Source organism: Salmonella sp. NW38 (genome assembly GCF_051807745.1).
In the GTDB taxonomy this organism is placed as follows: Bacteria; Pseudomonadota; Gammaproteobacteria; order Enterobacterales; family Enterobacteriaceae; genus Salmonella; species Salmonella enterica.
In genome coordinates, this window is sequence record NZ_JAMMTO010000005.1 from 56,857 (window position 1) to 172,199 (window position 115,343).

Here is a 115,343-nt window from a genome sequence, read left to right on the forward strand (position 1 = left end):
GGGGACGGAGGACATCTGGCGTCATCTCTTCATTGTTTCGCTTTTCATAATTGCCCATCGCCCGTTCCACGACCTCTTCTACCGGAAGTGGGAGGAAAGGATTAACCCGTTGCACACATAATGTCCAGAATAAGGCATAGGCGGCAGTCAATCCAAGCATAATACCGAATGGTATAAGTACATCCCGACTGTTCATTCCTGGAGGTGCGATATTAATAATGGCGATAATAATACCCACGCTCGAAATAATCTGAGGTAAGGGGAACCAGGGGGCCCGGTAAGCGCGTGGCAAATCGGGGCGCCGAATACGTAAGATAACGACCGATAACGTTACCAGCAGATAAGCTACCCCCCAGGCGCAGACCGCAGCGAGGATCAGCGGAACAATGTGGTCGATATCACCGTTCAGATACCAGGCATGTAAACAGGGAATCGCAACACCGAATGCGATGGCGATGACCGGTGTTTTAAAGCGGGGGTGCAACCAGGTTAGAAACCGCGGCAAAGCGCCGTCCAGCGCCATGCCGTATATAATACGCGGTACTGCCGCCATCAGCGTATTAATTGTCGCACATCCCGCTAACAACAACCCCACGCCCAGCCAGTATTGCCCGACATGTCCCATGACACGATTGGCAAAGGCGGGAATAGCCATCGGCGTATCCAGTAAAAAGATATGGTTTGCCGCATCGACAACCACATTATTTACCTGCCGGTTAATCGCAGCGCCATAGAGGAACATACAACCTGCCACCGCTAAAAGGCCAAGCGCCATCGCTCTGGGAATCGTACGATGCGCTTTTTTAATTTCCGGCGCCATTGGCGTTACCAGTTCACAACCGACGAACATAAACATCGCCATGCCAATATAACCAAACAGACCAGAAAGATTACTGACATCAAGCGGTGCGCCAAACCACCCAGAATGATGAGTGACCGGGGATAACAGGATCCCGCATAAACCGAAGATGGTCAGGGTAGTCCACATACCGAAAGTAAGAAATACTTCCACCTTGCCAAATACTTCAACACCAATGGCATTCAGTAACCCGAAAACCACTACCATGCCGACGCCAACCATCCAGGTATTGTGCTGCATGGCCACGTGTTCGCTAACAGACTCAAAGTTCACCAGCGCCATGACGCCAGCGAGAATCGTTTCTGCCGTGCCGGCAAAAATGTGTACGATCAGGTAAGCGCAAAGCGCACCGGTGATAGCGAAAAAACGCCCCATTCCGCAGGAAATATAGTCGTAGACGGAGCCAGTTGTGGGAATAAGCGTTGCCGCTTCGGCAAAGGTGGTAATCTGCGCTTGCATCATAATAAATGCCAGTAATACCGCAAGGGCAAAGGTATCTCCCCCTGAGCCAAAACCACTGGTCACGGTCAGGATCACCGGGCTTGCCATAATCAGCCCGACGGAGCTGGCAAGCGTCGTGGGGAAACCAATAACGCCACGTTCAAGATGGCTGGCAAGTCTGTTTTTAAACATGGTCAACCTCTTCACTATTATTACAACAATAAATTACCGCTCCGGAATAACGCTTATTTATGGCAGGCAGCGCATCTAACAGGTATCGTCCTGAAGAGGGATAACGGTAAATAACGTTGTGACGCCGTCCCCGCATGCGCTAATAGCAAGTGGGGAGCGCGTTATTCTCCCCAGTGATACCAACGCTACTGACGAACAATTAAAGGATTCAATCCTGTTTATGGCTTTCAACGTTTGCCAGATAATGTTTTACAAAACGGGGCGTTAAAACTTTCCATGCCACTTCGGTTCCCTGTTCAACAAACCAACTATCGCCCGGTGAAAAACGTATCGGTTCCTGACCAGCGACAGTGAGTTCCACTTCCCCTTCCAGCACGGTTGCGTGCTCGGTAAAGGGATAAATCATCGTGAAACCGCCGCGGGTCGATGAAAACAGTCCACAGGTAAATACATCCTCAGGTTTACCGTAAATCATCGCAACGGCGACCTGGGGATCGCCTTCTGTTGGCAACGCCCCTAACAGGCTGACACTCCCGACTGGCTGTAATTCAGGAACAGGTTGATTGAGTTTAAAAGCGTGCATTAATGTTCTCCTGGTTAATTCCGGCCTTTCCAGAAACCGGCTGTTTGATGTATCAGTTTTCCCGCACTGACCAGCAATAGACGTAAACTGTCGCGACCATAAATTGTCGCGTGGGGAATGCTACTCATCAGACGATACCGCTCGGAACCGCCATTTATTCCTTCGGCCAGGATTTTGCATACAATATGGGAAGGCGTGACGCCAAATCCGGAATAACCCTGAACATAAAAAACATTATTGTGTTCACGAAGCGTGCCAATCTGCGGAAACAGATTCGCGCTACAGGCCATCGGTCCGCCCCAGGCAAAATCGATTTTAACGTCTTTCAAATAAGGGAAGACCTCCGTCAACAGAGTGCGGTTCCAGGCAGCAAAATCGTGCGGGGTATATTCAAGAAACCTTGTGGCGCTGCCAAACAGCAGACGGTTTTCTTTTGTGAGACGGTAGTAATTTATAACCGGGCGGATATCGCTAAAAGCCCCGCGCAAGGGACTGATCCGCTCAACAAGCTCGCTGGAGAGAGGTTCTGTAGAGACCTGATAAGAATAAGTAACCAGCGTTTTCTTATAAATTTCTGGTTCCAGATTATTGAGAAAACTATCACAGGCCCACAGCAATTTGGCTGCTTTTACGCTGCCCATCGCAGTACGTACCCGCACAGTTTTACCGTAACTGACCTCAACCACAGGTGAATATTCGAATATCTTCACCCCCAGCGAATTCGCAGCCTGAGCGGAGCCCAGCAATAAATTCAGCGAGTGGACATGCCCTCCCCCCATATGCTTGAGAACACCGCAGTAGACGTCGGAACCGATAACCTGCTGCACGTCTTTACCGGTATAGAGTTCAATATCGTCTTCCGGCGTAGCGGCTTTGAATTCTTTTTCCCATTGTTGCAGCGTTTTTAACTGCCGCTGGTTGTAGGCCAGATAACCATATCCGGGGACAAAATCAGCATCAATATGGTATTTACGAATTCGCTCCCGAATAATACCCGCGCCGAGGTTCGAGATTTTAAACAGCGTCTCCATTCCCGCTGCGCCTACATATTTTTTAACGGCTTCGATGTCGTGACCTATACCGGCCATTACCTGACCGCCGTTTCGTCCGGTGCCGCCATACCCAAGATGACGGGCTTCCAGAACGACAACATTAGTGATCCCCTGCTCCGCCAGTTCCAGCGCGGTATTGATGCCTGAAAAGCCACCGCCAATGATCACCACATCGGCATCAATATCCTCTTGCAAAGCAGGAAAATGCAACGGGTATTTTTTCGTCGCGCCGTAGTAATTCAACGCATCGATTTTTGTATTCATCGCGTTACCTTGTCATCACGCTTGACTAAGAGCGCTATCACAGCACGGTAACGTTTTACAAAATATCGTCCGGAAGAATGACGTTCTTTGGAACGATATTCAGCTCCGAAAAAGTATGTTGGGATGGAAAAACGTACATTCCTGACCTACAGGCACTTCTGATGAGCGATGTGACATTACTTGCCGAAGTAACGACTTTTTTACGCCAACGACACGGACAATTTATTGCAGGTGAACGTCAGGCCGGAAACGGCACGAACTTTTCGGTCACTAACCCAGCCACCGGCAAAATCATCGCCGACGTTGTGTCGGCAACCCCTGCGCAGGCAGAAGAGGCCATGCAGAGCGCCAGACGGGCGTTTGATGTCTGGCGTAAAATGCCAACGTTACAACGCGGCGCATTACTGCTGAAACTGGCTGATACTCTTGCCGCTCATCGTGAAGAGTTAGCTCAACTGGAAAGCGTCTGTTCAGGTAAAACGATTCTGCTGTCGCGCGGTCTTGAACTCGATCAGTCAGTGGCCTTCCTGCGTTACTTTGCCGGTTGGGCAGGAAAAATAACCGGTGAAACGCTGAATGTCTCCCTGCCATCAATGGGAGAAGAGAGATACACAGCGTTTACCCAACGCCAACCCATTGGCGTGGTCGTCGGTATTGTGCCGTGGAATTTCTCAATTATGATTGCTATCTGGAAGCTGGCCGCAGCGCTGGTATGTGGCTGCACCATCGTCATTAAACCAAGTGAATATACCCCGCTGACACTGCTGCGAGTCGCTGAACTGGCTAAAGAGGCAGGTTTCCCTGATGGCGTAATTAACGTGGTAAACGGTGCTGGCGGTGAGATAGCGCAACAGCTGATCGCGCATCCAGATTGCGCCAAAGTGAGTTTCACCGGGTCAGTCGCGACAGGTGAGAAAGTCCGGCGTTCGGCAACATCGTCAGGAAAACGCGTTACCCTCGAACTGGGAGGGAAAAATGCGGCGCTGTTTCTCAATGATCTCTCGGCACAAGCCATGGTCAACGGTATTCTTGAAGCCGGTTATCTGAATCAAGGACAGATTTGTGCTGCCGCAGAGCGTTTTTATCTGCCCCAGGAAAAACTGGATACAGTCATGACGCTCCTCAGGCAACGGTTATCGGAGATCGTGCCCGGGTCGCCTTTAGATGAAAAAACGGTGATGGGCCCGCTGGCGAATCAGGTTCAGCTTGAAAAAGTGCTGCGTCTGATTCAAATCGCACGGGAAGAAGGGGATACCATTGTTTACGGCGGTGAAACTTTACCCGGCGAAGGGTACTTTTTACAGCCGACGGCGGTAAAAGTGCGTAGTAAAAACAGTACGCTGATGCACGAGGAGACCTTTGGCCCTGTCTGTAGCTTTATCGGTTATCAGAATGAAAAAGAGGCGCTTTCGCATATCAACGCTTCGCCATTTGGCCTTGCAGCAAGTGTGTGGTCGGAAAATATGTCTAAGGCATTACGCTACGCTGAAGATATTGATGCTGGCATGGTGTGGGTCAATATGCATACCTTCCTCGATCCTGCGGTACCCTTTGGAGGGATGAAAGGATCGGGCATTGGTCGTGAATTTGGTAGCGCGTTTATTGATGACTATACCGAACTTAAATCTGTCATGGTCCGTTATTAACCATCCTGAAAATGATGCAGGCAGATCAACCATACCGAAAGGTGGACTGCCTGCCTGATTATCAGGTTCGCTCGCTGCGTTTTATTGCTTTTGGGGTAATGTAAAACGCCCGGCCCGGCGTTCTTTTCTGCATTACTAGCGCCATCTACCGTTAGAGTAGGCTATCTCCAGTCTTAACGGTTCAGACTCATCCTGTAACATCGCTTCCAAAGACAACGCCAGCGTCTGATGATGGGCATCTTTTACACTGACTTTCAGCATGTTGATGCTCGGTTCATAACGTAAAATAGCAGCGCGAAGCTCACGGCAAAACCAGTTGAGAACCCGTTTGTCACCCACATTCACCTCGTGCCATTCCGGCATACCCCGAGTGAGCAGCGGCGGTAATGTCTCGCCACCTGCCACAGCGCAAGAGTTGAATAAACACATTAACTTGCGGCGTACCAATTCATGTGGGCTTATCCCCTCAACCAAGAGCCTGTCGAATAGCGCGACCGGAATGGTTGGCGTCATCATCATTTCCCTATCTGGTCCATCGCCAGATCCCATACTGACGTTCTGGACTCCTGTTGAGCGCCGTCTGATTTCTCGGCAGTGATTTGCCATTCGATTTTCGTGAAGTTCAGCGACATCGTTTCCACCGGCTTACCGCCGGCGCCGCCGCTAACACTGAGTTGTGATATCAGCACGTTTGTCAGGGTATAAACGATAAGCGACCGCATTTTGCCGTCGTCATTGCGGCACAACGTCAGCACCGCGGTTCTAATTAGCCTCCCGCTACAGCAGTACTCATTGAGCACAGGCGTGGCGAGGTCGACAAATTTGGTGAGCGACATTTCACCAACATGCGCACGCCCGGAAGTCCGCTCAGTGAGGCTAACATCGTTATTTACCTGCATTGCCACATTGTGGCTATAAGACATGATCTCTATCTGATCTTCAAAGCCTTCAACCTGGCTTTCGCCTTTGATATTGTCGAGCTTTAAAAAAATCGCATCCATGATTTATCTCCTTGTTGATCAGGTGGCAGTTCAGCAGCCAGACGAATACCCGCGGCCAACGCTTGTGACTCTTATTAAAAGCGCAACTACCAAAAAACACAGCGTGAAAAGCGCCAGGTTTGCAGGGATTTTGCCAACGTTTACCCACGTCTGATAAACGTTATTCCGCTGGTTGCAATGCAATAGAGGGTTTTGGCCCGCTGTGGCCAAATACAATTGAGGTTATACTGAACGCTCTCTGCCATATTCAATCCCTTTTATCGCAAAGTATCCCTGGTGCCGGTATCACAGCGTCATTATTCAAAAATTGACATTTCAGAATAATAATCAGCTATATATAAAAAACACATCAAAAAGCAAATATCAACTTAATTTTTACTTATTTAATAAAAAACCCCAAATTGATTTACATCAATTAACACATACAAAAACACTAAAAATCAAAGCGTTAAATAAAAATTAATCACTATGGAAATTTTATTTTTCTTAATACTCACATTATAAATGTTATTTGCTTATTTTCCTGTGAACACTAAAAAATGATTTAAATCAAAAAACAAACTATTTTCGTTGATTAACGTTTTGACCGAAATAAAAAAAGATTTTATATGTCCCAGGATAGTCTCCCTTTCTGATGGACAATATGCATTACCGAGCGGGCAAACAGGTAACTTCTGCCCGGGTAATCCGTTACCCGACTGATATTAACATTGTCATGAGGTGATATCATTTGCCTGGCCAGCCATAATCATCCGGAACCGGCGCTACGCCACGAACATCAGGACGGAGCATTTTTTGTCGATCCTCTTCGTCATCCACCCAGACACTGGCTATCTCTTCACAGGTTGCAAACCATACGCCATCATGCCCTTTAATATGTTCAATCAAGCGTGACAACATCATCATATGATGCCCATGACCGATTATCTGCGGATGAAGGGCCATCGCATATAAACCGTTTTCCTGATGGTTATAAGCATAGGTAAAAATATCCTTCCAGCGTCGCAGAACACCGTCAGTATCGCTCATCCCCTCCTGGTTGCCGGTATACGCCAGTGCGGGAAAATCATCCAGATACCAGCTAACAGGAATTTCCAGAATCGCGCTGGCCGGGCCTGCGATATTTCCCGTCTCCCAATTCACCTGCCAACGTTGAGGATGGTAAGGCACAAGATCTCTCGCCATCAGGCTACTGTCATAGAGAAAACCGGCTTCCTCCAGAAGATCCAGCGTATTCTCGCTATAATCCCAATAGGGAGAACGGTATCCCACAGGACGTATGCCGAAATGTCTTTTATAACAGGCGAACGCCAGATCCATAAGTCGGCGCTCTGTATCACGATTCACCAGCGTCGGATTTTCATGATAGTAGCCATGGTGAGCGATTTCATGCCCGGCATCAAAAATCGCTTTACTGATTTCCGGGAAGGTGTCTACAGTGTGTCCGGGAATAAAAAAGGTGGTTTTGATATTATTTTCTTTGAACAATTTCAGAAGCCTTGGTACGCCAACTTGTGCACCAAACTCTCCTCGTGACATAAAGGATGGCGACGGTCGATTAAATCCGCCCAGCCATAAAGACTGAGCATCTACATCGACACCAAGATTGACCGCAATCCTTTTACCCTCAGGTAATTTTAAATATCCCATAACGACCTCCAGCTAATACATAGAAGGGACACATTCTGTTATTTAATGTGTGATGGCCAGATATTATATATGCCTGCTTTTCTGCGTCTGTCCTTGAACGTTGTTGCTGCCCCCCCAAGTCTATTTTCATATAGAACATCGAGGTTAATTTCTCCTGAAATGACATCCTCTTGATTGACGTGCGCCTCTGCGATAATACCTTGTGGATTTTTCCACACGACATCACAGGGGCTTAAAATTGAACTTCGGGCCCAGCAGCCTGGCAGTGGTCCACCCGGGTTTCCGCCCAGGCAACAGTGAACAAGATAAATTTGATTTTCAATACAACGTGCGTGGCAACAATGCCTGACTCGCCAAAATCCCTGTTCAGTAAACGTAGCGGAAGGCGTTAAAATTAACTCCACACCCTGTTCCACCAGCGTCGCGGCACACTCCGGTATTTCTGCTTCATAACAAATATTAAAACCCACCTTTGCAAATGGCAGTTGAAAAACAGCCATTTTATCGCCTTCCTGAGTATACCAACCCCGTTCAGCCGGAAAGATATGCGTCTTACTGTGAGCATAATGTTCGCCATCGGGTCCCCATATATGCGCAACATTCTCATAGCGATCTGCTCCGGTCTGCTCCAGATGAGAGCCAGCAATAATGAACTGTCCTCTTTCTTTCGCTTCCTGTTGAAAAAGCTGCTTATAGGCATCCGTGAACTGATCAATTAAAGTAAGGTGTGAAATGGGTCTTTCTTGCCATTTTTTCAATAGTGTAAATAGCTCAATGGTAAATAGCTCCGGGAAGATAACGACATCAGCTCCCTGACTTTTATTAAGAAGTATCCTTACCTTTATTATGAAATCTTCAAAAGTGTTTATTTCAGTAACAATATACTGACAGGCTGAAACAGTAAAATTACGTGACATCGTGATATCCCCGGCATGAAATTTAAACTTAAATTAACGTATAGCGCATGGAGAATATTAGGGAGTGGGCATTACGACATCAGGTTATTTTTTGTGAAGCTACGCAAAATATATGGAGAAAAGAGTAGAAGCATTGAAGCTTTATTTACATAAAGGGGACTTTATCGATGATCGCAGCGAGACAGAGAGTCGATAAAAATCCAGGCGAAAAACAATAACCCTTACCACAATATTATTTTCATCATCTAAAAATAATCAGGCAAACTAAATGATAACGCGCTCGTATAAAACGAACGCGTATTTTTACCGACACTAGCTTGCAGAGTTGCATTTTAGTAGCCCCGTTAACATAGTTCTTAACGTCGTCGCAAAACTGACGTGCCGGGCATTCTCAGCAGAGCTGCTATCCGATAAAACACCATACGTGGTAGCTAATAATAGCCTTGCCGCCATTTCTTTATCCACATCGGCGCCAATTTCCCCCTTCGCCTGCGCATCGTTAAAACGTGCAACCAGCGAGGCGATAATAGTGTGGTATTTATTGGTTAGCATTTCCGCGACCTGAGGATTACGCATCCCTTCAGCCATAATCTCTACGACCAACGCCCGCTGCGCGCAGTCTTCACGCGTGACGGCAATAGTTGACTCCACCAGATAATCCACCAGCCCAACGCCCTCCAGCGGCTCACGAAAATGGGTTAGTGCTCTTTCCTGATCTTCTAAAATAATGGCTTCAATCAGGGCCTCTTTAGAGGGGAAGTGATGATAGAGTGTGCCGGGGCTCATGTCGCTGGCCTTACAGATCGTTTTCATTGATGTACTGTGAAAACCGTTTTCAGCAAAACACTGCCTGGCGGCGCGTAAAATTCGCATCCGCGTCGGTAGTGATTCGGTAAGTTTATTCTCCATTACGTTGACCCATTTTTCACTCTGCGTGGTGGCAGTGTACCCGGGCGCACTTCAGGCGCCTACTCTTCATCCTATTTTCTTTGATCCTCATGATATCCCTCCCGCCCCCTCCCCCTCACTTCCTGTATAAAAAACAGTAGAACGAACGTTCGATTGAACATTTTTTGCCATATGTCAACGGATGAAAATGGTTTTATGTGACAAAAGAAACAAAAATCAGGTTGCAATCCTGTTTTTTTTGATCCGCCTTAAGATCCTTCCTTTCTGCATTTTCCCTCTCGATCGCTGCGTGATAACTATTGCCTCAGACAACTGGTTAACTTGTTTTATTGCTGGTTGACCAATGAAAATTCGTCAGGATTAAGGAGTGAACAATGTTACGTCCCGTAGAAACCCAGAGCCGCGAAATCAAAAAACTTGATGGACTGTGGTCGTTTTGCACGGATGCAGACGATTGCGGTATCGCGCAACAATGGTGGCGACAACCGCTCCCCCAAAGCCGCGCTATCGCCGTACCGGGTAGTTATAACGATCAGTTTGCCGATGCAGAGATCCGCAACTATGTCGGCAATGTCTGGTATCAGCTCAACGTCCGCATCCCCAAAGGCTGGGAGCATCAACGCATCGTTCTACGTTTTGATGCCGTCACGCATTATGGAAAGGTATGGGTAAATGACCACGCCGTGATGGAACACCAGGGAGGCTATACACCTTTCGAAGCGGATATCAGCCACCTGGCGGCAGCCGGAGAGAGCATACGTATCACAGTATGCGTCAATAACGAGCTGAGCTGGCAGACTATCCCTCCGGGGGTGGTGACCCGTGATGAAACGGGGAAAAGGCAGCAATCATACTTCCATGATTTCTTTAATTACGCCGGTATCCACCGTAGCGTCATGCTCTACACCACACCAAAAACGTTTGTTCAGGATATTACGGTGACGACGGAGGTCGCGAACGATCTCTCCCGGGCCACACTGAGCTGGCGGGTGGAGGCCAACGGTGAAGTACGCGTAGAACTGCGGGATGCCGGGCAGCATATTGTCGCCTACGGCGAAGGGGCAAAGGGCGAATTACAGATAGCAGCGCCACGATTATGGCAACCGGGCGAAGGATATCTGTACGAGCTGCGGGTTATCGCACAGCATCAGGACGAACGTGATGACTATCCGCTTCGGGTAGGAATCCGTAGCGTAGCGGTAAAAGGCGAACAGTTTCTGATAAATCATAAACCTTTTTATTTTACCGGCTTCGGTCGCCATGAAGATGCCGATCTACGAGGGAAAGGATTTGATAACGTGCTGATGGTACACGATCACGCGCTAATGTCGTGGATTGGCGCCAACTCTTATCGCACGTCGCACTATCCTTACGCCGAAGAGATGCTCGACTGGGCGGACGAGCATGGCATTGTCGTCATTGATGAAACAGCAGCTGTTGGTTTCAATCTCTCTTTAGGTATCGGCTTTGATTCCTGCGAAAAACCGAAGGCGCTATACAGCGAGGAAGGCGTCAATGATGAAACACAGCGGGCGCATCTCAAGGCTATTCAGGAATTGATCGCCCGCGATAAAAACCATCCCAGCGTGGTGATGTGGAGTATCGCGAATGAGCCGGATACCCGTCCAGAAGGCGCCAGAGACTATTTTGCGCCACTGGCGCAGGCCACGCGCGAACTGGACCCGACCCGCCCTATAACCTGCGTGAACGTCATGTTTTGCGATGTGGAAACCGACACCATCACCGACCTCTTCGATGTGGTGTGCCTGAACCGCTATTACGGTTGGTATGTACAAAGCGGCGATCTTGCGAAAGCAGAAAAAGTGCTGGAGAAAGAGTTACTGGCCTGGCAGGAGAAACTCCACCGCCCCATCATCATGACGGAATATGGCGTCGATACGCTGGCAGGGCTGCATTCGATGTACAGCGACATGTGGAGCGAAGAGTACCAGTGCGCCTGGCTGGAGATGTATCACCGAGTATTCGATCGCGTTAGCGCCGTTGTCGGCGAGCAGGTCTGGAACTTTGCCGATTTCGCGACTTCACAGGGCATTATGCGCGTCGGCGGTAATCGAAAAGGGATTTTTACCCGCGACAGAAGACCAAAATCGGCGGCCTTTATACTGCAAAAACGCTGGACCGGTATGACCTTCGGCGAAAAGCCACAGCAGGGAGAGAAATCATGAACCAGCCGCTTTCCTGGCGCGTTATCGTAGGCTACAGCCTGGGTGATGTTGCCAATAATTTCGCCTTCGCCATGGGGGCGCTGTTCCTGCTAAGTTATTACACCGACGTCGCAGGCGTCGGTGCCGCCGCTGCCGGTACGATGCTCTTACTGGTACGAATATTTGACGCCTTCGCCGATGTGGTGGCGGGACGCATAGTAGATAGTGTAAATACCCGCTGGGGGAAATTTCGCCCGTTCCTGCTGTTCGGATCGGCGCCGTTAATGCTGTTTAGCGTACTGGTATTCTGCGTCCCGGCAGAGTGGAGTCATAGCAACAAAGTTATTTACGCATATCTCACCTATATGGGACTTGGGTTCTGCTATAGCATGGTCAATATTCCCTATGGATCGCTGGCGACGGCAATGACTCAGGAACCGCGTTCGCGCGCCCGTCTCGGCGCGGCGCGCAGTATTGCGGCCTCGCTAACGTTTGTCTGTCTGGCCTTCCTGATCGGGCCGCGTATTACTCATTCCGGCCCGACAGAAATGGCGTCGGTCTACCTCTTCTGGACCATTATCCTGGCCATTGCCGGTATGGCGCTGTATTTCATCTGTTTTAAATCTACCCGCGAAAACGTGGTGCGTATCGTCGCGCAGCCGTCGTTAAAAATCAGTCTGCAAACGCTTAAACAGAACCGCCCGCTAATGATGCTTTGTACCGGCGCGCTATGCATTCTGATCTCGACCTTCGCCGTCAGCGCATCGTCACTGTTCTATGTACGCTATGTTTTGAATGATACCGCCCTTTTCTCGGTTATCGTGCTGGTACAAATGCTGGTAGGTTCTGTGGCGTCAGCACCTCTGGTTCCCCGTCTGGTGGCGAAGATAGGTAAGAAGAATACCTTCCTGGCGGGCGCCTTAATGGGCACCCTTGGGTATTTGCTTTTCTTTTATATGTCTGACCATTCAGTGCCCGTGGCCTTAACCGCTCTGGCGATTGCCGCTATTGGCCAGGGGATCACCATGACGGTAATGTGGGCGCTGGAGGCGGATACCGTGGAGTACGGCGAATATCTCACGGGCGTGCGCATAGAAGGTCTGACTTACTCGCTATTTTCTTTTACCCGTAAATGCGGCCAGGCTATCGGCGGTTCTATTCCGGCCTTTATTCTTGGGTTAAGTGGCTATATCGCCAATCAGACGCAGACGCCGGAAGTCATTACCGGTATCCGGATGTCTATATCGCTCATACCGTGCGGCTTTATGTTACTGGCTTTTATTATTATTTGGTTTTACCCATTAACGGATAATAAATTTAAGGAGATTGTTCAGGAGATAGATAAACGAAAACAGTCACAGCAACAACTTATTAAAGATTTTAATAAATAGCTTTTCGATAACAATAATATACAACAGGTTAAACAATGAAAAAATTCGCGAAGATAGCGGCTATTCCAATAGCAGTAGTCGCGGCCTGTCCTTCTGCCCTGGCCCTACAAATTTCTGATGATGAGTCCGCCTTACGTTTTAGACTGAAAAATGAGTTACGAAGAGCTGATAAGCCCAGCGCGGGCGCAGGCAGAGATATTTATGCCTGGGTTCAGGGTGGGTTAATTGATTTTAATAGCAGCTATTATTCACAACGGATCGGCGTCGAGGGTAGCGCGTATTATGTTTATAAACTCGGTGCTCGCGATAATATGAGTACGCGCTGGTACTTAGACGGACACGAGAGTTTCGGCTATGTGCTTGGCGCAATAAAAATAAAGCCAACAGAAAATAGCCGCTTAAAAATAGGTCGTTTTGGCACCGATTATAGTTATGGCAGCCTCCCCTGGCGAATTCCACTCATCGCCAGCAGCTCACAACGCACGCTACCGACCGCTTCCGAAGGCGCGCTGGGCTACCTGGCGCTGACGCCAAATGTAGAGTTCTGGGCAATGTGGCGTACCCGCGTTTTTCAGTGGACAGACTCAACGACCGGTATTCGCAATGAAGGCGTCTACAACAGTAAAACGGGTCAATATGATCATCATCGTCCACGCGCATTTTTCGCCGCCAGCTGGCACGACGAGAGCAGCCGCTATTCCATAGGCGGCTCGCAGCAAAACGATGTCTCCCGTCAGGTACAGGGTATCTTTGAAAAACGGATACCACTAGACGATGGGTATGCCCTGAAAGGCGAGCTGCTCGGTTTTTACGCCCGGCTGGAGGGGCTAAGTCGTTCATCCACCCAGCCTAATGAGACCGGGTTGGTTAGCGCTCAGTTTACCTGGAGCGCCCCCTGGGGCAGCCTGTTTGCCAGCGGCGGCTATCTGCAACACGCCATGAACGGCGCAGTGGTCGATACCGATATTGGTTATCCCTTCTCTTTAAGCCTCGATCGCAACCGGGAAGGCATGCAGTCCTGGCAGGCGGGCGTTAATTACCGTGTTACGCCACAGCTCACCATGACATTCGCGCCTGTCGTCACGCGCGGTTATGAGTCCAGCCAGCGCGCTGTTCAAATTAAGGGGTTGGGTCTGCTGGGAGCCATAAATTATCGTATTGAAGAGGGGCCGCTAGAGGGCATGAACATTTTTCTTGCCGCTGACAAAGGGCGCGAAAAACGCGACGGTAGCGCGCTGGGCGATCGCTTGAATTACTGGGATGTGAAGATGAGCATCCAGTATGATTTTATGCTCAGGTAAGATGAAGACGGCCACCCGAAGGTGGCCGTTAGAACCCGGTAGCGCTTCGCTTATCAGGCCTGTGAAACCGAGACAGCTTTAGCGGTGAGACGCCAGCGGCTGTTCCGTCATTGGCGGGTGGTGCTTTTCCGGATCTTTAATCAGTACCCACAGGATGATGGCGCCGATAATATCGAACAGACTGAGTGCAATGAAGAACGGGCCGTAACCGATAATAGCGACCAACGCCCCCATAAACAGGTTGAAGCTTAACTGTCCCATCCATGCCGCAGATCCTGCCAGACCGGCAACTGTCGCGACCTCATTTTTCTTGAACAGGTCAGCGCTCATGGTAATCACAACGGTAGACAGCGTCTGGTGCGCAAAACCGCCAATACTCATCAATGCAATGGCGACATACGGGTTAGTCGTAATGCTGACAAAACCGATCGAAATCATCAAAACAGCGCCGATGGTAAAGCTACAACGACGCGCATTGATCGTGGTCATGTGCATCTTTTCCATGAAGAACTTCGCCAGGAAACCGCCTGCAACGCAGCCAAAGTCCGCCGCCAGGAACGGCAACCAGGCAAACATGGCGATCTCTTTTAACGGCAGATGCATCACGTTAATCAGATACAGCGGCATCCAGAAACTCAGCGTTCCCCATGCCGGGTCAGCCAGAAAACGGGTAATCGCCAACGCCCAGAAGTTACGCTTTTTAACGATCTCTTTAACGGCCGGTTTTTTGTTATCGTCCTGGAGATAGCTTTCCTGGCCGTCTTCGATATAACGCAGCTCTTTGTGGGTGATCCACGGGTGTTTATTTGGCGAGTTATAAATCAGGAACCAGGTGATGGCGAACAGCACGCCGATCCCACCGGTAATCACAAACGCCATTTCAGTACCGATGCCGCTATCAGCAAAGGTCAGCATCGCCCAGACCACCAGCGGCGGCGCCAGCATCGCGCCAATCGAAGTACCGATATTAAACAGCCCCCCCGCAATACCGCGTTCTTTCGTCGGGAACCATTCGGCGCTGGCTTTAATCCCGGCCGGAATCGCCGACGCTTCGGTTAGCCCCATCAGACCACGCAGAAATGCCAGGCTTATCCAGCCGCCGGCCAGCGCGTGCGCCATGTTGATCAGCGACCACAACAAGGCAAAGATAAAGAAGCCGATTTTCAGTCCGATGACATCCATCAAATAGCCGGTGATCGGCTGCGCAATGGTGTAACAAAGCTGGAAGGCGCTCACCACCCAGGAATATTGTTGCTCATCAAAATGGAGTTCTTTCATCATCGCTGGCGCCGCAACGCTAAGCGAGCTACGGGACAGGTAGTTTACGATGGTCCCTACGCAGACCAGGCCGATAATCCACCATCTTAATTTTGTCATCTTCATGATAAAGCCTCGTTAAAAAACATTAGCTCCGCGCCGTCTGACCTGTAGCGGGAAAACTGAAATCACAAAAATTGGTTGACCAATCAATATTTTCTCATCCGGACCGGTCAAAATCTGGCGGCAACTCCCGCACTTAGTATTCCTGAAATAAATACATCAACTCATTTCAAGTTGAATGGTGAATGCTTTTCACCCAGCAAAAATTGACACAGATCAAATAAATAAAATTGGCAGACCGTGAATGATGATATTTGTGATTTGGTTAGCCAATTTAGACAATAAGGTTGACATGAGAAAATTTTTGGTTGAATTTAGGAGCCAGAACGGGTTTACAAAGCACGTTTCGATGTTGGCTGGCAATGGGTCAACCACGAAGACGTTATCGCAAGAAGAGGAAACGAGATATGAAACAAACCTGGCGCTGGTACGGACCTAACGACCCGGTAACGCTGTCAGATGTACGCCAGGCTGGCGCAACCGGCGTGGTAACGGCGTTACACCATATCCCGAATGGAGAAATTTGGTCGGTAGACGAGATCCAGAAACGTAAAGCAATCGTTGAAGAGGCGGGTCTGGAGTGGTCTGTGGTAGAGAGCGTACCTATCCACGAAGACATCAAAACCCACACCGGTCAGTACGATTTATGGATCAAAAACTACCAGCAAACGCTACGTAACCTGGCGCAATGCGGTATCTATACGGTTTGTTATAACTTTATGCCGGTGCTGGACTGGACACGTACGGATCTGGAATACGTATTACCGGATGGTTCCAAAGCGTTGCGTTTTGACCAGATTGAATTCGCCGCGTTCGAACTGCACATCCTGAAGCGTCCGGGAGCAGAAGCCGACTATACGGCAGAAGAGATTGCTCAGGCAGAGCGGCGTTTCGCCACCATGAGCGAGGAAGACAAAGCACGTCTGACCCGCAACATTATTGCCGGTTTACCTGGCGCGGAAGAAGGCTATACGCTGGAGCAGTTCCGTCAACACCTGGCGACGTATAAAGATATCGATAAAGCAAAACTGCGTGAACATTTTGCCTATTTCCTGAAAGCCATTATTCCGGTTGCCGACGAGGTTGGCGTGCGTATGGCCGTTCACCCTGACGATCCGCCGCGCCCTATTCTCGGCCTGCCGCGCATTGTCTCTACCATTGAAGATATGCAATGGATGGTGGAAACCGTTAATAGCATGGCGAACGGCTTCACCATGTGTACCGGATCTTACGGCGTGCGCGCCGACAACGATCTGGTTGATATGATCAAGCAATTTGGTCCGCGCATCTACTTTACGCATCTGCGTTCTACGCTGCGCGAAGAGAATCCGAAGACCTTCCACGAGGCCGCCCATTTGCACGGCGATGTGGATATGTATGAAGTCGTTAAAGCGATTGTGGAAGAAGAGCACCGTCGTAAAGCCGAAGGTAGCGACGATCTGATCCCGATGCGCCCGGACCACGGTCATCAGATGCTGGACGATCTGAAGAAGAAAACGAATCCGGGTTATTCCGCCATTGGCCGTCTGAAAGGGCTTGCGGAAGTCCGCGGCGTCGAACTGGCTATCCAGCGCGCTTTCTTTAGCAAATAACCTTCTTTCGCATGGCGCGACGCGTCATGCGATTTCCCCTACTCAATGCAATAGCAACATGCCTCGCCCCGGAGATCGCGGGCGAAGACGTCGAATGACAGGAGTTTGCAATGGAACAGAATATCGCCACCGCCCAGGTTTCCGTCGCCCGCCCAAACTGGGACAAATCACGTCTGGTATCCCGTATTGTGCATCTGGGCTGCGGGGCGTTTCACCGCGCGCACCAGGCGCTCTTTACTCATCATCTACTGGAAAAGAGCGACAGCGACTGGGGCATTTGTGAAGTGAACCTGATGCCGGGTAACGACGCGCGGCTGATCGCGAACCTGAAAGCGCAAAATCTGCTGTACACCGTTGCAGAACGCGGCGCAGAAAGCACCGAACTGAAAATTATCGGTTCAATGAAAGAAGCGCTGCACCCTGAATTCGACGGTCATGCAGGGATTCTGGCGGCAATGGCGCGCCCGGAAACCGCCATCGTCTCCTTAACCGTGACCGAAAAAGGCTACTGCACCGACCCCGCCAGCGGCGAGCTTGATGTCAATAACCCGCTTATCCAAAACGATCTTGCCCATCCACAGCAGCCTAAATCCGCCATTGGCTATATTGTCGAAGCGCTAAACATGCGCCGGGAACAAGGACTAAAAGCTTTTACCGTGCTGTCATGCGATAACGTGCGCGAGAATGGTCACGTCGCGAAGGCTGCCGTCCTCGGTCTGGCAAAAGCTCGCGATGCCGCCCTCGCCGCATGGATTGCCGACAATGTGACCTTCCCCTGCACCATGGTTGACCGCATTGTTCCGGCGGCGACCGAAGAGACGCTACAACTGGTTGCCGACCAGTTAGGGGTTTATGATCCCTGCGCTATCGCCTGCGAACCCTTCCGCCAGTGGGTCATCGAAGATAACTTTGTGAATGGTCGCCCGGACTGGGACACCGTCGGCGCGCAATTCGTTGCAGACGTCGTACCGTTTGAGATGATGAAGCTGCGTATGCTTAACGGCAGTCACTCTTTCCTCGCCTATCTGGGTTATCTCGGCGGGTATGACACTATCGCCGATACCATGACCAACCCGGCTTACCGTCGCGCGGCGCTGGCGCTGATGCTTGATGAACAAGCGCCGACGTTGTCAATGCCGGAAGGCACCGATCTGGAAGGGTATGCGAATTTGTTGATCGCGCGTTTCACTAACCCCTCGTTGAAACACCGCACCTGGCAGATCGCGATGGATGGCAGTCAGAAACTGCCGCAGCGTTTGTTGGACCCGGTACGTCTGCACTTGCAACAGGGCGATGACTATCGCCGCCTGACGCTGGGCGTCGCCGGATGGATGCGTTACGTCGGCGGTGTCGATGAACAAGGTAAAACCATTGATGTCGTCGATCCGCTGCTTGCACAGTATCAGGCGATTCATCAGCAATATCAGACGCCGGAAGAACGCGTTCGCGGGCTACTGGCCATCGAGTCTATCTTTGGCAACGACCTGCCGAAGAACCACGAATTTGTGCAAGCCGTTACCGACGCTTACCAACAGCTATTGCAGAACGGCGCGAAAGCCACGGTAGAAGCGCTGGCTAAGTAAGGAGATAAATCATGGCTACGTTTATGACTGAAGATTTTCTACTTAAAAACGACATTGCCCGCACGCTGTACCATAAATACGCCGCGCCCATGCCGATTTATGACTTCCACTGCCATTTAAGTCCGCAGGAAATTGCCGACGATCGCCGTTTCGATAACCTCGGTCAGATCTGGCTGGAAGGCGACCACTATAAATGGCGAGCGCTACGAAGCGCAGGCGTGGATGAATCGCTGATCACCGGCAAAGAGACCAGCGATTATGAAAAATATATGGCCTGGGCCAATACCGTACCAAAAACGCTGGGTAATCCGCTGTATCACTGGACGCACCTTGAACTACGCCGTCCATTTGGCATTACAGGTACGCTGTTCGGACCGGATACCGCAGAAAGTATCTGGACGCAGTGTAATGAGAAACTGGCGACGCCGGCCTTTTCCGCGCGCGGTATTATGCAGCAGATGAATGTGCGGATGGTCGGAACCACCGACGACCCGATAGATTCTCTGGAATATCACCGCCAGATAGCCGCCGACGACAGCATTGATATTGAAGTCGCGCCAAGCTGGCGCCCCGACAAAGTTTTCAAAATCGAACTGGACGGCTTTGTCGATTACCTGAGGAAACTGGAAGCAGCGGCAGATGTCAGCATTACCCGTTTCGACGATTTACGTCAGGCGCTCACTCGCCGTCTCGACCATTTCGCCGCCTGCGGCTGCCGCGCGTCGGATCATGGCATTGAAACGCTGCGATTTGCACCGGTGCCCGACGACGCGCAGCTTGACGCCATTCTGGGCAAACGTCTGGCTGGCGAAACGCTGAGCGAACTTGAGATCGCCCAGTTTACCACAGCGGTGCTGGTCTGGCTGGGCCGTCAGTACGCTGCGCGCGGCTGGGTGATGCAGCTACATATTGGCGCGATCCGTAACAATAATACCCGTATGTTCCGCCTGCTGGGGCCGGATACCGGCTTTGACTCCATTGGCGATAATAACATTAGCTGGGCGCTCTCCCGTTTGCTCGACAGTATGGATGTGACCAATGAACTGCCCAAGACTATCCTCTATTGCCTGAACCCACGTGATAACGAAGTCCTGGCGACCATGATCGGTAACTTCCAGGGGCCGGGAATTGCCGGAAAAGTGCAGTTTGGTTCCGGCTGGTGGTTTAACGATCAGAAAGACGGGATGCTGCGCCAACTGGAGCAACTGTCGCAAATGGGACTGTTAAGTCAGTTTGTCGGGATGCTGACCGACTCCCGCAGTTTCCTTTCTTATACGCGACATGAATATTTCCGTCGTATTCTCTGTAACCTGCTGGGACAGTGGGCGCAGGACGGAGAGATTCCTGATGATGAAGCGATGCTAAGCCGTATGGTTCAGGATATCTGCTTCAATAATGCCCAGCGTTATTTCACGATTAAATAATCGCTATTAATCTGTGAGCACAGGTTTCAGGTATTTCGAGGGGCAGGAAGGCGGTAAGAGAGTGAGAAATTTAGCAGTAACGCACTTTTCCAGCCAAAGTCTGGCCGCCGATAAAAAGCAAAGATGTCGCTGATTAATCCCGAATCACTTACTAAGGTAAGTGATTCGGGTGAACAAACACAGCCATCTTCTGCGTCATGCTTCTTTTCTCTGTCCGGAATAACTCCAGTGCAGAAAGTGTGATACATCAGTCCTGTTGATGATGGCTCCTGTTGGTTATACGGTAATAACTTATGACTTCACAGTGTGGTTTCTTTTAACAAATCGACAGCCAGCATTTCCAGCTGGTTAACCACCTCATTACTGGATCGCTCCATTCTGTCAAGTTCTTGCGACATCGCATTCATATCGCCTGCGGCAAAATAGTTCAGCGCAGAGTGACCAGCGGTATGCACCTCTTTATGCGGCGCTTCCAGACTACGGAAACTGTAGTAATTGCTAAACTGCTGCCCTTCGAAACCATAGTACCATTTCCCCAGCCGACACTGATCGTGCATCGTTATTTTACTGTTTATGTCTTTATTTAAGAGTAATTTGTAGACTTCCATTTTCCAGATAACATGGTCAACTTTGACAATATTCAAAAACTGCACCGTAGAGATGTACTGCATGACCGATTTCATGCTCAGCGATTTATCGATGACGATGCCAATAGACTCCACAATTTGATTTATGTTAGTCGTAATATTATCAATAACCGGCTGTTGGTTATCCAGCACCTCACTCACTCTGGCCGTATTATCTTTGATTACAGAGGTTAACGTACTGACGCTTTTCGAACTGTGTTTAACATCTTCGGACAGGTTTTTCACCTCTTTCGAAATAACGCTAAAACCACGCCCGGCATCCCCTACGCGCGCGGCCTCGATCGCGGAGTTAATCGCTATCAAATTGGTCTGGTTAGCGATCTTCTGTATCTCTTTAATACACGCATTAATTTGCGTTAAGGAGGTATTTAAGTCGCCCATACGACAGCCAATATCCGATGAAGTCGTGCCAATTTCGGTGATAAATTCCACGAGCGATTTTAATGAACTTCTGGCTTTATCATTCTGTTCGTTAAGTTCATTAATGCGTTCTTTTTCAATGTTGAGCTGCTCACAGGACTTAATGATGGCATTACGAATGATATCGATCGTCGAGATCCCCATCAGAATTTTTTGACACAATATCCGCTCATAAGGCTCAGGAGTATCCACCACCACGTCAGACGCATTAGCGCCAGATTCTGCTGGCGGCGGTATTTTTACAACATTATTATTCCAGTGGCGCAAGCCTAATACTTTTTTAAACATATACCATTCTCCTTATTATATGTGGACATCCTGATCTATGCCTGGATAAAGTATTATCAACTCATGCTAACATAATGAAAAATCGGCTGTCATCTGCCATAACCATACGTTCACCAGAATAAGACAAAACGTCCACTAAACTTAAATAATTACAGAGTAAACTATTCAACAATACTATTAATAGTCATAATGGAAGTCGCTTCACTTTATACGGAAATATTATTTACAAGGCTGACAATAATAGTTGAATAATAATTAACTGCATTTACTTAGGTGTATCTATATCTCAGCCCGAAGATTGCAGACAGGGTTTAAACGCAAACTTTTGCAATAGAAAAATAACCTAACGTAAACTTTTTATATGACCAATAATATCATTTGGACTCATCAATATATTATGCTGTCCGTTTACCAACCAAACAGGCATGACCTAAATCCAAAGGGATAGGGGCGGCGTAACCAGCCGCAAAAAGTATCGAGTAGTCGAAAATCAGGAAACGGATGCGCCAACGCGGCGAGCGTCACCGCCTGCGTCAGAAAAGTTAAGAATAATTTGTGATATTATTTCTCATATGTTACCAGTAAATGTCAGGCTGACAGCCGTTCGCTGGTAAACACAACAGGCGGGATATCGGCACCAACGCCGATATCCCGACGAGAATGACCCCGTTACGCTTTGATGACGATTAACGGTTCAATATCGCTCTCTTTTTTAATGACTAATGAATCATCGCCGCGCAGGCACGTACCGCCGTAGTTACCGCCCACGGTAAACGTACAGACCTGAATATACTTCCCGGCGACCTTCGGCAGGCACCACAACTGCTGATAGATATTTTTCTGCGTGGCGAACTTGCCACTGGTTTTATCCAGGAGTTCTTCCTGATGACTCACCAAATCAATATTACTACCGCAACGTCCGGCAATCGGTTTTACCGCATAGCCGGTCTGCACCAGCTCATCGTTAACGGTAAAATCCGTGTCGAGCAAATAGCGATGATGTGGGAAGAGCGACCACAGGATGGGCAGGATCGCTTTGTTACCCGGGATCACCGTCCACAGCGGTTCAAACACCAACACTTCCGGGCGCAGTAATACATCAATCAGCCGGACTTCATTTTCCGGGTGCCCGGTACGAATAGGCACTGCGGCGTACTCCGTCTCGCTGACTTCGCGTATCTGCTCCATCGCCGTTTCCCACGCCCAGGTTTTCCAGACACAATTCACCAGCCGTCCGTCGCCATCGATCAACTGCCCGGCGTCATCCCAGCGCAACTCGCCCAGCCCGCGGAGAATTTTGCTCGCGAAGCCGGCCTGATGCAGCGCCTGCTGCATAAACTGCGCGTGATAGTCCTCCTCGATATCATCATCCTGCATGATATGGACGAAAGGACGCGCTTTACTGTGTTTCCAGGCGCCTGCCAGCTCGTTAATTAAGCCCTCTGCCGGGTTATGCCCTTTACCGGTATAGCCCTGCTCAGCCCATTTTTCGAGAATTAATCCCGCTTCGGTATGGCATGATGCGGAATCGGCATTGTATTCATAGACTTTCAGCCCGCGTTCATCCATGCAGAAATCCATACGACCGGTGATCATATGGTGACGACGGCGCTGCCAGGAGAGACGCAGGCGCGGCCAAAGAATTTTGGGGATATCGAATAGCGCCAGCAGATTATCGTCTTTTAAAACTTTGTCCGTGGCGTGCAGGTACATCAAATGCAACTCATTGGTCGCTTTGATAAGCTCCTGTTCAGCGCTCTCGGTGATGGTAAAATACTGGTACGGGTCCTGATTGATAACGTGTCCGTTCGCCTGTACATAGGCTTTTTGTAACGGATCGCGCTCATCCAACCACTGACCGTCAAACTGACCTTTCTCTGGCAGTCTTGCGCCGCGAATCGCCAGCGACTGATTCGCGATGTCAGGCTGTGACAAACTGTATTGCGTGTCGTCGGTCTGGATCATCCAGCCTAAAATCGTCGTGTCATCAAAGGTGTCGCGCAGGGTGTAACACCCGTTTTCTACGACCATTTCCAGTTCGCGAGTCCACTGCTGCCCTGGCGGCAATGGCGTGTGGATAACGTTTTGCTCAGCAATACGAATTTTGTTATCCAGGAGTTGGGTGATAATCGCGACGTGCCCGGTTTCGTTAAACTCGCCGCCCTTTTGCCAGATGAGCAGCGCCCCGGCCTCCGGCGCGCGCGGCGAACCGTTCGGGAAGGCCTGCAAAGGCAAAATATTGTCATTCACGACCTCGCGCAGAAAACGCAGCGAGAAGATTTCCCAGGCCATGCCGACGTCAGTAAAAACAACGCCATAATTCAGAAAGAGAAAACGGCGGGCAAATTCCACGCACTGCCATTTATGCCCCATGTATTCATCGTCGATGTAGCTACGAAAAGCTGCGTCGTCGTCGTCCCACGGATCGAGGGAATTGTAATCTGAAGAGTAGATCGCTACGCCGCCGGGGGCGTAACCCAATAATGTCCCGAAGGGGGCATCCTGACTGGTGGTTCCTTTGCTCATGCACTTACCTCAAAACAAGACCGCCTGAGCAGCCTGGCGTAATTTCGCTCTGATTGTCTGCTCTGTGACACTAACCGGACAGAGGTCGACATAATCATACACCTCAATAAGGCACACTGAGGCCAGAAGGTTAAAATTTCACTCGCCGGAATGTCCCAATCGGTTAAATGTCCGGTTAGCAAGCTGCTACACTGCTTCAACACCACCACTGTGAAGGCAGGTCAATATGGCAGATAATACTTATCAACCCGCAAAAGTCTGGACGTGGGATAAATCCGGCGGCGGCGCGTTCGCTAACATTAATCGCCCGGTTTCCGGCCCGACGCACGACAAAACGCTGCCCGTCGGCAAACATCCGTTACAGCTTTATTCGCTGGGGACGCCTAACGGCCAGAAAGTGACCATTATGCTGGAAGAGCTCCTGGCGCTGGGCGTGACCGGCGCCGAATATGACGCCTGGTTGATTCGCATCGGCGAGGGCGATCAGTTCTCCAGCGGCTTTGTTGACATCAATCCGAACTCAAAAATCCCGGCGCTGCGCGATAACTCACACAACCCGCCGATTCGAGTTTTTGAGTCGGGCGCAATTCTTGTTTATCTGGCGGATAAGTTTGGCCATTTCCTGCCGCAGGATCTGGCTAAGCGCACAGAAACCCTTAACTGGTTGTTCTGGCTACAGGGCGCGGCGCCGTTCCTCGGTGGCGGTTTCGGTCATTTCTATCATTATGCGCCGGTAAAAATTGAGTACGCCATTAATCGCTTCACCATGGAAGCCAAGCGTCTGCTGGACGTGCTGGATAAGCAGTTAGCTCATCACCCGTATGTCGCGGGAGAAGAGTACACTATTGCCGATATGGCCATCTGGCCGTGGTTCGGCAACGTGGTGCTGGGGAATGTCTATGATGCAGCGGAGTTTCTGGATGCCGGAAGTTATCAAAACGTACAACGCTGGGCGAAACAGGTAGCCGAACGTCCGGCGGTAAAGCGGGGGCGCATTGTCAACCGGACCAACGGCCCATTGAACGAACAGCTTCACGAACGCCATGACGCCAGCGACTTCGAAAACCATACCGAAGATAAACGTCAAAGTTAAACCATAATGCCGGATGGGGTAGTAATGTCGTCATCCGGCATGGTATTTCCTGCTGACGCTTCGCTTATCAGTTCTGCGAGCGTGTCATATGCGGCGCTTCACTAAACCCATGTTGCATGAGAATCGACCTCGCCCGTGCTGATAGTAAAAAGTCGGCAAGCGTTTTTCCCTGCTCGCTCAGGCAGGCAAAGCCATATTCAGCCACGGGATTATAAGGTTCCGGGATATCAACCACTCGCAGCGAATTAACCAGCCGTAGCCTGGGAGCATAGCTGGCATAGCCGATAAAGATATCGGTGTAATCATGATTGATGAGCCATTCCGCCGCCAGCCGGCCCGCCGGTAACGGCAAAGTCTGCCTGCCGCCAACCAGCGCTACCGCGCGTTTTCGGACCGCTTCGCCTTCCTTGCCCATCCGCGAAAAAAGCTGTTGCGTATAATCGCCGGAAGGATCGCAACCTGCTGTTGAGGTGCCGATCCGCAGATCCCGCCGGGTTAACAGCGACAGCCAGTCCTCGCCTTCACGCATCGCCTGCGCCCGCACGCTCAGACACAAACGGTTCGTCGTAAAAGGCGCGACCCACAGCGCCCGCCCGCTTTCCAGCAGCGCCTGCGGATGCGCCAGGTTCGCCGAAGCAAAAAAGTCGCACGCTTCGCCCGCTTCGATGCGTTCACGTAACAACCCCGCCGGACCGAAATCACATACCGCATCCGCCTGAAACGCCGCCATTAGCTGCGGCCAGACGACACGCAAGCTCCCCGCAGCCAGTATTCGCATCACTGTACGCCCTGATAGTCAGTACGGTAAAAACGTTGATACCAGTCGTTAGCGGCCTTTTGCATGTCAATATCGTGGAATTTTTCCGGATAGAGTTTTTTCGCCATCCACAGTTCGCCGATTCCCACCGCCTCCGGCATCGGATATCCCCAGGCTTTGGCATAATCCGGCATCAGGTAAACCCGATGATGCTTCACCGCGTCAATGACCTGCCACTGGGGATTGTGCAGGATCTCATTGACGACCTTCGGATAGCGATTCTGGACAAAGATCACCTGTGGATCCCAGGCGATCACCTGCTCCATTGTCACCTGCTTAAAGCCTTTCACCGAGGATGCCGCTACATTCAGCGCCCCCGCATGGGCCATCATCAGACCGGTATATTTACCGGAACCGTAGGTGGTCAGCTCCGGATTCGCCATATAGGCGCGAACCCGCTCATTTTCAGGAACCGACTGCAAACGGTCGCTGACCATTTTGCGACCTTTATCCATCGCCTCAATCAGCGCTTTCGCCTCCTGCGGTTTATTGACGATATCGCCAATCAGCGTTATTCCTTCACGCAGCCCGCGGTTGTAAGCCTGCTCTTCATCGGCCAGGGTCGGGTTCATTTTAGCCTGCTCGCCAACAACATCATGGCGCAGCGAAATCGCCACCACCGGAATGCCAAGACGGCTGATCTTGTCGATCATCTCCTGCGGAGCGTAATTCGTGACAAACACCACCTGCGGGTGCAGCGCCACCAGTTTTTCAGGATCAACGTGCGTTAGATCGCCCAGCGAGGCTTTTTGCGCCAGTTCCGGCGCCAGACGCGCATAGCCGTCGCCTAATTGCTGTTTCCAGTTCGCCATGACCCCAACGATTTTGTCAGTGGCATTCATCTGTACAAGGAGATTGAGCGTTTGATGCTGGAGCACCACCACTCTGTCGACGGTGTCGGGAACCGTGACCTGGCGGCCAAGTTGATCGGTAAAAGTACGCGCCGCCTGTGACATTAACGGCCAGCAAAAAAGCAACGCCAGCAGAGAGAGCTGGCGCAAAAATTTATTCATAGGTTTCGCCCCATAATCGATATATAAATAATTATACAACGATTATAGAGCGATATAATAGAGGTGATTAAGGGATCACGCGCTGGTGATGTCGTACTCCATGCGGCGCAGCGCATCTAACGTGGCTTTCGCTTCGTCTTCGTCAATGATGCTCATCGCAAAACCAACGTGTACCAATACCCATTGCCCTATCAGATCGGCTGGCTTACCTTCACAAATCAGAGCAATATTGACATCACGTTTGATGCCACACACTTCCACCTGCGCAAGCTGGTGAATATCATCTCCGACGGCCAGCACCTGACCGGGGACGCCAATACACATAATTAACCACCTGGAATAAAATGCGGGTTATTCGACCTCAATACTTTTTACTTTCAACGAATCGCCGGTATCCACCCGCAGGCGATCGCCATGACAATGCGGACATTGCGCGTCATGCCTGAGAATTTCCACCACCTGACTGCAATCCCAGCACCAGGCCTGGGCCGGTCTGTAGTCGATGTGCAATTCGCACCCTTGCGCTAAAGTCCCCTGGCAGGCGATGTCAAAGCTGAAACGAACCGCGCGCTCTTCAACGCACGAAAGCGCGCCTATCTCCAGCCATACGCCGGTGACGCGCGCCACGCCGTGCTGTTCTGCCTGCTGCTGAATAATTTCAACGGCGCTTTGGCAAAGAGACAGCTCATGCATTCTCACAGCTCCGACGGCCAAACAGCAACGCACGCCGGCTTGTCTGCGGCGCATCAGGATTGCTTACCGGCAGGGATAACAGCATCCGCGCGCAGTCATCCGCCAGCCGGACGCCCTCTTCCGGCGACAGGCTACGGGAAAGCGGCGACATCAACGAGCAGGCAAGATATTGCGAAACGCCTTCCAGTTCGCCAACGGTAAAGGTCATCGTGCCATAAGGCAGTTGCAGACCGAGTTTTTCACCGACGGTACGCCCGGGCCAGATCTGGTCCGGGCCAGGGAAGATTAATGCGCTTAACATCCACGGCGTAATTACCGTGCCCGTCCATTGTCCTTCAAACAACGTAAAATCAGAGACATGCACAGGCATAGTCGGATGCAGAAACGAAAGATCGTGCATCGAACGATGGGCTATCTCTTCAAACGCCGCCTGAACCCGGGCGACGGGCGCCGTGTCGAATCCGGAAAACGTTTCAGACATGCGCCGTCTCCTTAGGAATTGCTTCGACGCCGGATTCACGCAGCGCAGCAAGAACCTGCTCAAGCGCAGGTTCAATCATCGCCTCGACGGTTGGCGTTAAGCCGATGTGCGGTTCCAGCGACTGTGGAATAACGCCGACTAGGGTCAACTTCTTCGGAAACTCGCCGGTAAAGCGGAGGGCCGACAATACGTCGGCCAGTCCAAGCTGATGGGGGGAGATTTTGTTGGTGAACAACGCCGGAACTTCATCGTCGCGCAGTACCATAATGGTTCCCGGCGCGTTCTTTTTCGACACGATGGCGTCGGCAATGATCAAATGATCCCGATTCGCCATATCGCCAAGAAGTTCCATTCCCGCCGTACCGCCATCCAGAATCTCAACGAAATCCGGCAGGGTGTATCGTTGCTCTAACGCTTCAACAATACGCACCCCGATGGCTTCATCGGTCAGCAAAATATTGCCGACCCCTAAGACTAATATCCGCATTACAAAACCTTCACCGAGACCACTTCATTGCCATCGGCGTCCACCACGTGTACCGCGCACGCCATGCAAGGGTCGAAGGAGTGGATGGTACGTACCACTTCCAGCGGCTTCGCCGGATCGGCGATCGGCGTACCGACCAGCGACTGTTCGTACGGCCCCACGTCATCGTTGAAGTTACGCGGACCTGAGTTCCAGGTCGATGGCACCACTGCCTGATAGTTACTGATAATACCGTCTTTAATCACCATCCAGTGAGACAGCATACCGCGCGGCGCCTCCAGGAAGCCCACGCCTTTGAACTCGCCCGTCGCCGGAATGTTCGGCTTCACAAACGTGGTGTAATCGCCTTTGCCGATATTTACAATCAGCGCGTTGTATTGATCCTGCAATACGTTTTGCAGTTCACAACAGTGAACGGTACGCCCGATGATACGACCCAGCGTAGAGTGAAGTTGCGCCATTTCCAGCGTTTTGCCGGTCAGCTTCTGATAAAGCGCAATGATTTCATTGAGCTTGGTCTGGGTGGATTCACGACCTGCAGCCAGTTTACACAGCATGTTCGCCAGCGGCCCGACTTCGACGGTTTTGCCGTAGAATGTCGGCGACTTGACCCATGAGTATTTACCGTCATCCGACCAACCGTCGTAAGCCGGAATCGTGGTGCCTTCCCACGGTGCCTGCGGCGCTTCATCTTTATACCAGGCGTGCTTCGCGCTCTCCTGAATACCTTTAATCAGGAACTCGTCGGAGTGAGAGGTGATCGGACGGTATGTCGACAGATCGGCATTGGTAATGTAACCGCCCGGGAACAGGAAACTGCCGTTTTTACCGTCGGTCGGGAATTCTGGCGCGCTCAGGTAGTTCACCGCGCCTTTGCCGCGCTCCAGCCATTCCGGATAGTAGGCCGCGATGACTGCGGTATCCACTTTATACACCTGCTCGACAAAATCGCTCAGCTTATCGATAAACGATTTGATGTACATCAGGCGTTCAAGGTTCAACGTACCGATGCTGTCGAGATTGATCGGGTTCGCCACCCCACCGACCGCCAGGTTCTGGATATGCGGCGATTTACCGCCCAGCAACGCCACCACGCGGTTAGCGTCACGCTGACATTCCAGCGCCTGCAGATAGTGGGCGACCGCAATCAGGTTGACCTCCGGCGGTAACTGCATTGCCGGGTGCCCCCAGTAGCCATTGGCGAAAATACCTAGCTGACCGCTGGCGACAAGATCCTTGATCTTGTTCTGAACTTTCGTGAACTCTTGCGCGCTGTTCAGGTGCCAGCTCGACACGCCATCCAGCATCGCGGAGGCTTTTTCCGGATCGGCTTTCAGCGCAGAGGTAATGTCCACCCAGTCCAGCGCAGAGAGCTGGTAGAAATGGACAATGTGGTCATGGGTGGTATGCGCCGCCAGAATAATATTACGGATATACTGCGCGTTGACGGGAACATCAATATTCAGCGCGCTTTCCGCCGCACGAACGGAGGAGATCGCGTGAGTTGTCGTACAAACGCCGCAAATACGTTGCACAATCATCCACGCATCGCGCGGATCGCGGTTCTTCACGATCTCTTCCATACCGCGCCACATGGTGCCGGACGCCCATGCTTTGGATACGACGCCGTTCTCAATTTCGCAGTCAATGCGTAAATGACCCTCAATACGGGTTACCGGATCAATAGTAATTCTCTGGCTCATGCTTTGCTCGCCTCATGACGATTATGATCGTTTTGTTTTAAAGGAGGAAGTATCGGCAGTAGACGAATGAGTACGATGTATGCACAAATCTCAATGGCCACAAAACCAATAGAAATCAACAATTCTTCCCAGGTTGGGAAGTAGTGGTAGCCGCCACCCGGGTTGAATGCCACCAGCGAATAGGTCAGACGCCACGTCGCGCAGCCCAACAGCGCGCTCAGCGCCGACAGGTACAGCATACGAGAGTCATTACGCAGTTTCGCCACACGCAGCACCACTAACGGGAAGACCATCAGGACGACTTCAATCCAGAACATAGCGGAGTAAAAATCGCCGGCAAACGCATAGGACAGCTTGTCGCGATAAATCAGTTCGCCAAAGCGCAGGACGACGAAAATCGCCAGCAGCACGCTGATGGTATTCGTCAGCTTAACAAACAAATTTTTCTCATCCGGACCGTTTCCTTTCAGGCCTGCCTGAACCAGCGAACCCTCAAATATGACAATGGAGAAGCCCATGATAAACGCGGTCAGAACCGAGAACAGCGGCAGCATTTCATAGCTTTGCCATAGCGGATGTACTTTATAGCCCGCCGAGATCATCAATGACCCCATTGAGGACTGGTGCATCGTCGGCAGCAGCGCGCCCAGCGCGATAATAAAGAACATCACCTTATTCAGACGCTTGAGCGACACTTTCCAGCCCAGACGTTCAAACAGGGCAGGCGCAAACTCCAGCGCCATCACGCCGATGTAGATGGTCATACAGACCGCCGTCTCAAACAGTACCGAGTTCACGTTGAAGTGACCTGGAATGTAGAAGTACGGCAGGTTCCAGTAACGACCGACGTCGATAGTGATCGACAGGCCGCCCAGCGAGTAACCAAACAAGCTTGCCAGCAACGCCGGGCGCACCAACGGATGGTATTGCCCACGGTTAAAGACATACACCGCCCATGCCAACGCCCAACCGCCGCAGGCAAAGCCGGTGCCGATCAACAGGTCAAAGGCAATCCAGACGCCCCACGGGAAACCGCCGTTCAGGTCGGAAACGGAGCCCAACCCGAAGACCAGACGCTTCACGATAAGGAGCATACACAGGACGATTAACGGTCCAAAAATAATGACCGGTTTACTGATGATTTTTCCGCCCAGCGGTTTTGGATCATGACTCATGATCGTCTCCTCCATCGTGATGGTCGTTTTTGCTATTACGACGAACCAGCACGGTTAAGCCCGCCAGCGCAGCCAGGGGTAGTATCATGCCTTTATAAAGCGTGTGTTGAACATGCTCGGAGCGCGCTCCGGTTGAAAGGTCATCCAGCTTCGGCAGATCCAGATCTTCATAAGGAACGCCTGTCAGCACCAGCACCTGAGTACCACCGCCCTCTTTTTCACCGTAGAGGTGTGGGTAGTATTTAGGCACCGTATGTAGATAGGTGTCGTCCGTTTTCAACGTCTGGCGCGGATAGTGATATTCACTGCCTGGTTTGAGGGCCAGACGTTTTTTCGCTTCCGCCATCAGCTCTTCACGAGTACCGAAAATGACGGCCCCTGCCGGACAAACTTCCACACACCCAGGCAAACCGCCTTTATCCAGACGCTCAACGCCTTTCTGGTTACACAGCTCACACTTGTGAAGCGCGCCAAACGGATTGTTGTAGTCGTACTTAGGTACGTTGTACGGGCAGGCAACCATACAGTAACGGCAGCCGGTGCAGACATCTTTGTCATAGTGGACGATGCCGGTTTTCGGATCTTTTTTCAGCGCCGACACCGGACAAACGGAAACGCAGTTAGGATCGACGCAGTGCATACACTGTTTCTTGATGTAGGCATAGCCGTTCTCTTCCTGATCTTTGTTCACGCCCGTGCCGCTACGCCATACCTGGATAATGTTATTGGTATACGGCGACAGCTTGTCGTTGTTCGACCAGGTCTGCTCCCCTTCCGGGTTACGCGCCGGGAAGTTGATATCCTGACACTTTGTGACGCAGGCCTGACAGCCCACGCACAGAGTGGAGTCATACAGCATGCCCAGCGAACCTGGAATTGGCGGACGGTTTTCTGCAGCCGCATGGCTGACAGACGGCGCGGCGCCCAACAGCAATGCTCCACCGGAGGCTGCTTTAATAAAGTCACGTCTGTTCACGGTTATTCTCCCCGTGAGTCAGCGTTATCTTTCTTTTGCTGACGCCCCAGTTCACGTACCGCCATCACGCTGACGCCGGCAACCAGACCGACTACGCCGCCAAGCAGACCGACAGCGCCCGCAGAGATATTGCCGCCTTCTTTCATATTGACGTCAGGTTTCTCTGAACGCGGAGTTTGGTTTTCGACATGAGCAAGCTGGTGAATGCCCTTATGGAAGCCGATACCTTCTTCGTTACAGCCATAGCAAGGATGACCGATCGCCACTGGCCAAACGCCGCCAACGTCGCAGAACTGTAACGTAGAACAGTTGCCCCAGGTTTCCGGCCCTTTACAGCCAAGATGGTAGAGACACCAGCCCTGACGGTGGCCTTCGTCGCCAAATTCTTTGGCAAAACGGCCTGCGTCGAAGTGTGGACGACGTTCGCAATGCTCATGAATCAGACGGCCATAGGCAAAGGTTGGACGATTTTTCGCATCCAGCTTCGGCGGCGTGCCGTAAGTGATGATATGCGCGACGGTCGCCAGGAAGTTATGCGGGTTTGGCGGACAACCTGGAATATTGATAACCGTTTTGCCCGGTAAGACTTCCTGCAGACTGACAGCGCCGGTTGGGTTTACGCCAGCCGCAGCAACGCCGCCCCATGCCGAGCAGGAACCGATAGCGATAATCGCAGCTGCGCCGTCGGCGGCTTTGCGGATGTGATCCACGATCGGCTCGCCGGCAACCATGCAGTAGATACCGTTATCTTTTAGTGGGATAGAACCATCCACCACCAGAACATATTGCCCTTTATACTTCTCCAGAGCGTTATGTTTGTTTTCTTCGACCTGGTGACCGAATGCGGCGGAAAGTACCTCGTGGTATTCCAGAGAGATGGTCTCCAGAACGAGGTTTTCAACGGTTGGGTGTGTAGCACGAAGCAGTGATTCGGTACAACCGGTACACTCCTGAGCGCCAATCCAGATAACGGGCGGACGCTGTGGATTGGATACCGATTCTGCCATTTCTGCGGCGGCTTTGCTACTGAGCCCCATAGTAGCGGCCAGTGCTGCACAAAGCTTCATGAAATCACGACGGTTAATGCCGTGAGAAGTGATGAGAGTATTATCTCCAGTCATTTTATAGTTATTCCGTTACGAAGACCTGGCTTTTATTTTGCACTGTTCGCGAAGAAGTTATTGCGATCGGTACGCCATTTACCACACTTTTTTTATGGTTATGTGCGCCATAATACTTCGACGGAACAGTAAAACGAAGGGAAGAGGCGATAGTGTAATTAATTAAAGCAAGATAATACCCCTGTTGGATCAACCTTCGAGTCGATAACCGGCCATAAAGAAGCGAACCGCCATCCCGGAATGATTCTCTTTAAAGAAATCCATCACCATTTCTTTATCCAGACCATAGCGACGCGTCAGAATTCCGGCCTCCCACGCGCTAAGTTGACGATCGCCGGTCTTTTCGAACATACGGTGTGTAAAACCCAATACAAAGCCACGTTTATACTCAGAACAGAAATTCACCGCATGATGCGCGCTATATGCATATGGCGCGTGCAACCCAGCCATTAACCCTTTCCCAAAATGATTATTCATCTGACCTCCTTAGCCGCTATATAATAAATTATATAGCGGCTGGTTAAATGAAGGCCAGCGCATTACGCGCTTTTTTGCTTCACATCAGAAGGAAACCCATTCATCAGTAGACTGTGCAGGAGCCGACGCCATTCTCTGAACGCCAGGCGCCGCTTTCGCCGTTACGCGTTGTTGCGGCTCACTAGCGGAAAGCCGGAACTGCTGTACGGAGCGTTGCAAATCCTCCGTCTGCCGTTCCAGCGCCGCCGCCGCCGCGGAAACCTGCTCAACCAGCGCGGCGTTTTGTTGCGTAACGCTATCCATTTGCGTGATCGCCACGCCAACCTGAGAGATACCTTTACTCTGATCTTCGGAGGCGGATGCGATCTGTTTCATAATCGTCGTCACTTCCGTGACGCCGCGGAGGATGGCTTCCATCGTCGCGCCGGTCTCCTGGACCAACTGCGCGCCCTGCGCTACGCGACGTACCGATTCGCCAATTAAGGCTTCAATTTCTTTCGCCGCCCCCGCGCTGCGGCTGGCCAGGTTACGTACCTCACCGGCGACCACCGCGAAGCCGCGTCCCTGCTCGCCCGCTCTGGCCGCTTCTACCGCTGCGTTCAAGGCCAGAATATTGGTCTGGAAAGCAATACTATTAATTACGGTAGTAATTTCGGCGATCTGCTGCGAACTAGCGGAAATACCGTCCATGGTTTCTACCACATCGGAAACCAGTTCACCGCCTTTTCCTGCCGTTAGCGAGGCGGCATCCGCAAGTTGACTCGCCTGGCGAGCGTGTTCGGCGTTCATTTTCACCGTTGCGGTAAGCTGTTCCATGCTGGCGGCAGTTTCTTCCAGCGCGGCGGCCTGTTCTTCCGTTCGGGAAGAGAGATCGTTATTACCGGTAGAAATTTCCGTCGCGCCGCGCCAGATATTGTCACTTCCGGCGCGGATCGTACTCACGGCTTCGCGTAAACTGTCCTGCATCGCGCGCAGTAGCGGCACCAACCGGCCTACGCAGTTACGCCCCAACGCTTCAATCGGCTGGCTAAGATCGCCTTGCGCGATGCGCTGAAATTGCTGACGGATGCGCTCCAGCGGTTTCACCATCATTGCAACCAGATAGCGATCGGTAAAAATCAGGATAGCAATGCCCAGAATCACCGCCGTGATAAGCAGGATGCGGATGGTATAGGTTTTACCATCGACCATCACACGTGTGTTATCCAGCATGGCGCCAGCTTCATGACTAAACCGTTCCGCGCTGGCACCGAACGCGCGACTGAGTGCGGGCGTGACCGTACTGGCATGTTCGCTCCAGGCGGTTAGCGATCCTTGCTGCGCCAGTTGCATTTGAGGAACGACGCCTTTCTCCAGCAAGGCCTGCCAGTTGGACAAGACCTCCCTTGAGATATCAGGGTTCATCGGCCCTGGCGATAGCGCTTTCATCTCCTCCAGCTTCTGACGCATATTCTCGAGCGACTGCCGGGCGGGCGCAAAATCGGGCGTGCCGCCGCCGATTTTTACATCCATCGCGCGGCTAAGGCGGGTAACAAAGCGGAAATATTGATCGTTACCCTGGCTTAGCACCGTCATTTGCCGCACAAGATGCCGGTCAATATCATTTCCTTCCGAAACTTCGGATAAAGCATGGACGCTGTATAACCCCACCCCCGACCAGAGTAGACAAAAAAGTCCCAGTATCGTCAGCATGACCATACGAATAGTAAAGTTTTGCAGCAAACGCATATGAATTTCCTTGCTGAATATAAGAGATTAGTCATCAGACGATGACGCACTCTCGTTATCGGCAAGGCGCGGAGAATATATAATGCATTCTCCATTTTTTTACAGTTATCGCCGTTCACGTACCCGCAGATGTTATATATCTGTGAACGCAGAGAAAATCTTTTAGTCTTATTACTGGGTAAATGAATAGATGTAGTAAAAATATTGCGTAAGGCTGCAGGGAGGCGGTTATCCGCCGTTAAAGAAGTGCTGTTTTACAGCCGGGCTCAGTGTCCTTTGCCCGACTGCCCCGCCGTTGACGGCGGCTCAATGGTTATGCCGCGTCAATCTGTCCAGATAGCCCATCACGAACGCCGACAGGACAAAGGTCAGATGGATGATGACATACCACATTAATTTGTTATCCGGGACGTTTTTCGCGTCCATAAACACGCGTAACAGGTGAATGGAAGATATAGCGACTATCGATGCCGCCACCTTATTTTTTAGCGAAGTCGCATCCATTTTCCCCAGCCAGTTCAGCTTCTCCTTGCCCGCAGAGATATCCAGCTGAGAGACAAAGTTTTCATACCCGGAGAACATGACCATTACCAGCAATCCGCCAACCAGAGTCATATCAACCAGCGATAACAGCACCAGGATCAGATCGGCCTCCGCCAGGGCAAAAACGTTCGGCAGAACGTGTAGAATTTCCTGGAAAAATTTTAGCGCTAAAGCGATCAGCGCCAAAGAGAGGCCAAAATACACCGGCGCGAGCAGCCAGCGAGACGCATACATTACATTTTCAAGAAAGCGTTCCATAGGGACCTGTCAGGTAACTAAAATCAGCAACAGTATATCTCAACCATGCAACATCAGATCAACATGCAGTTAAGAGCCTATCCCACCAGGCGTTATTGGCGCAGCCAGTTTGGACACGGACAGCGCGCAAAAACCGGAGCGTACACGTAGTACGTGAGGATTTTGAGCACTGCCCAGGTCCAAAATGGCAAGTAAAATAGCCCTAATGGGATAGGCTCTAAATCTCATCCGGTTTAACCTGTGGACGCTGATATTCCGGCCATACCAGCGCGACCAATGCCGGGTAGGCCTCAAGACTGAACTCCCGAAAACACTGACGTAAATTCAGGACGTCCAAATCCGAATACGGCACCTTTTCTCCGTTCAGACAACGCTTCTTAATATTGTCGTAATACTTATAAACGGCAGAGTTAAGGTCGCTGCAACGACGCTGTGCGTCAAATAATCCAGGCGTTTCATTCAACTCAGTCATTGTCATTCGTTTTATCGTTGCATGAAGGAAATCGATATATTCATGGTTAACGCGCCAGTACCATACCGGCGTTATCGAATTCATTAATACTGAGAAATGATCTTCGCCCTCTTCCTTTGTCATGGGTTCAGTTTGATTTAAATTTACGATTTTTCCACCAGGACGTTTTTTATTAACCTCCCACATCAGGAAGAGTATCGCGCCGGTCAGTAATAGCAATATAATAACAGAATAAAAAATACTGTTCATAGCAGGCTCCATTTTTTTTGATTTTAAAATTACACCATGTTATTGTCAACGAAACCTACACTATTAAAAATAGTATACCACTGATCGTAAAGGATATTTAGTCATGCTTCCTGAGCATCTGGTTTCCTCTCATTTTCGCCTGTCATCGCCGCCCCCTGAAGCCACAGAAAACAGTAAAAATTTGCCTAAGGGAAAGACAAAACTCAGCGATTACGAGCCCGATATTTTAATTAGCGCTAACGCTGCCGGGCAACACAGAAACGTATTATTTGAAGAACGCGACCGTCATATTAAAGAACGTCTGTATTGTGTGGCTAAAATTGAAACGTTTGCCCGCCTGATAAACGCACTACAGGCAGAAGGCGATATTGATGCCCAAATGCTAAGTAAAATACTGGCGGATAAAACCGCAATGATAAATGAAAAAGGCAATGCCATTTGGCTTAATTTAATCACTCGCGAAACCAATATGCCGCTATTTTATTCACTGGAAGATAAAGATGAAAGAAGTTGAAGACAATAACGTTTATTTGGCTTTAGACAACCATAAAAGTGATGAATTTATCTTAAAGCAAAATCTTGCAGCGCTAATCGCCAGCAAAAATGCCACCCTGGAAAAGGTAACGCAGGAGGTGGTATCCATACCGGCGGCGTTAGTACGCCTGAAGTGGCAAAACCGACGGGAGATGTATGCGTTACAGGTCAAAGAGGAGATTTATGGCGCGACCATCAATGCCATTATCGAGCAGCATCCTGAATTACGAGACAAAATTATGTCTCGTCTTGAAAGTGACTGGCAGCATCTGCTGGCTCGCGAGACGGCAACCTTACGTCTGATGCGTAAGCTTTCCGATGGCGACTACCGGACGCGCAACGTCACCACCGTCGCACGGCAAGAAAAATAACCTTCATGGCTAGTTAACTCTGTTGTGAATACGGGTGAAGCATAAGGATCGTTCTGATTCTCCCTCTTACGGTAGTAAAAGTGTCTACGCTTAAAGGGTGTTCAACCTGAAGGGAGAAGCTCAATGTCTCATCTATACGACCCTACCACGCAGTATTACACCGGCGAGTATCCTAAGCAAAAACAGCCGGCGCCCGGCGTCCAGGCGAAAATGACGCCTGTTCCTGACTGTGGCGAAAAAAGTTATGTCGGCAGTGGTCGCCTTAAAGATCGTAAGGCGCTGGTGACAGGGGGCGACTCCGGGATTGGGCGCGCTGCCGCTATCGCTTACGCGCGTGAAGGCGCAGATGTCGCGATCAACTATCTGCCAGCGGAAGAAGAGGACGCCCAGCAGGTTAAAGCGCTGATTGAGGAGTGCGGCCGTAAAGCGGTGTTATTGCCAGGCGATCTTAGCGACGAATCTTTCGCCCGTTCGCTGGTCCATAAGGCGCGTGAAGCGCTGGGCGGGCTGGACATTCTGGCGCTGGTGGCCGGTAAACAGACGGCAATCCCGGAGATAAAAGATCTGACCAGCGAGCAATTTCAGCAAACCTTCGCCGTTAACGTTTTTGCCCTGTTCTGGATAACCCAGGAAGCAATTCCGCTGCTGCCAAAAGGCGCCAGTATTATCACGACGTCGTCTATCCAGGCGTATCAGCCCAGTCCGCACCTGCTGGATTATGCGGCAACCAAGGCGGCAATCCTCAATTACAGCCGTGGCCTGGCGAAACAGGTGGCGGAAAAAGGAATTCGTGTGAATATTGTCGCGCCTGGCCCTATCTGGACAGCGCTGCAAATTTCCGGCGGTCAAACCCAGGATAAAATTCCGCAGTTTGGTCAGCAGACGCCAATGAAGCGGGCCGGCCAACCGGCAGAGCTGGCACCGGTGTATGTCTATCTGGCAAGCCAGGAATCAAGTTACGTTACCGCAGAAGTGCACGGCGTGTGCGGCGGGGAGCATTTAGGCTAACGCATGAAGTCGATTAAGGTGGCGCAATTCTGTTAAGCAAGGCGCCACTTTAGGCAATAAAAAAGCCGGGTGGCGACTTCGCCTTACCCGGCCTACAGCGTCAGCAGAATACTTATTTCGCTTTCGCGGTCTCTTCGCCGACCAGACCAATTTTGAGATAGCCCGCCTGATGCAGCATATCCATCACTTTCATCAGGGTTTCATACTCTACGGTTTTATCCGCGCGGAAGAAAATCGTAGTATCCTTTTTCCCTTCCGTCAGGGCCGTTAGCTCGGCAATCATCGTATCATCCGTCACCGGATCGTTACCGATAAACATGGTGTTATCCGCTTTCACCGACAGATAAACCGGTTTTTCCGGACGCGGCTGTGGCGTACTGGTAGAAGCGGGCAGATTCACCTTGACGTCTACCGTCGCCAGCGGCGCAGCCACCATAAAAATAATCAGCAGAACCAACATGACATCGATAAACGGCGTCACGTTGATTTCATGCATTTCGCCGTTGTCATCCAGGTTCTCGTTAAGACGCATTGCCATGACGCATTACCCTACCCGTAATTTCTGCGCGGCGCGTACCGGCTGCGCACTGGCGCTCGCATTCAGATCGAGATCGCGGCTTTGCAGCAGCAATACCTGCGCCGCCACGTCGCCCAGAGTCGCTTTGTAACTGCCTATCTGACGTGCGAAGATGTTGTAAATGACGACCGCCGGGATCGCGGCTACCAGCCCAATCGCCGTCGCCAGCAGCGCTTCCGCAATACCAGGAGCGACCACCGCCAGGTTGGTGGTCTGCGTTTGCGCAATACCGATGAAGCTATTCATAATGCCCCATACGGTGCCAAACAACCCGACGAAGGGGGAAATGGCGCCGATCGTCGCCAGATAACCGTTGCCTCGCCCCATGTAGCGGCCAACCGCTGCGACGCGACGTTCCAGACGGAAGCCGGTACGTTCTTTAATCCCTTCGTTATCTTCGCTGCCCTGAGAGAGTTCCAGTTCATTCTGCGCTTCATTGATGAGCTGTGCGCTGAGGCTTTTTGCGCTGAAACCTGCCGCAATGTCGGAAGCCTGATCTAAAGAGCGCGCATCGGCTAATTGCAGTTGTTCGCGCTTTAAGCGGCGCTTTTGAGTGAAAAATTCAACACTTTTACTGAAGAAGATAGCCCAGGTGACGACTGACGCCAGAATCAAACCAATCATCACGCACTTCACGACAATATCGGCGTGCTGATACATACCCCAGACGGAGAGATCCGTCTGCATCAAATTATTACCCACTCTGTATCTCCAGGACGCAAATCACAAAATCTGAGCATAATAATATCAAAACGACGTCGAATTGATAGTCGTTCTCATTACTATTTACATACTGCCGCACCTTTACTGCTTTTTCTTTGCGCTTACGCATTAAAAAAGCCACCTGTTTTTATTTTGGCAAAATTTTCATCTGTATCACACGTCGCCAGGGTGCAGATGGTTATATTCATGCTAGTTTAGACATCCAGACGGTTAAAATCAGGAAACGCAACATGACGGATAAACAGTTGGATACCAAACTGGTAAACGCAGGACGCAGCAAAAAATACACGCTTGGCTCAGTGAATAGTGTGATTCAACGCGCTTCTTCACTGGTGTTTGACACCGTCGAGGCCAAAAAACACGCTACCCGCAATCGCGCCAACGGCGAATTATTTTACGGACGCCGGGGAACGCTGACCCACTTTTCGCTCCAGGAAGCCATGTGTGAACTGGAAGGCGGCGCCGGATGCGCGCTCTTCCCGTGCGGCGCGGCGGCGGTCGCCAACACCATTCTGGCATTCGTTGAGCAGGGCGACCACATCCTGATGACCAACACAGCCTATGAACCCAGCCAGGATTTCTGCAGCAAAATTCTCGGCAAACTGGGCGTGACGACAAGCTGGTTCGACCCGCTCATCGGCGCTGATATCACGCAACATATTCAGCCGAACACGAAAGTCGTTTTTCTGGAATCCCCCGGTTCTATTACCATGGAGGTACATGATATTCCGACCATTGTCAGTGCGGTCAGACGCGTCGCGCCAGAAGCCGTCATCATGATTGATAATACCTGGGCGGCTGGCGTTCTGTTCAAAGCTCTGGAATTCGATATTGATATCTCTATCCAGGCGGGCACTAAATATCTGATTGGTCATTCTGATGCGATGGTCGGGACTGCCGTTGCAAATGCGCGCTGCTGGGAACAATTGCGGGAAAACGCCTATCTGATGGGGCAAATGCTCGACGCCGACACGGCTTATATGACCAGCCGCGGTCTGCGCACGCTCGGTGTCCGACTGCGCCAGCATCAAGAAAGCAGCCTCAAAATCGCCGCATGGCTGGCTAACCATCCTCAGGTCGCGCGCGTTAATCATCCGGCCCTGCCGGGTAGCAAAGGTCATGCCTTCTGGAAACGAGACTTTACAGGCAGCAGCGGCCTGTTCTCCTTTGTGCTCAATAAAAAGCTGACCGAGGCAGAATTATCAGCCTATCTGGATAACTTTTCGCTGTTCAGTATGGCCTACTCCTGGGGAGGCTACGAATCGCTGATTATTGCTAATCAGCCGGAACAGATCGCCGCGATTCGTCCCGCAGGCGGCGTAGATTTTACCGGTACGCTGGTTCGGGTGCATATTGGTTTAGAGAGTGTTGATGATTTGATCGCTGATTTAGCCGCCGGCTTCGCCAGAATTGTGTAAAGTTGCCGGGGATGGACATATATGCAGACAATTTCCGTGGAAAAGTCTGCGTTTGTTGCGTCCGGGATCAAGGCATCCCGGACGATTCAGGAGTACAATAGGCAGATAAAAGCGTAAATGCTGTTCCACAGGAAAGTTCATGGCTGTCATTCAAGATATTATCGCTGCGCTCTGGCAACATGATTTTGCCGCGCTGGCGAATCCACACGTTGTTAGCGTCGTCTACTTTGTCATGTTCGCCACGCTATTTTTAGAAAACGGTCTGCTGCCAGCGTCATTCTTACCCGGCGATAGTCTGCTACTACTGGCAGGCGCGTTGATCGCCCAGGATGTGATGCATTTTTTGCCGACGATTGGCATTCTCACCGCCGCGGCCAGTCTCGGCTGCTGGCTAAGTTATATCCAGGGACGCTGGCTCGGTAATACGCGTACCGTCAAAGGCTGGCTGGCGCAGCTTCCGGCAAAATATCATCAGCGCGCCACCTGCATGTTTGACCGTCACGGTTTGTTAGCGTTACTTGCCGGGCGCTTTCTGGCGTTTGTCCGCACTCTGCTGCCAACAATGGCGGGTATTTCCGGCCTGTCCAACCGCCGGTTTCAGTTTTTTAACTGGTTAAGCGGCCTGCTGTGGGTGACTGTCGTGACCAGCTTCGGCTACGCGCTCAGTATGATCCCGTTTGTTAAGCGCCATGAAGACCAGGTAATGACATTTTTAATGATCCTTCCCGTCGCGCTACTGGTCGCCGGGCTGTTAGGTACGCTGGTCGTGGTGATTAAAAAGAAATACTGTAACGCCTGACGTATCCATAATCGGCCAGGATGGCCCGGTTACGCTTCGTTGACCCGTGGCGGGATGCCCCACTTAGCTCCCTTGCATTGTCCGCATTCTTGCCGCATCTTCGCCCGGCGTAACGCCAAAATAACGTTTAAACTCCCGGCTAAACTGCGATGCGCTCTCATAGCCGACCCGCATCGCCGCGGCGCTGGCCTTCATACCATCGTGAATCATCATCATCCGCGCTTTATGCAGTCGGTAGCTTTTTAAATACTGCAACGGCGAGGTGCTGGTGACCGCCTTAAAATTATGGTGAAACGCCGACACGCTCATGTTCGCTTCTGCCGCCAGTTGCTCAACATTCAGGTTCTCGGTGTATTTCATTTCGATCTGTTTAAGTACGCGACTGATCAGGCTAAAGTGCGTCTGGCGACTAACCAGTGCAAGCAGCGCCCCGCCGCGCGGTCCCATCAGCACATGATAAAGAATTTCGCGAATAATCTGTTTTCCCAGAATCCGCGCATCCAGCGGGCGCTCCATCACATCCAGCAATCTTTCCACCGCGCATAAAATCTCGTCCGACAGCGTGGCGGAGTTAATCCCACTGGCCGCCATCGGCAACTGGAAACGCTCATCTTCGCCAATGTCCATGAGCAACTCTTGCAGTTGCAGCACATCAATGTCGAGCCGAATACCGGCCAGCGGTACCTCGGGCGTCGCCCAGGTCTCGCATTCAAAAGGGAGCGGCACGGTCAGTAAGAGATATTCATTAGCGTCATAACGAAACTTGCGCTTGTTAATATAGCCAATTTTATGACCGGAAAAGAGAAATATGATGCCAGGCTGATACATGACCGGCGTGCGCGGTCCCGGTTCAACACCATACAACAGACGAATGCCCGCCAGCCGCTCGCTGATTATTTTATCATTATTTTTTAAATGATTAATTTTATCCGCCAACTGTAAGCAAATTGCTTCACGATTCATAACGCGCCATTTTTTCATCAAATCCACTCCGCTGGATTGTGCGCATTTTTAGCGATTTTCTCCAGCATTCTGGAGAAATAGGCAAAACATTGGCAGAAATGTGCATTGAGAGACATCCCTCACAAGACCACAATGATGACCATCAGGCAGACAGCCGCCTGCCCTCTTTTTACCCACATAAGGGAATGAGCAATGAACAATTTCAAATTACATACCCCTACCCGCATTCTGTTTGGTAAAGGCGCTATCGTCGATCTTCGCGATCAGATCCCGCAGGACGCCCGCGTGCTGATTACCTATGGCGGCGGTAGCGTGAAAAAGACCGGCGTACTGGCGCAAGTTCAGGAAGCGTTAAAAGGACTGGATGTTCGGGAGTTTGGCGGTATTGAACCGAACCCGTCCTATGAAACGCTGATGAAGGCCGTGCAGCTTGTGCGCGACGAAAATATTACCTTCCTGCTGGCCGTTGGCGGCGGTTCCGTACTGGACGGCACCAAATTTATCGCCGCAGCGGCGCAGTATACGGACGGCGTCGATCCGTGGCACATTCTGGAAACCGGCGGTACTGAGATTCGTAGCGCAATCCCGATGGGGTCTGTGCTGACCCTACCGGCAACCGGCTCAGAATCGAACGCCGGCGCAGTCATTTCCCGTAAAACCACTGGCGACAAACAGGCCTTCCACTCCTCGTTCGTGCAACCGGTCTTTGCCGTACTGGACCCGGTCTACACCTATACATTGCCGCCACGCCAGGTTGCGAATGGCGTCGTGGATGCTTTCGTCCATACCGTTGAGCAGTACGTCACTTACCCGGTTAACGGCAAAATTCAGGATCGTTTCGCCGAAGGTATTTTACTCACACTGATCGAAGAAGGTCCCAAAGCGCTGCAAGAGCCTGAAAATTATGACGTCCGCGCCAACGTGATGTGGGCCGCTACTCAGGCGTTGAATGGCCTGATTGGCGCTGGTGTTCCGCAGGACTGGGCGACGCATATGCTGGGCCACGAGCTTACCGCGATGCACGGTCTCGATCATGCCCAGACGCTGGCTATCATTCTGCCTGCGCTATGGAACGAAAAACGAGACGTTAAACGTGCAAAACTCCTGCAATATGCTGAACGTGTATGGAATATCACCGACGGTTCCGACGACGAGCGTATTGATGCTGCCATTGCCGCCACCCGCCGTTTCTTTGAACAGATGGGCGTGCCTACCCACCTGTCCGATTACGGTCTGGATGGCAGCACTATTCCGGCGCTACTGGCTAAACTTGAGGCGCATGGATGCACAAATTTAGGTGAAAATCAGGATATTACGCTGGATGTCAGCCGTCGGATTTATGAAGCGGCGCGCTAAGGTTTTTTCGCCTCTGACTTTCGTTTTTGGCCATTTCGTCCAGACTTAAGTCACTTAGTCTCGCCGGACCCGACTCCGGCGAGCCAATTAAAAGAGGAACACATCATGGCTAATCCAACCATTATCAGGCTACAGGATGGCAACGTAATGCCACAACTTGGGCTGGGAGTCTGGAAAGCAAGCAATGAAGAGGTGATCGCGGCGATTCATAAAGCGCTGGAGGTGGGCTATCGATCGATTGATACCGCCACAGCATATCAGAATGAAGAAGGCGTCGGCAAAGCGCTAAAAGCAGCGAGCGTGGCGCGGGAAGAGCTGTTTATCACCACCAAGTTGTGGAATGACGATCAAAAACGTCCCCGCGAAGCCCTGCAGGAGAGTCTGAAAAAACTGCAGCTTGATTATCTCGATCTCTATCTGATGCACTGGCCTGTACCGGCTATCGATCACTATGTCGACGCCTGGAAGGGCATGATCGCGCTGCAAAAAGAGGGGCTGGTAAAGAGTATCGGGGTCTGTAACTTTCAGATCCATCACCTCCAGCGTCTGATCGATGAAACCGGCGTTACCCCTGTGATCAACCAGATCGAGCTTCACCCCTTGATGCAACAGCGCCAGCTACATGCGTGGAATGCGACGCATAAAATCCAGACCGAGTCCTGGAGCCCGCTGGCGCAGGGTGGCGAAGGCGTATTCGATCAGAAAGTGATTCGCGAACTGGCGGATAAATACGGCAAAACGCCCGCCCAGATTGTTATTCGCTGGCATCTGGACTGCGGGCTGGTCGTCATTCCGAAATCCGTCACCCCTTCCCGTATCGCGGAAAACTTTGCTGTCTGGGATTTCCGTCTCGATAAAGATGAATTAGGCGAGATCGCAAAACTGGATCAAGGAAAACGCCTCGGTCCCGATCCGGATCAGTTCGGCGGTTAAGCCGGATTTATCGCACGCCATGCCCGACGATGTCGTCGGGCTTTTTTGCATTCCGAAACATTAAGAAACAATTACGCGCATTTAACAGTATATTTCCCCCACACACAAGCGCAGAATTATTCTGATTTTGTGAATATTTATTCATATTTATTATGAATTTACTTAATACATATAAAATATTTATGGATGTGTGATTGTGGCGGAAAAAAAATCTCAGGGCGTCAAATGGCTCCCATTTATTCTTATTCTGGTTATCGCCGCCGGACTGTGGCAGCTAACGCCCCCTTCCGGGTTAAGCGCACCGGCCTGGCATTCCGCGATTATTTTTGTCGCGACGATCGCCTCTATCGTGGCGAAAGTGCTGCCTATTGGCGCAGTCGGTATTATCGGCATCACCGTCTTTGCGCTCGCCTATGCTGCCGGCGACAAAACGGCCAGCGGCGCGATTACCACGGCCTTGAGCGAGCTGAACAGTTCGCTGATCTGGCTTATCGTCGTCGCCTTTATGATTGCCCGTGGGTTTATCAAAACCGGGCTGGGTCGGCGTATCGCCCTACAAATGATCCGTCTGTTAGGTAAACGAACGCTGGGCCTGGCTTATGGTCTGGCGTTTGCCGATCTGATCCTCTCCCCCGCGATGCCCAGTAACACCGCGCGCTGCGGCGGCGTGATTTACCCGATCGCCGACTCGCTGGCGCGCAGCTTTGATTCACATCCGGAAGATGAGTCTCGCAGCAAAATCGGCACCTTTCTGATCACCTGTATTGGCAATGTTAACGACGTCACCGCCGCACTGTTTATGACCGGTTATACGGGTAACCTGCTGGCGGTAAAACTGGCGGCGAACGCCGGCGTTACGTTGAGCTGGGGAAGCTGGTTTATCGCCGCGCTCCTGCCTTGCCTGGTCTCTTTTCTTGTCGTCCCGCTGCTGGTCTACTGGCTGACCCGTCCGGAAATTAAACATACGCCGGATGCGCCGGATCTGGCGCGCAAAGAGCTGGCGCAAATGGGCAGTATGACGCGCGGCGAGTGGCTCATGCTGGCGACCGTCGGCGTGTTGCTGGTGCTATGGATTTTTGGCAGCTCGCTCGGCGTGGATGCCACGACGGCCTCTTTTGTCGGTCTCTCGATTTTATTACTGAGCGGCGTGCTCACCTGGGAAGACGTTAAAAGCGAAAAAGGCGCCTGGGATACGTTGATTTGGTTTGCCGCGCTGCTGATGATGGCTAACCAGTTGAAGAAACTAGGATTCACCAGTTGGTTTGGCAACCTGATTGGCGACAGCATCGGCAGTACGATGCATGGAACCAGTTGGATAATCATCCTGCTGCTGCTTAACGCAGCCTATTTTTATACCCACTATTTTTTCGCCAGCGGCAACGCGCAAATCGCCGCGCTGTATGCGGTATTTCTGGGTGTCGGTCTGCATCTGAATATACCGGCAGCGCCGATGGCGCTTATGCTGGCGTTTACCAGCAGCCTGTACTGCTCTCTTACGCAGTATACCCACGCACGCGGCCCCATTCTATTTGGCGCCGGCTATGTGCCAACGGGCGTCTGGTGGCGAACGGGATTTATTATCAGTCTCTTTAATCAGGCGGTCTTTTTGACAGTCGGCCTCGCATGGTGGAAAGTGTTAGGGTTGTATTAAACGCTTAACGCATCGATAAGCCCTCGGTTAACGGAGAAATGGAATGACCTGCATTTTCTGTCAAATAGTTGAAGGTAAAGCACCTTGTCATAAAGTTTGGGAAGATGAGCATCACCTGGCTTTTTTGTCGATTTTTCCGAATACCGATGGGTTTACCGTAGTGATCCCGAAAAAACATTACCCCAGCTACGCGTTCGATCTACCACCGCAGGCGTTAGCGGACCTGATGCTGGCGACCCAAAAAGTGGCTAAGAAACTGGATAAGGCTTTCCCGGATGTCAGTCGTACGGGAATGTTCTTCGAAGGTTTCGGCGTAGACCATGTGCACAGTAAATTAAGCCCCATGCACGGTACTGGCGATTTAACCCACTGGAAACCGATTGAATCGCGGCAGAATAAATTTTTCGAACAGTATGAAGGATATCTGTCGTCACACGATCATGAACGGGCGGATGATGAAAAACTGGCCGCGCTGGCGGCCAGAATTCGTGAGGCATAAATACGGAGCACTTCTGCCGGATGGCGGTGTAAGCACCTTATCCGGCCTACAAAACTGTGCTATTCATAGACCTGATAAGCGCTGCGCCATCAGGCATTATACCTTAGATTATATACTTCTTATCTATTTTAATATATCAACCCTGGTAGGTTAAATATTACGGCGCGTGGCTAAATATTTCGTACAAAAACCATCCAGGAATAGCGGCAATAACACCCATTAAAATTATCCCTGCAAGAGTCATTTGCCTGTCTTCACGTTTTTCCATACTACATGCTTTAATAGCCATTATGAATATAACAACAGCTATTATAGCAATTACGATAAAACAGGGAATAATAATCATACCCATGATATCCCCTCCTCTGGGGCTGTATAAAAGCATCATGCCTTAATCATTAAGGTAATATATAATTAATTTATACAATCAATAACATTGAAATAAAATATAAAGCCCCCCGTAATTTAGCAATTACTAAAGACCGACACAATATATTTAGATATCTGTTACTTCCGGAAATATTAGCTTCCAGAAGCAACAGATTCAAAGGTAATTAACGCCCCGCGCCTTTCCCGCGCTTCTTATTAGCGGCAAGCCCCTGCCGCTGATGTTCCACTGGCGTATGTTTGGTCAACGCCGAGCGCGTGTTGCGGTTCTGGCGACGCGCTTCGCGCATCTCTTCAATGGTCGGCGCAGGCACCAGACACTCACGGCGACCGCCAATCAAATGCTTTTTCCCCATCGCTTCCAGCGCCTGGCGAATCAGCGGCCAGTTCGCCGGATCGTGATAACGCAGCAGTGCCTTATGCAGGCGACGTTGCCTGTCTCCCTTCGGCACCACCACATCTTCACTCTTATAACCAATTTTACCCAGCGGGTTTTTGCCGGTGTAATACATGGTGGTCGAATTCGCCAACGGCGACGGGTAGAAGTTCTGCACCTGATCCAAACGGAAGCGGTGGCGCTTGAGCCACAGCGCAAGATTCACCATATCCTCGTCCCGCGTGCCCGGATGTGCGGAGATAAAATACGGGATCAGATACTGCTCTTTTCCGGCCTGTTTAGAGTAAAGGTCAAATAACTCTTTAAAGCGATCGTAGCTGCCCATACCCGGCTTCATCATTTTCGACAGCGGACCTTCTTCAGTATGCTCCGGGGCAATCTTCAGATAGCCGCCCACATGATGGCTCGCCAGCTCTTTAATGTAGCGAGGATCTTCTACGGCGATGTCGTAGCGCACGCCGGAGGCAATTAAGATTTTCTTAATGCCTTTCAGCTCACGGGCGCGGCGATAAAGATTGATCGTCGGCGTATGGTCAGTATCCATATGCGGACAGATATCCGGATAGACGCACGACAGGCGACGACAGGTCTGCTCCGCACGCGGCGACTTACAGCGCAGCATATACATGTTCGCGGTAGGACCGCCCAGATCGGAGATCACGCCGGTAAACCCCGGCACCGTGTCGCGGATCGCTTCGATCTCGTTGATGATAGAGTCTTCCGAGCGGCTCTGAATGATGCGCCCTTCATGTTCAGTGATCGAGCAGAAAGAGCAGCCGCCAAAGCAGCCACGCATGATATTGATCGAAAAGCGGATCATCTCATAGGCCGGAATACGGGCATTGCCGTAAGCCGGATGCGGCACGCGCTGATACGGCAGCGCAAACACGCTATCCATCTCTTCAGTGGAGAGCGGTATGGCGGGTGGGTTGATCCAGACATAGCGGTCGCCGTGTTTTTGCATCAGCGCCCGCGCGCAGCCAGGGTTAGTTTCGTGATGCAGAATACGCGACGCATGGGCGTACAGCACCTTGTCGCCTTTCACCTTTTCAAAGGATGGCAGCAGGATATAGGTTTTTTCCCACGGCTTCGGACGCGGCGGCTGCACGGTAATCGCTTTAGCTTCCTGCTTTTTCGGCGCGACCGGCTTGTTATCCGCGCACGGCAGATCCTCGCCATAGGGATGGGGAATTGGATCGATTTTACCCGGCGTGTCCAGACGAGTGGAGTCGACGCCGCTCCAGCCAGGCAGAGCTTCTTTAACCATAATCGCAGTGTTACGCACGTCGCGAATCTGATCGATGGTTTCGCCCATTGCCAGACGGTGCGCCACTTCCACCAGCGGACGCTCGCCGTTGCCAAACATCAGCATGTCAGCTTTGGAATCGACTAACACTGAACGACGTACAGTATCAGACCAGTAGTCGTAATGCGCGGTACGGCGCAGACTGGCCTCAATGCCGCCAAGGATCACCGGGACATCTTTCCACGCTTCTTTGCAACGCTGGGTATAGACCAGCGTGGCGCGGTCCGGACGCTTGCCCGCGACGTTATCCGGGGTGTAGGCGTCGTCATGGCGCAGCTTACGGTCGGCGGTGTAGCGGTTGATCATCGAGTCCATGTTGCCGGCGGTGACGCCGAAGAACAGGTTCGGTTTACCCAGACGCATAAAGTCGTCTTTGCTGTTCCAGTCAGGTTGGGCGATGATCCCCACACGGAAGCCCTGCGCTTCCAGCATACGGCCGCAAATCGCCATGCCGAAGCTCGGATGGTCGACGTAAGCGTCGCCGGTTACCAGAATAATGTCGCAGCTATCCCAGCCAAGTTGATCCATCTCTTCACGTGACATCGGCAAAAACGGCGCCGGCCCAAAGCAGGCGGCCCAGTACTGCGGCCAGGAGAAAAGGTCGCGATCCGGTTGGATCAGGGAGATAGCGCTCATATTGCTTCCAAAACGATTGGCAAAAAAATAATCAAAGGTCGGGGATTATAAGCCGGAATGGAAGATAAATCGAATTGATTGGTGAGGCTGCACTCTGTAGCGGGGCCGATTGCCTGCCCCGCCGGTTATCGTACTTATGGACGAACAGGCATATCTGCTACTTTGATAATAGGATTTTGTTCTTCGAGCAAATTCAACAGTACCGGCGTGACATGATACATGGATTCTGCAATCATGACTTTCCCTCGCAGGGTGATTCTCTTCCCTATAAACCGTTGATAATAATTGTATTTTTCAGGAGGAAGAATGAGCTGGACATAGCGATCCCAGTCAGGTTGGTCCATCATGGCCCCTGCCACACACTGAAGGTTTATTGTTTTTAATTCGAGATCTTTATCCGAGTGTTGGCCTTGGTTATCTTCAATGACGTGCTCGCGTTTGACCATCATACCTTCCAGTTCAATCGTGTCACCCTCTTTGTTGCAGGAAGAATCAAAGTTCACATAAGTGAGAACATATTTCCCTTTCTTTTCATCAAACTCAAAAGTGGAATTGTAATAAATACCTAAAGGTTCGCTGTATAAAAAGGAGTAGCGCTTATAGCTCTCGATATCGCGTTGACAGTTTCCGCCGCCATTGATCATTAAGTCTCTGTATTTTTGCCATACTTTTTCTAAATTGATTGGCTGATCTGCGCCAGTCGTAAGGTATTCTGCCGTATTGTCCATGACATATTTGATATTATTCGCTTTCAGCGCCTCACAAAAATCGGTTGTGTTCTGAATATACAGCGCCTTTTTACGCTGTGACTCAGGAGAAAGCAGCTCTTTGAGGAGTTTGATATTACGATGTTCTGTCTTGGTAATGAGGTAATCAACGTTCGCATAGCGTGGGCGATACCACGGCTGCTGTCGGAAGTACCGTTCCATCTCACCGCCCGGTCTGAAAATATAACCGTGGCGAGCATAAATCTCATTAAGCATAATTTTAAGATCGGCTATCGAGGTTGCCCTGGTTTGCACGCTTCTTACAGGAAGCCAGGTCCGCGAGGCTTCAGGAAATCGGCCTTCCAGCGTGATGCGCTTTATCTGCGGTGCGAAAGCAAGATAGCTGCCGTAATCCATCAGCGTTCCCTTTGTCCCCATAGGAATGAGCCCTTTTCTTTTAGGCGTCACGAGAAAATCGATACAGCGCATATGTTCACTTCCAGTAATCACCGAATGATCATTCTCTTGTTCAAAAAACTGGATGTCACACCACGGCGCGCCATACATCGTAGAAAAATCGTCAGGAACCACGCGCTGCCATTTTCGAACGTCGGGCAACTCAGCGTAAAATCCGAGCCACTCATCTGCAGTGGCGGTATAATCATCGTTTTCGCTGCCATAAAAGGGTTCGCGACTGTCACCGAAAAAGGTAAAGTCATTTAGTGTGTAGTCTGTGACCTTGCCCTGAAAATAGATTTTTTTATTTTCGAACTCAGGGCGGAATTTTAGTTCCGCATTAGCTGAGAAGATAAACAGGCACACAAATATAAATAAAAAACATTTTTTCATTATTTACCACTCCCTGTATTTCTATTAACAATCAATGTAATTTCAATTATCAGAGCACGGCATATCAGTCTAAATCGGCGCACTGCTGTGCTAATTTTATACGCGCATTGGTACGCCGCGTATCTTCTGGTGGATACACCTTATCGATCATTGCGTTAAGCTTGTTACAGTCCAACCAAGCCATCCGGTAGGCAGTCATCAGGCTATGTATTTCATCCTGGTAATCAAGGCTGGCTACAATAAGGGCTTCCGGCAACGCCGTATGTTGCTGTTGCATACTTTGCAGTATCCCCGCCAGAATATCCGGCGGCAGCGCGTCCTCTTTCGAGGCTGTATGCAATGTGCGTGAAATCAGGAAATTCCAGCCGTCCGTCAACTTATCCTGAGGGATGTGCTGCCAGTTCAGCATCTGCCCTTTCACCAACGCACGCAGCGTCTCGCCATCCGCATCACTAAACAGCGACGCCAGCAGATTTTTATTCGGATAAACTGATTGTCCCAGCACCTGCGGCGTCAGTTTTATCTGGGCAAGCAGCGCTTTAGTTTGCCCCTGCAACAAGAAATAATATGCGCGATACAGCGGATTTTGCGCTTCACGCCGCTGCCAGAAAAAGGCCAGAGTCTCTTTATCCTGAAGCTGTATCGCCCCCGAATAGGCTTCATCGGTGAGGAGATCGGGCATGACCCGTAGTAGAACGTCGGCCATCTCAAAAAAAGTCTGGCGAAATCCCTCAGGCTTAAAATGGGGCGTGGGGAGATATTCCAACGGATTTTGCTGCCGTACGATGGTGCGATTTGCCTGCGCCTGCTGAGAGTCGCCCGTGAGCTGCTCGCTAAAAATACGCACCGCAGTGATATTGCCACTCTCAAAAGCTGCAAAAAATGGCGCATTGACGAAATAGCCATCTTCCCGCGAAACACTAAAAGGCGATGCCACACGTGCAGTCAGAGCGCGCAAGTTTTTTTCTGATATGCCTGGCGCTTTTACCGCCTGAACCAGTGTCTGTTCCAACATACTGTTATCATGAATGCTCTCTAACTGGTCCAAGTCGCCTGCCTGAACCTGCCTGAGCAACTGCGCAATATTTTGCTGTTGCCATTGATGGCTAATAGCACGCCACAGCTCCGGCATCACCGGGCACAGCACCCCAATGAACACAATATGGCACAGCAGCCATGCGGGCCACGGCTTGCGCAGCCAGGTTCCCAGCAGCAGCGCGGGCAGCAAGCCCGCCCAACTCAGAATCGGCAACAGGAGCATCAACATCCATACCGTGCCTGTTTGGCTCAACAACTGGGTGTACTGCAACGTGAGTAACAGCAATACCACGACTGCCCACTGTGGTAGTAATACCCACAGCAAAATCTGTCGGCTGCGTTTTTTGGAAAACATCAGGATCAGCAGTAATGCCACCGCAGCGGCATACCCCCACGGTAGAATACAAAACATCAGCAGTTCAGAGCCAAGCCATCGATTAATATAATCCATTTACTATTCCTTTAGTCACTTCGCGACTGGACATAGCGCATTCAGCCGTTGCCGCGTATCGTTTCGTGCTTGTTCGCCCCCCGCCACTGAAGCATTCAACACCTCACGCAATTGCTCACAGGAAAGCCCAGCCTGTAAAAAAGCGGCAGGAAACGTCGGTGTCCAGGGAAGATAGTGGGCGATTTGCTCGTTGGATAACGCTTTCTGCGCTTGCATCGCCTTAATGATCTGTATCAGCAATGCGTTCTCTAACGCTCCACCACGCAGTCGCAATATGGCCTGATGCAGAGGCTCATTATTTCCGTCTTCCATTGCTCGTTTCCAGTCCACTACGTTTGCATCAATAAGCGACTGAATCATTACCAGATTGCCATTGCTCAGTATGAAAGTGAGCAGGTTTTCACGATCCCACCTCTCAATCGGCGGTGTGATCAATATTTCTGGATTATGGGTTACCTCGCTTATTAGCGGTTCCGTTTTGGCTAACAACACCATCGCTTCGAGCCTGCGCAGAGGAATAGTGGGCGGATGTTTCTGCCAAAAATAAGCAACCAACTCGGTGTTACGTTGGATAATGGGATAAATATAGACAGCATCATTCAACAGTTCTGGCATAATATTCAGCAATAAATGACTAATTTCTAGTCTGTACTGCTCGCGATACTGTGATATATAGTTAGATTTATAAAGCGTCAGCAGTGGATTTTCTTTACGAGCGACAATGTTGCGATTCTCTCTGGCGGAAGATGTCTCGCCCACCAGTTGCTGGCTAAAAAAGCGTACTATCGGTACGTTATGTTGGCGAAGAGCGGTGACAAATGGCGTATAAAGAAATTCGGCATTCGGGATCGCCGCTTTAGGGCAAGATTCTGCCGCTGTCAAAAATGGCGAAATACCTCGTATTTTAGCCAGATAACGCAATAAATTTTCCGGTGTATCGCGGTGTTCTGCAGCCAGCGTCAAAACACTTGCCAATTGATAACAAGAGGCATCCTGCAAAACCTGAACATTCCCCTTCGCGCGCTCAAACAGTCGGGTAATTTTATAGTTATTCCAGTCTTCACCAATGTGATGCCATAATCGCGGGCCGTCCATCACATAAACGAAAACGAACAAAAAAATAGTATGGGACACGATAGTTCCCAGAATAAAAAATGGAGACTCTCGACTAGAAAAAATAGCAATTATTATCGAGGGCATCAATCCTAATATCAATAAATATACGATATAAATATTTTTTGAATCGATCCAGAATAATCCTCCCCACAATATACAAACAACGCTCACCTGCGGAAGAACAACACGCAAGAAAACCCGCCGATAGCGCAAAGAATCAAATGCGCCGACAATTAACCTCAATAATACGACGCCATAAATCCCCCACGCGCTCATCAATATTACTGAGTCCCACATCATCCACGCAAATGATTCAACCATAAAGCATCCTTACTTTCCATGCTCACTACCGAATTCAAATCTCTCGTTTCTATTTTCTGATAACACAGCAAGCTAAACGCACTAATAACTATAGCCAATACGATGATTGTATATATTGCCCAGCACGGTGGATATTATCATCAACAACAAACTCCATCCGTTTCCAAAATTCATTATTGCCCGTTATTTTTTCTGATGATAAAACACATCGAATTCAAACTGCCATGAGAAAGGTTTCGGTTTGTTGCTATTATCAAAGGCAACGGCTTGCGCATACAGTTCGTCCGTCAATAATTCCGGCACGACGCTAATCAAACTGGTACAAATATCTCGCGCCAAAAGTTATTGTTGCAGAAAAATTTGTTCGTCAGCCATACTATCATTAAAAATACGATTCAGTAGGTCCAATAATGGATTGTTTTGTAAGAGCTGATGCCGATATTGCTTTGCCTGTACAGAATCGCCAATAAACCAGGAGGCAAACGCCCCAACGGCAGGGCGATTAAGCCGGTCGATGGCCAAAACCAACCAAATTTTTTCAGTTCCGTCCGCAATATCAAAAGGGGAAATGCGTTTTGCGAGATGCTCAATCCGCCTATTCGTCCACCAATCCCCTGCGTTTTGCGACTGCATTGCTTGTGACATCAAATGATTTAAAAAAGCGCGGTCATCGGTCGTATCGATTTTTTGTAACAGCGTTTCTTCCGCCACCTGCTGTGCCTGATAGGCATCGCGCCGATGATGCCTCTCGAGAATATCCCCTATGTGCGCTAACAACAGCAGCAATACGACCGCATGGCACCCGGCCCAAAGGTGGTGTGGTTGGCGTAATCGGTGGCTAAACAGTAGCGCCAGCAATAAACTAAGCCCCAGTATCCACCCTGCGCCAATCGGGAAGAAAAGCGTTTCATCACCCGCAGCAAACCGTAGCAAAAGAACCAGCGTAATCTGTGGCAAAGCAATCCACAGCAACACGCGACGAGGCGTTTGGAACAAAAAAGCCAGGCAAATAACAATGAAGAACAGAATAAGATAGCCGCCTGCAGTAAACATCCAGAACGTCAGCAGCCGCCATCCCTCCTCACTGATTCTCATCGAATATCACTGGTCCGCCTTTACGACGCCGGATTCACCAGCATTTGTCCAATCGAGCCGCGGTCGGCCATTTCCAGCGTCTGGCTATTGAAATAGAACGGGAAGTGCGGCCAGGACGGCTGACCGTAATAGACCAGCAGTTCGACTTGCCCATCCACCCAGACGGTATCTTTCCAGCCTCTATCTTCCGGGAACGGCATAGCGCCGTTGACGTTACGAATCAGGAAAGAGACGCCCTCAATATGGAACGACTGCGGCATATCGGCGCGTACCGTCCAGCGCTCCCAGGTGCCTTGTTGGGCGGTAATATCAATGCGATTCACATCCCATAGTTGGCCGTTAATCCCCGGATCGTCACCAAGACTGATGTCCCGGCTGCGGACAGGCGCGCCGCTCATGATCTCCGTCGGCAACAGACGCATCGGCAGATTATCGGTCACCAGCGGCAGCAATCCGGTTGGTCGTAACGTCAGCACCAGGGTAGAAACCAGAATACTGGAAGGCTCAAAGAAACCGCGAATCCGATCGACTATGCTGGCCGCCTCCCCGCAGGTGATCGAGACTTCGTCGCCGTTGGTCATATCAACCAGGATTTCACGTCGCTCGCCGGGCGCCAGTGACAACTGTTTGACGGAAACCGGCGCAGGTAAAAAGCCCTGATCGCCTGAAATCACATGCAGCGCCCGGCCATCGCTCATCTGAAGCTGATAGCGCCGCGAGTTCGAGGCGTTCAACAACCGTAACCGCACCCAGCCGCGGGACACTTCGACATAGGGGCTTTGCGCGCCGTTCACCAGCAGCGTATCGCCAACAAAACCACCGCTTCCCGGTTCGCTGTACTCCGGCGTCCCAAAGTTATCCAGCCGTTTATCCTGGATAATGACGGGAAAATCATCCACGCCGTAATGGTTCGGAATGGGCAGCGTTTTACTGATGTCGTCTTCGACCAGCCACATTCCGGCCAGGCCGTTATACACCTGCTGCGCGGTACGGTTAGGCGTGTTAGCGTGATACCACAGCGTCGCGGCGCTCTGACGAATCGGCAACACCGGCGCCCAGTCCGCGTTCGGCGACATCATACGCGCCGGGCCCCCCATCAGCGGCCCCGGCACCAGTAGACCAGCAACCGTCATGGAGACATTTTCCGCCAGGCGGTTGCTATAGATGAGTTTAACGTCATCGCCTTTCCAGACGCGGATTGTCGGCCCCAGATAACGACCGTTCACTCCCCAGACCGGTGCGCGCGTACCTTGCGTAAAGGACCAGTGCGCTCGCTGTAGCGTCATAAACAACGGCTGCCCGCGACGGGACTCCAGCAACGGCGGAACAGGCAACGGCTGTTGCTGACCGGCAGCATTCGCCCTGAGGGGAATCGCGCCTGCACATAGTGCGATTCCCGATGCCTGAAGAAACTGACGCCGACTGAATGACATATAAGCTCCATGTAAAACAGGCTAAAGAGTTGTGCCTGAAAAAATGATTTCTACAATAACAGAGTAAGGCTGCTTAAACCTTACCGGTCGCTTCACGTTCCGCAACCTCTTTATCAAGTTCCGCGATTTTTTGCTCCATTAACGCACGGCAGTGGGCCGCCAGCTCGCGAACCTGATCTTTACCATATTCGCTGACGTCGACTGGCGGCAGCATTTCCACAATAACCAGTCCGTTGTTCAGGCGGTTTAGATTGACTTTGTTAGAGGTGTTGGAAACGCAGACAGGAATGATCGGCACACCAGCCGCGATAGCCGCATGAAACGCGCCGGTTTTAAACGGCAGCAGACCGCGTCCCCGGCTACGCGTACCTTCAGGGAACATCCAGATAGAAATACGGCGCTTTTTAAAATGGTTAACCACTGCCGCAATGGTGCTATGCGCTTTGGCGCGGTTATTACGGTCAATCAACAGATTACCGGTCAGCCAGTACAGTTGCCCAAAAAACGGGATCCAAAGCAGGCTTTTTTTCCCCACCGTCACCGTTGGCGGCTGCACAATATTCGACGCCGTGACCATATCATAATTATTCTGGTGGTTAGCGATATAGATAGCATTGCCATAGCTTTCCGCGTCGGCGGGTTTGCGGCACTCCACTTTCAGGCCAAACAGCGGGGCCAGACGACCGAACATATGTCCAAACGTCGCCACGTGTTTTGGGTTACGTGGGCTGAAAAGGCAGTAAATAGAACCGAAAACACAGACCAGAATGGAGTAAATAACGGTAACAATAAGACGAAAAATATATAGCATAACAACCTCTGAAGGCCTAAGAGCCCGGCATTCTACGTCACCTGAAATTCAGGTTAGGATTTTGGTAAGTGTGGCTCTCTGGAAAAACGTATTGTTAATCGCAATGCACGAATAAACAACGGTTTTACGGGAAATTTTAATGTTAATCCGATCTGAAACCGTAGGCCGGATAAGACGCTACTGCGTCGTCATCCGGCAACGGCAGAGCGCTGGATGGCGGCTTAAATGCCTTGTCCGGCCTACGGGTGCCCCTGTCTTACTCTTCGCTGTCGCCATGACTTACGCGATGCGGTGAATCAATCTCAATGCGATCGATACGCTGCAGGCCGCGCATTAATGTGCCACGGCGTCCGCGTTCGCCGACCACCTTTTGTAACTCTTCAGGGCGCAGTTTGATTTTGCGCTTCCCGACATGGATAGTCAGAGTGCTTTGTGGCGGCAGCACGTACAGGTGCGCCAGTCCATCATCGCCTTTCGCCGCTTCCGCAGAGGGGATATTAATGATCTTATTCCCTTTGCCTTTCGACAGCTGCGGCAGAGAGTCAACCGGGAACATCAACATCCGTCCGGCCTGGGTAATCGCCAGCAGCATATCGTGCTCGTCTTCAATCACCAGCGGCGGCATGACGTGCGCATTTTCCGGCAGTGTAATCAACGCTTTACCGGCACGGTTACGGGCAACCAGATCGTTAAACGTACAAACGAAGCCGTAGCCCGCATCCGACGCCATCAACAGTTTCTGGTCATCGCCTTCCATCAGCATATGCTCTACGGTCGCCCCCGGCGGCAGCGTGAGTTTGCCGGTCAGCGGTTCGCCCTGCCCGCGCGCCGACGGAAGCGTAATGGGATCAATAGCATAGCTGCGCCCGGTTGTATCAATAAACACCACCGGTTGATTGCTCTTACCTTTCACCGCGGCTTTAAAGCTGTCGCCCGCTTTATAGTTAAGCCCCGGCGCATCAATATCATGACCTTTGGCGCTGCGCACCCAGCCCATCTGCGACAGCACGATAGTCACCGGTTCGGACGGCAGCATATCGTGTTCGCTCATCGCTTTAGCTTCTTCGCGCTCACGCAGCGGAGAACGGCGATCGTCGCCATAGGCATCGGAATCTGCCTGTAGCTCTTTTTTCAGCAAGGTATTCATTTTGCGTTCGGACGCGAGAATGCCCTGCAACTGGTCCCGCTCTTTTTCCAGCTCGTCCTGCTCACCGCGAATTTTCATCTCTTCCAGTTTGGCGAGATGACGCAGTTTCAGTTCGAGAATCGCTTCCGCCTGGGTTTCGCTGATGCCGAAACGCGACATCAGCGCGGGTTTCGGCTCATCCTCGTTACGGATAATCTCAATCACTTCGTCGATGTTGAGAAACGCCACCAGCAAACCTTCGAGGATATGCAGGCGCTTAAGCACTTTCTCCAGACGATAGTTCAGACGACGACGCACCGTGTCGCGGCGGAACGCCAGCCACTCGGTGAGGATCTCCAGCAGGTTTTTCACCGCCGGACGACCATCCAGACCGATCATGTTCAGGTTAATACGGTAGCTTTTTTCCAGATCGGTGGTGGCGAACAGATGGTTCATCACCTGCTCCATATCCACACGGTTGGAGCGCGGGACAATCACTAAACGCGTCGGGTTTTCGTGATCCGATTCATCGCGCAGGTCGTCCACCATCGGCAGTTTTTTATTGCGCATCTGCGCAGCAATCTGTTCCAGCACTTTCGCGCCAGACACCTGATGCGGCAGCGCGGAAATTACCACGGCGCCGTCTTCTTTGGTCCATACCGCGCGCATACGCACGGAGCCACGCCCGTTTTCGTAAATTTTACGAATTTCCGCACGTGGGGTAATGATCTCCGCTTCGGTCGGGTAATCCGGCCCCTGGACGATATCCAGCAACTGATCCAGCGTCGTTTTCGGCTGCTCAATCAGCGTAATCGCCGCTTTCGCCACTTCGCGCAGGTTGTGCGGCGGGATATCTGTTGCCATGCCCACCGCTATACCGGTGGTGCCGTTCAGCAGGATGTTCGGCAGACGCGCCGGTAACATTTTCGGTTCCTGCATCGTGCCGTCGAAGTTTGGCACCCAGTCCGCCGTCCCCTGACCGAGTTCGCTTAGCAGCAGCTCGGCGTATTTGGACAGGCGAGATTCGGTATAACGCATTGCCGCGAATGACTTCGGATCATCCGGCGCGCCCCAGTTCCCCTGCCCGTCGACCAGCGGGTAACGGTAAGAGAACGGCTGCGCCATCAGCACCATGGCTTCATAGCAGGCGCTGTCGCCGTGCGGATGATACTTACCCAGTACGTCACCGACGGTACGGGCGGATTTTTTAAATTTAGCGCTGGCGTTCAGCCCCAGCTCTGACATCGCATAGACGATGCGGCGCTGTACCGGCTTCAGGCCGTCGCCAATAAACGGCAACGCACGATCCATGATCACGTACATGGAGTAGTTTAAGTAGGCGTTTTCCGTAAATTCATGTAGCGCAAGGCGCTCTGCCATATCGCTCATTAACAGGGGATCCTCAATCTGCATGCTGACCGTTCGGACGGCAATATTGCCGCAGATAATACCCTATCTCACGGTCTGAGTCACAAACCGTGAGACAGGTGGCAAGGAAGTTAACGAAGCGGCAGATAGATATCCGTCAGCAGCTCATGTTCCGCGACCTCATAGACGAAATTCAGGTACTGGAAGAAGACCGGAAAATCGCGCAGCGTCTCGCCGCTGGCCGGTAGCCATTCGCGGAATAAATACCACACGCTCTCCGGGAGGCTGTCGAGCGATCCCTGATGGCGTACCACCGCGCAGCGCCCGCCAGGAATCTCGCTATTCACCACGCCAACGTCATTTTCGGCTATCGGCTGGTGGACGCTGCCGCAGATATCAAAGCGGAATTGATCCGGCGGCGTCGTCTGCGGGTCGTGCCAGGCAATACCAAAAGTTTGACTGCTGGCAATCGGCGACTGGCCCGTTTCGCGCCGCCATGCAATAAATTTCGCCGCGCTGGCGTTGACCTTATCCGGATGCCCCAGATGCGTCAGCATCGCGACGCGGGTAGGTGGAAATTCAACGATTTTTACGTCCATGACATGCTGCTCCTGTAACGCAAGTTTAGGAACGCGTTGGTGCCAGGCCAGCCAGTCCGGCGATTGCCGAAACCGGCGCGGGCTTTGACCAAACGCGGTTTTGAAAGCACGTGTGAACGACTCCGGATTCTGAAACCCGGCATCCAGCGCGATATCGATAACTTTATCCTGCGGGTTAAACGCCAGCCGCCATGACGCGCGGCGCAAACGCAACCACTGGATATAGCGATAGAGCGGAAGCCCGCTCCAGGTGGTAAACTGCCGGTGAAAATGAAACGGCGAGCTGTGCGCCATCCGGCTTAACGCCTCAATCGACAGAGGCTCATCCAGATGACGCTCAATGTGGTCGCAAACGCGCCGCAGACGTTCGGAATAAGCCGCGCTGATCAGGTCATTCATCACTGCCTCCTTGTGGCCTATTCTGCCCACCGGGCGGCTGTGAATCCTGACCGATCTTGCGCAATGTGGGATTACGGATTCACTTTACGAATCTGTTTTACGTCGATTTCGACAGAGTTCCAGTCTTTATCCACTTCGCCCTGAATTTCAACGGTATCCTGCGGGGTTACGGTCAGGCCGTTCCAGCGCTTGTGGTCAATATCCACATTGATAGTACCGGTCGCATCTTTAAACACATACAGGTCGTCGGAAATGCGCTCGACGATATTCCCGCGCAGCGTTACCCACGCATCGTCACGCAGCGATTTAGCGCTCTCTACCGTCGTGCTGCTGCCGTTCGGGCCGACAAATCCGCCGCCTTGCGTTTGCGTTGCCGACGGGCCGGAGAAACCGCCCTGCTGAGCCGCCAGAACCGGGGTAGAACACAGTGCCATAACGGCAACGATTGCAGCTAATTTTTTCATGATTACTTTTCCCTTTCATGTCGTTTCAGATCCATTTAATAAGGTAATCCTTAACAACTTCTTAAGGCAAAAAAAGAATCTTTTTTTCTGTACATCGCCTGCGGCGACAAGGTTAACTGACGGCAACGCGAGTTACCGCAAGGAAGAACAGATGCGAATTTTACTGGTAGAAGATGACACACTTATTGGCGATGGCATAAAAGCGGGCCTGAGTAAAATGGGTTTCAGCGTCGACTGGTTTACCGAGGGACGTCCGGGCAAAGAGGCGCTTTACAGCGCGCCTTATGATGCGGTTATTTTAGATTTGACGCTGCCAGGCATGGACGGACGGGATATTTTGCGCGAATGGCGCGAAAAGGGTAAACAGGAACCGGTCCTGATCCTGACGGCGCGCGACGCGTTAGCAGAGCGCGTCGAGGGGCTACGTCTGGGCGCCGATGACTATTTATGTAAACCTTTCGCGCTCATTGAGGTCGCCGCCCGTCTGGAGGCGCTGGTACGCCGCGCCAGCGGTCAGGCCAGTAGCGAATTGCGCCACGGCCAGGTGACGCTCAATCCAGGCAATCTCGTCGCGACGCTTGCCGGCGAACCGCTGGCCTTAAAACCAAAAGAGTTCGCGTTGCTGGAACTCTTACTGCGCAACAAAGGTCGCGTGCTGCCGCGCAAGCTTATTGAAGAGAAGCTGTATAACTGGGATGACGACGTGTCCAGCAATGCAGTGGAAGTCCATGTTCATCATTTACGCCGCAAGCTCGGCAGTGAATTTATTCGCACCGTACACGGCATCGGCTATACCCTGGGTGACGCATGAAATTGACGCAACGTCTCAGCCTGCGCGTCAGGCTGACGCTTATTTTTCTGATTCTGGTCTCCATCACCTGGGCAATCTCCAGTTTTGTGGCCTGGAGAAAGACGACGGATAATGTCGACGAGCTGTTTGACACACAGTTGATGTTGTTCGCCAGACGGCTTAGCACCCTCGATCTTAACGAGATCAACGCCCCGCAGCGCATGGCGCATACGCCAAAGAAATTAAAACATGGGCATATCGATGACGATGCGCTGGCATTCGCCATCTTTTCCGCTGACGGCAAAATGTTGCTGCATGATGGCGACAACGGCCAGGATATTCCGTATCGCTATCGCCGGGAAGGTTTCGACAATGGCTATCTGAAGGATGACAACGACCTCTGGCGTTTTTTGTGGTTGAACTCGGCGGACGGTAAGTATCGTATCGTCGTCGGTCAGGAGTGGGATTACCGCGAAGATATGGCGCTGGCGATCGTGGCGGCGCAATTAACGCCGTGGCTGCTCGCCCTTCCCTTCATGCTACTGATTTTATTACTCCTGCTTCACCGCGAGCTCAGACCGTTGAAAAAACTGGCGCAGGCGCTGCGCTTCCGGTCGCCGGAATCGGAAACACCGCTCGACGCCAAAGGCGTACCGAGCGAGGTTCGCCCACTGGTCGAAGCGCTTAATCAGCTTTTTAGCCGCATCCACTCCATGATGGTGCGCGAACGGCGATTTACCTCCGACGCTGCCCATGAATTGCGCAGCCCGCTGGCCGCGCTGAAAGTACAAACCGAGGTGGCGCAGCTCTCGGGCGACGATCCGCTCTCACGCGATAAAGCGCTGACCCAGCTCCATGCGGGGATCGATCGCGCCACGCGGCTGGTCGATCAGCTACTGACGTTATCGCGTCTCGACTCGCTCAATAATTTGCAGGATGTGGCGGAGATTTCGCTGGAAGAGCTGCTGCAGTCCGCGGTAATGGATATTTATCATCCGGCGCAGCAGGCGAATATCGACGTGCGTTTACAGCTTAACGCCCATGACGTCATACGTACCGGCCAGCCGCTACTCTTAAGCCTGTTAGTGCGTAACCTGCTGGATAATGCGATTCGCTACAGTCCGCAGGGCAGCGTCGTCGACGTTACCTTACACGCCCGCAGCTTCACCGTCAGAGATAATGGCCCCGGCGTAGCGCCAGAGATTCTGACGCATATCGGCGAGCGTTTTTACCGCCCGCCAGGCCAAAGTGTGACCGGCAGCGGTCTGGGATTATCAATCGTCCGTCGCATCGCTACGCTGCACGGCATGACGGTGTCGTTTGGCAACGCCGCGGAAGGTGGATTTGAGGCCATAGTAAGTTGGTAACAGAGACTTTTGCCAAAAACGCAAAAGACTTTGCACATTTTGCTAATTTCACTGCACCGCCCGTCAGCGTAGAATCAGCAGCAAACGCATTTCTTGAGGACACAAAATGAGTAACATCCTGATTATCAACGGGGCGAAAAAATTCGCGCACTCCAACGGCCAGTTAAATGACACCCTGACCGAAGTTGCCGATGGGCTGCTGCGCGATCTGGGTCATCAGGTTAAGATCGTCCGCGCCGACAGCGACTATGACATTAAAGAAGAGGTGCAGAATTTCGTCTGGGCTGACGTGGTGATTTGGCAGATGCCAGGCTGGTGGATGGGCGCGCCATGGACAGTAAAAAAATATATGGATGATGTCTTTACCGAAGGTCACGGCACGCTCTATGCCAGCGATGGCCGCACGCGTTCCGATGCCGCTAAAAAGTACGGTTCCGGCGGTCTGGTGCAGGGGAAAAAATATATGCTGTCACTGACGTGGAACGCGCCGATGGAAGCATTTACCGAAAAAGATCAGTTTTTCCACGGCGTAGGCGTAGATGGCGTCTATCTGCCATTCCATAAAGCCAACCAGTTCCTGGGCATGGACGCGCTACCAACGTTTATTGCCAACGACGTGATTAAAATGCCGGATGTTCCGCGCTATACCGCAGAATATCGCAAGCATCTGAGCGAAATTTTTGCTTAACTGGTCATCCTGGAATTAGAAGGAGTTAACCATGCTTACCGTCATTGCCGAAATTCGCACGCGTCCGGGCCAACATCACCGTCAGGCCGTCCTCGACCAGTTTGCGAAAATTATTCCAACCGTTCTTAAAGAAGAGGGGTGCCACGGTTACGCGCCGATGGTGGATCATGCCGCGGGCGTGAGTTTTCAGACTTTGGCGCCTGACTCGATCGTGATGATTGAACAGTGGGAAAGCGTTGCGCACCTTGAGGCGCATCTGCAAACCCCGCATATGAAAGCCTATAGCGACGCGGTAAAAGACGATGTGCTGGAAATGAATATTCGTATTCTGGAATCCGGCGTTTAAGTTATTACCCTCGTCTGACGTCGGCCCTGATGCGATGCGCAAGTGTCGCCATCAGGCTGCGGCGTCATGTCGGATTCGCTTATCCGGCCTGCGGCGCGCAGACCGGATAAAGCGTGCAACAACCGTTACACGTCGAGATCCGCGAGATCGCCTTTTTCCTGTAGCCAGTTGCGTCGATCTTCAGAACGTTTCTTCGCCAGCAGCATATCCATCATCGCGTTAGTACGCTGATCGTCTTCATCGCTAATGGTGAGCTGCACCAGGCGGCGAGTATTTGGATCAAGCGTGGTTTCGCGTAACTGCATCGGGTTCATTTCACCCAGGCCTTTGAAACGCTGTACGTTCGGCTTACCTTTCTTACGCTTCAGTTGTTCCAGTACGCCCGCCTTCTCTTCTTCCGTCAGCGCGTAATAGACCTCTTTACCCAAATCGATACGGTATAGCGGCGGCAGCGCGACGTAGACATGACCATTCTTCACCAGCGCGCGGAAATGTCTGACAAACAGCGCGCAAAGCAGAGTAGCGATATGCAAACCATCGGAGTCCGCATCCGCCAGGATACAGATCTTGCCGTAGCGCAGCTGACTCAGATCGTCGCTGTCCGGATCGATACCGATCGCCACGGAAATATCATGCACCTCTTGCGAGGCCAGCACTTCATCGGAAGAGACTTCCCAGGTGTTAAGGATCTTACCTTTGAGCGGCATGATCGCCTGATATTCGCGATCGCGCGCCTGCTTGGCGGAACCGCCTGCCGAATCCCCTTCCACAAGGAACAGCTCGGTCCGATTAAGATCCTGCGCGGTACAGTCCGCCAGTTTCCCCGGTAACGCCGGACCGCTGGTGAGCTTTTTGCGCACCACTTTTTTTGCGGCGCGCAGTCGCCGCTGCGCGCTGGCAATCGCCATCTCTGCCAGTTGTTCCGCCGCCTGCACGTTCTGGTTCAGCCACAGGCTGAAGGCATCTTTCACCACGCCGGAAACAAATGCCGCACATTGACGCGACGACAGACGCTCTTTAGTCTGCCCGGCAAATTGCGGGTCCTGCATTTTCACGGAGAGCACATAAGCGCAGCGATCCCAGATATCTTCCGCCGACAGTTTAACGCCGCGCGGCAGAATATTGCGGTATTCGCAAAATTCGCGCATCGCGTCGAGCAGGCCCTGGCGCAGACCGTTGACGTGCGTCCCCCCCTGCATGGTCGGGATCAGGTTGACGTAGCTTTCCGTCAGTAATTCGCCGCCTTCCGGCAGCCACAATAGCGCCCAGTCAACCGCTTCCGTTTCACCGTTAAAATTACCGATAAACGGCTTTTCCGGCAGCGTCGGCAGGCCATTTACCGCTTCGCCCAGATAGTCGTTCAGGCCATCCTGGTAGCACCAGCGCTGCTCGCTGTTATTCACTTCATCTTTAAAAGTGATTTCCACGCCGGGACACAGCACCGCTTTTGCTTTCAGAACGTGCATTAAGCGAGAGACAGAAAAACGCGGGCTGTCGAAGAAACTTTCGTCCGGCCAGAAATGGACGCTGGTGCCAGTATTACGTTTACCGCAGGTGCCGACAACCTGCAAATCCTGCACTTTTTCGCCGTTTTCAAACGCGATGTTATAGACCTGACCGTCGCGGCGCACGGTCACTTCCACGCGCTTTGACAGGGCATTTACTACCGAAATCCCCACCCCATGCAGACCACCAGAGAACTGATAGTTCTTATTGGAGAATTTACCGCCGGCATGAAGCCGACAGAGGATCAGTTCTACCGCCGGAACCCCCTCTTCCGGATGGATATCCACCGGCATTCCGCGTCCGTCGTCAATCACTTCCAGCGATTGATCGGCATGTAAAATGACATCCACACGTTTGGCGTGACCTGCCAGTGCTTCATCCACACTATTATCAATCACTTCCTGACCCAAATGGTTGGGGCGGGTCGTATCGGTGTACATCCCCGGGCGGCGGCGTACCGGCTCAAGCCCAGTGAGTACCTCAATGGCATCAGCGTTATAAGTTTGCGTCATGGTTTAATTAGCAATTCGAATTGATTGTCAGCAACTGTGCAGTCCAAGAAAATCGACAATCTGGTTGAAATAATCTTCGAAGCCCGTGAATGCGTGATTACCACCCTCGGTCACTGTCTGACGGCAGGAGGCGTAATATGCCACCGCCTGGCGGTAATCCAGCACTTCATCGCCCGTCTGTTGCAGTAGCCAGATCAGGTCCGGCGCTTCCAGCGGGTCAATCTGCATGACTTTAAGATCATAAATATGGCGAGACTCTAGCACATATTGCTGCCCGGTGTAGGGGTTCTCGTTCTGACCGAGATAGTCGGTCAGTAATTCAAAGGGCCGCACGGCGGGATTCACCACCACAGCCGGCAGCATAAAACATTGCGACAGCCAGGTGGCGTAATAACCACCCAGCGACGATCCTACCAGCCCTAATGGCGCACCGCCATGCTCAAGCACGAGAGATTCCAGCAACTCCGCCGCATCGGCAGGATACGGCGGCAGCTGAGGGACGATCATCTCAACATGCGGATGACGCTCCGCCAGCCAGTTTTTTAGCTGGCACGCTTTTGCCGAGCGAGGGGAACTGTTGAATCCGTGCAAATAGAGAAGCGTAGACATCAGTATCCTTCCGAAGCGGTATCGGGTCGGAACCGGGTATCCTGCAGGCGATGCACTTCCGTCTCCAGGACGCCGTTCGCCCGGAGCTCCAGCGTACGCCAGCCCGGCGCGATAGTATCCAGCGTAAAGTTCGCGCAGTGTGGTTTGAACTGTACGCAGGTTGACGGCGACGCCAACAGACGGCGACCGTTCCAGTCAAGATCCAGCTCCTGGTGAATATGTCCGCATAACAGATATTTTACACGCGGGAAATTCGCCAGCACGCTATCCAGCTCACCGGCATTACGCAAGCTGTGCTGATCCAACCAACTGCACCCTGCCGGCAACGGATGATGGTGCAAAAGGAGCAATGTCTGTCTCTCTGGCGCATCGGCGAGCTTACGCTCAAGCCATTCCAGTTGGAACTCGCTCAGTTCGCCATGCGGGACGCCAAACACCTGGCTATCCAGCAACAAAATCTGCCATTGTTCACCGATTAACACGCGTTTAGCCGGGGAAATCCCCGCCTCTTGCAGCGCGCTGTACATTGCCGGCTGAAAATCATGATTGCCCGGTAGCCAAACGCAAGGCGCGCGAAAGCTTGCGATACCCTCAGCAAAATGCTGATAAGCCGCAGCGGATTGATCCTGCGCCAGATCGCCGGTGGCCACGATCAGATCATATTCATACTGTTGCGCCCGAATAGCCTCCAGCACAGCCTGGTAACTTTCCCAGGTATTGACGCCTAACAGCGTTTCATGCTTTTCGGCAAACAGGTGAGTATCTGTAATTTGTAAAATCCTGACTCGGGCCTCACCAGCCAGAGGTAGGGTTAACAGGCTTTCCAAATGGTGTCCTTAGGTTTCACGACGCTAATAAACCGGAATCGCCATCGCTCCATGTGCTAAACAGAATCGTAGCCAGTCGGCCAGAAACTGATTAATTTGATGCTTTTCGTCGCGTTGATGCAACTTTTTATTTGGATAATCATACCGCGCTTTGAAGCGAAAGATCTGCTGGCTTGAACACACTTCAGCCACCATCGCATCATGGTAGAGGCGCACCGTCAGCGACGGCAGGCTCCAGTAGGTGATGGCTGGCGCCGTTTGCTCGATCGTTACAAGCGTAGTGTATCGGGTCGATTCCACAATCGTTAACCGATATTGTACGTTGCCCACCTGATAGCTCACCGTTTCACCGGGGGCGTCATTGCGCGGCAGCAGGCGGCGCAATTGCGAAAAATTGGTTTCGCACAAACGCATCATTTCTGGGAAGTCAGGTGTATAACGCTTCATTTTTTCCACTCGTTTTTTAACTCTTGATGATGCAACTGAAGCCATTGCAAAGCGATGACTGCGGCTGCGTTGTCGATTTTCCCCTCTTCTACCCACTGGTATGCCTGTTCCCGGCTTACCACATGAACCCGAATATCTTCGTTTTCATCCGCCAGACCATGAATACCTGCCGCGGTCGTGGCGTCCACTTCACCCACCAGAATAGATGAGCGCTCGCTGGTTCCTCCTGGACTCGCCAGGTAACTGATGACCGGTCGGGTGCGGCCTACGGTCAGCCCCGCTTCTTCCATCGCCTCTCGCCGGGCGACCGCCTCAATGGTTTCGCCTTCTTCTATCATGCCGGCGACCATCTCCAGCAGCCACGGCGTAACGCTTGTGTCATACGCGGCAATACGAATCTGTTCGACCAGCACCACCTCGTCGCGTTCAGGGTCAAAGGGTAGCAAGACGGCGGCGTGCCCGCGCTCAAAAATTTCGCGCTTTACCTCGCCACTCATTTCTCCGTTGAATAAACGATGGCGGAATCGATACACATCCAATGAAAAAAAACCGCGATAGCGCGTTTCCCGTGCAATAATTTCTACATCGCTTTTGGTGAAAGTAACTGGCAAGTTGTCTGATTTACGCATTGTGCTGCCCTGCTAGCAATAATGATTAAATGATGAATTTCAAGGGTGGTTGACTGCTGTTTTATCACCCTTGTGGTAAATTGGTGCCAATTAAGGCTCGTATGGCACGTAACGCCAACTTTTTGCAGTGGCGGATTCTGCTAGAATCAGCAATTATTTTTACAAATTGATCAGCGCTAAATACTGCTTCACAACAAGGAATGCAAATGAAGAAATTGCTCCCCATCCTTATCGGCCTGAGCCTGTCGGGGTTCAGCACACTAAGCCAGGCAGAGAACCTGATGCAAGTTTATCAGCAAGCACGCCTGAGCAACCCGGAATTGCGTAAATCCGCTGCCGATCGCGATGCTGCATTCGAAAAAATTAACGAAGCGCGTAGTCCTTTACTGCCGCAACTGGGTTTAGGTGCCGACTACACCTACAGCAACGGTTATCGCGATGCGAACGGTATCAACTCCAATGAAACCAGCGCTTCCCTGCAATTAACGCAGACGTTATTTGACATGTCGAAATGGCGTGGGCTCACCCTGCAAGAAAAAGCAGCAGGCATTCAGGATGTCACCTATCAGACCGATCAGCAGACGCTGATCCTCAATACCGCGAACGCGTATTTTAAGGTATTGAACGCTATTGATGTGCTTTCCTATACCCAGGCACAAAAAGAGGCTATCTACCGTCAGTTAGATCAAACGACGCAACGTTTTAACGTGGGTCTGGTCGCCATTACCGACGTGCAAAACGCCCGTGCGCAATATGATACCGTACTGGCGAATGAAGTGACCGCCCGCAACAACCTGGATAACGCGGTAGAAGAGCTGCGCCAGGTAACCGGCAATTATTACCCGGAGCTGGCGTCGCTTAACGTCGAGCATTTTAAAACCGACAAACCCAAAGCTGTTAATGCGCTGCTGAAGGAAGCGGAAAACCGTAACCTGTCGCTGTTGCAGGCGCGTTTAAGTCAGGATCTGGCGCGCGAACAAATCCGTCAGGCGCAGGATGGCCATCTGCCGACGCTGAATTTAACGGCCTCAACCGGCATTTCTGATACCTCTTATAGCGGTTCTAAAACCAACTCCGCCCAGTACGACGATAGCAACATGGGGCAGAATAAAATCGGCCTGAACTTCTCCCTGCCGCTGTATCAAGGCGGGATGGTTAACTCGCAGGTAAAACAGGCGCAGTATAACTTCGTCGGCGCAAGCGAACAGCTGGAAAGCGCGCACCGTAGCGTGGTGCAGACCGTACGTTCTTCCTTTAACAATATTAACGCCTCCATCAGCAGCATCAACGCGTATAAACAGGCAGTCGTTTCCGCGCAAAGTTCTTTGGATGCAATGGAAGCCGGTTACTCGGTCGGTACACGTACCATTGTTGACGTACTGGATGCCACCACCACTCTGTATGATGCCAAGCAGCAACTGGCCAACGCGCGTTATACCTATTTGATTAATCAGTTAAATATCAAATATGCGCTCGGTACGCTGAACGAGCAGGATCTGCTCGCGCTTAACAGTACGTTGGGTAAACCTATCCCGACGTCGCCGGAAAGCGTAGCGCCGGAAACGCCAGAGCAGGATGCTGCCGCAGACGGTTATAATGCCCATAGCGCTGCGCCGGCAGTACAGCCGACCGCCGCTCGCGCCAACAGCAATAACGGCAATCCATTCCGGCATTGATAAGTTATTCGCTGGCGCTGCGCTTATCAGACCTGTGCCCTTGTAGGTCTGGTAAGCGCGGCGCTACCTGTCATAAAGCCGCGCCTGAACGTAAGACAACGTAAAGATCCTGCTATTCCGCCGCATTCTCGCCTTTTCTCGCTTCAATTTCGACCAGTCATCCTCTATTCTGAACGCATGTTGTATTTACCACTGGGTCCTGGAAGACAAATATGAAACGGACAAAATCCATCCATCACGCATCATTTCGCAAAAGCTGGAGCGCGCGGCATTTAACGCCGGTCGCCCTGGCGGTTACGGCTGTTTTTATGCTGGCTGGCTGTGAAAAAAGCGATGAAACCGTATCGCTGTATCAAAACGCTGATGACTGTTCAGCGGCGAATCCGGGCAAAAGCGCGGAGTGTACAACCGCGTATAACAATGCGCTGAAAGAGGCCGAACGTACTGCGCCTAAGTACGCTACACGCGAAGATTGCGTCGCTGAGTTTGGCGAAGGTCAGTGCCAGCAAGCGCCCGCACAGGCTGGCATGGCGCCGGAAAATCAGGCGCAGGCCCAACAATCCAGCGGCAGTTTCTGGATGCCGCTTATGGCAGGTTACATGATGGGACGTCTGATGGGCGGCGGCGCAGGCTTTGCGCAACAGCCGCTGTTTAGCTCGAAAAACCCGGCCAGCCCTGCATACGGCAAATATACCGATGCGGCAGGTAAAAACTACGGCGCGGCGCAACCGGGCCGGACAATGACCGTACCGAAAACCGCGATGGCGCCGAAACCTGCCACCACAACAACCGTTACCCGCGGCGGTTTTGGCGAATCCGTCGCCAAACAGAGCACCATGCAGCGTAGCGCTGCCGGTACTTCAACACGTTCGATGGGCGGCTGATACGCATGGAAAGAGTCAGTATTACCGAGCGCCCGGACTGGCGCGATAAAGCGACTGAATACGGGTTTAATTTTCACACTATGTATGGTGAACCGTACTGGTGTGAAGACGCTTATTACAAGTTAACGCTCGCCCAGGTGGAAAAACTGGAAGACGTTACCGCCGAGCTGCACCAGATGTGCCTCAAGGTAGTAGAACGCGTCATCGCCAGCGATGAGCTGATGACGAAGTTTCGTATTCCAAAACATACCTGGGGTTTTGTTCGCCAGTCCTGGCAAACGCAACAACCGTCGCTCTATTCCCGCCTCGATCTGGCCTGGGACGGCATCGGCGAGCCTAAGCTGCTCGAAAATAATGCCGACACGCCAACGTCGCTGTATGAAGCGGCGTTTTTTCAGTGGATTTGGCTGGAAGATCAGATCAACGCGGGCAATCTGCCGGAAGGCAGCGATCAGTTTAATAGCCTGCAGGAAAAGCTGATTGAACGCTTTGCTGAACTTCGCGAGCAGTACGGTTTTCAGTTGCTGCATCTCACCTGCTGTCGCGATACGGTTGAGGATCGCGGCACCATTCAGTATTTACAGGATTGCGCGGCCGAAGCGGAAATCGCCACCGAATTTCTCTATATCGACGATATTGGTCTGGGGGAAAAAGGCCAATTTACGGATCTGCAGGATCAGGTCATTGCGAACCTGTTCAAGCTCTATCCGTGGGAATTTATGCTGCGCGAGATGTTTTCCACCAAGCTGGAAGATGCCGGCGTGCGCTGGCTGGAGCCGGCCTGGAAAAGCATTATCTCCAATAAAGCGTTGTTGCCGCTGTTGTGGGAGATGTTCCCGGACCATCCGAATCTGTTGCCTGCGTATTTCGCCGAAGACGAACATCCGCCAATGGATAAATATGTCGTGAAACCGATCTTCTCCCGCGAAGGGGCGAACGTATCGATTATTGAGAACGGTAAAACGATCGAATCCGTGGAAGGCCCGTATGGCGAAGAGGGTATGATCGTGCAACAGTTCTATCCGCTGCCAAAATTCGGCGACAGTTACACCCTGATTGGTAGCTGGCTGATTAACGATCAGCCCGCCGGAATTGGTATCCGTGAAGATCGGGCGCTGATCACCCAGGATCTCTCCCGCTTCTATCCGCATATTTTTGTCGAAGGATAGATTCTCCTGTAAGCCCGATGCGCGTAGCGCCATCGGGCAATCATTCCGCGCCTTATCCGGCCTACCCCACCTGCACCGACAACATACTTATACTGCCCATCTCAATACCGTCGACCGGGATGGTGATAGGCTCCTTGCCGTCCCAGGCGCCAAGTACATACAGCAAAGGTAAAAAGTGCTCCGGCGTCGGGTTCGATAAGGCCCCCCCTTCATGTTGCAGATAATTCACCAGCGGGTGCTGTTCTACCGGCCCCTGCCACGTCAGATTGGCTTTCACAAAGTCATTAAATGACGCCGCCCAGGGATACGGTATATTGTCACCGTGCCAACGCACAGTCCGCAGGTTATGAACCACATTCCCGCTGGCCACCAGCATCACGCCTTCGTCACGCAGCGTCGCCAGCTTACGACCCACCTCAAAATGCCATGCCGCCGGTTTGGTACTATCAACACTAAGCTGCACCATCGGGATATCCGCATTCGGGTACATCTTGATCAATACGCCCCAGGAGCCATGATCAAATCCCCACGCCTCTTTATCGAGCGCGACGGGAACGGGAGCCAACAGTTCAACCAAACGCTGCGCCAGCGCAGGCGATCCAGGGGCCGGATAATGCGTGTCATACAGCGCCTGCGGAAAACCGCCAAAATCATGGAGAGTTTGCGGCCTTTCCATCGCTGTGACGCCCGTCCCGCGGGTATACCAGTGCGCCGACACCACCACTATCGCCTGTGGTCGAGGCAGGGCTTCCCCCAATCGCCGCCAGGCGCGGGTATAATCGTTATCGTCCAGCACGTTCATCGGGCTGCCATGCCCCAAAAACAATGCTGGCATACACGTTAAAGACATGATGTTATCCTTACAGGAAAGACATTTTGTTAACATCACCATACGCTTTCTTCACAGAGGAAGAACTCAGATAACTATGATGAAGATCATCAGTTATTTTGAAGGTCAGGTTCGGACGGCAAATTGATAAGGAGTAATGGATGTCAGTACCACTTATTCTGACCTTACTGGCGGGCGCCGCCACCTTTATTGGCGCGTTTCTTGGCGTTCTCGGCCAAAAACCGTCTAATCGCGTGCTGGCTTTTTCTCTGGGCTTCGCCGCAGGGATCATGCTGCTCATCTCGCTGATGGAGATGCTGCCCGCCGCGCTTGATACCGAGGGAATGTCGCCCGTACTGGGCTACGGAATGTTTATTATCGGCCTGTTGGGCTACTTCGGGCTGGACCGCCTGCTTCCTCACGCTCATCCGCAGGATCTGGTGCAAAAGAGGCAGCAGCCGCTTCCCGGCTCGATAAAACGCACTGCGATTTTATTGACGCTCGGCATTAGCCTGCACAACTTTCCGGAAGGGATCGCCACCTTTGTCACTGCCAGCAGCAATCTTGAACTGGGTTTCGGCATCGCACTGGCGGTGGCGTTGCACAATATTCCTGAAGGTCTGGCGGTTGCCGGTCCGGTTTATGCCGCGACGGGCTCAAAACGTACCGCGATTTTTTGGGCCGGTATCTCCGGCATGGCGGAAATTCTTGGCGGCGTGCTGGCGTGGCTGATTTTGGGCAGTCTGGTTTCGCCAATCGTTATGGCGGCTATCATGGCGGCAGTCGCCGGTATTATGGTGGCGCTCTCCGTCGATGAACTGATGCCGCTGGCAAAAGAGATCGATCCTAACAATAACCCCAGCTATGGCGTGCTTTGCGGTATGTCCATCATGGGGCTCAGTCTCGTCATTTTGCAGACGATAGGTATCGGTTAAGAGAAACCTCGCGCCGGATGCAGGCCTTTAGCCAGGCAACATCCGGCTGCCCGTCAAGGATATGCGCTATTTCTGCTCATTCATCACGCTGTCGCCTTCGTTCGTCTGGCGAAAACGTTTCGTTCGCGCTTCAAGTAATGCATCTCTGTCTTGCCGAAACGCTCTGCAATAACGCTTCATATGGCAAATATACCCTACTACCACCAGAACGATTAATATTATCCAATACCAGGCAATAAACATCCTTTTTACCCTTAAAATTTAACATCACTAAACATTTAACGTTAAAATTTTACATACCCTTATTTTGACGTATTCATATACTGGCATATTTGTGGAACAAATAAATGATTTTGATCATATAAATCAGTGGTGAAACACAATAATGAAAGAGGTATTAAGCAGAAAACAATGTCGATAAGATCACACTTCGTACTAATTTATATTGTTCTTAAAATATCACACTCCTACTATCGACTCACTCAGGCAATTAAAAAATATTGATACAAAATATACTTTAAAATAAGTAATAGCATCATGACTTATATTTAAAGACCAATCATTTACCTCATTTATCATTAATAAAAACATAGTATATACAGAAGTATTATATTTAGAAGTTGTATATAAGGAGATATATCCATGTTTGACCAATACCGGAAAACAATACTTGCCGGTGCCGTCGCACTGACATGCGGACTCACCGCAGCCAGTACGTTTGCCGCAGGTTTTCAACCGGCGCAGCCCGCAGGAAAATTAGGCGCAGTCGTTGTCGATCCTTACGGTAATGCCCCTCTCACCGCACTGGTGGAATTAGATAGCCATGTTATTTCAGACGTTAAAGTTACTGTACATGGCAAAGGGGAAAAAGGCGTTCCCGTTACTTATACCGTTGGGAAAGAGTCTTTAGAAACCTATGACGGTATTCCTATTTTTGGCCTTTATCAGAAATTTGCCAACAACGTCACAGTAGAATATAAAGAAAACGGCAAAGCCATGAAGGATGACTATGTGGTGCAGACGTCCGCCATCGTCAACCATTATATGGATAACCGTTCTATTTCAGATCTCCAGCAAACGAAAGTTATTAAAGTCGCGCCAGGATTTGAAGATCGCCTTTATCTGGTAAATACCCATACCTTTACGCCGCAGGGCGCTGAATTTCACTGGCACGGCGAAAAAGATAAAAATGCGGGCATTCTTGATGCCGGTCCGGCGGGCGGGGCTTTGCCTTTCGATATCGCCCCTTATACGTTTGTGGTCGACACCCAGGGTGAATATCGCTGGTGGCTGGATCAAGATACCTTCTACGACGGCCACGATATGAATATCAACAAACGCGGCTACCTGATGGGTATTCGTGAAACGCCTCGCGGCACCTTTACCGCGGTGCAGGGCCAACACTGGTACGAGTTTGACATGATGGGGCAAATTCTTGCCGATCATAAACTGCCGCGCGGGTTCCTGGATGCGTCTCATGAATCCATCGAAACCGTGAACGGCACCGTACTGCTGCGCGTCGGCAAACGCGATTACCGCAAAGAAGACGGCATACATGTTCATACGATTCGTGACCAAATCATTGAGGTCGATAAGTCTGGCCGCGTAGTAGACGTTTGGGATTTAACCAAAATCCTCGACCCTATGCGTGATGCGCTGCTCGGCGCGCTGGATGCGGGCGCAGTATGCGTGAACGTCGATCTGGCCCATGCCGGGCAGCAGGCGAAACTCGAACCGGATACGCCGTATGGCGATGCGCTTGGCGTTGGTGCCGGTCGTAACTGGGCGCACGTCAACTCTATCGCTTATGACGCGAAAGACGACTCCATCATCCTTTCTTCCCGCCATCAGGGTATTGTAAAAATTGGTCGCGATAAGCAGGTGAAATGGATACTGGCACCGTCTAAAGGCTGGAATAAGCAGCTAGCCAGTAAATTGCTGAAACCGGTAGACGATCATGGTAAGCCGTTGACCTGTGACGAAAATGGCAAGTGTAAGGACACCGATTTCGATTTCACCTATACCCAACATACGGCATGGCTTTCCAGCAAAGGCACGTTAACGGTCTTTGATAACGGCGATGGTCGCGGCCTGGAGCAACCGGCTCTACCGACCATGAAATATTCCCGTTTTGTCGAATATAAGATCGATGAGAAGAAAGGCACCGTACAACAAGTTTGGGAATACGGTAAAGAACGTGGATATGATTTCTATAGTCCTATTACCTCGGTTGTTGAATATCAAAAAGACCGCGACACCATGTTCGGCTTTGGCGGTTCTATTAACCTGTTCGACGTTGGTAAACCAACAGTCGGCAAACTGAATGAGATTGACTATAAAACGAAAGAAGTGAAAGTTGAAATTGATGTGCTGTCGGATAAACCCAACCAGACTCACTATCGTGCATTACTGGTTCATCCAACGCAAATGTTTAAATAAATCACGGGAAGGAATTAATATGTCATCTAAATGGATTACCTCTTTATTTAAAAGCGTAGTATTAACCGCGGCATTGGTCACTCCTTTTGCGGCATCGGCTTTTACCGAGGGCACAGATTATATGGTTCTGGAGAAACCGATTCCTAATGCGGATAAAACGCTGATTAAGGTATTTAGCTACGCCTGCCCTTTCTGCTACAAATATGACAAAGCCGTAACAGGTCCGGTTTCTGATAAAGTAGCCGATCTCGTTACGTTCACCCCGTTCCACCTGGAAACAAAAGGCGAATATGGCAAACAGGCCAGCGAAGTATTTGCAGTCCTGATCGCTAAAGATAAAGCTGCCGGGATTTCGTTATTTGATGCTAAATCACAATTCAAAAAAGCGAATTTCGCCTGGTACGCGGCTTACCATGATAAGAAAGAGCGCTGGTCAGATGGGAAAGATCCGGCGGCATTTATTAAAACCGGGCTGGACGCCGCAGGCATGAGCCAGGCTGATTTTGAAGCGGCGCTGAAAGATCCTGCCGTTCAGGAGACTCTGGAAAAATGGAAAGCCGCCTATGACGTTGCCAAAATTCAGGGTGTTCCGGCTTACGTCGTCAACGGCAAGTACCTTATCTATACCAAAAACATCAAATCCATCGATTCTATGGCTGAACTCGTTCGGGAACTGGCCACTAAAAAATAAGCAGGGAAACGATTATGGATTTTATTAAGGGATTATGGCGAGACCTACGCGCAAGACCAGTAGATACGCTGGTGAGATGGCAGGAACAGCGCTTTCTGTGGCTGTTAATGGCCATCGCGATGGGAGGGTTAATTATCCTGGCGCACTCGTTCTTCCAAATCTATCTCTACATGGCGCCGTGCGAACAGTGTGTTTACATTCGTTACGCGATGTTTGTGATGGTAATTGGCGGGGTGATTGCGGCGATAAATCCCAAAAATATCGTGCTGAAGCTGATTGGCTGCATCGCGGCGTTTTATGGCAGCATTATGGGCATTAAGTTTTCTATTAAGCTTAATGGTATCCATCATGCGGTACATAATGCGGACCCCGATTCACTTTTTGGCGTGCAAGGATGTTCGACTGATCCGACCTTTCCTTTCAACTTACCGTTGGCGGAATGGGCACCGGAGTGGTTTAAACCTACCGGAGACTGCGGTTATGACGCGCCTATCGTCCCTGATGGCGTAACGCTCAGTAGCGTACAGCAGTGGTTTGTCGATCTCTACCAGCAGTCCGAAGGCTGGTATCTGCTTCCGCCCTGGCACTTTATGAACATGGCGCAGGCATGTATGTTGGCCTTTGGGTTGTGCCTGATTCTGCTGCTGGTGATGAGCGGCGCCTGGGCATTGAAACTGGCCAGAGGAAAATAACCTGAATAGATAAACCAAAGCAGAGGTCTGCATTCAGGCCTCTGCTTTTCTCACAATAATTTTACCATTCAGCTTATTCGTCGTCCTTTGAAACTGAACGATATGGCACCGAAAGAATACAAAAAAGCCGATGACATCTCATCGGCTTTTTTCAACCATGATCCGTTCGATCAGCTGGCTTTGCGCTCATGCGCCTGGCGGTAAGCCACCAGATCTTCAATCGTGACCACCGCCATATTATGCTGGCCTGCAAACGCGATACACTCCGGCGCGCGCGCCATCGTCCCATCGTCGTTAGTCAACTCGCACAGTACACCTGCAGGTTTAAAACCAGCCAGCGTCATCAGATCGATGGTCGCCTCCGTATGACCGCCGCGCGTCAGCACGCCGCCCGCCTGAGCGCGTAGTGGGAAAACGTGCCCCGGACGGTTAAGATCGGACGGTTTTGCGCCATCCTTAATTGCCGCACGCACCGTAGTGACACGGTCAGCGGCGGAAACGCCGGTGGTCACGCCTTCTGCGGCTTCAATGGTCACGGTAAAACCGGTGCCGTAGGCGCTGGTGTTGTTTTCCACCATCATTGGCAAGTCGAGCTGCTTACGACGGTCTTCAGTAATACACAGGCAAACAATACCGCTACCGTGACGAATGGTTAACGCCATCTGTTCTACGGTCATCGTCTCTGCGGGGAAAATCATATCGCCTTCGTTTTCACGATCTTCATCATCAAGCACCATCACACCGCGTCCTTCACGCAGCGCATCCAGTGCAAGTTCAACACGTTCAAAAGGCGTACCAAAAGAGGAAAGTAGCGTCTGATTCATGGTAAAAAAACCTCATTAACATTATGGTTACCAGAATCAGGGCAGTCTTAGGAGTGCCGACAAGCGGCAAAAAAATAACGTGAGCGGGTCCATGCCCGACTGGATCGTTACCCTCTCCCATCCGGACTTTAACCGTCGGCCCCGGAATTACACCGGATCTGCTGACCTTTTCGCTATGGCAAAAAGCGCTCGCGGGCTTTCAACCTGCTCTCCGCGTTCCGTCACGGCGCGCCGTGATGAGAAATGCGTTAAACATCGCTGATTTACCGCCGGTGGGGAATTTCGCCCCGCCCTGAGAATAAGCGGGTTAACTATAACGCTATTGATTACCTTCATCAACGCCTTTACTCCGTATGACGTCACACAATTCTGGTTTATGGCGTCCACATATCGCACTACAATAAGAGCTAACACTTACCAGTTCAGGGAAACCACAATGATTGACCCGAAAAAAATTGAGCAAATCGCACGCCAGGTTCATGAGTCAATGCCGAAAGGCATTCGCGAGTTCGGGGAAGATATCGAGAAAAAAATCCGTCAAACGCTGCAATCTCAGCTGACGCGTCTCGATCTGGTGAGCCGCGAAGAGTTTGATGTCCAGACTCAGGTCTTGCTGCGCACCCGGGAAAAACTGGCGCTGCTGGAGCAACGCCTCAGCGAACTGGAAGCTCGCGACAAGCCTGAAGAAGTAAAACCTGCGCCCGCCATCCCGCCAGTCGATCCACAAGAGTAAAAACGTGAACGGGCCTGACGGCCCGCTCATATAAGATCTGAATAATGCCCTGCACCTGTAAAGGGAGCCTGCATTAGTGTTCTAATTCTAACCTTTTCGCCTGAGTCGCCTGCTGGCAGTAAAGCGCGTAACGCTTGCAAAACCAGTCGCGGTGCTCCTCGTCCATATTGCCGGTTACCGCCTGGATATCAACAGGACGCCCCTCCGCCTGCATTCTGGCAAAACTGCGCGCCAGAAAATCGAAATTATTTAATGAATAGACGTTATTGTTGTTCATCAGCATACCCTCCAGTTATTGAATTCTGTTAAGGCTATATGCTTTTTCTGATTTCAGTATTTCCCTATATGTACGGCGGTTTTATACATAACGTGCGCAAATTTAATGCGCAAAATCACAATATTCACCAAAGATAACGACGGATAAATCGCTTTTCGGACTTAAGGAGATATGGGTCACATGATATTGTAACGCAATGAAATAACAAGCATGAAAATTATCACGCGAACACCCTTCTGAAGGCGGCGACAAGGATAGAAAATATGACCTTATTTGCGGAGTATAACAGCCCCTATCTGTTTGCCATCGCGTTCGTTTTCTTTATCGGCGTGCTGGAGATGATTTCTCTGATTTTTGGCCACTTTCTTTCAGGCGCGCTCGACGCCCATCTCGATCATTATGACGCCCTGTCATCTGGCCCTACGGGCCAGGCGCTTCATTATCTGAATATTGGACGCGTTCCCGCCCTGGTCGTCCTCTGTCTATTGGCCGGTTATTTCGGCCTCTTCGGTATCCTCATCCAGCATGGCGGGATCATGCTCTGGCAAGCGCCGCTCAGCAATCTGCTGCTGGTCCCGTTGAGCATTGTCCTGTCGGTCTTTGCCGTGCATTACAGCGGAAAAATCCTCGCGCCCTGGCTACCCAGAGATGAAAGCTCCGCCCTCAGGGAAGAGGAATTTATCGGCGGCATGGCGATTATTACCGGCCACGCCGCCGTCGCCGGTACACCTTGCGAAGGAAAATTTACCGATAAGTTCGGCCAGATTCACTATTTACTGCTGGAACCCGAAACGGGAAAAGAATTTAAAAAAGGAGACAAGGTGCTGATTGTCTGCCGACTTTCCGCAACGCGTTATTTGGCTGAGCGTACCTTCTATGTTTAATTGAGAGGAACTTACATAATGGATGATGTTTTTGGCATATTGCCATCATGGATGTTTACCGCCATCGTTGCGGTTATCGTCTTACTAATTATCGGGATCATTTTTGCTCGCCTCTATCGCCGCGCATCTGCGGAACAGGCGTTTGTCCGTACCGGGCTTGGCGGGCAAAAAGTGGTGATGAGCGGCGGCGCTATTGTGATGCCAATCTTTCACGAAATTATTCCGATCAATATGAATACCCTAAAACTTGAGGTCAGCCGTGCTACCGTCGACAGCCTGATCACCAAAGATCGTATGCGCGTTGACGTGGTCGTTGCTTTCTTCGTGCGTGTAAAACCCTCTGTTGAAGGTATTGCCACCGCCGCACAAACGCTTGGTCAGCGAACTCTGTCGCCGGAAGATCTGCGTATGCTGGTTGAGGATAAATTCGTTGACGCCTTACGCGCCACAGCAGCCCAGATGACGATGCATGAGCTACAGGACACGCGTGAAAACTTCGTTCAGGGCGTACAAAACACCGTTGCGGAAGATTTGTCGAAAAACGGCCTGGAACTGGAAAGCGTCTCATTAACCAACTTTAACCAAACGTCCAAAGAGCATTTCAACCCAAACAATGCCTTTGATGCCGAAGGTCTGACGAAACTGACGCAGGAAACCGAACGCCGCCGTCGTGAACGTAATGAAGTGGAACAGGATGTGGAAGTGGCGGTGCGCGAAAAGAACCGCGACGCGCTTGAACGCAAGCTGGAAATCGAGCAACAAGAAGCCTTTATGACTCTGGAGCAGGAGCAACAGGTTAAAACCCGCACCGCCGAACAAAACGCCAAAATTGCCGCTTTTGAGGCCGAGCGCCATCGTGAAGCAGAACAGACGCGCATTCTTGCTGAGCGGCAGATCCAGGAGACGGAGATCGAACGTGAGCAAGCAGTACGGTCCAGGAAAGTTGAGTCCGAGCGTGAAGTACGTATTAAAGAGATCGAACAGCAACAGGTGACAGAAATCGCCAACCAGACGAAATCTATCGCCATTGCCGCCAAATCCGAGCAGCAATCACAGGCGGAAGCGCGCGCCAACGACGCGCTGGCCGATGCGGTTCGCGCCCAGCAAAACGTAGAAACCACCCGCCAGACCGCCGAAGCGGATCGCGCCAAGCAGGTCGCTCTGATCGCCGCGGCGCAGGATGCGGAAACCAAAGCGGTCGAACTGACCGTTCGGGCAAAAGCAGAGAAAGAAGCGGCAGAATTGCAAGCCGCCGCCATCATCGAACTGGCGGAAGCAACGCGTAAAAAAGGTCTGGCGGAAGCCGAAGCGCAACGGGCGCTGAATGACGCTATCAACGTACTATCTGACGAACAAACCAGCCTCAAATTTAAACTAGCGCTCTTACAATCGTTGCCTGCTGTTATTGAGAAGTCTGTTGAACCGATGAGATCCATCGACGGCATTAAGATTATTCAGGTCGATGGCCTCAATCGCGGCGCGACGGCGGGCGACGTCGCCGCTGGCGGCGCTAACGGGGGAAACCTGGCGGAACAAGCCTTATCTGCCGCGCTCACCTATCGTACCCAGGCGCCGCTGATCGATTCGCTGTTAAACGAGATTGGCATCGCTGGCGGCTCGCTAAAGGCGCTGACCACGCCGTTGGTTTCATCGGCAACGGATGAGATTAATCGCGAAGCAACGATAAAAGAGCAATAACCCCCCGCCATATCTCCTGTCCCTGGTCATAAGACCGGGGATTTTTTTATCTTTTTTCCACCTTGTCTGTACAAAGCGTTATGACCAGCAGGCCATTTTGCGTGGGCGATCCAGTAACGCAAAATCGGCGGGAGAAAGCCCTTGCGCCAGACAGGCCACTCACCAACAATCGCGATGTCAGCAAGGGGCTGAAACGGGAAAGCCCCTCCCGAGGAAGGGGCTTTAATAAGGAAAGGGTTATGATGCACCAGGTCATCATACTGATTGTTCTGTTACTGATAAGTTTCGCAGCTTACTAACAGCCAATCAGAGGGGGGAGAGATCCCCTCTCACCCTTATTCCTTTACTTTAGGTCGAAAAAAAAGCAGCGTCAACCGCGAGATACGCGTCGAAACAAAATGTCCGACGCGCCTTCAAAATCAGCGCCTGCAGCGTCTGTAACGCCTGATGACGCGGTTTTACTTCTCGCTCTCGGTCTGGATCTTTTTGATGATATTGGTCGTGGAACAACCATCTTCGAAGTTCAGCACCATGACTTCGCCGCCGTTGGCCCAGACCTCTTCGCTGCCCGCGATCTCTTCCGGCTTATAGTCGCCGCCTTTTACCAGCAGATCCGGCAGAATACCGGCAATCAGTCGTTGCGGCGTATCCTCTTCAAAAGAGACAACCCAGTCGACCGACTCCAGCGCGCCCAGCACAATCATACGCTGTTCGAGCGGATTAACCGGACGGCTGTCGCCTTTCAGACGTTTAGTCGAGGCGTCACTATTGACCGCAACAATCAGGCGGTCGCCCAGTTTGCGCGCGTTCGCCAGATAAGAGACGTGGCCCGCGTGCAGAATATCGAAAACGCCGTTGGTCATGACCACTTTCTCGCCACGCTTACGCGCGCTGGCGACGGCCTGTCTCAACTCCTCTTCGGTCATGACGCCGAAGCCGGTATCCGCGCGTCCGCGCACTGCGTTTTCCAGCTCAATAGGGGAAACCGTTGACGTCCCGAGTTTACCTACCACTACGCCCGCCGCCGCATTGGCGAAATAACACGCCTCTTCCAGGGTATTTCCCGCCGCCAGCGTCGCCGCCAGCACGCCGATCACCGTATCGCCCGCACCGGTAACATCATAAACTTCCTGCGCCTGCGTCGGCATATGTAGCGGCGCTTTATTCGGTTGCAGCAGCGTCATTCCCTGTTCGGAACGCGTGACCAACAGCGCGGAAAGGTCGTAATCGGCAATGAGCTTCATACCACGTTCAACCAGTTCGTCTTCGCTTTTACATTTCCCCGCGACCGCCTCGAATTCAGAAAGGTTTGGCGTCAGCAGCGTGGCGCCGCGGTAACGTTCAAAATCCGTTCCTTTCGGATCGATGAGCACCGGCACGCCCGCCTGGCGCGCCAGGGAAATCATAGTCTGCACGCTGGTCAGAGCGCCTTTGGCATAATCGGACAATACCAGCGCGCCGATCGATCCCAGCGCCTGGTTGATACGCTCATGCAACGGCTGCGGGTCCACGCCCTCAAAGCCTTCTTCAAAATCAAGACGAATGAGCTGCTGATTACGTGATAGTACGCGCAGTTTGGTAATCGTCGGATGCGTCGGCACAGAAACGAAGTCGCACTTCACATTGACCTCCGCCAACGTTTTGCTCAGCGCGCGCGCGGCGTCATCAATACCCGTCAGGCCGACCAGACGGGCGTTCGCTCCCAGAGACGCAATGTTCATCGCCACGTTCGCCGCGCCGCCCGGACGTTCCTCAACGGTATTTACCTTAACCACGGGCACCGGCGCTTCCGGTGAAATACGGCAAGTGGGGCCATACCAATAGCGATCCAGCATTACATCACCCACAACCATGACGCCTGCACGTTCAAACGCTGGCAGATTTACTTTCATTCCTGTCTCCTGAGAGATTCAAAATTTGCGCGCGATAATAGCATAATTCAAACGGCTACCAGCCACTTCCGCCAGCTTGCCTGCACCAGCGCGCGCTCTTTGCTAAAACACGTCTGCGCCACATGACCGGGAAGCTCCTGCAACGCCAGGTGGTGCAGTTCATCACGCAGTGTGGTGTAGGCTACCGTCAGCGCCTGCGCCTCGTGATCATCCATAATGCCGTTTTGCGCCAGAAGCTCCAGGATGCGCACGTTATCAGACCAGCGCGTTAATTTAGGTTTTTCATGAGCGTAGCGCAGTACCAGATATTGCGCGATAAACTCAATATCCGTAATACCGCCTTCATCAGCTTTAATATCAAAACGATCGCGATGCTTATTGCCGAGATGCGCCCGCATTTTCTCGCGCATTTCACGCACTTCAGTCTGCAATGTCTTGCCGTCGCGCGCCGTCGTCATGATAGTGCGGCGTACCGCATCAAACTGTGAGGTAAGCTGCGGGTCGCCATATACCACGCGAGCGCGTACCAACGCCTGATGTTCCCAGGTCCAGGCTTCATGCTGCTGATAATCGGCAAACGCGTCCGCTGAAGTCACCAGCATTCCCGCCGCGCCAGAGGGGCGTAGACGCGCATCTACCTCATACAAAATGCCGGAGGAGGTGCGCGTACTGAACAGATGCATAATGCGCTGCGCCAGGCGCAGATAAAACTGCCGCCCGTCGATTTCGCGTTCGCCGTTGGTCATGACGTCCATCGGACAGTCATGCAGGAAGATGAGATCCAGATCGGAACTGTAGCCCAGCTCCCATCCGCCCAACTTGCCATAACCGACAACCGCAAACCCCCGCCCCTGGCGCTCGTCCAGATGCGCTGGCTGACCATAACGCGCAACCATTTGCGTCCACGCCTGCTGCACCACAGCATCAATCATCGCCTCCGCCAGCCATGTGAGGTGATCGCTCACTTTCATCACCGGCAGCGTACCGGCAATATCCGCCGCCGCAATCCGCAAAAGCTGTGCCTGTTTAAACTGGCGTAATGCCTCCAGTTGTTGTTCTTCGTCTTCTTCCGGCACGCGCAGCAAATATTGGCGTAATTCGTCGCGATAAGCGTCTGTAGCCGTCGGCTGATAAAGCGTGCCGGGGTCGAGCAGTTCATCAAGCAACAACGGATAACGCGCCAGTTGGCTCGCTATCATTGGCGAAGCGGCGCAGAGCATAATCAGGTGTTTCAGCGCGCCGGGAAATTCGCTCAGCAGCTCCAGATAGGTGGTGCGAGTGACAATCCCCGCCAGCAACGGCGTTATCCGCGATAGCGTAACAGCGGCGTCTTCGCGGGAACAGACATCAGCAAGCAGGTGCGGCATCAGTTGGTCCAGCACCTGCCGCCCGCGCGGGCCGATAGGGCGTTTATCCAGTTCCTTACGGAAGTCAGCGATGAGGGTCAGAACCTGTCGCCGATCCTCATCGGCTAAATGCGCCAGCACTGGCGTCGAATCATCCTCCTGTAGCGCATCCTGCCATACTTCACGCCACGGCTCTGAACGTTCTTCCTCCTGCGGGGTATCGGCTTCATCATCGCCAATTAATTCGTTGAATACGCGGCGTACATTAGCCATATGATCCGTCAGCTTGCCAACAAGCTGCGGCCAGTTCTCCGCCTTCATTCCCCAGGCCAGCCGCGTCCGATTCAGATCGTCGGCAGGCAACGTTTGCGTCTGTTCGTCATTGATGCTTTGCAGCAGATTCTCCAGACGACGTAGAAAAAGATAGGCCACGCGCAGTTGCGCCACGTCATTCTCAGGCAGCAAATGCAGCGCAGCGATAGCATCCAACGTCGGCAGTAACGAACGCGACTGTAGCGACGGCTCGCGTCCGCCGCGGATGAGCTGGAATACCTGCACGATAAACTCAATTTCACGAATACCGCCCGCGCCAAGTTTAATGTTGTCTTTCAAACCGCGGCGTCGCACTTCGCGGGCGATCATCCCTTTCATATTACGTAGCGACTGGATGACGCTGAAATCGATATAGCGGCGGAAAACGAAAGGTCGCAGCATGGCGCGTAATTCACGAGACCAGGCGTCGTCGTTATCGCCCATTAGCCGCGCTTTCACCATAGCGTAGCGTTCCCAGTCGCGTCCTTGTTCCTGATAGTAATCCTCCAGCGCGGCAAAACTCAGGACCAGCGGGCCGCTGTCGCCAAACGGTCGCAGGCGCATGTCCACCCGATAGACAAAACCATCCATTGTGGGCTGATCCAGCGCTTTGATCAGCCGCTGCCCGAGACGCGTAAAAAACTGGGCGTTATCGAGTTCACGGCGTCCGCCCCGGGTCTCGCCATGTTCCGGCCAGGCGAAAATCAGATCGATATCAGACGAAAAATTCAGTTCGCCGCCGCCCAGCTTGCCCATGCCTAAAATCAGCAGCGGCTGCGGAACGCCCTGCGGGTTACAGGGGGTTCCCCATTCGCGGCAACAGGCGGCATACAGCCAGTCGCGCGCCCCCACAATGAGCGTCTCCGCCAGATGGCTCAACTGTTGTAAAATAGTCTCATCGTCCACCAGCGACAGCGTCTGCGCCCAGGCGATGCGTACCATGATGCGACGACGAAAAAGCCTCAGTTCACGCATCAGCGAGGCGTCGTCACAGACACCTGCCAACGCCTCCTGTAACCAGCCAGCATAATGTCGCCATTCATCAGCCTGCGGCGATGCGGATTCCAGTTCGGCAAGCCACTCCGGATGCGCTATCACGCTATCCAGCGCAAAATCGCTAAATGTAAGTACTGACTTCGCCTGCACGCTAAGCGATGTCTCAGTAAATCCTTCTGGTAGGCGCTCAACAACGGTCTGCCAGTACTGCGATAAGGGTGAAGAGAGCGGCGTCATTTAGGGGATATCCTTTAAATAATGCCGGATGGCGGCATTTCGCCTGACCCGGCCTACAAGTCCGCATACCGTAAGCCTGATAAGCGCAGCGTCATCAGGCGCTTTCTACGGTTCTGATTATCGTTTTCCGCTGTGCAACCAGAACGGCTGCTGGTTAATGGCCTCATTACGGAAATGTTCAATTTCAATACGTTGTCCGGTAATAATGGCGTGACGCAATCCCTGCCAGTTCTCCAGCCATGCCTGCGCGACCATCGCATCATAATACCCGGCCAGCAGTAAAACGCTGTCGATATCGCGAGTCAAACGCGGCAACTGGTCGCGATACTTATCACCCAGCGGTTGTCCAAAAACCTTCTTTAATTCAGCAGCATGACGAGAAAGATGAATGTCGGCGAAACGCTTAAAAGAATCGGCCATTTTGGCCTGCGCCTTCGCGTCCAGAAATGGCTGCCAGGCTTTCGTCACCAGCCATTCCGTCAATGCCAGTTTCGCCATCGCCGTTTGCGTACTATAAACGGCTGTGACGGCGGACACCGCGGATGTCATCGTCGCTTCCGCCTGGGTAAGTAGATCACGTAAGTGAGCGCTCGCTTTACGCGGAACAATGCCACCAAAGAGCATTAAGGCATGGCGCACCAACCCCATAGCATCCAGCACGTGTTCTTTCGCCGACTCGTCGCCGCGCAGCCAGAGCTCTTCATGGTACTGCCACTGTGACAACGCCAGATCCAGCGAGGCCTCCAGCCCTTGCTCTACCGTGGCTTTCGCGGCAGTCCGCAGAATTGCCGTTGGTGTATTCTCTCGCGGCGCATTCCCCTGCGCCAGGTGATAACCTCGCGCCGCCTTACTCAGACTGCCCTGACGCAAACCGGTTTGCGACAGCAGTTGCTTCGCCAGTTTTAACACGGCGCGCGTATCGCCGCGAAGCAACTCAAGCTCCAGCTCACAAATCGGTTCGGCAAACTCGCCCGCTTTTACGTCGCCGAGATCGAGCGCAATTTCAATCCTGCTGCCGTCAACGTCCAGACACCATTTTTCCCGGTAAAAATCGGTACTGAACAGCGGCTGTACGCTTGATGCCAGGCCGGCGGGCAGGTTGCCATCCAGCCAGACCTCCGCCGGAAGTTGCGTCAGATCCAGCACGGGTTCGCTTAGCGCGACATTGTATTCGGGTCGCTGGTGCAGCCCGCCCGTTACCCGGCCGGCAATTTTCATGGTCATTTCATAGCGCCCATTTTCACCACGAATACGCAGCCCCATATCATGGCGGCGTAGCCAGTTATCAGGCGTTTCGAAGTAGATATTCAGTAACTGGCTGGGCGCATGATGCTCGCCGCCGAGCGTATGAAGATGATTTCGCAGCGCATCTACGGCGTCGTGATTGACGATAAACTTTAATTCGATTTCCTGAGCCATGGCCTTGTACTTATGGGTTATGTCACATCTGGGAAGATTCTTGGCGAACTTACCCGCATTATTTTTGTCAGTAGATAGTATTTTGCGCCAAATTGCCATGCAACGAGCAATTTGACGGGCGTAAAAGTTTGACGTAGCGGCAAAGGCGACACAGATGATTCCGATTGATGTCGACTACTTTGCGTAGCGACACTGATGCCGTTACTATCGTTCCACTTTCTCTGACAATAACGACAGCCTGATGCCAAAATTACGCCTGATTGGACTAACTTTACTTGCGCTTAGCGCCACCGCCGTCTCTCATGCTGAAGAGACGCGTTACGTTTCTGATGAACTGAATACCTGGGTCCGCAGCGGTCCGGGAGATAATTATCGCCTTGTGGGTACCGTCAACGCCGGCGAGGAAGTCACGCTCTTACAGAGCGATGCCAACTATGGTCAAATCAAAGACAGTTCTGGTCGTACTGCCTGGATACCGTTAAAAGAACTGAATACCACGCCAAGCCTGCGTACCCGCGTGCCGGATCTGGAAAATCAGGTCAAAACGTTGACCGATAAACTCAACAATATTGATACCACGTGGAATCAGCGCACCGCCGATATGCAGCAGAAAGTGGCGCAAAGCGACAGCGTCATCAACGGGCTAAAAGAAGAGAACCAGAAGCTGAAAAACGAGCTGATTGTCGCGCAGAAAAAAGTTAGCGCCGCGAATCTGCAGCTGGATGACAAACAGCGCACCATTATTATGCAGTGGTTTATGTATGGCGGCGGCGTATTGGGTATTGGCTTGCTGTTAGGGCTGGTGCTGCCGCATATGATCCCAAGCCGTAAACGCAAAGACCGCTGGATGAACTAAATCGCCTTCTCTGCGGCACTGTCTTATCATTAGAGGATGATCGTTTTTAAAAGGAAAGTGGCGTGAAGATTTATCTGGTCGGTGGTGCGGTTCGGGATGCGTTGTTAGGGCTACCGGTTAAAGATAAAGATTGGGTCGTTGTCGGCGCCACGCCGCAGGAGATGCTTGATGCGGGCTACCAGCAGGTAGGCCGTGATTTTCCTGTGTTTCTCCATCCGCAAACTCACGAAGAATACGCGCTGGCGCGTACTGAGCGTAAATCCGGTTCCGGCTACACGGGCTTCACCTGTTATGCCGCGCCGGACGTTACCCTGGAAGCCGATCTCCAGCGTCGCGATCTGACCATTAATGCTCTGGCGCGCGACGATGACGGCCAGATTATCGACCCTTACCACGGGCGCCGGGATCTGGAGGCGCGTCTACTGCGCCATGTCTCTCCCGCGTTTGGCGAAGATCCCTTGCGCGTATTGCGCGTGGCGCGTTTTGCCGCCCGTTACGCTCATCTGAGTTTCCGTATCGCCGATGAAACACTGGCGCTAATGCGCGACATGACCGCGGCAGGCGAGCTGGAACATCTGACGCCGGAACGGGTATGGAAAGAGACGGAAAATGCGCTTACCACCCGCAATCCGCAGGTTTACTTCCAGGTATTGCGCGACTGCGGCGCCCTGCGCGTCCTGTTTCCGGAAATCGACGCCCTGTTTGGCGTACCCGCGCCGGCAAAGTGGCATCCGGAAATTGATACCGGAGTTCATACGCTGATGACGCTGTCGATGGCCGCCATGCTCAGTCCGCAGCTTGATGTCCGTTTCGCCACGCTTTGTCATGATCTGGGCAAAGGCTTAACGCCGAAAAACCTCTGGCCGCGCCATCATGGCCACGGCCCGGCGGGCGTGAAACTGGTCGAACAGTTATGCCAGCGTTTGCGCGTCCCCAATGACCTGCGTGATTTAGCTAAACTGGTCGCCGAGTACCACGATCTGATCCACACCTTTCCGATACTCCAGCCGAAAACGATCGTTAAGCTGTTTGACGCCATTGATGCATGGCGTAAACCGCAGCGCGTCGAGCAGATTGCGCTGACCAGCGAAGCCGATGTCCGTGGACGTACCGGATTTGAAGCGTCGGATTACCCGCAGGGGCGCTGGCTGCGCGAAGCCTGGCAGGTGGCGCAGGCGGTACCGACGAAAAAGGTGGTGGAGGCCGGATTTAAGGGCATTGAGATTCGCGAGGAGCTGACCAAGCGACGAATTGCAGCGGTCGCCAACTGGAAAGAGAAGCGCTGCCCGAACCCCGCCAGCTAAACGCCATCCGGCACGATAAATTGCCTGATGGCGCTGCGCTTATCAGACCGACAAAACAGTTAGGCCGGACAAGGCGGTACGCCGCCATCCGGCAGGTCAATCATCAGAAGAAGACAACGTAAACGGCAGCCGCCACCACAAAGCGGTAAATCGCAAACGGAATAAACGAGATACGCTTAATCAGTTGCAGGAAGGTCTTGATGGCGATCAGCGCCACCACAAACGCCGTCACAAAGCCCACCGCGAACATTGGAATATCCGCTGCGGTCAGGAATGACCAACTTTTGTAGAGATCCAGAACCGTTGCGCCCATCATCATCGGCACAGCCAGTAAGAACGAGAACTCAGAGGCGGCGTAACGGCTGACGCCCATCAGCATCCCACCGGAAATGGTCGCTCCGGAACGCGAGAAGCCCGGCCACAGCGCCAGACACTGGAAACAGCCAATCATAAAAGCCTGACGATACGTCATATCATCCAGCCCCGGCGCGCGCGGTTCTTTCGGCTTCAGGCACTCGGCGGCAATCAGCAACAGACCGCCTACCACCAGCGCGTACATCACGTTAATCGGGTTAAATAGCGACTTGATCGTGTCATGAAAGACTAACCCCAGCACCACCGCCGGAATCATGCCCAGCAGGATGTGAATCAACGTTAATCGACCTTTACTTTCACCTTCACGCTGTAGCGGGCGGCCAAAGTGAATACCGATGAGACCAAACAACCGCCGCCAGAACATCACCACGACCGCCAGAATAGATCCAAGTTGAATCACCACTTCGAATGTCTTGGCCGTATCGCCTTCAAACCCCAGCAGATGACCCACAATAATCATATGGCCCGTGCTGGATACCGGCAAAAACTCCGTCAATCCTTCGACCACACCCAAAATTGCCGCTATCAGCAGCGAGTGCATATCGCTCATCAATAAACCCCTAAAATGAAAAACACTGCAAAAATGGATCTCGCGTTAAGACCCCATATATAACCGTTTGGTTTAAAAAATATAAAATTATTTATTTTTATTTCAGATTATTGCCACGCTCAATAATTACCCCTACGTTCGCCGCGCGCGCGACGGCGCCAGGCTTGCTCAGTTTGATGCGAACCCACGGAGAATTAAATCGACTAAGCAGCAGATCCGCCACCTCTTCCGCCACGCGCTCGACCAGAGCAAAACGCCCGCCTTCGACATGATTTATCACCGTGTCGGCGATATCCGCGTAACTTAGACAATCTGCGACATCATCGCTTTTCGCCGACTTACGGTTATCCCACGCCATTTCGATATCGAACACCAGTTTTTGCTCGATAGTCTGTTCCCAGTCGTAAACACCGATAGTGGTGATTACCGAAAGTTGCTCTATAAATACAATATCCATCACGACCTGCCTGCTTTTTGGCTAACCCGGATACCACTTCCGGCGAAATGTGCGTATTATCCACAGAAATAGTAAATAAAACGACACTTTCAATACGGAACAGCTTATGAGTGCAATCGCGCCTGGAATGATCCTCTTCGCGTACCTCTGCGGCTCAATTTCCAGTGCCATTCTGGTTTGCCGCATCGCCGGGCTGCCCGATCCGCGAGAAAGCGGTTCCGGCAACCCGGGCGCGACGAACGTATTACGAATCGGTGGCAAGGGAGCGGCTGTCGCGGTACTTATTTTTGACATCCTTAAAGGCATGTTGCCCGTCTGGGGCGCGTATGCGTTAGGCGTTACCCCTTTCTGGCTGGGGCTTATCGCTATCGCCGCCTGTCTGGGGCATATCTGGCCGGTCTTTTTTGGCTTTAAAGGCGGGAAAGGCGTAGCAACCGCGTTTGGTGCCATTGCGCCTATCGGCTGGGATTTAACCGGCGTTATGGCTGGCACCTGGCTGCTGACGGTCCTGTTAAGCGGTTATTCATCGTTAGGGGCGATTGTCAGCGCCTTGATTGCGCCGTTTTACGTCTGGTGGTTTAAACCGCAGTTCACCTTCCCGGTATCGATGCTGTCATGTCTCATTTTGCTGCGCCATCATGACAACATCCAGCGTCTGTGGCGTCGCCAGGAGACGAAAATCTGGACGAAGCTGAAAAAGAAACGCCAGAAAGATTCGGAGTAGTTTTTTACGCTATGCCGTGCCTGCGCATCGCCGGATAAATAGCTCGGTGATAGGCGTACATATCGAATCCGCCGCGCGTCACTCTTCCACCATTGGCGTGGTTAGGCGCGATTTTCGGCCTGATTTTCCTGGAGCTGCTGATCGTCACCGGGCTGTTGTGGATGCCCGTCGTTTTACTGTAAACCCGTTGGGGCGGCATGATGTCGCCCCCCTTTTTCCGCTTTTACGCCGCCGGCAGCTCGGCCAGCGGCCAGCGCGGACGTACCGTTACGCCAAGATCCGCCGTAACGCCCGCCTTAAACCGCACCATTCCGGCATAGGCGATCATCGCCCCGTTGTCAGTACAAAACTCCGGGCGCGCATAGAACACTTCGCCGCGGCGTTTTTGCATCATTTCGGCAAGCTTCGCGCGCAGCGTGCGGTTAGCGCTGACGCCGCCCGCCATGACCAGACGCTTAAAACCGGTGCTTTCCAGCGCGCGCTTGCACTTGATCATCAGCGTATCCACGACCGCATCTTCAAAAGCGCGCGCGATATCAGCGCGAGTTTGTTCGTCGTCGCCATTACTACGAATGGTGTTAGCGGCAAAGGTTTTCAGACCGGAAAAACTAAAATCCAGCCCCGGGCGATCGGTCATCGGGCGCGGAAAGACAAAACGCCCCGCCGTCCCCTGCGACGCCATTTTCGACAACATCGGGCCGCCAGGATAATCCAGCCCCAACAATTTGGCGGTTTTATCAAACGCTTCACCGGCGGCATCGTCAATCGACTCTCCCAGCAGTTCGTACTGACCGATTCCGGTCACGCTAATGAGCTGCGTATGTCCGCCGGAGACCAGTAGCGCCACAAACGGGAAATCCGGAGGGTTATCTTCCAGCATCGGCGCCAGCAGATGACCTTCCATATGGTGTACAGGAATGGCCGGCACATTCCAGGCAAATGCCAGCGAACGCCCGACGGTTGCGCCGACCAGCAGCGCGCCGACCAGGCCCGGGCCTGCGGTATAGGCCACCGCGTCGATATCGCTCGCCGTCAAACCGGCTTCTTTTAATGCCGCCTGAATCAGCGGCACGGTTTTACGCACATGATCGCGGGAAGCCAGTTCAGGCACTACGCCGCCGTAGTCAGCATGTAATTTCACCTGACTATACAATTGGTTGGCTAACAGACCTTTTTTGTCGTCGTAAATAGCGATGCCGGTTTCATCGCAGGATGTTTCAATACCCAGTACACGCATGACTTGTTTTACCTCGCTCTAATACCGCGCAGTGTAGGTCGAATGCGGGTGGATGTATACCCTCAGTCCCGACTTCGTGTATACTCCCTCACCTTATAAAAGTCCCGTTCAAAAAAGGCCGCGGTGCTTTACAAAGCAGCAGCAATTGCAGTAAAATTCCGCACCATTTTGAAATAAGCTGGCGTTGATGCCAGCGGCAAACCGAATTAATCAAAGGTGAGAGGCACATGCCGGTAATTAAAGTACGTGAAAACGAGCCGTTCGACGTAGCTCTGCGTCGCTTCAAGCGTTCCTGCGAAAAAGCAGGTGTTCTGGCGGAAGTTCGTCGTCGTGAGTTCTATGAAAAACCGACGACCGAACGTAAGCGCGCTAAAGCTTCTGCAGTGAAACGTCACGCGAAGAAACTGGCTCGCGAAAACGCACGCCGTACTCGTCTGTACTAATCTTTTGAGAGCGGGCTGCTCTCAATTCAGATCGAGTTGTAGTTGTAAGGCCGTGCTTCCGAAAGGAATGCGCGGCTTGTTTTCGTTTATGCATTAGCATATACACAAAATCATTCATGCTGCGTCCAGGCGGCAAGAGAGCAAGTCCCCGGCGCTTACGCAAGTCAGCGACAGGGGTGAGCGAACGTAGTCAATACTGCGGCAGCCTGAAGAATGACGTGTATAAAAGGGGCATATGGCTGGACGAATCCCACGCGTATTCATTAATGACCTGCTGGCGAGAACCGATATCGTCGATCTGATCGACGTGCGCGTAAAACTCAAGAAACAGGGCAAGAACTATCACGCGTGTTGTCCATTCCATAATGAGAAAACCCCTTCTTTCACCGTAAACGGTGAAAAACAGTTTTATCACTGCTTTGGATGCGGCGCGCATGGCAATGCGATCGACTTTTTGATGAATTACGACAAGCTCGAATTTGTCGAAACCGTCGAAGAATTAGCGGCCATGCATAACCTGGAAATTCCCTATGAAGCAGGCACCGGGCTTAGCCAGATAGAGCGCCATCAACGGCAAAACCTCTATCAGTTGATGAATGGTCTGAATGACTTTTATCAGCAGTCGCTAACCCATCCTGCGGCAAAACCTGCGCGTGACTATCTGCAAAAGCGCGGTCTGAGCGCTGAAATTATTCAGCGTTTCGCCATTGGCTTCGCGCCGCCTGGTTGGGATAACGCGTTAAAGCGCTTCGGTAATAACAGCGATAACAAGGCATTGTTGCTGGATGCCGGAATGCTGGTCAATAACGAGCAGGGCAGCACTTACGATCGTTTCCGTAATCGGGTCATGTTCCCTATCCGGGACAAACGCGGCAGGGTGATTGGTTTTGGCGGTCGAGTTCTGGGGAACGACACGCCGAAATACCTTAACTCTCCGGAAACGGACATTTTCCATAAAGGCCGCCAGCTATATGGTCTTTATGAGGCTCAGCAATATAGTGCTGAACCGCAACGCTTGCTTGTGGTCGAAGGTTATATGGATGTCGTCGCACTAGCGCAATACGACATTAACTATGCGGTTGCTTCGCTGGGTACCTCAACCACGGCAGACCATATGCATATGTTATTCCGGGCGACGAACAACGTAATTTGCTGTTACGACGGCGACCGGGCTGGCCGTGATGCCGCCTGGAGAGCGCTGGAAACAGCAATGCCTTATATGACCGATGGTCGGCAGGTACGCTTTATGTTTTTACCTGACGGCGAAGACCCGGATACGCTGGTGCGTAAAGAAGGCAAGGCGGCTTTTGAAGCGCGGATGGAGCAGGCGCAGCCGCTCTCTACGTTTCTGTTTAATAGCCTCCTGCCGCAGGTGGATTTAAGCTCGCCGGATGGCAGCACGCAGTTAGCCGCACTGGCGCTGCCGCTCATTAATCAGGTGCCTGGCGACGCACACCGTATTCAGTTGCGCCAGACGTTGGGGCTGAAGTTAGGCATTTTCGATGATAGTCAGCTTGATCGTTTAGTGCCAAAACAGGCGGAAAGCGGCGTTTCCCGCCCGGCTCCGCAGCTAAAACGCACGACCATGCGTATACTGATAGGATTACTGGTGCAAAATCCGGATCTCGCGCCGTTAGTGCCGCCCTTAGACGCGCTGGATGAGAATAAGCTGCCTGGGCTTGGCTTATTTAAAGAATTGGTCAAAACTTGTTTGGCTCAGCCAGGTCTTACTACCGGACAACTTCTGGAACTCTACCGTGGCACAAATGATGCTGCGACCCTTGAAAAATTATCGATGTGGGACGATATAGCAGATAAGGTGATTGCCGAAAAGACCTTTACCGACTCACTCAACCATATGTTTGATTCGCTGCTGCAACTGCGACAAGAAGAGCTGATCGCTCGCGATCGCACTCACGGTTTAAGCAGCGAAGAACGCCGAGAGCTCTGGACGTTAAACCAGGAGCTGGCCAGAAAATGAATTTAACGGCTTAAATGCCGCATATCGATCGGGAAGCCCCCGACAGCCGCAGTGAGAGGCAGCGGCCAAAATATAAGTATGCCCTCGCTTTAAATGTCGACAGCTATACCGTCGACACCAATCAAACGAATAAGTGTGGATACCGTCTTATGGAGCAAAACCCGCAGTCACAGCTGAAACTTCTTGTCACCCGTGGTAAGGAGCAAGGCTATCTGACCTATGCTGAGGTCAATGACCATCTGCCGGAAGATATCGTCGATTCAGATCAAATTGAAGATATCATCCAAATGATCAACGACATGGGTATTCAGGTAATGGAAGAAGCGCCTGATGCCGATGATCTGCTGCTGGCTGAAAATACCACCAGCACCGATGAAGATGCGGAAGAAGCTGCTGCACAAGTTCTGTCCAGTGTTGAGTCTGAAATCGGTCGTACGACTGACCCGGTACGCATGTATATGCGTGAAATGGGCACTGTTGAACTGTTGACCCGGGAAGGCGAAATCGACATCGCTAAACGTATCGAAGACGGGATCAACCAGGTTCAATGCTCCGTTGCCGAATACCCGGAAGCCATTACCTATCTGCTGGAACAGTACGATCGCGTTGAGGCTGAAGAGGCTCGTTTGTCCGATCTTATCACCGGCTTTGTCGATCCGAACGCGGAAGAAGAGATGGCGCCGACCGCAACTCACGTCGGTTCTGAACTCTCCCAGGAAGACCTGGATGATGACGAAGACGAAGATGAAGAAGACGGCGACGATGACGCCGCCGATGACGACAACAGCATTGACCCTGAACTGGCACGCGAAAAATTCGCTGAGCTGCGCGCGCAATACGTCGTTACGCGCGACACCATCAAAGCGAAAGGCCGCAGCCATGCTGCCGCGCAGGAAGAGATTCTGAAGCTATCTGAAGTGTTCAAACAGTTCCGTCTGGTACCGAAGCAATTCGACTATCTGGTCAACAGTATGCGCGTGATGATGGATCGCGTGCGTACTCAGGAACGTTTGATCATGAAGCTCTGCGTCGAGCAGTGCAAAATGCCGAAGAAAAACTTTATCACGCTGTTTACCGGTAACGAAACCAGCGAAACCTGGTTCAATGCCGCTATCGCGATGAACAAACCGTGGTCGGAAAAACTGCACGATGTCGCGGAAGAAGTGCAACGCTGTCTGCAAAAACTGCGGCAGATTGAAGAAGAGACCGGTCTGACCATCGAACAGGTGAAAGACATCAACCGTCGCATGTCCATCGGGGAAGCGAAAGCCCGCCGTGCGAAGAAAGAGATGGTTGAAGCGAACTTACGTCTGGTTATTTCTATCGCTAAGAAATACACCAACCGTGGCTTGCAGTTCCTTGACCTGATTCAGGAAGGCAACATCGGTCTGATGAAAGCGGTAGATAAGTTTGAATACCGCCGCGGCTACAAGTTCTCCACCTACGCTACCTGGTGGATCCGTCAGGCGATCACCCGCTCTATCGCGGATCAGGCGCGCACCATCCGTATTCCGGTGCATATGATTGAGACCATCAACAAGCTCAACCGTATTTCTCGCCAGATGCTGCAAGAGATGGGCCGCGAGCCGACGCCGGAAGAGCTGGCTGAACGGATGCTGATGCCGGAAGATAAGATCCGCAAAGTGCTGAAAATCGCCAAAGAGCCTATCTCCATGGAAACGCCGATCGGCGACGATGAAGATTCGCATCTGGGTGATTTCATCGAGGATACCACCCTCGAGCTGCCGCTGGACTCTGCCACTACCGAGAGCCTGCGCGCCGCCACTCACGACGTTTTGGCTGGCCTGACCGCTCGTGAAGCGAAAGTGCTGCGTATGCGTTTCGGTATCGATATGAACACCGACCACACGCTGGAAGAAGTGGGTAAACAGTTCGATGTTACCCGCGAACGTATCCGTCAGATCGAAGCGAAGGCGCTGCGTAAACTGCGCCACCCGAGCCGTTCTGAAGTGCTGCGCAGCTTCCTCGACGATTAATTCGCCGTACAGGTATAAACGCCGCCGCAAGGCGGCGTTTTTTTATCAGGCCATGCGCAAGCGCCCTATTTGGCCTGCAGAATTTCTACACAGCGCGAGTATTCGCGCCCTCATTCCCCATTGCTATAGCCCACGCATAATGAGCGCTTGATCCAGTTCGCGATAGGCCTCGACCAGTTTTTCCGTTTTAATTCGGTTTAAGCCGCTGGGATTCGGCAACACCCACACCATCGTCGCGCCAATGGCGATCTTTTGTTTACCCCAGGCGATACCACGCTGGCTGAATCCCTGTTCAAAAGCCTGTTTACCAAGCACCGCCAGCGCTGCGGGCTGGTAGTCCTCTATTTTTTCAATCAGGTTGCGTCCGCCGCTACGTAATTCATGCAACTTCACCTCGGTCGCTTGTACCGTCGGTCGATCGACGAGTTTCGTTACCCCGCAGCGAAAATCCAGTAATTTTTCCGCCTCTTCCGGTTTCAACTGTCGATCGGTGAAACCGGCCAAATGAATAACTTTCCAAAAACGATTCGCGGGATGCGCAAACGGAAAGCCGGTATTCGCCGAGGAGAGTCCCGGATTGATGCCGCAAAAAACCACCCGTAGCCCTGGCGCCAGTATGTCCTTAACCATTATTACTCCTGAGCAATACAACGTACTTTAAGTATAACGGGTTGAAAACACATTGTTTATAAAAACAGCACCCGCACGGTTACGGCTGGATTACAGCGTAAAGTTACATTATAATCCACCGCCACGGCCCCTTAGCTCAGTGGTTAGAGCAGGCGACTCATAATCGCTTGGTCGCTGGTTCAAGTCCAGCAGGGGCCACCAAATTTTAGCTTTAAAATCATATAATTAAGCCACTCTAAAGAGTGGCTTTTTTGTTTCTGACAGGGTCGCCCCATACCGCTATTTACGATGCCAATAGGCTGCCGCACGTACCAGGTGTGGATCAAACTCCTTTTCAAAGCACTGACTTAAACGTTTTACCGTTTTGCCTTCGCCAGTAATCCAGATGAAATAGTCCGATTCTGGTATTGTCAGCTGCGACAGGCGCGTTTGCATTACCTGTTCATTGCCGCCAACAACATATTCCACAGTAATATCCGTCAAATGGGCGAGATAATCGCGATATGCGGCATCCTGAATGCTCACCAGCGCGGTTACCGCAGGGCGCGCAGGCAGACGACTAAGCGATTCCAGACGACGACGCAGCGCAGGCATACCGGACTCATCGCAGACATAAACCTGACAGGCATAATCTTCCGGCACCACCAGCGAACCGCGCGGCCCGCCAATCGTCAGTGTATCGCCTTCACGGGCTTCCATTGCCCAACGGCTGGCTACGCCGCCATCGTGGATAAAGAAATCCAGCGCCAGCTCGCGACGCGCCTCGTCATACAGCGGCGTGTAATCCCTGGAGACCGGACGAACGCCCTCCCCCCAGATAATGCCTTCCTCAGTGACTGTCGGGGGCGTAAAGCGACAGCCTGGCTCAGGGAAAAAAACTTTCGTGTGATCGTCAAAGCCCAGGGAGGTAAAGCCGTCCAGCGCCTCGCCGCCAAGTACGATCCGCTGAAATCCTGCGCTAATACGTTCTACCCGCAGAACGGTCAGCTCGCGAAAACGCAGTTCATTACGAACACGTTGTGGGTAGCGTACGGATGATGTCGTCATTTTTTGCCTTCGTGAAGTAATACGATATATCTAAATTAAAGTTTTAAATGATAATGATTGTTAATCAGTAAAAATGCAACTGTTTTTTGATAGTGTTCTGGCAACGAGTCGCTAACTATAACCTTAGAATAAAACGTTATAAATTAATAGATTATAGCAACAATCGCTTTTATCCTTGCTAAAACCCATCATTTAGATATAAATTAGATATATCTAAATAAGCAGGAGGCAATGATGCAAAATCAACATGAAGGGTGTTGCAAAAACCGGGATCATAAGCACGATGGTTGCTGCAAAGATCGCGAACATCAGCATGAAGGCTGCCATAGCGCGCATCAGCATGAGAACGCCAGTTGCGGCGGCGAACACCGTCACGGACACGGCTGTGGTCGTCATGGACAGGGCGGTGGTCGACGCCAGCGATTTTTTGGCCACGGGGAACTTCGGCTGGTCATTCTTGATATCCTGACCCGGGACGCCAGCCACGGCTATGAACTGATTAAAGCGATAGAAAACCTGACGGGGGGCGGCTATACGCCAAGCGCTGGCGTGATCTACCCTACGCTGGATTTTTTACAGGATCAGCAATTTATCACGATTAGCGACGAAGAAGGCGGGCGGAAAAAAATCGCGATTACCGCGAACGGCGCGCAATGGCTTGATGAAAATCGCGAACATCTGACGCATATTCAGGCGCGGCTAAAAGCCCGTTGTGTGGGCATGGAGTTACGTAAAAATCCGCAGATGAAGCGGGCGCTGGATAACTTCAAGGCCGTGCTGGATCTGCGGATAAACCACAGCGATATCAACGACGCGCAAATCAAACGCATTATCGGCGTGATTGATCGCGCGGCGCTGGAAATCGCCGAACTGGATTAAGCGGGCTGCGTGTCCTCTTCGCGGACGCGGAACACGTTAACCAGCTCTTTTAAATGTAACGCCTGTTCGTTCAGCGACGCCGCGGCGGCAACAGACTCTTCCACAAGGCAGGAGTTTTGTTGCGTGGCGGCGTCAATCAGGCCAATCGCGCTGTTAATCTGCGAAATGCCGTCAGTTTGCTCGCGGCTGGCCTGCCCAATCTCACGTAATATCACATCCATCTCTTCGACGTTATCCACCATGCCATTAATCAGGGCGCTGGCTTTCTCCACCAGGTGCATCCCTTCCTGAGTCTGACTGGTTGAATCTTCAATCAAATTACGGATTTCACTGGCTGACGAGGCGCTCTTTTGCGCCAACTGGCGAACCTCTCCGGCGACAACGGCAAAACCACGTCCATGTTCGCCCGCGCGCGCCGCTTCAACCGCCGCGTTCAGCGCCAGAATATTGGTCTGAAAGGCAATGGAATCAATGATATTGATGATATCTGACATACGATTTGCCGTATCGTTAATGACGCGCATTTTCTGCGTCACTTGATTCATCATCTCCCCATTGTTTTTCACCACGCTGGCGGCGCCGGCAGAGAGTTTGGTCGCTTCACTGGTATGGTCAGCCGTATTTTTAACCGTGGCGGTAATCTGTTCCATCGACGCCGCCGTTTCTTCAACCGAGCTGGCCTGCTCTTCCGTACGCGCCGCCAAATCCTGGTTACCGGCGACAATTTGCGCCGCCGCCGTGGAGATACTCTCCGAACCGTTTTGCACTTCCTGTACGATATCCAGCAGACGCGTTTTCATCGCCATTAATGCTTGCAGTAGTACGCCTGTTTCATCTTTATAGTCGGTGGTGATATGACGAGTCAGATCGCCATCGGCGATCGCCTCGGCAAAGCGTACCGCGTCATCAAGCGGTCGGGTAATAGAACGCACAATATACCATCCCATTACGCCTCCGGCGGCGATGCTTATCAGCGCCAAAGTGATTAACAGCGTCCGATTATTTTTAAAATCCTCTTTGACCTGCACGCTCGCTTCATGCATCTGCGCGTCCTGAACAGCGATAAGTTCCTGGACTTTGTCCTTATAGACTTTTTGCACCTGCACCGTTCTGGTCATCATCTCCTGAATGGCCGCCTGACGATTATTGCTTTGAATATCTTTCAAAATACGGAATCTGGACTCCAGATATTGCTGGCGCGCTTCACGGATCTCATTAATGATTTTCTGTGAATCCGCATCGTGACTATTTTCCCTGGAAAGCTCATCCAGTAACGCCGAAATACGCTGGCTTATCTCACTGAGTTCTTTCTGCGAGCTCTGGCTCCAGCGCCCCTCTTCATCCAGTAACATGAGCTGCTGCGCGATGATGAAATCATTAAAATTATCGATTAACAGATTGGCTTTTACCGTGGTGGGATAATCATTGGTAATAATGTCCTGCATACCCGTATTAGCCCGATCAAGGCTAAACAAAGACAGAGCGGAACTCACCACCATGAGAACAATGAATAAGCCAAAGGCCATAAATAATTTTGAACGTATTTTAATGTTATGCAAAAACATATTTTCTCCCTGGGATTGCATATCCTCATACAGGAAGATTTATCGGCAATAATGTTACTAACTTTATGATATTGATCGCTTTTTATTTCGGAACATTATTAGTAAGTAATTTTTATTGTTCACAGAAAGATGAACCAAAAGTGACATAAATTGGCACTAATAATGAAAGAAATACGCTAAAAGGTTAACCATTTCTTATTTATCAACTGAGCTTATACCTATTAATAGGTAGACAAGGGAGAAGGAATAAATATCACATTATTTTTAACATCACAGGCCACTGATACTCTCTATGATGGCAGGCACCGCCTTCTATCAGAGCGCATCCGCCCGGTAAGCTTGTTGCTACCGGGCGGATGTCATTACCGTTGCGACCTACAAATAAACTTAATGCAGTACCGTGACCGCATCCTCCAGCCGGCTGGCACGGTGTTTTACCATCGCGGAGACTTGTGCGCTCTCTTCCACCAGCGCCGCATTTTTCTGGGTTATGCGGTTCAACTCGTCCACGGCGCGAGTCAGGCTGGAAAGCCCATCTGTCTGTTCCTGCGTCGACTGGCTGATCCGTGCGATAAGCAGGGTGACATTTTGCACCTGGGCTACAATGTCATCCATGGTACGGCCTGCGGCGTGAACCTGCTCGGAGCCTGACTGCACCTTTGTTGCGCTGGCGTCAATTAATTTACGAATATCGTTCGCCGCGTTAGCGCTGCGGCTGGCAAGATGGCGTACCTCGCCAGCAACCACGGCAAACCCTTTCCCCTGCTCGCCTGCTCTCGCCGCTTCTACCGCCGCATTCAGCGCCAGGATATTCGTCTGAAAAGCGATATCGTTAATTAGCGTGGTGATCGTCCCGATACGTTGCGTACTGTGAGCGATATCATCCATCGTTTTAATCACCGTATCCATCGCCTCACCTCCCTGAGTCGCCGCACTACTGGCCGCCATGGAAAGCTTATCCGCAGCGGAAGCCGTCTCGGAATTGAGCTTCACGGACTCCGCCATCTGGTTCATGGTCGTTACCGTTTCCTGAACATTCTCCACGGTCTGACGGGTGTGTTCGTTCAGATCATTGTTCCCCTTCGCCAGCCTTTCACTGCCGTTTCTGACGCTGGAAACCTGACTTGATACGTCATTGATCAGCCAGCGGCACATCAAGCCAAGCTGCCCCACGGCCCTCAGCGTCAGCCCCAACTCATCGCTGCGATTAAGGTGTTGTACGCTGTTGCGTTCGCCGGTCGCCACTTTCAGCGCCTGCGTCGCCACATTTTCAATGGGACGCACAATTTGCCATTCAAATAGCGCCGTACCTGCCAGCATCGCCAACGCGCCCAACAACAACGCCTGCCATGAGGCATCCGTACCGAACAGCGCCAACGCCAGCATTACGGCCATTAGCCCCATAATGCTACGCACTCGCCAGCGAACAGGCATAGCGGGCAGTTTGCCCAGCAAGCCCTGACGAACCACCAGGCCTTTATGAATACGTTTACTACACCGCCCTTCATTTAGCGCCTGATATAAAGGCTCGGCGGCGGCAATCTCATCATCCGTGGCGCGGGTACGGATCGACATATATCCCGTCACACGCCCTTCACGTATCATCGGTACCGCGTTGGCCCGCACCCAATAATGGTCGCCGTTTTTACGCCGGTTTTTCACAATGCCGCTCCACGGTTCGCCCTGTTTTAGGGTGTACCACATATCTGCGAAGGCAGCTTTCGGCATATCCGGATGACGCACCAGATTATGTGGCTGCGCCAGTAACTCGTTTAACTGATAGCCGCTCACCTGGACAAAAGTGTCATTGGCGTGAGTGATATAGCTTTCCAGGTCGGTCGTAGACATCAGAGTGGTATCATCATCCAGCGGGGTATTTAGCTGGCTGACGTAGGGATGAGAAGACATGATAGCGTCCTGTGCAGGTTATCTGGATGTTAATTTTTCGCTCAGATGTTATTTCGGCGCTAATCTATTTATCTTTAGTTGTTAAAATTGCTCTGGATCGCAATTTGCGATTAATCCTTAATATTTGTACGATTTTCACCTCATCCTGCGCCTTATTTTCATTATGAAATTGTTTAGCATGGACAACCTTTTTCTTTAAAATCTGCCCTGGCTCACCTTTTTCTCACGCCGCCGTTAACGCAACACACCGTAAACCATAAAACAAGATCTGCTCAAAATGCATCCAATTGTTAACACATAACATTAAATGTTGTGTAAATGTGATTACTCCTGGTGTTTATCCCGATTTTCACTATGGGCTTAGACCCCCGCTAATCCCTGCAATACTTAATTCAGTATCATGTGATACACGGCCCTCTGGAGCTCATTTTGAACAGGTTACCTTCCAGCGCATCGGCCTTGGCCTGTAGCGCGCACGCACTGAATCTCATCGAGAAGCGAACGCTAAACCATGAGGAAATGAAAGCACTAAACCGAGAGGTCATTGACTACTTTAAAGAGCATGTAAATCCAGGATTTCTGGAATACCGGAAATCTGTTACCGCCGGCGGGGATTACGGAGCCGTAGAGTGGCAAGCGGGCAGTTTGAATACGCTTGTCGACACCCAGGGGCAGGAGTTTATCGACTGTCTTGGGGGATTTGGCATCTTTAACGTGGGGCACCGTAATCCTGTTGTGGTATCCGCCGTCCAGAATCAACTCGCAAAACAACCTCTCCACAGCCAGGAGTTACTTGACCCCTTGCGGGCGATGCTGGCAAAAACGCTGGCAGCGCTGACACCGGGGAAACTCAAGTACAGCTTTTTCTGTAACAGCGGCACCGAATCCGTCGAAGCGGCGCTAAAACTGGCAAAAGCGTATCAGTCGCCGCGCGGCAAGTTTACCTTTATCGCCACCAGCGGCGCATTTCACGGCAAATCATTGGGCGCGCTCTCCGCCACGGCCAAATCCACCTTCCGCAGACCCTTTATGCCTTTACTGCCGGGCTTCCGCCATGTGCCGTTTGGCAATATCGACGCGATGAGCATGGCATTTAGCGAAGGCAAAAAAACGGGCGACGAGATAGCAGCCGTGATTCTGGAGCCTATTCAGGGTGAAGGCGGCGTGATCCTGCCGCCGCAGGGATACCTGACAGAGGTACGTAAGCTCTGTGATGAATTCGGCGCGCTGATGATTCTGGATGAAGTACAAACCGGCATGGGGCGTACCGGCAAGATGTTTGCCTGCGAGCACGAAAATGTGCAGCCTGATATTCTGTGTCTGGCGAAAGCCCTTGGCGGCGGCGTGATGCCGATTGGTGCCACCATCGCGACTGAAGAGGTGTTTTCGGTTCTGTTCGACAACCCCTTCCTGCATACCACCACTTTTGGCGGTAATCCGCTGGCTTGTGCTGCCGCGCTGGCGACCATTAACGTCCTGCTGGAGCAAAACCTCCCGGCCCAGGCGGAACAAAAAGGCGATACGCTCCTGGATGGTTTTCGACAACTTGCGCGTGAATATCCCAATCTGGTACACGATGCGCGCGGCAAAGGTATGTTGATGGCCATTGAATTTGTCGATAACGAAACGGGCTACCGTTTTGCCAGTGAGATGTTCCGTCAACGCGTGCTGGTCGCTGGTACGCTGAATAATGCGAAAACAATTCGTATCGAGCCACCGCTCACGCTAACCATTGAACTGTGCGAACAGGTATTGAAATCAGCGCGTAATGCGCTGGCGGCGATGCAGGTGAGCGTTGAAGAGGTTTAAAGACGATGCCGGATGGCGCTATGCTTATCCGGCCTGTTTTCCCCGGGTCGCGGCCTCTTTTTTGAATCCCATCACAATCACCACATTCCCCTTTTCCCTTTTACCTCGCGACGGCTACAGTAGTAACTCATCCGACCACATAACAATAATTTTACATACTGGATACGCTTATGAGCTACCCGTCGCTGTTCGCCCCGCTCGATCTGGGCTTTACTACTCTCAGAAACCGCGTGCTGATGGGATCGATGCACACGGGTCTGGAAGAACATCCTGATGGCGCCGAGCGCCTGGCGGCATTTTATGCCGAGCGCGCGCGACACGGCGTAGCGTTAATCGTCACCGGCGGTATTGCGCCCGTTCCCTCCGGGGTCGTGATGACCGGCGGCGCGATGCTGAACGATGCCAGCCAATTAACGCCTCACCGCGTGGTGACCGATGCCGTACATGCGCAAGGCGGTAAAATCGCGCTGCAAATTCTGCACACTGGACGTTACAGCTATCAACCGCACCTGGTCGCGCCGTCGGCAATTCAGGCGCCAATCAACCGCTTTATGCCGCATGAACTGACGCATGATGAAATCTTGCAGTTAATCGACGACTTCGCGCATTGCGCGCAACTGGCGCGGGAAGCAGGCTACGACGGCGTAGAGGTGATGGGATCAGAGGGCTATCTGATTAATGAATTTCTCACCCGGCGAACTAACCATCGCGATGACGAATGGGGCGGCGACTATGCCAGCCGTATGCGCTTCGCGGTTGAGGTAGTACGCGCGGTACGCCAGCGGGTAGGGAACGACTTTATTATTATCTATCGCCTGTCGATGCTCGATCTGGTGGAAAATGGCGGCACGTTCGACGAAACGGTACAACTGGCGCAAGCCATTGAAGCCGCAGGCGCAAGCCTAATTAATACCGGCATTGGCTGGCATGAGGCGCGAATCCCGACCATCGCCACGCCAGTACCGCGTGGCGCCTTTAGCTGGGTGACGCGGAAACTTAAAGGTCATGTGTCGGTTCCGCTGATCGCGACCAATCGCATTAACGATCCGCAGGTCGCCGAGACGATCCTGACGCGCGGCGATGCCGATATGGTGTCGATGGCGCGCCCCTTCCTTGCCGATGCCGAATTCCTGACTAAAGCGCAATCCGGACGCGCAGATGAGATCAACACCTGTATCGGCTGTAATCAGGCCTGTCTGGATCGGATCTTCATCGGCAAAGTGACCTCCTGTCTGGTGAACCCACGCGCCTGTCACGAAACCCACATGCCGATAACGCCGGCCATACGCAAAAAGAATCTGGCCGTTGTCGGCGCAGGCCCGGCGGGGCTGGCTTTCGCGATTAACGCCGCGTCGCGCGGCCATCATGTCACGCTGTTTGACGCCCAGAGTGAAATTGGCGGTCAGTTCACTATCGCCAGGCAGATCCCAGGTAAAGAGGAGTTTTACGAAACGCTGCGCTACTACCGTCGAATGATCGATGTTACTGGCGTTACGCTGAAACTGAACCAACGGGTGAACGCAGAGGATCTTCAGCCGTTTGACGAAGCGATCCTCGCCTGCGGAATAGTACCGCGCCGCCCGCCGATAGACGGTATCGATCATCCAAAAGCATTGACCTACCTGGAGGTATTGCGCGATAAAGCGCCGGTTGGTAAGCGAGTGGCGATCATCGGCTGCGGCGGTATCGGTTTTGACACGGCCATGTATCTGAGCCAGCACGGCGAATCCACCAGCCAAAATATTGCTGAATTTTGTACGGAATGGGGAATTGATACCAGCCTGCAACAGGCAGGCGGTCTGCGCCCGGAAGGCCCGCGCCAGGCACGTAGTCCACGGCAAATAGTCATGCTGCAACGCAAAGCCAGCAAGCCGGGCGAAGGATTAGGTAAAACCACCGGCTGGATCCATCGCGCGACGTTACTGGCGCGCGGCGTGAAGATGATCCCGGCGGTTAGTTACCAGAAGATCGACGACGACGGATTACATCTCTTGATCGGCGGCGAACCGCAGTTGCTGGAAGTGGATCATGTGGTGATCTGCGCCGGACAGGAACCTCGCCGCGAGCTGGCGGACCCGTTACGCGCCGCAGGTAAAACGGTACATCTTATCGGCGGATGCGATGTCGCGATGGAGCTGGATGCCCGACGGGCGATTGCCCAGGGCACCCGACTGGCGCTGGAGATTTAACGACTTTACCTGATGGCGCTGCGCTTATCGGGCTTACGCTGTCATACCGGTTTTATAGGCCGGTATGACGCTTGAGCGCCTTATCGACGGCGTCCCTGCTTCACCGCTTTCAAAATGACAAATTTATTGTTGGTTGCTATCGTCGCGCAATTACCGAAAATCTTCTTCAGCTTGTGGAAATAGTCCAGATGACGGTTCGCCACAATATACAGTTCGCCGTTGATTTTCAGGCAGCGGCGGGCGTGATGGAACATCTCCCAGGCGATATTATCCGTCAGCGCATGTTTCTGGTGGAACGGCGGGTTGCAGAACACAGCGTTAAAACGGAACGGCTCCACGCCGGAGAGCGCATTGTTGATCATAAATTCGCAGCGTTCGAACGCTTCCGGCAGGTTCGTTTCTACATTCAAACGGCTGGAATCTACCGCCATCGGCGATTCATCGACAAATACCACGTTCGCCTGCGGATTTTTCGCCAGTAAGCTCAGGCCAATCACCCCATTGCCGCAGCCGAGATCGACAATCTCCCCGTCGAGGTTTTCCGGCAAATGCTGCATAAAGAAGCGCGCGCCGATATCCAATCCGGTACGAGAAAACACATTCGCGTGGTTGTGAATCGTCCAGCCTGTATCTTCCAGTTTCCAGCTTAGCGTTTGCGGCGCGTCGGCCAGTTGCGGATGACTGAAGGTACAGTTAATCAGGCGCGCTTTCTTCCACGCCAGCGTCGTCGTGGTTGGGCCCAGCACTTTTTCAAACAGTTCCAGCGTAGAGGTATGAATATCACGCGCTTTCGCGCCGGCGATAATACGCGTTTGCGCCGTAACGACCTTACGCAAAGCGCGTAACTGCTGTTCCAGCAACGCCAGTGTTTTCGGTACCTTAATCAATACCACGCCCGGCGCCTGCGGGTAGTCAGCGGTACTGTCGAGAAACGTTACGCTGGACTCCGCGATGCCGTTATGGCGTAAATTCTCTCGCGTACCCAGTTCGCTTAAATACGAATCGCCAATACTGTATGGCGAATGCTCCGCCAGCGCACAGCTTAGCGCGCCAAACGTATCATTCAGGATCAGCACCGGGCCGCGAATTTCCGTCTCATCCAACTGTTGCAGCAGATACTCATCGGCCGCCTCCCACGCCAGAAGCGGGTTAACATCATCCGTTTGCGGAAAACGTTTCAGCGTCAGTGAACGGAAACCGTCGTCTACGTGGCTCATTAGGCCTCCTGAATGGTAAAATTGCGGCGTTATCCCTGAAAAGGGTGCGTGAGTATACACTTTTTATCAGCAACATGGAGCTTTGATGACCTCACTAACTTACCTTCAGGGGTATCCGGAACATCTCCTTGCCCAGGTGCGCACCTTAATCGCCGAGCAGCGCCTGGGAGCAGTGCTGGAAAAACGTTATCCCGGCGCGCATGATTACGCCACTGACAAAGCGCTATATCACTATACTCAGGAACTGAAAAGTCAGTTTCTGCGCAATGCGCCGCCCATCAATAAAGTGATGTATGACAGCAAGATCCATGTGCTGAAAAATGCGCTGGGACTGCATACCGCTGTCTCGCGCGTTCAGGGCGGCAAGCTCAAGGCAAAGGCGGAGATCCGCGTCGCTACCGTGTTTCGCAACGCTCCGGAGCCATTCTTACGGATGATTGTGGTTCACGAGCTGGCGCACCTGAAAGAGAAAGATCATAACAAAGCGTTTTATCAGCTCTGCTGCCATATGGAACCGCAGTACCATCAACTGGAGTTTGATACGCGACTGTGGCTGACGCATCAGGCGCTGTCGGCACAATAAATTCTGAAAATGCCCCTTCCCCCGTATCTTTTTAACGGCGTGGGCATAAAATCGGCGCGTTCACATTTCGCTCATTGCCTGCCGCCACGTCAAGGATGACGATCTGTAGAGGGTATTTTTTATCCACCGCCAACGGAACCGCGCAACAACCATGCTCTCACAATGTGCCCGTTTTATCCGCCGCCTCTGTTTTACACGCCGGGCGTTAACAGTGGCGTGTTTTCTGCTTGTCGCAGCAGGCGTCGCGCTTTTCTATTCCAACTGGCTTATCGTCAACGCCTCGCAGCATCTGACATGGAATGACATTCAGACCGTTCCCGCCCGCAACGTCGGGCTGGTGTTAGGCGCTAAACCCGGCAATCGGTATTTTACCCGGCGGATTAATACTGCCGCCGCGTTGTATCACGCCGGTAAAGTGAAGTGGCTGTTAGTCAGCGGCGATAATGGCAAAAAAGAGTACGATGAACCTTCGGCGATGCAGCAGGCGCTGATAGCGAAAGGTGTGCCGGAAGCGGCCATTTTTTGTGATTATGCCGGATTCTCCACGCTGGACTCCGTAGTTCGCGCCCGGAAAGTGTTTGGCGAAAGCCGCATTACGATTATCTCGCAAGCATTCCATAATCAACGGGCGATCTGGCTGGCGCAACAATATGGCATTGACGCTATCGGCGTTAACGCGCCGGATCTGAATAAAAGGCACGGAACCTACACACGACTTCGGGAAAAGCTGGCGCGGGTTAGCGCAGTGCTGGATGCCAAAATTTTGCATCGTCAGCCTAAATATCTGGGCGCTGGCGTCACTATTGGGGCTGTTAGCGCACACGGGTGCCCTTCTCGCCAGTAAAATGCCAGAGTGCGTCGCAGCGCACTGGCAAGGGCGGAAAGGCGTGCTACATTGACGAAAATCCCTTTCTGGAGTCCGCTGACGTTTATGATACGTTTCGCTGTAATTGGGACTAACTGGATCACGCGCCAGTTTGTCGACGCCGCCCATGAAACCGGCAAATTCAGGCTCGCCGCCGTTTACTCCCGTAGTCTTGAACAGGCGCAGTCTTTCGCAAATGATTATCCCGTCGAGCATCTGTTTACCTCGCTGGAAGCGATGGCGCAAAGCGACGCGATTGAGGCGGTTTATATCGCCAGCCCGAACTCCCTGCATTTCTCCCAGACGCAGCGCTTTTTGCAGCATAAAAAACATGTCATGTGCGAAAAGCCGCTGGCTTCTAACCTGGCGGAGGTTGATGCCGCTATCGCCTGCGCGCGCGATAATCAGCGGGTACTGTTTGAAGCCTTTAAAACCGCCTGCCTGCCCAATTTCCTGCTGCTGCGGGAATCGTTGCCGAAAATCGGCAGAATGCATAAAGCATTCCTAAATTACTGCCAGTACTCTTCACGTTATCAGCGCTATCTGAACGGTGAAAATCCGAATACGTTTAATCCGGCCTTCTCCAATGGTTCGATTATGGATATCGGGTATTACTGTCTGGCGTCGGCGATCGCGCTATGGGGCGAGCCGCGCAGCGTTCAGGCGTCGGCGAATTTGTTGGAAAGCGGAGTAGATGCGCACGGCGTCGTGGTTATGGATTACGGCGATTTTAGCGTCACGCTACAGCATTCCAAAGTCAGCGACTCGGTACTGGCCAGTGAAATTCAGGGCGAGAGGGGATCGCTGGTCATTGAAAAGCTGTCGGAATGCCAGAAAGTGTGTTTTGCGCCGCGCGGCGCGCTGATGCAGGATCTGACCCAGCCTCAGCATATTAATACCATGCTGTATGAAGCCGGGGCGTTTGCCCAGCTTATTGAAAACCATGCCGTGGAACATCCGGGGTTGTCGCTAAGTCGCGCCACGGCAAAATGGCTGACAGAAATACGCCGTCAAACCGGGGTCATCTTCCCGGCGGACGATCTGACTCATCCCCTTACTGCGTAAAATTATGTAAATTATATGTTACAGGTCATTGACTCTATGCGTGGCCTGTCATACTTTGTTACGCGCAAAGGGGAGTAACTTCATTGCCGGTCGATCGTCATTACGATGTGTGCAAAACCACATCCGGTCACCGGGCAGCCATAAAGGAATGCGTCAGCGTATTCCTTTATTGTTGTAAGTGAGACCTTGCCGAATGGCAAGGTCTATGCATAAAAGCAGCGGCTAATGCCATTCGGCGTTAGCCGTTTTTTTTTTTGCATAGGGAGAAATAATGAATACTGTTGGTACGCCATTATTATGGGGTGGATTCGCGGTTGTTGTGGTGATAATGCTATCCATCGACCTGTTGTTGCAGGGACGCCGTGGCGCACATGCTATGTCGATGAAACAAGCGGCAGGATGGTCAATCCTGTGGGTAACGCTCTCGCTACTGTTTAACGCCGCTTTCTGGTGGTATCTGGCTGAAACGCAAGGGCGCGAAGTTGCTGACCCGCAGGCATTGGCGTTCCTTACCGGCTATCTGATTGAAAAGTCGCTGGCCGTAGATAACGTCTTTGTCTGGCTGATGCTGTTTAGCTATTTCTCCGTCCCTCCGGCTCTGCAACGCCGGGTGCTGGTGTATGGGGTCCTTGGCGCGATCGTGTTGCGTACTATCATGATTTTCGCCGGTACCTGGCTTATCACTCAGTTCGAATGGCTGCTGTATGTGTTCGGCGCCTTCCTGCTGTTTACCGGCGTAAAAATGGCGCTGGCGAAGGAAGACGAATCCGGCATTGGCGAAAAACCGATGGTGCGTTGGCTGCGCGGACATCTGCGTATGACCGATACGATCGAGAACGAGCACTTTTTCGTACGTAAAAACGGCCTGTTGTATGCCACGCCGCTGCTGCTGGTGCTGATTATGGTTGAGCTCAGCGATGTAATCTTCGCCGTTGACAGTATTCCGGCGATCTTTGCGGTCACCACCGACCCGTTCATCGTACTGACCTCTAACCTGTTTGCCATCTTAGGACTGCGCGCGATGTACTTCCTGCTGTCCGGCGTGGCGGAACGCTTCTCGATGCTGAAATATGGTCTGGCGGTCATTCTGGTCTTTATCGGCATTAAGATGCTGATCGTCGACTTCTACCATATTCCTATCGCGATTTCGCTGGGC

Annotated in this window: 104 protein-coding genes, 1 tRNA gene, 2 pseudogenes and 1 riboswitch (3 of these 108 cut by a window edge); of the genes and pseudogenes, 47 read left to right on the forward strand and 60 right to left on the reverse strand. The window is 52.1% G+C overall.

Going from position 1 to position 115,343, the window contains the following annotated elements; translation table 11 throughout:
* A protein-coding gene (locus NA624_RS10430; RefSeq protein WP_000100109.1) for a DUF3156 family protein crosses the window boundary here: on the reverse strand, positions 1–15 show its start. Its footprint begins 543 nt before the window's first position; 15 of the gene's 558 nt are visible here — the first part of the coding sequence; the start codon lies at positions 13–15; its stop codon lies off the left edge, out of view.
* Positions 1–1,492: the 5' portion of an APC family permease gene (locus NA624_RS10435; protein ID WP_000475960.1), read on the reverse strand. It extends 8 nt beyond the left edge of the window; only the first 1,492 of its 1,500 coding nucleotides appear in the window; the start codon lies at positions 1,490–1,492; its stop codon lies beyond the left edge, outside the window. The genes NA624_RS10430 and NA624_RS10435 overlap by 23 nt, the downstream gene beginning before the upstream one ends.
* Positions 1,493–1,700: 208 nt before the next feature.
* Entirely contained in the window at positions 1,701–2,075 is a 375-nt protein-coding gene (locus NA624_RS10440) for a cupin domain-containing protein (protein WP_000542983.1), read from the reverse strand.
* 14 nt (positions 2,076–2,089) lie between these two features.
* The gene (locus NA624_RS10445) at positions 2,090–3,391 is read right to left on the reverse strand and encodes an NAD(P)/FAD-dependent oxidoreductase (protein WP_001092825.1); all 1,302 of its coding nucleotides are present in this window, start codon (positions 3,389–3,391) and stop codon (positions 2,090–2,092) included.
* 161 nt (positions 3,392–3,552) lie between these two features.
* Between NA624_RS10445 and NA624_RS10450 the strand changes: the two genes are divergently transcribed.
* Positions 3,553–5,037, forward strand: a complete 1,485-nt coding sequence (locus tag NA624_RS10450) for an NAD-dependent phenylacetaldehyde dehydrogenase (protein WP_001286382.1) — start codon at positions 3,553–3,555, stop codon at positions 5,035–5,037.
* Positions 5,038–5,172: 135 nt separating this feature from the next.
* Here the strand turns inward: NA624_RS10450 and iraD are convergent, their stop codons facing one another.
* The 5 genes from iraD to NA624_RS10475 form a co-directional block, all read right to left on the reverse strand.
* Entirely contained in the window at positions 5,173–5,553 is a 381-nt protein-coding gene (iraD, locus tag NA624_RS10455) for an anti-adapter protein IraD (protein WP_001543513.1), read from the reverse strand.
* Positions 5,553–6,038, reverse strand: coding sequence for an Hcp family type VI secretion system effector (locus NA624_RS10460; protein ID WP_000338753.1), 486 nt, complete (start codon positions 6,036–6,038; stop codon positions 5,553–5,555). The genes iraD and NA624_RS10460 overlap by 1 nt, the downstream gene beginning before the upstream one ends.
* Positions 6,039–6,764: 726 nt before the next feature.
* Positions 6,765–7,688 (reverse strand): polysaccharide deacetylase family protein, encoded by a 924-nt coding sequence (locus NA624_RS10465; RefSeq protein ID WP_000540892.1) that lies wholly within the window; start codon positions 7,686–7,688, stop codon positions 6,765–6,767.
* A gap of 38 nt (positions 7,689–7,726) precedes the next feature.
* Positions 7,727–8,605: a carbon-nitrogen hydrolase family protein gene (locus tag NA624_RS10470; protein ID WP_000089249.1), complete on the reverse strand. Its 879-nt coding sequence runs from the start codon at positions 8,603–8,605 to the stop codon at positions 7,727–7,729.
* A gap of 312 nt (positions 8,606–8,917) precedes the next feature.
* Positions 8,918–9,514 (reverse strand): TetR/AcrR family transcriptional regulator, encoded by a 597-nt coding sequence (locus NA624_RS10475; protein WP_000428463.1) that lies wholly within the window; start codon positions 9,512–9,514, stop codon positions 8,918–8,920.
* A 374-nt stretch (positions 9,515–9,888) separates the two neighbouring features.
* On the opposite strand from NA624_RS10475, the gene uidA reads away from it, so the two are divergent.
* Genes uidA through uidC form a run of 3 tightly spaced genes read left to right on the forward strand, consistent with a single transcriptional unit; the run spans position 9,889 to position 14,371 of the window.
* Positions 9,889–11,700, forward strand: a complete 1,812-nt coding sequence (gene uidA / locus NA624_RS10480; protein ID WP_000945953.1) for a beta-glucuronidase — start codon at positions 9,889–9,891, stop codon at positions 11,698–11,700.
* Complete coding sequence (gene uidB, locus NA624_RS10485; RefSeq protein ID WP_001075548.1) at positions 11,697–13,070, forward strand: glucuronide transporter; 1,374 nt, start codon at positions 11,697–11,699, stop codon at positions 13,068–13,070. Before uidA ends, uidB begins: the two co-directional genes overlap by 4 nt.
* Before the next feature lie 35 nt (positions 13,071–13,105).
* Positions 13,106–14,371, forward strand: coding sequence for a glucuronide uptake porin UidC (uidC, locus tag NA624_RS10490; protein WP_000712675.1), 1,266 nt, complete (start codon positions 13,106–13,108; stop codon positions 14,369–14,371).
* 78 nt (positions 14,372–14,449) lie between these two features.
* Here the strand turns inward: uidC and NA624_RS10495 are convergent, their stop codons facing one another.
* On the reverse strand, positions 14,450–15,754 hold the full coding sequence (locus tag NA624_RS10495) for an MFS transporter (protein ID WP_000784371.1): 1,305 nt from the start codon (positions 15,752–15,754) through the stop codon (positions 14,450–14,452).
* Between the two features lie 404 nt (positions 15,755–16,158).
* Between NA624_RS10495 and uxuA the strand changes: the two genes are divergently transcribed.
* From uxuA to uxaC, 3 genes are all read left to right on the forward strand, one after another.
* Positions 16,159–17,343 (forward strand): mannonate dehydratase, encoded by a 1,185-nt coding sequence (gene uxuA, locus NA624_RS10500; RefSeq protein ID WP_000815491.1) that lies wholly within the window; start codon positions 16,159–16,161, stop codon positions 17,341–17,343.
* A 110-nt stretch (positions 17,344–17,453) separates the two neighbouring features.
* Complete coding sequence (locus NA624_RS10505) at positions 17,454–18,926, forward strand: fructuronate reductase (protein ID WP_000437132.1); 1,473 nt, start codon at positions 17,454–17,456, stop codon at positions 18,924–18,926.
* Between the two features lie 11 nt (positions 18,927–18,937).
* Positions 18,938–20,350, forward strand: a complete 1,413-nt coding sequence (gene uxaC, locus NA624_RS10510) for a glucuronate isomerase (protein WP_000190182.1) — start codon at positions 18,938–18,940, stop codon at positions 20,348–20,350.
* A gap of 299 nt (positions 20,351–20,649) precedes the next feature.
* Here uxaC and NA624_RS10515 read toward each other — a convergent pair whose 3' ends face one another.
* Complete coding sequence (locus NA624_RS10515) at positions 20,650–21,705, reverse strand: methyl-accepting chemotaxis protein (RefSeq protein ID WP_000475253.1); 1,056 nt, start codon at positions 21,703–21,705, stop codon at positions 20,650–20,652.
* Between the two features lie 669 nt (positions 21,706–22,374).
* Positions 22,375–24,231, reverse strand: coding sequence for a bifunctional glutathionylspermidine amidase/synthase (gene gss, locus NA624_RS10520; RefSeq protein WP_000033690.1), 1,857 nt, complete (start codon positions 24,229–24,231; stop codon positions 22,375–22,377).
* Positions 24,232–24,457: 226 nt separating this feature from the next.
* Here gss and yghU point away from each other — a divergent pair, with 226 nt between their 5' ends.
* Entirely contained in the window at positions 24,458–25,324 is an 867-nt protein-coding gene (gene yghU, locus NA624_RS10525; protein ID WP_000774852.1) for a glutathione-dependent disulfide-bond oxidoreductase, read from the forward strand.
* Between the two features lie 67 nt (positions 25,325–25,391).
* Here the strand turns inward: yghU and NA624_RS10530 are convergent, their stop codons facing one another.
* From NA624_RS10530 to NA624_RS10595, 14 genes are all read right to left on the reverse strand, one after another.
* A complete protein-coding gene (locus NA624_RS10530; protein ID WP_001543521.1) occupies positions 25,392–26,102 on the reverse strand; it encodes a molybdate ABC transporter substrate-binding protein in 711 nt (236 codons plus the stop codon).
* Positions 26,102–27,154 carry an ABC transporter substrate-binding protein gene (locus NA624_RS10535; protein ID WP_001032015.1) on the reverse strand — a complete coding sequence of 351 codons (1,053 nt, stop codon included), beginning with the start codon at positions 27,152–27,154 and terminating at the stop codon, positions 26,102–26,104. The genes NA624_RS10530 and NA624_RS10535 overlap by 1 nt, the downstream gene beginning before the upstream one ends.
* Positions 27,155–27,229: 75 nt before the next feature.
* Positions 27,230–27,478, reverse strand: coding sequence for a hydrogenase maturation factor HybG (hybG, locus tag NA624_RS10540; protein WP_000334887.1), 249 nt, complete (start codon positions 27,476–27,478; stop codon positions 27,230–27,232).
* A 27-nt stretch (positions 27,479–27,505) separates the two neighbouring features.
* Positions 27,506–27,847: a hydrogenase maturation nickel metallochaperone HypA gene (gene hypA, locus NA624_RS10545; RefSeq protein ID WP_000544945.1), complete on the reverse strand. Its 342-nt coding sequence runs from the start codon at positions 27,845–27,847 to the stop codon at positions 27,506–27,508.
* A complete protein-coding gene (gene hybE / locus NA624_RS10550; protein ID WP_000004951.1) occupies positions 27,840–28,328 on the reverse strand; it encodes a hydrogenase-2 assembly chaperone in 489 nt (162 codons plus the stop codon). The genes hypA and hybE overlap by 8 nt, the downstream gene beginning before the upstream one ends.
* A complete protein-coding gene (locus NA624_RS10555; protein WP_001221960.1) occupies positions 28,321–28,815 on the reverse strand; it encodes a HyaD/HybD family hydrogenase maturation endopeptidase in 495 nt (164 codons plus the stop codon). Before NA624_RS10555 ends, hybE begins: the two co-directional genes overlap by 8 nt.
* Positions 28,815–30,518, reverse strand: a complete 1,704-nt coding sequence (hybC, locus tag NA624_RS10560; RefSeq protein WP_000083045.1) for a hydrogenase 2 large subunit — start codon at positions 30,516–30,518, stop codon at positions 28,815–28,817. The genes NA624_RS10555 and hybC overlap by 1 nt, the downstream gene beginning before the upstream one ends.
* Positions 30,515–31,693: a Ni/Fe-hydrogenase cytochrome b subunit gene (gene hybB / locus NA624_RS10565; RefSeq protein ID WP_000017678.1), complete on the reverse strand. Its 1,179-nt coding sequence runs from the start codon at positions 31,691–31,693 to the stop codon at positions 30,515–30,517. The genes hybC and hybB overlap by 4 nt, the downstream gene beginning before the upstream one ends.
* Complete coding sequence (gene hybA / locus NA624_RS10570; RefSeq protein ID WP_001081721.1) at positions 31,683–32,669, reverse strand: hydrogenase 2 operon protein HybA; 987 nt, start codon at positions 32,667–32,669, stop codon at positions 31,683–31,685. The genes hybB and hybA overlap by 11 nt, the downstream gene beginning before the upstream one ends.
* A 2-nt stretch (positions 32,670–32,671) precedes the next feature.
* Positions 32,672–33,790: a hydrogenase 2 small subunit gene (hybO, locus tag NA624_RS10575; RefSeq protein WP_000145429.1), complete on the reverse strand. Its 1,119-nt coding sequence runs from the start codon at positions 33,788–33,790 to the stop codon at positions 32,672–32,674.
* A 189-nt stretch (positions 33,791–33,979) separates the two neighbouring features.
* A complete protein-coding gene (locus tag NA624_RS10580) occupies positions 33,980–34,267 on the reverse strand; it encodes a DUF2623 family protein (protein WP_001059119.1) in 288 nt (95 codons plus the stop codon).
* An 84-nt stretch (positions 34,268–34,351) separates the two neighbouring features.
* The gene (locus NA624_RS10585) at positions 34,352–35,995 is read right to left on the reverse strand and encodes a methyl-accepting chemotaxis protein (protein WP_001238427.1); all 1,644 of its coding nucleotides are present in this window, start codon (positions 35,993–35,995) and stop codon (positions 34,352–34,354) included.
* A gap of 306 nt (positions 35,996–36,301) precedes the next feature.
* Entirely contained in the window at positions 36,302–36,796 is a 495-nt protein-coding gene (locus tag NA624_RS10590) for a TIGR00645 family protein (protein WP_000439335.1), read from the reverse strand.
* Positions 36,797–37,013: 217 nt separating this feature from the next.
* Entirely contained in the window at positions 37,014–37,517 is a 504-nt protein-coding gene (locus NA624_RS10595; protein ID WP_001084409.1) for an ESA_00282 family adhesion-associated protein, read from the reverse strand.
* A 103-nt stretch (positions 37,518–37,620) separates the two neighbouring features.
* Between NA624_RS10595 and NA624_RS10600 the strand changes: the two genes are divergently transcribed.
* From NA624_RS10600 to NA624_RS10610, 3 genes are all read left to right on the forward strand, one after another.
* Positions 37,621–38,031, forward strand: a complete 411-nt coding sequence (locus tag NA624_RS10600) for a hypothetical protein (protein WP_000936443.1) — start codon at positions 37,621–37,623, stop codon at positions 38,029–38,031.
* Positions 38,018–38,422, forward strand: a complete 405-nt coding sequence (locus tag NA624_RS10605) for a hypothetical protein (RefSeq protein WP_000665656.1) — start codon at positions 38,018–38,020, stop codon at positions 38,420–38,422. The genes NA624_RS10600 and NA624_RS10605 overlap by 14 nt, the downstream gene beginning before the upstream one ends.
* 123 nt (positions 38,423–38,545) lie before the next feature.
* A complete protein-coding gene (locus tag NA624_RS10610) occupies positions 38,546–39,430 on the forward strand; it encodes an SDR family oxidoreductase (protein ID WP_000019032.1) in 885 nt (294 codons plus the stop codon).
* Between the two features lie 112 nt (positions 39,431–39,542).
* Here NA624_RS10610 and exbD read toward each other — a convergent pair whose 3' ends face one another.
* Together exbD and exbB are read right to left on the reverse strand one after the other, a co-directional pair.
* Positions 39,543–39,968 carry a TonB system transport protein ExbD gene (gene exbD / locus NA624_RS10615; protein WP_001251476.1) on the reverse strand — a complete coding sequence of 142 codons (426 nt, stop codon included), beginning with the start codon at positions 39,966–39,968 and terminating at the stop codon, positions 39,543–39,545.
* Positions 39,969–39,974: 6 nt separating this feature from the next.
* The gene (exbB, locus tag NA624_RS10620) at positions 39,975–40,709 is read right to left on the reverse strand and encodes a tol-pal system-associated acyl-CoA thioesterase (RefSeq protein WP_000527859.1); all 735 of its coding nucleotides are present in this window, start codon (positions 40,707–40,709) and stop codon (positions 39,975–39,977) included.
* 251 nt (positions 40,710–40,960) lie between these two features.
* On the opposite strand from exbB, the gene metC reads away from it, so the two are divergent.
* Both metC and yghB read left to right on the forward strand, forming a co-directional pair.
* Positions 40,961–42,148 carry a cystathionine beta-lyase gene (metC, locus tag NA624_RS10625; RefSeq protein ID WP_000130270.1) on the forward strand — a complete coding sequence of 396 codons (1,188 nt, stop codon included), beginning with the start codon at positions 40,961–40,963 and terminating at the stop codon, positions 42,146–42,148.
* A gap of 139 nt (positions 42,149–42,287) precedes the next feature.
* Entirely contained in the window at positions 42,288–42,947 is a 660-nt protein-coding gene (yghB, locus tag NA624_RS10630) for a DedA family general envelope maintenance protein YghB (RefSeq protein WP_000268441.1), read from the forward strand.
* Positions 42,948–43,010: 63 nt separating this feature from the next.
* On the opposite strand, the gene NA624_RS10635 is transcribed toward yghB, so the two are convergent.
* Positions 43,011–43,910, reverse strand: coding sequence for an AraC family transcriptional regulator (locus NA624_RS10635; RefSeq protein WP_001078198.1), 900 nt, complete (start codon positions 43,908–43,910; stop codon positions 43,011–43,013).
* A gap of 192 nt (positions 43,911–44,102) precedes the next feature.
* Here NA624_RS10635 and yqhD point away from each other — a divergent pair, with 192 nt between their 5' ends.
* From yqhD to NA624_RS10655, 4 genes and pseudogenes are all read left to right on the forward strand, one after another.
* Positions 44,103–45,266, forward strand: coding sequence for an alcohol dehydrogenase (gene yqhD / locus NA624_RS10640; protein WP_001058720.1), 1,164 nt, complete (start codon positions 44,103–44,105; stop codon positions 45,264–45,266).
* Between the two features lie 105 nt (positions 45,267–45,371).
* Entirely contained in the window at positions 45,372–46,199 is an 828-nt protein-coding gene (gene dkgA, locus NA624_RS10645; protein ID WP_000013100.1) for a 2,5-didehydrogluconate reductase DkgA, read from the forward strand.
* Positions 46,200–46,364: 165 nt separating this feature from the next.
* Positions 46,365–47,850, forward strand: a pseudogene (locus NA624_RS10650) (DASS family sodium-coupled anion symporter).
* 43 nt (positions 47,851–47,893) lie between these two features.
* On the forward strand, positions 47,894–48,349 hold the full coding sequence (locus NA624_RS10655; RefSeq protein WP_000128242.1) for an HIT family protein: 456 nt from the start codon (positions 47,894–47,896) through the stop codon (positions 48,347–48,349).
* A 157-nt stretch (positions 48,350–48,506) separates the two neighbouring features.
* On the opposite strand, the gene NA624_RS10660 is transcribed toward NA624_RS10655, so the two are convergent.
* The 11 genes from NA624_RS10660 to NA624_RS10710 form a co-directional block, all read right to left on the reverse strand.
* Positions 48,507–48,701 (reverse strand): hypothetical protein, encoded by a 195-nt coding sequence (locus NA624_RS10660; RefSeq protein ID WP_000525384.1) that lies wholly within the window; start codon positions 48,699–48,701, stop codon positions 48,507–48,509.
* 202 nt (positions 48,702–48,903) lie between these two features.
* Positions 48,904–51,075 (reverse strand): YgiQ family radical SAM protein, encoded by a 2,172-nt coding sequence (locus tag NA624_RS10665; protein ID WP_001274472.1) that lies wholly within the window; start codon positions 51,073–51,075, stop codon positions 48,904–48,906.
* A 134-nt stretch (positions 51,076–51,209) separates the two neighbouring features.
* Positions 51,210–52,631 (reverse strand): DUF4459 domain-containing protein, encoded by a 1,422-nt coding sequence (locus tag NA624_RS10670; protein WP_000710527.1) that lies wholly within the window; start codon positions 52,629–52,631, stop codon positions 51,210–51,212.
* 64 nt (positions 52,632–52,695) lie between these two features.
* Positions 52,696–54,120, reverse strand: a complete 1,425-nt coding sequence (locus tag NA624_RS10675) for a hypothetical protein (RefSeq protein WP_000384554.1) — start codon at positions 54,118–54,120, stop codon at positions 52,696–52,698.
* Between the two features lie 15 nt (positions 54,121–54,135).
* Entirely contained in the window at positions 54,136–55,041 is a 906-nt protein-coding gene (locus NA624_RS10680; RefSeq protein WP_308704419.1) for a hypothetical protein, read from the reverse strand.
* Between the two features lie 858 nt (positions 55,042–55,899).
* Positions 55,900–56,652, reverse strand: a complete 753-nt coding sequence (locus NA624_RS10685; protein WP_001222781.1) for a hypothetical protein — start codon at positions 56,650–56,652, stop codon at positions 55,900–55,902.
* A 20-nt stretch (positions 56,653–56,672) separates the two neighbouring features.
* Positions 56,673–58,085, reverse strand: coding sequence for a cell division protein FtsP (ftsP, locus tag NA624_RS10690; protein WP_000010658.1), 1,413 nt, complete (start codon positions 58,083–58,085; stop codon positions 56,673–56,675).
* Between the two features lie 73 nt (positions 58,086–58,158).
* Positions 58,159–58,896, reverse strand: coding sequence for a 1-acylglycerol-3-phosphate O-acyltransferase (gene plsC, locus NA624_RS10695; protein ID WP_000965733.1), 738 nt, complete (start codon positions 58,894–58,896; stop codon positions 58,159–58,161).
* A 256-nt stretch (positions 58,897–59,152) separates the two neighbouring features.
* Entirely contained in the window at positions 59,153–61,411 is a 2,259-nt protein-coding gene (gene parC, locus NA624_RS10700) for a DNA topoisomerase IV subunit A (RefSeq protein WP_001281853.1), read from the reverse strand.
* A gap of 110 nt (positions 61,412–61,521) precedes the next feature.
* Positions 61,522–62,388 carry an AraC family transcriptional regulator gene (locus NA624_RS10705; RefSeq protein ID WP_000998792.1) on the reverse strand — a complete coding sequence of 289 codons (867 nt, stop codon included), beginning with the start codon at positions 62,386–62,388 and terminating at the stop codon, positions 61,522–61,524.
* Positions 62,389–62,459: 71 nt separating this feature from the next.
* Positions 62,460–62,852, reverse strand: a complete 393-nt coding sequence (locus NA624_RS10710; RefSeq protein WP_000731552.1) for a YgiW/YdeI family stress tolerance OB fold protein — start codon at positions 62,850–62,852, stop codon at positions 62,460–62,462.
* A 151-nt stretch (positions 62,853–63,003) separates the two neighbouring features.
* On the opposite strand from NA624_RS10710, the gene qseB reads away from it, so the two are divergent.
* The 4 genes from qseB (at position 63,004) to NA624_RS10730 (ending at position 66,043) form a co-directional block, all read left to right on the forward strand.
* On the forward strand, positions 63,004–63,663 hold the full coding sequence (gene qseB / locus NA624_RS10715; protein ID WP_001221574.1) for a quorum sensing response regulator transcription factor QseB: 660 nt from the start codon (positions 63,004–63,006) through the stop codon (positions 63,661–63,663).
* A complete protein-coding gene (gene qseC / locus NA624_RS10720) occupies positions 63,660–65,009 on the forward strand; it encodes a quorum sensing histidine kinase QseC (protein WP_000779331.1) in 1,350 nt (449 codons plus the stop codon). Before qseB ends, qseC begins: the two co-directional genes overlap by 4 nt.
* 106 nt (positions 65,010–65,115) lie before the next feature.
* Positions 65,116–65,697 carry an NAD(P)H-dependent oxidoreductase gene (locus NA624_RS10725; RefSeq protein ID WP_000065416.1) on the forward strand — a complete coding sequence of 194 codons (582 nt, stop codon included), beginning with the start codon at positions 65,116–65,118 and terminating at the stop codon, positions 65,695–65,697.
* Positions 65,698–65,728: 31 nt separating this feature from the next.
* Positions 65,729–66,043: a putative quinol monooxygenase gene (locus tag NA624_RS10730; protein WP_000958587.1), complete on the forward strand. Its 315-nt coding sequence runs from the start codon at positions 65,729–65,731 to the stop codon at positions 66,041–66,043.
* Between the two features lie 125 nt (positions 66,044–66,168).
* Here NA624_RS10730 and parE read toward each other — a convergent pair whose 3' ends face one another.
* The 5 genes from parE to nudF are packed head-to-tail and all read right to left on the reverse strand — an operon-like array spanning position 66,169 to position 70,573.
* Entirely contained in the window at positions 66,169–68,061 is a 1,893-nt protein-coding gene (parE, locus tag NA624_RS10735) for a DNA topoisomerase IV subunit B (protein WP_000195318.1), read from the reverse strand.
* 27 nt (positions 68,062–68,088) lie between these two features.
* On the reverse strand, positions 68,089–68,670 hold the full coding sequence (yqiA, locus tag NA624_RS10740; protein WP_000105725.1) for an esterase YqiA: 582 nt from the start codon (positions 68,668–68,670) through the stop codon (positions 68,089–68,091).
* A complete protein-coding gene (cpdA, locus tag NA624_RS10745) occupies positions 68,670–69,497 on the reverse strand; it encodes a 3',5'-cyclic-AMP phosphodiesterase (RefSeq protein ID WP_000444735.1) in 828 nt (275 codons plus the stop codon). Before cpdA ends, yqiA begins: the two co-directional genes overlap by 1 nt.
* Positions 69,498–69,521: 24 nt before the next feature.
* Entirely contained in the window at positions 69,522–69,944 is a 423-nt protein-coding gene (locus NA624_RS10750) for a DUF1249 family protein (protein ID WP_000833404.1), read from the reverse strand.
* On the reverse strand, positions 69,941–70,573 hold the full coding sequence (gene nudF, locus NA624_RS10755) for an ADP-ribose diphosphatase (RefSeq protein ID WP_001231950.1): 633 nt from the start codon (positions 70,571–70,573) through the stop codon (positions 69,941–69,943). The genes NA624_RS10750 and nudF overlap by 4 nt, the downstream gene beginning before the upstream one ends.
* Positions 70,574–70,773: 200 nt before the next feature.
* Here nudF and tolC point away from each other — a divergent pair, with 200 nt between their 5' ends.
* The 3 genes from tolC (at position 70,774) to NA624_RS10770 (ending at position 74,302) form a co-directional block, all read left to right on the forward strand.
* Positions 70,774–72,249, forward strand: coding sequence for an outer membrane channel protein TolC (tolC, locus tag NA624_RS10760; protein ID WP_001663008.1), 1,476 nt, complete (start codon positions 70,774–70,776; stop codon positions 72,247–72,249).
* Positions 72,250–72,461: 212 nt separating this feature from the next.
* Positions 72,462–73,133 carry a DUF1190 family protein gene (locus NA624_RS10765; protein WP_000831528.1) on the forward strand — a complete coding sequence of 224 codons (672 nt, stop codon included), beginning with the start codon at positions 72,462–72,464 and terminating at the stop codon, positions 73,131–73,133.
* A gap of 5 nt (positions 73,134–73,138) precedes the next feature.
* On the forward strand, positions 73,139–74,302 hold the full coding sequence (locus tag NA624_RS10770; RefSeq protein ID WP_000442833.1) for a glutathionylspermidine synthase family protein: 1,164 nt from the start codon (positions 73,139–73,141) through the stop codon (positions 74,300–74,302).
* 61 nt (positions 74,303–74,363) lie between these two features.
* On the opposite strand, the gene ygiD is transcribed toward NA624_RS10770, so the two are convergent.
* On the reverse strand, positions 74,364–75,152 hold the full coding sequence (gene ygiD, locus NA624_RS10775) for a 4,5-DOPA dioxygenase extradiol (RefSeq protein ID WP_001520560.1): 789 nt from the start codon (positions 75,150–75,152) through the stop codon (positions 74,364–74,366).
* A gap of 140 nt (positions 75,153–75,292) precedes the next feature.
* Here ygiD and zupT point away from each other — a divergent pair, with 140 nt between their 5' ends.
* Positions 75,293–76,066, forward strand: coding sequence for a zinc transporter ZupT (zupT, locus tag NA624_RS10780; protein ID WP_000115874.1), 774 nt, complete (start codon positions 75,293–75,295; stop codon positions 76,064–76,066).
* A gap of 66 nt (positions 76,067–76,132) precedes the next feature.
* Here zupT and NA624_RS10785 read toward each other — a convergent pair whose 3' ends face one another.
* A complete protein-coding gene (locus NA624_RS10785; RefSeq protein ID WP_000469257.1) occupies positions 76,133–76,309 on the reverse strand; it encodes a hypothetical protein in 177 nt (58 codons plus the stop codon).
* A 399-nt stretch (positions 76,310–76,708) separates the two neighbouring features.
* Between NA624_RS10785 and NA624_RS10790 the strand changes: the two genes are divergently transcribed.
* Genes NA624_RS10790 through dsbI form a run of 3 tightly spaced genes read left to right on the forward strand, consistent with a single transcriptional unit; the run spans position 76,709 to position 79,888 of the window.
* Positions 76,709–78,505, forward strand: coding sequence for an aryl-sulfate sulfotransferase (locus NA624_RS10790; RefSeq protein ID WP_000460265.1), 1,797 nt, complete (start codon positions 76,709–76,711; stop codon positions 78,503–78,505).
* A gap of 19 nt (positions 78,506–78,524) precedes the next feature.
* Positions 78,525–79,196, forward strand: a complete 672-nt coding sequence (locus NA624_RS10795) for a thiol:disulfide interchange protein DsbA/DsbL (RefSeq protein WP_000096233.1) — start codon at positions 78,525–78,527, stop codon at positions 79,194–79,196.
* 14 nt (positions 79,197–79,210) lie between these two features.
* Positions 79,211–79,888, forward strand: a complete 678-nt coding sequence (gene dsbI, locus NA624_RS10800; protein WP_000345576.1) for a protein-disulfide oxidoreductase DsbI — start codon at positions 79,211–79,213, stop codon at positions 79,886–79,888.
* Positions 79,889–80,058: 170 nt separating this feature from the next.
* Here dsbI and ribB read toward each other — a convergent pair whose 3' ends face one another.
* Complete coding sequence (ribB, locus tag NA624_RS10805) at positions 80,059–80,712, reverse strand: 3,4-dihydroxy-2-butanone-4-phosphate synthase (protein ID WP_001076978.1); 654 nt, start codon at positions 80,710–80,712, stop codon at positions 80,059–80,061.
* Positions 80,713–80,817: 105 nt separating this feature from the next.
* A riboswitch (FMN riboswitch) is annotated at positions 80,818–81,016 on the reverse strand.
* Between the two features lie 132 nt (positions 81,017–81,148).
* Here ribB and ubiK point away from each other — a divergent pair.
* A complete protein-coding gene (gene ubiK, locus NA624_RS10810; RefSeq protein ID WP_000566824.1) occupies positions 81,149–81,445 on the forward strand; it encodes a ubiquinone biosynthesis accessory factor UbiK in 297 nt (98 codons plus the stop codon).
* Positions 81,446–81,518: 73 nt separating this feature from the next.
* On the opposite strand, the gene glgS is transcribed toward ubiK, so the two are convergent.
* Positions 81,519–81,728 carry a cell surface composition regulator GlgS gene (glgS, locus tag NA624_RS10815; RefSeq protein ID WP_000928927.1) on the reverse strand — a complete coding sequence of 70 codons (210 nt, stop codon included), beginning with the start codon at positions 81,726–81,728 and terminating at the stop codon, positions 81,519–81,521.
* A gap of 257 nt (positions 81,729–81,985) precedes the next feature.
* Between glgS and NA624_RS10820 the strand changes: the two genes are divergently transcribed.
* The 3 genes from NA624_RS10820 to NA624_RS10830 all read left to right on the forward strand — a co-directional run bounded on the left by NA624_RS10820 (position 81,986) and on the right by NA624_RS10830 (position 84,603).
* The gene (locus tag NA624_RS10820) at positions 81,986–82,606 is read left to right on the forward strand and encodes an OB-fold-containig protein (protein WP_000171743.1); all 621 of its coding nucleotides are present in this window, start codon (positions 81,986–81,988) and stop codon (positions 82,604–82,606) included.
* 18 nt (positions 82,607–82,624) lie between these two features.
* Positions 82,625–84,304, forward strand: a complete 1,680-nt coding sequence (locus NA624_RS10825) for a flotillin family protein (RefSeq protein WP_000342886.1) — start codon at positions 82,625–82,627, stop codon at positions 84,302–84,304.
* A 239-nt stretch (positions 84,305–84,543) separates the two neighbouring features.
* Positions 84,544–84,603: a type I toxin-antitoxin system Ibs family toxin gene (locus NA624_RS10830; protein WP_001804776.1), complete on the forward strand. Its 60-nt coding sequence runs from the start codon at positions 84,544–84,546 to the stop codon at positions 84,601–84,603.
* 159 nt (positions 84,604–84,762) lie between these two features.
* Here the strand turns inward: NA624_RS10830 and hldE are convergent, their stop codons facing one another.
* The 3 genes from hldE to NA624_RS10845 all read right to left on the reverse strand — a co-directional run bounded on the left by hldE (position 84,763) and on the right by NA624_RS10845 (position 90,506).
* Complete coding sequence (hldE, locus tag NA624_RS10835) at positions 84,763–86,196, reverse strand: bifunctional D-glycero-beta-D-manno-heptose-7-phosphate kinase/D-glycero-beta-D-manno-heptose 1-phosphate adenylyltransferase HldE (protein ID WP_000867680.1); 1,434 nt, start codon at positions 86,194–86,196, stop codon at positions 84,763–84,765.
* A gap of 47 nt (positions 86,197–86,243) precedes the next feature.
* On the reverse strand, positions 86,244–89,087 hold the full coding sequence (gene glnE / locus NA624_RS10840) for a bifunctional [glutamate--ammonia ligase]-adenylyl-L-tyrosine phosphorylase/[glutamate--ammonia-ligase] adenylyltransferase (RefSeq protein WP_000188318.1): 2,844 nt from the start codon (positions 89,085–89,087) through the stop codon (positions 86,244–86,246).
* 117 nt (positions 89,088–89,204) lie between these two features.
* Positions 89,205–90,506, reverse strand: a complete 1,302-nt coding sequence (locus NA624_RS10845) for a CYTH domain-containing protein (RefSeq protein WP_000046208.1) — start codon at positions 90,504–90,506, stop codon at positions 89,205–89,207.
* 241 nt (positions 90,507–90,747) lie between these two features.
* On the opposite strand from NA624_RS10845, the gene NA624_RS10850 reads away from it, so the two are divergent.
* The 3 genes and pseudogenes from NA624_RS10850 to NA624_RS10860 form a co-directional block, all read left to right on the forward strand.
* Positions 90,748–91,362: a TIGR04211 family SH3 domain-containing protein gene (locus NA624_RS10850; RefSeq protein ID WP_001125344.1), complete on the forward strand. Its 615-nt coding sequence runs from the start codon at positions 90,748–90,750 to the stop codon at positions 91,360–91,362.
* A 62-nt stretch (positions 91,363–91,424) separates the two neighbouring features.
* On the forward strand, positions 91,425–92,666 hold the full coding sequence (locus NA624_RS10855) for a multifunctional CCA addition/repair protein (RefSeq protein WP_000708446.1): 1,242 nt from the start codon (positions 91,425–91,427) through the stop codon (positions 92,664–92,666).
* A 20-nt stretch (positions 92,667–92,686) separates the two neighbouring features.
* Positions 92,687–92,771, forward strand: a pseudogene (locus tag NA624_RS10860) (hypothetical protein); the annotation flags it as partial.
* Here NA624_RS10860 and bacA read toward each other — a convergent pair.
* Both bacA and folB read right to left on the reverse strand, forming a co-directional pair.
* Complete coding sequence (gene bacA, locus NA624_RS10865; protein WP_001281933.1) at positions 92,770–93,591, reverse strand: undecaprenyl-diphosphate phosphatase; 822 nt, start codon at positions 93,589–93,591, stop codon at positions 92,770–92,772. The pseudogene NA624_RS10860 and the gene bacA sit on opposite strands and share 2 nt — an antisense overlap.
* 97 nt (positions 93,592–93,688) lie before the next feature.
* Positions 93,689–94,048, reverse strand: coding sequence for a bifunctional dihydroneopterin aldolase/7,8-dihydroneopterin epimerase (gene folB / locus NA624_RS10870; protein WP_000355776.1), 360 nt, complete (start codon positions 94,046–94,048; stop codon positions 93,689–93,691).
* Between the two features lie 106 nt (positions 94,049–94,154).
* Between folB and plsY the strand changes: the two genes are divergently transcribed.
* Positions 94,155–94,772: a glycerol-3-phosphate 1-O-acyltransferase PlsY gene (plsY, locus tag NA624_RS10875; protein ID WP_001272785.1), complete on the forward strand. Its 618-nt coding sequence runs from the start codon at positions 94,155–94,157 to the stop codon at positions 94,770–94,772.
* Positions 94,773–94,995: 223 nt separating this feature from the next.
* Here plsY and tsaD read toward each other — a convergent pair whose 3' ends face one another.
* The gene (gene tsaD, locus NA624_RS10880; protein WP_001264389.1) at positions 94,996–96,009 is read right to left on the reverse strand and encodes a tRNA (adenosine(37)-N6)-threonylcarbamoyltransferase complex transferase subunit TsaD; all 1,014 of its coding nucleotides are present in this window, start codon (positions 96,007–96,009) and stop codon (positions 94,996–94,998) included.
* A 227-nt stretch (positions 96,010–96,236) separates the two neighbouring features.
* Here tsaD and rpsU point away from each other — a divergent pair, with 227 nt between their 5' ends.
* The 3 genes from rpsU to rpoD all read left to right on the forward strand — a co-directional run bounded on the left by rpsU (position 96,237) and on the right by rpoD (position 100,430).
* Positions 96,237–96,452, forward strand: a complete 216-nt coding sequence (gene rpsU, locus NA624_RS10885; protein ID WP_001144069.1) for a 30S ribosomal protein S21 — start codon at positions 96,237–96,239, stop codon at positions 96,450–96,452.
* A gap of 235 nt (positions 96,453–96,687) precedes the next feature.
* Positions 96,688–98,433, forward strand: a complete 1,746-nt coding sequence (gene dnaG, locus NA624_RS10890) for a DNA primase (RefSeq protein ID WP_000918863.1) — start codon at positions 96,688–96,690, stop codon at positions 98,431–98,433.
* 14 nt (positions 98,434–98,447) lie between these two features.
* A complete protein-coding gene (gene rpoD / locus NA624_RS10895) occupies positions 98,448–100,430 on the forward strand; it encodes an RNA polymerase sigma factor RpoD (RefSeq protein WP_001120159.1) in 1,983 nt (660 codons plus the stop codon).
* 123 nt (positions 100,431–100,553) lie between these two features.
* On the opposite strand, the gene mug is transcribed toward rpoD, so the two are convergent.
* Positions 100,554–101,060 carry a G/U mismatch-specific DNA glycosylase gene (gene mug / locus NA624_RS10900; RefSeq protein ID WP_000237776.1) on the reverse strand — a complete coding sequence of 169 codons (507 nt, stop codon included), beginning with the start codon at positions 101,058–101,060 and terminating at the stop codon, positions 100,554–100,556.
* 125 nt (positions 101,061–101,185) lie between these two features.
* Here mug and NA624_RS10905 point away from each other — a divergent pair.
* Positions 101,186–101,261, forward strand: a tRNA-Ile gene (locus NA624_RS10905).
* A 78-nt stretch (positions 101,262–101,339) separates the two neighbouring features.
* On the opposite strand, the gene NA624_RS10910 is transcribed toward NA624_RS10905, so the two are convergent.
* A complete protein-coding gene (locus NA624_RS10910) occupies positions 101,340–102,107 on the reverse strand; it encodes a siderophore-interacting protein (RefSeq protein WP_000213763.1) in 768 nt (255 codons plus the stop codon).
* A gap of 231 nt (positions 102,108–102,338) precedes the next feature.
* On the opposite strand from NA624_RS10910, the gene NA624_RS10915 reads away from it, so the two are divergent.
* Positions 102,339–102,986, forward strand: coding sequence for a PadR family transcriptional regulator (locus NA624_RS10915; protein ID WP_000983434.1), 648 nt, complete (start codon positions 102,339–102,341; stop codon positions 102,984–102,986).
* On the opposite strand, the gene NA624_RS10920 is transcribed toward NA624_RS10915, so the two are convergent.
* Positions 102,983–104,551: a methyl-accepting chemotaxis protein gene (locus NA624_RS10920; RefSeq protein ID WP_000478462.1), complete on the reverse strand. Its 1,569-nt coding sequence runs from the start codon at positions 104,549–104,551 to the stop codon at positions 102,983–102,985. The genes NA624_RS10915 and NA624_RS10920 overlap by 4 nt on opposite strands.
* A 387-nt stretch (positions 104,552–104,938) precedes the next feature.
* Positions 104,939–106,459 (reverse strand): methyl-accepting chemotaxis protein, encoded by a 1,521-nt coding sequence (locus NA624_RS10925; protein ID WP_000094637.1) that lies wholly within the window; start codon positions 106,457–106,459, stop codon positions 104,939–104,941.
* A 429-nt stretch (positions 106,460–106,888) separates the two neighbouring features.
* Here NA624_RS10925 and ygjG point away from each other — a divergent pair, with 429 nt between their 5' ends.
* Together ygjG and NA624_RS10935 are read left to right on the forward strand one after the other, a co-directional pair.
* Positions 106,889–108,268: a putrescine aminotransferase gene (gene ygjG, locus NA624_RS10930; RefSeq protein WP_001520281.1), complete on the forward strand. Its 1,380-nt coding sequence runs from the start codon at positions 106,889–106,891 to the stop codon at positions 108,266–108,268.
* 170 nt (positions 108,269–108,438) lie between these two features.
* The gene (locus NA624_RS10935) at positions 108,439–110,457 is read left to right on the forward strand and encodes an NADPH-dependent 2,4-dienoyl-CoA reductase (RefSeq protein WP_000121524.1); all 2,019 of its coding nucleotides are present in this window, start codon (positions 108,439–108,441) and stop codon (positions 110,455–110,457) included.
* 80 nt (positions 110,458–110,537) lie between these two features.
* Here NA624_RS10935 and rlmG read toward each other — a convergent pair whose 3' ends face one another.
* A complete protein-coding gene (rlmG, locus tag NA624_RS10940) occupies positions 110,538–111,674 on the reverse strand; it encodes a 23S rRNA (guanine(1835)-N(2))-methyltransferase RlmG (protein ID WP_000019989.1) in 1,137 nt (378 codons plus the stop codon).
* A gap of 85 nt (positions 111,675–111,759) precedes the next feature.
* Here rlmG and NA624_RS10945 point away from each other — a divergent pair, with 85 nt between their 5' ends.
* The 4 genes from NA624_RS10945 to NA624_RS10960 form a co-directional block, all read left to right on the forward strand.
* Positions 111,760–112,257, forward strand: coding sequence for a M48 metallopeptidase family protein (locus NA624_RS10945; RefSeq protein WP_000202969.1), 498 nt, complete (start codon positions 111,760–111,762; stop codon positions 112,255–112,257).
* A 151-nt stretch (positions 112,258–112,408) separates the two neighbouring features.
* Positions 112,409–113,101, forward strand: coding sequence for a SanA/YdcF family protein (locus NA624_RS10950; protein WP_000951046.1), 693 nt, complete (start codon positions 112,409–112,411; stop codon positions 113,099–113,101).
* Positions 113,102–113,188: 87 nt separating this feature from the next.
* Positions 113,189–114,187, forward strand: a complete 999-nt coding sequence (locus tag NA624_RS10955) for a Gfo/Idh/MocA family protein (protein WP_000617682.1) — start codon at positions 113,189–113,191, stop codon at positions 114,185–114,187.
* Positions 114,188–114,458: 271 nt separating this feature from the next.
* Positions 114,459–115,343 carry the 5' portion of a TerC family protein gene (locus tag NA624_RS10960; RefSeq protein WP_001098836.1) on the forward strand. The gene runs 84 nt beyond the window's last position, so 885 of the gene's 969 nt are visible here — the first part of the coding sequence; its start codon is at positions 114,459–114,461; its stop codon lies off the right edge, out of view.

Coding starts and splice junctions, on each gene's coding strand:
- NA624_RS10440 (WP_000542983.1), bottom strand. CDS start 2,075: ATGCACGCTTTTAAACTCAATCAACCTGTTCCTGAATTACAGCCAGTC.
- NA624_RS10445 (WP_001092825.1), bottom strand. CDS start 3,391: ATGAATACAAAAATCGATGCGTTGAATTACTACGGCGCGACGAAAAAA.
- NA624_RS10450 (WP_001286382.1), top strand. CDS start 3,553: ATGAGCGATGTGACATTACTTGCCGAAGTAACGACTTTTTTACGCCAA.
- iraD (WP_001543513.1), bottom strand. CDS start 5,553: ATGATGACGCCAACCATTCCGGTCGCGCTATTCGACAGGCTCTTGGTT.
- NA624_RS10460 (WP_000338753.1), bottom strand. CDS start 6,038: ATGGATGCGATTTTTTTAAAGCTCGACAATATCAAAGGCGAAAGCCAG.
- NA624_RS10465 (WP_000540892.1), bottom strand. CDS start 7,688: ATGGGATATTTAAAATTACCTGAGGGTAAAAGGATTGCGGTCAATCTT.
- NA624_RS10470 (WP_000089249.1), bottom strand. CDS start 8,605: ATGTCACGTAATTTTACTGTTTCAGCCTGTCAGTATATTGTTACTGAA.
- NA624_RS10475 (WP_000428463.1), bottom strand. CDS start 9,514: ATGGAGAATAAACTTACCGAATCACTACCGACGCGGATGCGAATTTTA.
- uidA (WP_000945953.1), top strand. CDS start 9,889: ATGTTACGTCCCGTAGAAACCCAGAGCCGCGAAATCAAAAAACTTGAT.
- uidB (WP_001075548.1), top strand. CDS start 11,697: ATGAACCAGCCGCTTTCCTGGCGCGTTATCGTAGGCTACAGCCTGGGT.
- uidC (WP_000712675.1), top strand. CDS start 13,106: ATGAAAAAATTCGCGAAGATAGCGGCTATTCCAATAGCAGTAGTCGCG.
- NA624_RS10495 (WP_000784371.1), bottom strand. CDS start 15,754: ATGAAGATGACAAAATTAAGATGGTGGATTATCGGCCTGGTCTGCGTA.
- uxuA (WP_000815491.1), top strand. CDS start 16,159: ATGAAACAAACCTGGCGCTGGTACGGACCTAACGACCCGGTAACGCTG.
- NA624_RS10505 (WP_000437132.1), top strand. CDS start 17,454: ATGGAACAGAATATCGCCACCGCCCAGGTTTCCGTCGCCCGCCCAAAC.
- uxaC (WP_000190182.1), top strand. CDS start 18,938: ATGGCTACGTTTATGACTGAAGATTTTCTACTTAAAAACGACATTGCC.
- NA624_RS10515 (WP_000475253.1), bottom strand. CDS start 21,705: ATGTTTAAAAAAGTATTAGGCTTGCGCCACTGGAATAATAATGTTGTA.
- gss (WP_000033690.1), bottom strand. CDS start 24,231: ATGAGCAAAGGAACCACCAGTCAGGATGCCCCCTTCGGGACATTATTG.
- yghU (WP_000774852.1), top strand. CDS start 24,458: ATGGCAGATAATACTTATCAACCCGCAAAAGTCTGGACGTGGGATAAA.
- NA624_RS10530 (WP_001543521.1), bottom strand. CDS start 26,102: ATGCGAATACTGGCTGCGGGGAGCTTGCGTGTCGTCTGGCCGCAGCTA.
- NA624_RS10535 (WP_001032015.1), bottom strand. CDS start 27,154: ATGAATAAATTTTTGCGCCAGCTCTCTCTGCTGGCGTTGCTTTTTTGC.
- hybG (WP_000334887.1), bottom strand. CDS start 27,478: ATGTGTATTGGCGTCCCCGGTCAGGTGCTGGCCGTCGGAGATGATATT.
- hypA (WP_000544945.1), bottom strand. CDS start 27,847: ATGCATGAGCTGTCTCTTTGCCAAAGCGCCGTTGAAATTATTCAGCAG.
- hybE (WP_000004951.1), bottom strand. CDS start 28,328: ATGTCTGAAACGTTTTCCGGATTCGACACGGCGCCCGTCGCCCGGGTT.
- NA624_RS10555 (WP_001221960.1), bottom strand. CDS start 28,815: ATGCGGATATTAGTCTTAGGGGTCGGCAATATTTTGCTGACCGATGAA.
- hybC (WP_000083045.1), bottom strand. CDS start 30,518: ATGAGCCAGAGAATTACTATTGATCCGGTAACCCGTATTGAGGGTCAT.
- hybB (WP_000017678.1), bottom strand. CDS start 31,693: ATGAGTCATGATCCAAAACCGCTGGGCGGAAAAATCATCAGTAAACCG.
- hybO (WP_000145429.1), bottom strand. CDS start 33,790: ATGACTGGAGATAATACTCTCATCACTTCTCACGGCATTAACCGTCGT.
- NA624_RS10580 (WP_001059119.1), bottom strand. CDS start 34,267: ATGAATAATCATTTTGGGAAAGGGTTAATGGCTGGGTTGCACGCGCCA.
- NA624_RS10585 (WP_001238427.1), bottom strand. CDS start 35,995: ATGCGTTTGCTGCAAAACTTTACTATTCGTATGGTCATGCTGACGATA.
- NA624_RS10590 (WP_000439335.1), bottom strand. CDS start 36,796: ATGGAACGCTTTCTTGAAAATGTAATGTATGCGTCTCGCTGGCTGCTC.
- NA624_RS10595 (WP_001084409.1), bottom strand. CDS start 37,517: ATGAACAGTATTTTTTATTCTGTTATTATATTGCTATTACTGACCGGC.
- NA624_RS10600 (WP_000936443.1), top strand. CDS start 37,621: ATGCTTCCTGAGCATCTGGTTTCCTCTCATTTTCGCCTGTCATCGCCG.
- NA624_RS10605 (WP_000665656.1), top strand. CDS start 38,018: ATGAAAGAAGTTGAAGACAATAACGTTTATTTGGCTTTAGACAACCAT.
- NA624_RS10610 (WP_000019032.1), top strand. CDS start 38,546: ATGTCTCATCTATACGACCCTACCACGCAGTATTACACCGGCGAGTAT.
- exbD (WP_001251476.1), bottom strand. CDS start 39,968: ATGGCAATGCGTCTTAACGAGAACCTGGATGACAACGGCGAAATGCAT.
- metC (WP_000130270.1), top strand. CDS start 40,961: ATGACGGATAAACAGTTGGATACCAAACTGGTAAACGCAGGACGCAGC.
- yghB (WP_000268441.1), top strand. CDS start 42,288: ATGGCTGTCATTCAAGATATTATCGCTGCGCTCTGGCAACATGATTTT.
- NA624_RS10635 (WP_001078198.1), bottom strand. CDS start 43,910: ATGAATCGTGAAGCAATTTGCTTACAGTTGGCGGATAAAATTAATCAT.
- yqhD (WP_001058720.1), top strand. CDS start 44,103: ATGAACAATTTCAAATTACATACCCCTACCCGCATTCTGTTTGGTAAA.
- dkgA (WP_000013100.1), top strand. CDS start 45,372: ATGGCTAATCCAACCATTATCAGGCTACAGGATGGCAACGTAATGCCA.
- NA624_RS10655 (WP_000128242.1), top strand. CDS start 47,894: ATGACCTGCATTTTCTGTCAAATAGTTGAAGGTAAAGCACCTTGTCAT.
- NA624_RS10660 (WP_000525384.1), bottom strand. CDS start 48,701: ATGGGTATGATTATTATTCCCTGTTTTATCGTAATTGCTATAATAGCT.
- NA624_RS10665 (WP_001274472.1), bottom strand. CDS start 51,075: ATGAGCGCTATCTCCCTGATCCAACCGGATCGCGACCTTTTCTCCTGG.
- NA624_RS10670 (WP_000710527.1), bottom strand. CDS start 52,631: ATGAAAAAATGTTTTTTATTTATATTTGTGTGCCTGTTTATCTTCTCA.
- NA624_RS10675 (WP_000384554.1), bottom strand. CDS start 54,120: ATGGATTATATTAATCGATGGCTTGGCTCTGAACTGCTGATGTTTTGT.
- NA624_RS10685 (WP_001222781.1), bottom strand. CDS start 56,652: ATGAGAATCAGTGAGGAGGGATGGCGGCTGCTGACGTTCTGGATGTTT.
- ftsP (WP_000010658.1), bottom strand. CDS start 58,085: ATGTCATTCAGTCGGCGTCAGTTTCTTCAGGCATCGGGAATCGCACTA.
- plsC (WP_000965733.1), bottom strand. CDS start 58,896: ATGCTATATATTTTTCGTCTTATTGTTACCGTTATTTACTCCATTCTG.
- parC (WP_001281853.1), bottom strand. CDS start 61,411: ATGAGCGATATGGCAGAGCGCCTTGCGCTACATGAATTTACGGAAAAC.
- NA624_RS10705 (WP_000998792.1), bottom strand. CDS start 62,388: ATGAATGACCTGATCAGCGCGGCTTATTCCGAACGTCTGCGGCGCGTT.
- NA624_RS10710 (WP_000731552.1), bottom strand. CDS start 62,852: ATGAAAAAATTAGCTGCAATCGTTGCCGTTATGGCACTGTGTTCTACC.
- qseB (WP_001221574.1), top strand. CDS start 63,004: ATGCGAATTTTACTGGTAGAAGATGACACACTTATTGGCGATGGCATA.
- qseC (WP_000779331.1), top strand. CDS start 63,660: ATGAAATTGACGCAACGTCTCAGCCTGCGCGTCAGGCTGACGCTTATT.
- NA624_RS10725 (WP_000065416.1), top strand. CDS start 65,116: ATGAGTAACATCCTGATTATCAACGGGGCGAAAAAATTCGCGCACTCC.
- NA624_RS10730 (WP_000958587.1), top strand. CDS start 65,729: ATGCTTACCGTCATTGCCGAAATTCGCACGCGTCCGGGCCAACATCAC.
- parE (WP_000195318.1), bottom strand. CDS start 68,061: ATGACGCAAACTTATAACGCTGATGCCATTGAGGTACTCACTGGGCTT.
- yqiA (WP_000105725.1), bottom strand. CDS start 68,670: ATGTCTACGCTTCTCTATTTGCACGGATTCAACAGTTCCCCTCGCTCG.
- NA624_RS10750 (WP_000833404.1), bottom strand. CDS start 69,944: ATGAAGCGTTATACACCTGACTTCCCAGAAATGATGCGTTTGTGCGAA.
- nudF (WP_001231950.1), bottom strand. CDS start 70,573: ATGCGTAAATCAGACAACTTGCCAGTTACTTTCACCAAAAGCGATGTA.
- tolC (WP_001663008.1), top strand. CDS start 70,774: ATGCAAATGAAGAAATTGCTCCCCATCCTTATCGGCCTGAGCCTGTCG.
- NA624_RS10765 (WP_000831528.1), top strand. CDS start 72,462: ATGAAACGGACAAAATCCATCCATCACGCATCATTTCGCAAAAGCTGG.
- NA624_RS10770 (WP_000442833.1), top strand. CDS start 73,139: ATGGAAAGAGTCAGTATTACCGAGCGCCCGGACTGGCGCGATAAAGCG.
- ygiD (WP_001520560.1), bottom strand. CDS start 75,152: ATGTCTTTAACGTGTATGCCAGCATTGTTTTTGGGGCATGGCAGCCCG.
- zupT (WP_000115874.1), top strand. CDS start 75,293: ATGTCAGTACCACTTATTCTGACCTTACTGGCGGGCGCCGCCACCTTT.
- NA624_RS10785 (WP_000469257.1), bottom strand. CDS start 76,309: ATGTTTATTGCCTGGTATTGGATAATATTAATCGTTCTGGTGGTAGTA.
- NA624_RS10790 (WP_000460265.1), top strand. CDS start 76,709: ATGTTTGACCAATACCGGAAAACAATACTTGCCGGTGCCGTCGCACTG.
- NA624_RS10795 (WP_000096233.1), top strand. CDS start 78,525: ATGTCATCTAAATGGATTACCTCTTTATTTAAAAGCGTAGTATTAACC.
- dsbI (WP_000345576.1), top strand. CDS start 79,211: ATGGATTTTATTAAGGGATTATGGCGAGACCTACGCGCAAGACCAGTA.
- ribB (WP_001076978.1), bottom strand. CDS start 80,712: ATGAATCAGACGCTACTTTCCTCTTTTGGTACGCCTTTTGAACGTGTT.
- ubiK (WP_000566824.1), top strand. CDS start 81,149: ATGATTGACCCGAAAAAAATTGAGCAAATCGCACGCCAGGTTCATGAG.
- glgS (WP_000928927.1), bottom strand. CDS start 81,728: ATGCTGATGAACAACAATAACGTCTATTCATTAAATAATTTCGATTTT.
- NA624_RS10820 (WP_000171743.1), top strand. CDS start 81,986: ATGACCTTATTTGCGGAGTATAACAGCCCCTATCTGTTTGCCATCGCG.
- NA624_RS10825 (WP_000342886.1), top strand. CDS start 82,625: ATGGATGATGTTTTTGGCATATTGCCATCATGGATGTTTACCGCCATC.
- hldE (WP_000867680.1), bottom strand. CDS start 86,196: ATGAAAGTAAATCTGCCAGCGTTTGAACGTGCAGGCGTCATGGTTGTG.
- glnE (WP_000188318.1), bottom strand. CDS start 89,087: ATGACGCCGCTCTCTTCACCCTTATCGCAGTACTGGCAGACCGTTGTT.
- NA624_RS10845 (WP_000046208.1), bottom strand. CDS start 90,506: ATGGCTCAGGAAATCGAATTAAAGTTTATCGTCAATCACGACGCCGTA.
- NA624_RS10850 (WP_001125344.1), top strand. CDS start 90,748: ATGCCAAAATTACGCCTGATTGGACTAACTTTACTTGCGCTTAGCGCC.
- bacA (WP_001281933.1), bottom strand. CDS start 93,591: ATGAGCGATATGCACTCGCTGCTGATAGCGGCAATTTTGGGTGTGGTC.
- folB (WP_000355776.1), bottom strand. CDS start 94,048: ATGGATATTGTATTTATAGAGCAACTTTCGGTAATCACCACTATCGGT.
- plsY (WP_001272785.1), top strand. CDS start 94,155: ATGAGTGCAATCGCGCCTGGAATGATCCTCTTCGCGTACCTCTGCGGC.
- tsaD (WP_001264389.1), bottom strand. CDS start 96,009: ATGCGTGTACTGGGTATTGAAACATCCTGCGATGAAACCGGCATCGCT.
- rpsU (WP_001144069.1), top strand. CDS start 96,237: ATGCCGGTAATTAAAGTACGTGAAAACGAGCCGTTCGACGTAGCTCTG.
- dnaG (WP_000918863.1), top strand. CDS start 96,688: ATGGCTGGACGAATCCCACGCGTATTCATTAATGACCTGCTGGCGAGA.
- rpoD (WP_001120159.1), top strand. CDS start 98,448: ATGCCGCATATCGATCGGGAAGCCCCCGACAGCCGCAGTGAGAGGCAG.
- mug (WP_000237776.1), bottom strand. CDS start 101,060: ATGGTTAAGGACATACTGGCGCCAGGGCTACGGGTGGTTTTTTGCGGC.
- NA624_RS10910 (WP_000213763.1), bottom strand. CDS start 102,107: ATGACGACATCATCCGTACGCTACCCACAACGTGTTCGTAATGAACTG.
- NA624_RS10915 (WP_000983434.1), top strand. CDS start 102,339: ATGATGCAAAATCAACATGAAGGGTGTTGCAAAAACCGGGATCATAAG.
- NA624_RS10920 (WP_000478462.1), bottom strand. CDS start 104,551: ATGTTTTTGCATAACATTAAAATACGTTCAAAATTATTTATGGCCTTT.
- NA624_RS10925 (WP_000094637.1), bottom strand. CDS start 106,459: ATGTCTTCTCATCCCTACGTCAGCCAGCTAAATACCCCGCTGGATGAT.
- NA624_RS10935 (WP_000121524.1), top strand. CDS start 108,439: ATGAGCTACCCGTCGCTGTTCGCCCCGCTCGATCTGGGCTTTACTACT.
- rlmG (WP_000019989.1), bottom strand. CDS start 111,674: ATGAGCCACGTAGACGACGGTTTCCGTTCACTGACGCTGAAACGTTTT.
- NA624_RS10945 (WP_000202969.1), top strand. CDS start 111,760: ATGACCTCACTAACTTACCTTCAGGGGTATCCGGAACATCTCCTTGCC.
- NA624_RS10950 (WP_000951046.1), top strand. CDS start 112,409: ATGCTCTCACAATGTGCCCGTTTTATCCGCCGCCTCTGTTTTACACGC.
- NA624_RS10955 (WP_000617682.1), top strand. CDS start 113,189: ATGATACGTTTCGCTGTAATTGGGACTAACTGGATCACGCGCCAGTTT.